This window comes from Streptomyces sp. NPDC051987, from assembly GCF_040680735.1.
Taxonomy (GTDB): domain Bacteria; phylum Actinomycetota; class Actinomycetes; order Streptomycetales; family Streptomycetaceae; genus Streptomyces.
This window is the reverse complement of the sequence record NZ_JBFAXI010000026.1, coordinates 1-99,158: the sequence shown is the minus strand read 5'-3', so window position 1 is coordinate 99,158 and position 99,158 is coordinate 1. Positions and strand designations below refer to the sequence as shown.

At 71.8% G+C, this 99,158-nt stretch carries 97 protein-coding genes and 4 pseudogenes; 43 read left to right on the top strand and 58 right to left on the bottom strand.

Annotated elements, in window-relative coordinates:
* Positions 1–237: 237 nt before the first annotated feature.
* Positions 238–735, bottom strand: coding sequence for a LuxR C-terminal-related transcriptional regulator (locus tag AB0M11_RS16885; RefSeq protein WP_365705999.1), 498 nt, complete (start codon positions 733–735; stop codon positions 238–240).
* A gap of 310 nt (positions 736–1,045) precedes the next feature.
* Between AB0M11_RS16885 and AB0M11_RS16880 the strand changes: the two genes are divergently transcribed.
* The gene (locus tag AB0M11_RS16880) at positions 1,046–1,612 is read left to right on the top strand and encodes a helix-turn-helix domain-containing protein (RefSeq protein ID WP_365705997.1); all 567 of its coding nucleotides are present in this window, start codon (positions 1,046–1,048) and stop codon (positions 1,610–1,612) included.
* A gap of 83 nt (positions 1,613–1,695) precedes the next feature.
* Entirely contained in the window at positions 1,696–2,556 is an 861-nt protein-coding gene (locus AB0M11_RS16875) for a LuxR C-terminal-related transcriptional regulator (protein ID WP_365705994.1), read from the top strand.
* 463 nt (positions 2,557–3,019) lie between these two features.
* Here AB0M11_RS16875 and AB0M11_RS16870 read toward each other — a convergent pair whose 3' ends face one another.
* The 7 genes from AB0M11_RS16870 to AB0M11_RS16840 all read right to left on the bottom strand — a co-directional run bounded on the left by AB0M11_RS16870 (position 3,020) and on the right by AB0M11_RS16840 (position 10,592).
* A complete protein-coding gene (locus AB0M11_RS16870; RefSeq protein WP_365705992.1) occupies positions 3,020–3,391 on the bottom strand; it encodes a DoxX family protein in 372 nt (123 codons plus the stop codon).
* 168 nt (positions 3,392–3,559) lie between these two features.
* Positions 3,560–3,865, bottom strand: coding sequence for a LysR substrate-binding domain-containing protein (locus tag AB0M11_RS16865; protein ID WP_365705990.1), 306 nt, complete (start codon positions 3,863–3,865; stop codon positions 3,560–3,562).
* 221 nt (positions 3,866–4,086) lie between these two features.
* Entirely contained in the window at positions 4,087–4,446 is a 360-nt protein-coding gene (locus tag AB0M11_RS16860; protein WP_365705988.1) for a hypothetical protein, read from the bottom strand.
* 373 nt (positions 4,447–4,819) lie between these two features.
* Positions 4,820–6,322: an ATP-binding protein gene (locus tag AB0M11_RS16855; RefSeq protein WP_365705986.1), complete on the bottom strand. Its 1,503-nt coding sequence runs from the start codon at positions 6,320–6,322 to the stop codon at positions 4,820–4,822.
* Positions 6,319–7,059, bottom strand: a complete 741-nt coding sequence (locus tag AB0M11_RS16850) for a response regulator transcription factor (RefSeq protein ID WP_365705984.1) — start codon at positions 7,057–7,059, stop codon at positions 6,319–6,321. The genes AB0M11_RS16855 and AB0M11_RS16850 overlap by 4 nt, the downstream gene beginning before the upstream one ends.
* Before the next feature lie 30 nt (positions 7,060–7,089).
* Positions 7,090–9,285 (bottom strand): glycosyltransferase family 39 protein, encoded by a 2,196-nt coding sequence (locus AB0M11_RS16845; protein WP_365705982.1) that lies wholly within the window; start codon positions 9,283–9,285, stop codon positions 7,090–7,092.
* A gap of 29 nt (positions 9,286–9,314) precedes the next feature.
* Positions 9,315–10,592: a bifunctional glycosyltransferase family 2/GtrA family protein gene (locus AB0M11_RS16840; RefSeq protein ID WP_365705980.1), complete on the bottom strand. Its 1,278-nt coding sequence runs from the start codon at positions 10,590–10,592 to the stop codon at positions 9,315–9,317.
* Between the two features lie 775 nt (positions 10,593–11,367).
* On the opposite strand from AB0M11_RS16840, the gene AB0M11_RS16835 reads away from it, so the two are divergent.
* The 7 genes and pseudogenes from AB0M11_RS16835 (at position 11,368) to AB0M11_RS16805 (ending at position 17,804) form a co-directional block, all read left to right on the top strand.
* Positions 11,368–12,297 (top strand): ABC transporter ATP-binding protein, encoded by a 930-nt coding sequence (locus tag AB0M11_RS16835; protein WP_365705978.1) that lies wholly within the window; start codon positions 11,368–11,370, stop codon positions 12,295–12,297.
* On the top strand, positions 12,297–13,130 hold the full coding sequence (locus AB0M11_RS16830) for an ABC transporter permease (protein WP_365705976.1): 834 nt from the start codon (positions 12,297–12,299) through the stop codon (positions 13,128–13,130). The genes AB0M11_RS16835 and AB0M11_RS16830 overlap by 1 nt, the downstream gene beginning before the upstream one ends.
* A 25-nt stretch (positions 13,131–13,155) precedes the next feature.
* Positions 13,156–14,484, top strand: coding sequence for a histidine kinase (locus AB0M11_RS16825; RefSeq protein WP_365705974.1), 1,329 nt, complete (start codon positions 13,156–13,158; stop codon positions 14,482–14,484).
* Positions 14,481–15,149, top strand: a complete 669-nt coding sequence (locus AB0M11_RS16820) for a response regulator transcription factor (RefSeq protein ID WP_365705972.1) — start codon at positions 14,481–14,483, stop codon at positions 15,147–15,149. The genes AB0M11_RS16825 and AB0M11_RS16820 overlap by 4 nt, the downstream gene beginning before the upstream one ends.
* Before the next feature lie 67 nt (positions 15,150–15,216).
* Positions 15,217–17,046, top strand: a complete 1,830-nt coding sequence (locus AB0M11_RS16815) for an FAD-dependent monooxygenase (RefSeq protein ID WP_365705970.1) — start codon at positions 15,217–15,219, stop codon at positions 17,044–17,046.
* 101 nt (positions 17,047–17,147) lie between these two features.
* Positions 17,148–17,455, top strand: a pseudogene (locus AB0M11_RS16810) (IS21 family transposase); the annotation flags it as partial.
* Between the two features lie 115 nt (positions 17,456–17,570).
* Positions 17,571–17,804 (top strand): ATP-binding protein, encoded by a 234-nt coding sequence (locus AB0M11_RS16805; protein ID WP_365706015.1) that lies wholly within the window; start codon positions 17,571–17,573, stop codon positions 17,802–17,804.
* 25 nt (positions 17,805–17,829) lie between these two features.
* On the opposite strand, the gene AB0M11_RS16800 is transcribed toward AB0M11_RS16805, so the two are convergent.
* Positions 17,830–18,180, bottom strand: coding sequence for a hypothetical protein (locus AB0M11_RS16800; protein ID WP_365706013.1), 351 nt, complete (start codon positions 18,178–18,180; stop codon positions 17,830–17,832).
* A gap of 322 nt (positions 18,181–18,502) precedes the next feature.
* Between AB0M11_RS16800 and AB0M11_RS16795 the strand changes: the two genes are divergently transcribed.
* Positions 18,503–18,976 (top strand): carboxymuconolactone decarboxylase family protein, encoded by a 474-nt coding sequence (locus AB0M11_RS16795; RefSeq protein WP_365705968.1) that lies wholly within the window; start codon positions 18,503–18,505, stop codon positions 18,974–18,976.
* A gap of 147 nt (positions 18,977–19,123) precedes the next feature.
* Entirely contained in the window at positions 19,124–20,047 is a 924-nt protein-coding gene (locus tag AB0M11_RS16790) for an RNA polymerase sigma-70 factor (RefSeq protein WP_365706011.1), read from the top strand.
* Between the two features lie 27 nt (positions 20,048–20,074).
* On the opposite strand, the pseudogene AB0M11_RS16785 reads toward AB0M11_RS16790, so the two are convergent.
* A pseudogene (locus tag AB0M11_RS16785) lies at positions 20,075–20,395 on the bottom strand (transposase); the annotation flags it as partial.
* A 65-nt stretch (positions 20,396–20,460) separates the two neighbouring features.
* Here AB0M11_RS16785 and AB0M11_RS16780 point away from each other — a divergent pair.
* From AB0M11_RS16780 to AB0M11_RS16765, 4 genes are all read left to right on the top strand, one after another.
* A complete protein-coding gene (locus AB0M11_RS16780) occupies positions 20,461–21,150 on the top strand; it encodes a hypothetical protein (protein WP_365705966.1) in 690 nt (229 codons plus the stop codon).
* Between the two features lie 213 nt (positions 21,151–21,363).
* A complete protein-coding gene (locus AB0M11_RS16775) occupies positions 21,364–22,521 on the top strand; it encodes a hypothetical protein (protein WP_365705964.1) in 1,158 nt (385 codons plus the stop codon).
* Between the two features lie 27 nt (positions 22,522–22,548).
* Positions 22,549–23,493 carry a hypothetical protein gene (locus AB0M11_RS16770; RefSeq protein ID WP_365705962.1) on the top strand — a complete coding sequence of 315 codons (945 nt, stop codon included), beginning with the start codon at positions 22,549–22,551 and terminating at the stop codon, positions 23,491–23,493.
* Between the two features lie 133 nt (positions 23,494–23,626).
* Positions 23,627–24,604, top strand: a complete 978-nt coding sequence (locus AB0M11_RS16765) for a hypothetical protein (protein WP_365705960.1) — start codon at positions 23,627–23,629, stop codon at positions 24,602–24,604.
* Between the two features lie 326 nt (positions 24,605–24,930).
* Here AB0M11_RS16765 and AB0M11_RS16760 read toward each other — a convergent pair whose 3' ends face one another.
* Positions 24,931–25,878, bottom strand: coding sequence for a LysR family transcriptional regulator (locus AB0M11_RS16760; RefSeq protein WP_365705958.1), 948 nt, complete (start codon positions 25,876–25,878; stop codon positions 24,931–24,933).
* A gap of 68 nt (positions 25,879–25,946) precedes the next feature.
* Here AB0M11_RS16760 and AB0M11_RS16755 point away from each other — a divergent pair, with 68 nt between their 5' ends.
* Positions 25,947–27,146 carry a cysteine desulfurase-like protein gene (locus tag AB0M11_RS16755; RefSeq protein WP_365705956.1) on the top strand — a complete coding sequence of 400 codons (1,200 nt, stop codon included), beginning with the start codon at positions 25,947–25,949 and terminating at the stop codon, positions 27,144–27,146.
* A 164-nt stretch (positions 27,147–27,310) separates the two neighbouring features.
* Here AB0M11_RS16755 and AB0M11_RS16750 read toward each other — a convergent pair whose 3' ends face one another.
* The 9 genes from AB0M11_RS16750 to AB0M11_RS16710 form a co-directional block, all read right to left on the bottom strand.
* Positions 27,311–27,961 (bottom strand): CoA transferase subunit B, encoded by a 651-nt coding sequence (locus AB0M11_RS16750; RefSeq protein WP_365705954.1) that lies wholly within the window; start codon positions 27,959–27,961, stop codon positions 27,311–27,313.
* Positions 27,961–28,716, bottom strand: a complete 756-nt coding sequence (locus tag AB0M11_RS16745; protein ID WP_365705952.1) for a CoA transferase subunit A — start codon at positions 28,714–28,716, stop codon at positions 27,961–27,963. The genes AB0M11_RS16750 and AB0M11_RS16745 overlap by 1 nt, the downstream gene beginning before the upstream one ends.
* Before the next feature lie 25 nt (positions 28,717–28,741).
* Positions 28,742–29,485, bottom strand: a complete 744-nt coding sequence (locus tag AB0M11_RS16740; RefSeq protein WP_365705950.1) for an SDR family oxidoreductase — start codon at positions 29,483–29,485, stop codon at positions 28,742–28,744.
* The gene (locus AB0M11_RS16735; protein WP_365705948.1) at positions 29,482–30,453 is read right to left on the bottom strand and encodes a fumarylacetoacetate hydrolase family protein; all 972 of its coding nucleotides are present in this window, start codon (positions 30,451–30,453) and stop codon (positions 29,482–29,484) included. Before AB0M11_RS16735 ends, AB0M11_RS16740 begins: the two co-directional genes overlap by 4 nt.
* 102 nt (positions 30,454–30,555) lie before the next feature.
* A complete protein-coding gene (locus AB0M11_RS16730; protein ID WP_365705946.1) occupies positions 30,556–31,494 on the bottom strand; it encodes a VOC family protein in 939 nt (312 codons plus the stop codon).
* Positions 31,495–31,509: 15 nt separating this feature from the next.
* Entirely contained in the window at positions 31,510–32,508 is a 999-nt protein-coding gene (locus tag AB0M11_RS16725) for an amidohydrolase family protein (protein WP_365705944.1), read from the bottom strand.
* On the bottom strand, positions 32,505–33,641 hold the full coding sequence (locus AB0M11_RS16720; RefSeq protein WP_365705942.1) for an FAD-dependent oxidoreductase: 1,137 nt from the start codon (positions 33,639–33,641) through the stop codon (positions 32,505–32,507). Before AB0M11_RS16720 ends, AB0M11_RS16725 begins: the two co-directional genes overlap by 4 nt.
* A 149-nt stretch (positions 33,642–33,790) precedes the next feature.
* Positions 33,791–34,747, bottom strand: coding sequence for a cyclase family protein (locus AB0M11_RS16715; protein WP_365705940.1), 957 nt, complete (start codon positions 34,745–34,747; stop codon positions 33,791–33,793).
* The gene (locus AB0M11_RS16710; RefSeq protein ID WP_365705938.1) at positions 34,744–35,736 is read right to left on the bottom strand and encodes a fumarylacetoacetate hydrolase family protein; all 993 of its coding nucleotides are present in this window, start codon (positions 35,734–35,736) and stop codon (positions 34,744–34,746) included. The genes AB0M11_RS16715 and AB0M11_RS16710 overlap by 4 nt, the downstream gene beginning before the upstream one ends.
* Before the next feature lie 120 nt (positions 35,737–35,856).
* On the opposite strand from AB0M11_RS16710, the gene AB0M11_RS16705 reads away from it, so the two are divergent.
* Entirely contained in the window at positions 35,857–36,810 is a 954-nt protein-coding gene (locus AB0M11_RS16705) for a LysR family transcriptional regulator (RefSeq protein WP_365705936.1), read from the top strand.
* Positions 36,811–37,152: 342 nt separating this feature from the next.
* Here the strand turns inward: AB0M11_RS16705 and AB0M11_RS16700 are convergent, their stop codons facing one another.
* The 3 genes from AB0M11_RS16700 to AB0M11_RS16690 form a co-directional block, all read right to left on the bottom strand.
* Positions 37,153–38,418 (bottom strand): MFS transporter, encoded by a 1,266-nt coding sequence (locus AB0M11_RS16700; protein WP_365705934.1) that lies wholly within the window; start codon positions 38,416–38,418, stop codon positions 37,153–37,155.
* A gap of 449 nt (positions 38,419–38,867) precedes the next feature.
* Positions 38,868–38,948, bottom strand: coding sequence for a hypothetical protein (locus AB0M11_RS16695; protein WP_365706009.1), 81 nt, complete (start codon positions 38,946–38,948; stop codon positions 38,868–38,870).
* Between the two features lie 261 nt (positions 38,949–39,209).
* A complete protein-coding gene (locus AB0M11_RS16690) occupies positions 39,210–39,545 on the bottom strand; it encodes a helix-turn-helix domain-containing protein (protein ID WP_365705932.1) in 336 nt (111 codons plus the stop codon).
* Positions 39,546–39,684: 139 nt separating this feature from the next.
* On the opposite strand from AB0M11_RS16690, the gene AB0M11_RS16685 reads away from it, so the two are divergent.
* The 3 genes from AB0M11_RS16685 to AB0M11_RS16675 all read left to right on the top strand — a co-directional run bounded on the left by AB0M11_RS16685 (position 39,685) and on the right by AB0M11_RS16675 (position 41,662).
* Positions 39,685–40,269 carry a carboxymuconolactone decarboxylase family protein gene (locus AB0M11_RS16685; protein WP_365705930.1) on the top strand — a complete coding sequence of 195 codons (585 nt, stop codon included), beginning with the start codon at positions 39,685–39,687 and terminating at the stop codon, positions 40,267–40,269.
* Positions 40,270–40,368: 99 nt separating this feature from the next.
* The gene (locus AB0M11_RS16680) at positions 40,369–40,680 is read left to right on the top strand and encodes an EthD family reductase (RefSeq protein WP_365705928.1); all 312 of its coding nucleotides are present in this window, start codon (positions 40,369–40,371) and stop codon (positions 40,678–40,680) included.
* 109 nt (positions 40,681–40,789) lie between these two features.
* Entirely contained in the window at positions 40,790–41,662 is an 873-nt protein-coding gene (locus AB0M11_RS16675) for a PhzF family phenazine biosynthesis isomerase (protein ID WP_365705926.1), read from the top strand.
* Positions 41,663–41,807: 145 nt separating this feature from the next.
* On the opposite strand, the gene AB0M11_RS16670 is transcribed toward AB0M11_RS16675, so the two are convergent.
* Complete coding sequence (locus AB0M11_RS16670) at positions 41,808–42,647, bottom strand: DUF2690 domain-containing protein (protein WP_365705924.1); 840 nt, start codon at positions 42,645–42,647, stop codon at positions 41,808–41,810.
* A gap of 100 nt (positions 42,648–42,747) precedes the next feature.
* Complete coding sequence (locus tag AB0M11_RS16665) at positions 42,748–43,413, bottom strand: peptidoglycan-binding protein (RefSeq protein WP_365705922.1); 666 nt, start codon at positions 43,411–43,413, stop codon at positions 42,748–42,750.
* A gap of 456 nt (positions 43,414–43,869) precedes the next feature.
* Here AB0M11_RS16665 and AB0M11_RS16660 point away from each other — a divergent pair, with 456 nt between their 5' ends.
* The 3 genes from AB0M11_RS16660 to AB0M11_RS16650 all read left to right on the top strand — a co-directional run bounded on the left by AB0M11_RS16660 (position 43,870) and on the right by AB0M11_RS16650 (position 45,369).
* Positions 43,870–44,337, top strand: a complete 468-nt coding sequence (locus tag AB0M11_RS16660; RefSeq protein WP_365705920.1) for a peptidoglycan-binding domain-containing protein — start codon at positions 43,870–43,872, stop codon at positions 44,335–44,337.
* A gap of 119 nt (positions 44,338–44,456) precedes the next feature.
* Positions 44,457–44,831: a peptidoglycan-binding domain-containing protein gene (locus AB0M11_RS16655; RefSeq protein WP_365705918.1), complete on the top strand. Its 375-nt coding sequence runs from the start codon at positions 44,457–44,459 to the stop codon at positions 44,829–44,831.
* A gap of 85 nt (positions 44,832–44,916) precedes the next feature.
* Positions 44,917–45,369, top strand: a complete 453-nt coding sequence (locus AB0M11_RS16650) for a peptidoglycan-binding domain-containing protein (RefSeq protein WP_365705916.1) — start codon at positions 44,917–44,919, stop codon at positions 45,367–45,369.
* A 426-nt stretch (positions 45,370–45,795) separates the two neighbouring features.
* Here the strand turns inward: AB0M11_RS16650 and AB0M11_RS16645 are convergent, their stop codons facing one another.
* The 10 genes and pseudogenes from AB0M11_RS16645 to AB0M11_RS16600 form a co-directional block, all read right to left on the bottom strand.
* Entirely contained in the window at positions 45,796–46,065 is a 270-nt protein-coding gene (locus AB0M11_RS16645) for an SHOCT domain-containing protein (protein WP_365705914.1), read from the bottom strand.
* Between the two features lie 138 nt (positions 46,066–46,203).
* Complete coding sequence (locus AB0M11_RS16640; protein ID WP_365705911.1) at positions 46,204–48,537, bottom strand: heavy metal translocating P-type ATPase; 2,334 nt, start codon at positions 48,535–48,537, stop codon at positions 46,204–46,206.
* Between the two features lie 204 nt (positions 48,538–48,741).
* A complete protein-coding gene (locus AB0M11_RS16635) occupies positions 48,742–49,794 on the bottom strand; it encodes a class I fructose-bisphosphate aldolase (RefSeq protein WP_365705909.1) in 1,053 nt (350 codons plus the stop codon).
* Positions 49,795–50,156: 362 nt separating this feature from the next.
* Positions 50,157–51,065: a pyridoxamine 5'-phosphate oxidase family protein gene (locus tag AB0M11_RS16630; protein WP_365705907.1), complete on the bottom strand. Its 909-nt coding sequence runs from the start codon at positions 51,063–51,065 to the stop codon at positions 50,157–50,159.
* A 231-nt stretch (positions 51,066–51,296) separates the two neighbouring features.
* Entirely contained in the window at positions 51,297–51,584 is a 288-nt protein-coding gene (locus AB0M11_RS16625) for a DUF1876 domain-containing protein (protein ID WP_365705905.1), read from the bottom strand.
* A 370-nt stretch (positions 51,585–51,954) separates the two neighbouring features.
* A complete protein-coding gene (locus tag AB0M11_RS16620) occupies positions 51,955–52,413 on the bottom strand; it encodes a cyclic nucleotide-binding domain-containing protein (protein WP_365705903.1) in 459 nt (152 codons plus the stop codon).
* Between the two features lie 595 nt (positions 52,414–53,008).
* On the bottom strand, positions 53,009–53,290 hold the full coding sequence (locus AB0M11_RS16615) for an NAD-binding protein (RefSeq protein ID WP_365705901.1): 282 nt from the start codon (positions 53,288–53,290) through the stop codon (positions 53,009–53,011).
* Positions 53,287–53,541 (bottom strand): annotated as a pseudogene (locus tag AB0M11_RS16610) (TrkA family potassium uptake protein); the annotation flags it as partial. The gene AB0M11_RS16615 and the pseudogene AB0M11_RS16610, both read right to left, overlap by 4 nt.
* A gap of 270 nt (positions 53,542–53,811) precedes the next feature.
* Positions 53,812–54,696: a universal stress protein gene (locus AB0M11_RS16605; RefSeq protein ID WP_365705899.1), complete on the bottom strand. Its 885-nt coding sequence runs from the start codon at positions 54,694–54,696 to the stop codon at positions 53,812–53,814.
* 124 nt (positions 54,697–54,820) lie between these two features.
* Positions 54,821–55,060, bottom strand: a complete 240-nt coding sequence (locus AB0M11_RS16600) for a hypothetical protein (protein WP_365705897.1) — start codon at positions 55,058–55,060, stop codon at positions 54,821–54,823.
* Between the two features lie 252 nt (positions 55,061–55,312).
* Between AB0M11_RS16600 and AB0M11_RS16595 the strand changes: the two genes are divergently transcribed.
* The gene (locus AB0M11_RS16595; RefSeq protein ID WP_365705895.1) at positions 55,313–55,717 is read left to right on the top strand and encodes an Hsp20/alpha crystallin family protein; all 405 of its coding nucleotides are present in this window, start codon (positions 55,313–55,315) and stop codon (positions 55,715–55,717) included.
* A 61-nt stretch (positions 55,718–55,778) separates the two neighbouring features.
* Here AB0M11_RS16595 and AB0M11_RS16590 read toward each other — a convergent pair whose 3' ends face one another.
* Genes AB0M11_RS16590 through AB0M11_RS16550 form a run of 9 tightly spaced genes read right to left on the bottom strand, consistent with a single transcriptional unit; the run spans position 55,779 to position 63,585 of the window.
* The gene (locus AB0M11_RS16590; protein ID WP_365705893.1) at positions 55,779–56,399 is read right to left on the bottom strand and encodes a V-type ATP synthase subunit D; all 621 of its coding nucleotides are present in this window, start codon (positions 56,397–56,399) and stop codon (positions 55,779–55,781) included.
* Positions 56,396–57,787 (bottom strand): V-type ATP synthase subunit B, encoded by a 1,392-nt coding sequence (locus AB0M11_RS16585; protein WP_365705891.1) that lies wholly within the window; start codon positions 57,785–57,787, stop codon positions 56,396–56,398. The genes AB0M11_RS16590 and AB0M11_RS16585 overlap by 4 nt, the downstream gene beginning before the upstream one ends.
* A complete protein-coding gene (locus AB0M11_RS16580) occupies positions 57,784–59,505 on the bottom strand; it encodes a V-type ATP synthase subunit A (protein ID WP_365705889.1) in 1,722 nt (573 codons plus the stop codon). The genes AB0M11_RS16585 and AB0M11_RS16580 overlap by 4 nt, the downstream gene beginning before the upstream one ends.
* Positions 59,502–60,140, bottom strand: coding sequence for a hypothetical protein (locus tag AB0M11_RS16575; protein ID WP_365705887.1), 639 nt, complete (start codon positions 60,138–60,140; stop codon positions 59,502–59,504). Before AB0M11_RS16575 ends, AB0M11_RS16580 begins: the two co-directional genes overlap by 4 nt.
* Entirely contained in the window at positions 60,137–60,364 is a 228-nt protein-coding gene (locus AB0M11_RS16570; RefSeq protein WP_365705885.1) for a V-type ATP synthase subunit F, read from the bottom strand. The genes AB0M11_RS16575 and AB0M11_RS16570 overlap by 4 nt, the downstream gene beginning before the upstream one ends.
* 2 nt (positions 60,365–60,366) lie before the next feature.
* A complete protein-coding gene (locus AB0M11_RS16565) occupies positions 60,367–60,783 on the bottom strand; it encodes an ATP synthase subunit C (protein ID WP_365705883.1) in 417 nt (138 codons plus the stop codon).
* 30 nt (positions 60,784–60,813) lie between these two features.
* Positions 60,814–62,232 carry a V-type ATPase 116kDa subunit family protein gene (locus AB0M11_RS16560; RefSeq protein ID WP_365705881.1) on the bottom strand — a complete coding sequence of 473 codons (1,419 nt, stop codon included), beginning with the start codon at positions 62,230–62,232 and terminating at the stop codon, positions 60,814–60,816.
* Positions 62,219–63,151 carry a hypothetical protein gene (locus AB0M11_RS16555; RefSeq protein WP_365705879.1) on the bottom strand — a complete coding sequence of 311 codons (933 nt, stop codon included), beginning with the start codon at positions 63,149–63,151 and terminating at the stop codon, positions 62,219–62,221. Before AB0M11_RS16555 ends, AB0M11_RS16560 begins: the two co-directional genes overlap by 14 nt.
* Positions 63,148–63,585, bottom strand: a complete 438-nt coding sequence (locus tag AB0M11_RS16550) for a hypothetical protein (RefSeq protein WP_365705877.1) — start codon at positions 63,583–63,585, stop codon at positions 63,148–63,150. The genes AB0M11_RS16555 and AB0M11_RS16550 overlap by 4 nt, the downstream gene beginning before the upstream one ends.
* Positions 63,586–63,758: 173 nt before the next feature.
* On the opposite strand from AB0M11_RS16550, the gene AB0M11_RS16545 reads away from it, so the two are divergent.
* The 6 genes from AB0M11_RS16545 to AB0M11_RS16520 all read left to right on the top strand — a co-directional run bounded on the left by AB0M11_RS16545 (position 63,759) and on the right by AB0M11_RS16520 (position 70,179).
* Positions 63,759–64,619, top strand: a complete 861-nt coding sequence (locus AB0M11_RS16545; protein ID WP_365705875.1) for a CBS domain-containing protein — start codon at positions 63,759–63,761, stop codon at positions 64,617–64,619.
* Positions 64,620–64,685: 66 nt separating this feature from the next.
* Complete coding sequence (locus AB0M11_RS16540) at positions 64,686–65,582, top strand: universal stress protein (RefSeq protein ID WP_365705873.1); 897 nt, start codon at positions 64,686–64,688, stop codon at positions 65,580–65,582.
* A gap of 257 nt (positions 65,583–65,839) precedes the next feature.
* Positions 65,840–66,709: a universal stress protein gene (locus AB0M11_RS16535; RefSeq protein ID WP_365705871.1), complete on the top strand. Its 870-nt coding sequence runs from the start codon at positions 65,840–65,842 to the stop codon at positions 66,707–66,709.
* A gap of 97 nt (positions 66,710–66,806) precedes the next feature.
* Complete coding sequence (locus AB0M11_RS16530; protein ID WP_365706007.1) at positions 66,807–68,282, top strand: AAA family ATPase; 1,476 nt, start codon at positions 66,807–66,809, stop codon at positions 68,280–68,282.
* A gap of 273 nt (positions 68,283–68,555) precedes the next feature.
* Complete coding sequence (locus tag AB0M11_RS16525; RefSeq protein WP_365706005.1) at positions 68,556–69,233, top strand: CBS domain-containing protein; 678 nt, start codon at positions 68,556–68,558, stop codon at positions 69,231–69,233.
* Between the two features lie 271 nt (positions 69,234–69,504).
* Positions 69,505–70,179 carry a CBS domain-containing protein gene (locus AB0M11_RS16520; RefSeq protein ID WP_365705869.1) on the top strand — a complete coding sequence of 225 codons (675 nt, stop codon included), beginning with the start codon at positions 69,505–69,507 and terminating at the stop codon, positions 70,177–70,179.
* Between the two features lie 17 nt (positions 70,180–70,196).
* Here AB0M11_RS16520 and AB0M11_RS16515 read toward each other — a convergent pair whose 3' ends face one another.
* The 6 genes from AB0M11_RS16515 to AB0M11_RS16490 all read right to left on the bottom strand — a co-directional run bounded on the left by AB0M11_RS16515 (position 70,197) and on the right by AB0M11_RS16490 (position 78,526).
* Positions 70,197–70,478, bottom strand: coding sequence for an acyl carrier protein (locus AB0M11_RS16515; protein ID WP_365705867.1), 282 nt, complete (start codon positions 70,476–70,478; stop codon positions 70,197–70,199).
* Positions 70,478–71,995 (bottom strand): 2-oxo acid dehydrogenase subunit E2, encoded by a 1,518-nt coding sequence (locus AB0M11_RS16510; protein WP_365705865.1) that lies wholly within the window; start codon positions 71,993–71,995, stop codon positions 70,478–70,480. The genes AB0M11_RS16515 and AB0M11_RS16510 overlap by 1 nt, the downstream gene beginning before the upstream one ends.
* A gap of 1 nt (position 71,996) precedes the next feature.
* Positions 71,997–73,046: a pyruvate dehydrogenase complex E1 component subunit beta gene (locus AB0M11_RS16505; RefSeq protein ID WP_365705863.1), complete on the bottom strand. Its 1,050-nt coding sequence runs from the start codon at positions 73,044–73,046 to the stop codon at positions 71,997–71,999.
* The gene (gene pdhA, locus AB0M11_RS16500) at positions 73,043–74,047 is read right to left on the bottom strand and encodes a pyruvate dehydrogenase (acetyl-transferring) E1 component subunit alpha (RefSeq protein WP_365705861.1); all 1,005 of its coding nucleotides are present in this window, start codon (positions 74,045–74,047) and stop codon (positions 73,043–73,045) included. The genes AB0M11_RS16505 and pdhA overlap by 4 nt, the downstream gene beginning before the upstream one ends.
* The gene (acsA, locus tag AB0M11_RS16495) at positions 74,044–75,912 is read right to left on the bottom strand and encodes an acetate--CoA ligase (protein WP_365705859.1); all 1,869 of its coding nucleotides are present in this window, start codon (positions 75,910–75,912) and stop codon (positions 74,044–74,046) included. Before acsA ends, pdhA begins: the two co-directional genes overlap by 4 nt.
* 1,099 nt (positions 75,913–77,011) lie before the next feature.
* Entirely contained in the window at positions 77,012–78,526 is a 1,515-nt protein-coding gene (locus AB0M11_RS16490; RefSeq protein ID WP_365705857.1) for a DUF1254 domain-containing protein, read from the bottom strand.
* A gap of 629 nt (positions 78,527–79,155) precedes the next feature.
* Between AB0M11_RS16490 and AB0M11_RS16485 the strand changes: the two genes are divergently transcribed.
* The 5 genes from AB0M11_RS16485 to AB0M11_RS16465 are packed head-to-tail and all read left to right on the top strand — an operon-like array spanning position 79,156 to position 83,866.
* Positions 79,156–80,340 (top strand): 4Fe-4S dicluster domain-containing protein, encoded by a 1,185-nt coding sequence (locus AB0M11_RS16485; RefSeq protein WP_365705855.1) that lies wholly within the window; start codon positions 79,156–79,158, stop codon positions 80,338–80,340.
* A complete protein-coding gene (locus AB0M11_RS16480; RefSeq protein ID WP_365705853.1) occupies positions 80,337–81,155 on the top strand; it encodes an FAD/NAD(P)-binding protein in 819 nt (272 codons plus the stop codon). Before AB0M11_RS16485 ends, AB0M11_RS16480 begins: the two co-directional genes overlap by 4 nt.
* 1 nt (position 81,156) lies before the next feature.
* Entirely contained in the window at positions 81,157–82,062 is a 906-nt protein-coding gene (locus AB0M11_RS16475; protein ID WP_365705851.1) for an oxidoreductase, read from the top strand.
* Complete coding sequence (locus AB0M11_RS16470) at positions 82,059–83,390, top strand: nickel-dependent hydrogenase large subunit (protein WP_365705849.1); 1,332 nt, start codon at positions 82,059–82,061, stop codon at positions 83,388–83,390. The genes AB0M11_RS16475 and AB0M11_RS16470 overlap by 4 nt, the downstream gene beginning before the upstream one ends.
* Positions 83,387–83,866 carry a hydrogenase maturation protease gene (locus tag AB0M11_RS16465; RefSeq protein ID WP_365705847.1) on the top strand — a complete coding sequence of 160 codons (480 nt, stop codon included), beginning with the start codon at positions 83,387–83,389 and terminating at the stop codon, positions 83,864–83,866. The genes AB0M11_RS16470 and AB0M11_RS16465 overlap by 4 nt, the downstream gene beginning before the upstream one ends.
* Positions 83,867–83,952: 86 nt before the next feature.
* On the opposite strand, the gene AB0M11_RS16460 is transcribed toward AB0M11_RS16465, so the two are convergent.
* Both AB0M11_RS16460 and AB0M11_RS16455 read right to left on the bottom strand, forming a co-directional pair.
* Positions 83,953–85,482 (bottom strand): multicopper oxidase family protein, encoded by a 1,530-nt coding sequence (locus AB0M11_RS16460; protein ID WP_365705845.1) that lies wholly within the window; start codon positions 85,480–85,482, stop codon positions 83,953–83,955.
* Positions 85,483–85,547: 65 nt separating this feature from the next.
* Positions 85,548–85,943: a hypothetical protein gene (locus AB0M11_RS16455; protein WP_365705843.1), complete on the bottom strand. Its 396-nt coding sequence runs from the start codon at positions 85,941–85,943 to the stop codon at positions 85,548–85,550.
* Between the two features lie 131 nt (positions 85,944–86,074).
* Here AB0M11_RS16455 and AB0M11_RS16450 point away from each other — a divergent pair, with 131 nt between their 5' ends.
* Positions 86,075–86,542 carry a MarR family transcriptional regulator gene (locus AB0M11_RS16450; protein WP_365705841.1) on the top strand — a complete coding sequence of 156 codons (468 nt, stop codon included), beginning with the start codon at positions 86,075–86,077 and terminating at the stop codon, positions 86,540–86,542.
* 114 nt (positions 86,543–86,656) lie between these two features.
* On the opposite strand, the gene AB0M11_RS16445 is transcribed toward AB0M11_RS16450, so the two are convergent.
* Entirely contained in the window at positions 86,657–87,370 is a 714-nt protein-coding gene (locus AB0M11_RS16445) for an SDR family oxidoreductase (RefSeq protein ID WP_365705839.1), read from the bottom strand.
* Between the two features lie 72 nt (positions 87,371–87,442).
* Between AB0M11_RS16445 and AB0M11_RS16440 the strand changes: the two genes are divergently transcribed.
* A complete protein-coding gene (locus AB0M11_RS16440) occupies positions 87,443–88,258 on the top strand; it encodes a helix-turn-helix transcriptional regulator (protein ID WP_365705837.1) in 816 nt (271 codons plus the stop codon).
* A gap of 350 nt (positions 88,259–88,608) precedes the next feature.
* On the opposite strand, the gene AB0M11_RS16435 is transcribed toward AB0M11_RS16440, so the two are convergent.
* Positions 88,609–89,778 (bottom strand): site-2 protease family protein, encoded by a 1,170-nt coding sequence (locus AB0M11_RS16435; protein ID WP_365705835.1) that lies wholly within the window; start codon positions 89,776–89,778, stop codon positions 88,609–88,611.
* A 156-nt stretch (positions 89,779–89,934) separates the two neighbouring features.
* Here AB0M11_RS16435 and AB0M11_RS16430 point away from each other — a divergent pair.
* Positions 89,935–90,186 (top strand): annotated as a pseudogene (locus AB0M11_RS16430) (ATP-binding protein); the annotation flags it as partial.
* A 284-nt stretch (positions 90,187–90,470) separates the two neighbouring features.
* On the opposite strand, the gene AB0M11_RS16425 reads toward AB0M11_RS16430, so the two are convergent.
* Positions 90,471–91,088, bottom strand: coding sequence for a TetR-like C-terminal domain-containing protein (locus AB0M11_RS16425; protein WP_365705833.1), 618 nt, complete (start codon positions 91,086–91,088; stop codon positions 90,471–90,473).
* Positions 91,089–91,156: 68 nt separating this feature from the next.
* Between AB0M11_RS16425 and AB0M11_RS16420 the strand changes: the two genes are divergently transcribed.
* Positions 91,157–92,491, top strand: coding sequence for an alpha/beta fold hydrolase (locus AB0M11_RS16420; RefSeq protein ID WP_365705831.1), 1,335 nt, complete (start codon positions 91,157–91,159; stop codon positions 92,489–92,491).
* A 3-nt stretch (positions 92,492–92,494) separates the two neighbouring features.
* Here AB0M11_RS16420 and AB0M11_RS16415 read toward each other — a convergent pair whose 3' ends face one another.
* Positions 92,495–93,400, bottom strand: coding sequence for a helix-turn-helix transcriptional regulator (locus tag AB0M11_RS16415; protein WP_365705829.1), 906 nt, complete (start codon positions 93,398–93,400; stop codon positions 92,495–92,497).
* 203 nt (positions 93,401–93,603) lie between these two features.
* Between AB0M11_RS16415 and AB0M11_RS16410 the strand changes: the two genes are divergently transcribed.
* The 3 genes from AB0M11_RS16410 to AB0M11_RS16400 all read left to right on the top strand — a co-directional run bounded on the left by AB0M11_RS16410 (position 93,604) and on the right by AB0M11_RS16400 (position 95,526).
* Entirely contained in the window at positions 93,604–94,368 is a 765-nt protein-coding gene (locus AB0M11_RS16410) for an SDR family oxidoreductase (protein WP_365705827.1), read from the top strand.
* Between the two features lie 191 nt (positions 94,369–94,559).
* Positions 94,560–94,787: a 4-oxalocrotonate tautomerase family protein gene (locus AB0M11_RS16405; RefSeq protein ID WP_365705825.1), complete on the top strand. Its 228-nt coding sequence runs from the start codon at positions 94,560–94,562 to the stop codon at positions 94,785–94,787.
* Positions 94,788–95,136: 349 nt separating this feature from the next.
* On the top strand, positions 95,137–95,526 hold the full coding sequence (locus tag AB0M11_RS16400) for a VOC family protein (RefSeq protein WP_365705823.1): 390 nt from the start codon (positions 95,137–95,139) through the stop codon (positions 95,524–95,526).
* Between the two features lie 527 nt (positions 95,527–96,053).
* Here AB0M11_RS16400 and AB0M11_RS16395 read toward each other — a convergent pair.
* A complete protein-coding gene (locus AB0M11_RS16395; protein ID WP_365705821.1) occupies positions 96,054–97,052 on the bottom strand; it encodes an aldo/keto reductase family protein in 999 nt (332 codons plus the stop codon).
* A 355-nt stretch (positions 97,053–97,407) separates the two neighbouring features.
* Complete coding sequence (locus AB0M11_RS16390) at positions 97,408–98,400, bottom strand: 4,5-dihydroxyphthalate decarboxylase (RefSeq protein ID WP_365705819.1); 993 nt, start codon at positions 98,398–98,400, stop codon at positions 97,408–97,410.
* Between the two features lie 99 nt (positions 98,401–98,499).
* Between AB0M11_RS16390 and AB0M11_RS16385 the strand changes: the two genes are divergently transcribed.
* Positions 98,500–99,158 (top strand): helix-turn-helix domain-containing protein (locus AB0M11_RS16385; RefSeq protein ID WP_365705817.1); only part of this gene is annotated, 659 nt, incomplete at its 3' end.

The window sequence follows — 99,158 nt, the reverse complement described above, 5'->3', positions numbered from 1 at the left end:
GGACGCAACGCCAGGCCGGGGCGGGACGCAACGCCAGGCCGGGGCGGGACGCAACGCCAGGCCGGGGCGGGACGCAACGCCAGGCCGGGGCGGGACGCCGGGCCGGGGCGGGACGGGACGCCGGGCCGGGGCGGGACGGGACGCCGGGCCGGGGCGGCTGCCTTCCCCGCACCCCGGGCACCCCTGCCGTGCGGGAAGGCGCACCCCGTGCGGGAAGGCTCTCGCGGCGGGCCGCTTTCAGGACGCGAGGAGGCCGGTGTGCTCGGCGTAGAGGGCGGCCTGGGTGCGGTCCGCGGCGCCGGTCTTGACGTAGATGCTGCTGAGATGGTTCTTCACCGTCTTCTCCGATATGCCGAGCCTGCGGGCGATCAGCCGGTTGCTCAGCCCCCACGCCAGCAGGCGCAGCACCTCGTGCTCGCGCACGGTGAGGGCACCCCGGCCCGCCGGCACCCCCTCACCGGGGACCAGGGCCGGCACCGCCGGCGGCGCCGCCTGCCCCAAGCCCCTCAGCGCCGCCCGCCCGGCACCGCTCAGGCCCGTGTGCCGGGCATACAGGGCGGCCTGGGTCCGGCCCGCCACGCCGGCCTTGACGTAGATGCTGCTGAGATGGTTCTTCACCGTCTTCTCCGATATACCGAGCCTGCGGGCGATCAGCCGGTTGCTCAGCCCCCACGCCAGCAGACCCAGCACGTCCGACTCCCGGCCGGTGATGGCCGCCTCCGGTGCTTCCTCCACGTCCCAACCTCCCCCTCGCTCCCCCCGCACGGCGCGGGAAGACGTCCGGCGGGAACGTCACCGGGCCACAGCCGGCCCGCCAGCGGCCACCCGGCCGCCGACCGGCCGCCCCGAGAAGACGGGACAGGATCCCGGTGCGACATTCCCCGTGCCAGGGACGCTAGGCCGCCCGGCCGCCCGGGCCGGCGCCGCTACGACTTCCGGCACACGCCCGCGCACCCAAAGACACATCCGGCCCCGCACCACCGTTGCGGCCCCGCCCCCACCCCCATATAATTCCTTCGCAAAGGTTTTTTTCTGAGGGGGCGGGATGCAGGACAGGGCTCAACGGACCCGCGAACGCATCCTGGACGCGGCCGCCGAGGAATTCGCCGCCCACGGCCCCGACAGCACCACCCTGCAGGCCGTCGCCGACCGCGTCGGCATGACCAAAGGCGCGGTCTACGGACACTTCACCTCCAAACAGGCCGTCGCGGCCGCGCTCGAGGCACACGGCGCCCTGACCCTGTCCGCGCTGCACCCCGACCCCACCGCACCCGACCCGGTGGACACACTGCGCCGGCTCGTGGCCGGCCTCGGCGCACAGCTGCAGTCCGACATCCGGCTGCGCGCCGCCCTGCGGCTGCGGGCCTCCGGGCCCGCCCCGCACCCCGCCACCGCCCTGTCCGACCTGCTCCGGCACACCAGCCGCACCGTCCAGGCCGCCCAGGACAACGGAACAGTCGCCTCCACCCACCCGCCGCACCTGATCGCCGGATGCCTGCTCACCCTCGCCTGCGCCGGCGCCGGCGCCGACGCCCCCGAAGAACTGCGCCCCCGCCCCAGCGACACCGGCCAGGTCACCGACATCGCCCTCACCCTCCTCGACGCCCGATGACAGGCCCTCACCACCACGCAGACCCCCTCACACCAGGCACGCCGGCCACCCGCCCGGCCCGGGAAACAGGAGCACCCGCCGCCATGCCCCCCCTCCCCATACGAGTGGTGATCGCAGACGAGCAGAGCCTGCTGCGCGAGACCCTGAGCACACTGCTCGACACCGAACCCGGCGTCCGGGTCGTCGGCCAGACAGGCCACGCCGCAGACCTCCTCCCCCTGGTCACCCGCACCCGCCCCGACCTCGTCGTCCTCGACATCCACATGACCCCCGCCCCCAACCGCGCCCCCCTCCTCACCCGCCTCCTGCACGGCACCCCCGCCTGCCACGTCCTCGTCCTCTCCACCCTCGACCACCCCCGCCCCATCCAGCACCTCCTCGACCTCGGCATCCACGGCTACCTCCACAAAAGCACCGGCTACCACGCCCTCATCCAAGCCGTCCACGCCCAGCACACCCCCCACCCCCACCAGACCGTCACCCTCCCCCGCCCCCTCCCCCCACCCCGCACCCTCCACCCCACCAACCCTGACAACCCCACCAACCCCACCAGCCCTGACGGCCCCACCAGCCCTGACGGCCCCACCAGCCCTTCCGGACCTGCCAGCCCTTCCGGACCTGCCAGCCCTTCCGGACCTGACGGCCCGAACCACCCCACCAGCCCTGACCGCACACCAGGACTCTCCGCACGCGAAACAGAAATCCTCACCCACACCGCAGCAGCCCTCAGCAACCGCCAGATCGCCACACGCCTCGGCATCACCGAAGGCACCGTCAAACGCCACCTCAGCAACATCTTCACCAAACTCAACGCCGTCAGCCGCCTCGACGCCGTCAACAAAGCCACCACCCACCACCTCATCCACCCCCACACCCACACCACCCCCACCCACACCCACACCCACACCCACACCCACACCCCCCACCTGCGCATAGCCACATGAACCAAACACCCCCAGCCACCCCCCAGCCACCCCCGCGCACCCCCAGCCCAGCCCGAACAGACCCCCCGCATCCTGCCCCGCCCCACCAGCACACCCCGCCCGATCAGCACACCCCCCTCAGCCCGGCCACACCATCCAGGCAGTGAAAACCACCAAGCCCCCCCACCCACAGCACACCCACCGGGCCCCCCACCAAAGAGAGCCAGCCATCCGGCGGTGCGGGGCGCCACGCCGGTCCGTGGAGGAAGAACGCTGGGTTACGAAGATCATCCGTACCCGGGCCACCGGTCAGCCGGTTCTCACCCCCGAACGACCCGGGATGCGGCCCGGCCCCGAGGAGTCACAGATCCGACGTGCCCTCACGTGGCGCACCGAACACAGCCCGCCGGGCCGCACCGACGTCACCGGAGAGTGCGGTCGATACGTCAACGTGGTGGACGGCGGCCGGCGCGTTCTGGGGACGTCAGAAGCTGTACGGGCCGAAGCGGCCCCAGGCGATCAGGGCCAGCAGGGTTATGTAGACGACGTTCACGGCGGCGAGCTGGGTCTCGGACCGGCGCAGGTGGACCACCGAACCGCCGACCGCGAGCGCCGTCCCGCCGAGCGCCGCCCAGGGAACCAGCATCGGGGCGATGTCCGTGGCACCCGGCAGGACCAGGCCGAAGCCGGCCAGCGCATCCAGGACGCCGATCGCCTTCACGCTCGAGTCGGAGAACTCCTCGACCCAGCCGAAGGTGGCCGCGAGTCCGGTCCTGCTCCGGAAGATCTTCATGGCGCCCACGGCGAGGAGGACGGCGGCGAGGAAGGACTGGACAACCCACAACAGGATGTTCACGGAGCACTCCGAAGGAATGCAAAGGGAAATGAGGTCCAAATTTGGACAACCGGAGGCTAGCATGATGTTACAGATTTAAACCATGGGGACCGTCTCGACCGCCTGGCCGGCCTGAGCGGCCATGCGGCGCAGCCACATGTGGGCCGGCTCCCGCTCATGCAAGGGGTGCTACCACAGGGACTCCACCAAGTGGCCGATCTCGAAGGCGGTCCGGACGGCGGTGACCGGTTGTCCGGAGACGGCGGGGACCACGACCCGTTCGGGCATCAGGCCGATCCGGTCGCTCCCCGCGACCAGGTGGGGAATGGCCAGGAAGCTCTCCGTGACGATCTCCGCGTGCGGTTCGATGCCCTCGGCGTGCAGGCCGTTCAGCGGGGAGAAGACCGGCGACGGGTGACGGCAGGGCAGCACCCAAGGACGGTGCGCCAGCTCCTCCCGCCCGAGGACGGCCGGGGCGCGGTCGGCGGAGACCACTCATCCCCGCCGACCGCCAGGCCCAGCTGCGCGGCGAGCCGGCCGCGAGCATCCGCCTGCACAGCGTCCCGGAACCCGGGGACCCGGTCATGTGCAGCGACCAGGAAGGGCTGGAGTTCATCGAGAACATGATCCACAACCTGCCCAGCTTCCGGAACGAGATCACCATCTCCACCCTCGACCGCATCTTTAGATGGAGGTGCGCACCTACGCCGAACGCATCACCGCCCCGGTCCTGATGATCCTCGCCTCCAAGGACCGTCGCCCCCGACATAGGCGCCGAGTTCGGGGTCCGCCGTGATCGCGGCCAGGTCGGGTGCCCCCGGCGCGATCCACAGTCCCCCGATCAGGGGGCCGAATCCGGCCCAGGTGCGCTGGGAGCGCAGGTCGTGCCGGTGAGCGCTGCCCTCGGGCAGGGAGAAGGCGAGGAGAGTCCAGGTGCCGTCCCGGTCGCTGTTGACGGCTCCTTGTTTCACCAGGCGCTGACTTCCGCCGCGGAGGATGGCCGTCGCCCGGTCGGTGAGGCCGACGTACGTACGGCGTCCCGCGCGACGGCGCTTCAGGAGACCGCGGTCCACCATGCGGCTGAGGGTCGAACGGGCGGCGCGTTCACCCACTCCCACGCGTCGAGGACCTCGATGATGCTCCCGGAGTACACGCAGACGTCGCCGCGGAGGACGTAGTTGCCGAGGTCAACAATCGGGGATCGTGAGCCATCGCCCGCAACACTCAGGCGGTCGCGGTCGCCCGCGCGGCCATCGCCACGGCGGTCGCACCCGTGCTCGGTCCGGCCACCAGGCCTACGGCGCTCTGGCCACCATGGGGGTCCTGAACGGGATCACCAGCGACACCGACAGCGGCCACCGTCTGCGGATGACCGGCGCATGCCGAAGGGGCGGCGGCCTCCACGGGAAGCGCGGACCATGTTTCGCGGGCGTTCGAGCGGGGCGCCGGTCAGTCCCTGGCCGGAAGTACCAGGCGGAACGTGCACCCAGGGCCCGCTCCGGTGTCGAGTTCCAGGCGACCGCCGTGGCCCCGGGCGATCGCCGTGGCGATGGCGAGGCCGAGCCCGCTGCCGCCGTGGTCACGGGAGCGGGAAGGGTCCACGCGGTAGAAGCGCTCGAAGACCCGCTCGGCCTCCTGCGGCGGCAGTCCCGGCCCCTGGTCGGCGACTTCGATCACGCAGATCGGCGTGCCCGTGGTCAGCGGCGGTGAGCCGCCGACCCGGCCGGGGCGGTCGGTGCCTCCTGTCGTCTCCCCCACGCGAGCCGTACCCACCCGTACGTCGACCGCAGTGCCCGGCGGCGTGTGGACGAGCGCGTTGGACAGCAGGTTGTTCACCACCTGGAGCAGACGGTCCGGATCCCCCGCCGTCTCCACCACCTCCAGTTCGCCGTCCCCGCCCTTCGCGTCGAGCGGGCTGAGGGTCACCTGGCGCTCGCCCCCGCTCCGTACGGCCGCCGCGCTCACCGCGTCGGCCGCGAGGGACAGCAGGTCGACGGGGACCGTGCGGTAGCTCGGCTCCTGGTCGAGGGTGGCCAGCAGGAGCAGGTCGTCCACGAGGTGGTTCATGCGCTCGGCATTACTGGCGATCTGTTCGTCGGCCTCCCGGCGCTGTGCGGCGGGGCGGTCCGGATGGCTCAGGGCCAATTGGGCGAAGCCCTGGACGGTGGTGAGGGGCGTGCGCAGCTCATGTCCGGCGTCGGCGACGAAGCGACGCAGCCGGGCCTCCGAGAACTCACGTTGCCGCAGAGCCTGTTGGAGGCGGTCAAGCATGTCGTTCAGTACGGCTCCGAGGCGGCCGGTCTCGGTGCGTGGGTCGGTGTCGGGCAGCCGCACGCGCAGATCTCCCGCGGTGATGTCCTGAGCCGTGTGCTCCATCCGGGTCAGCGGAAGGAGGCCGAGGCGGACGACCCACCGGCCGACGGCGATCAGCCCGATCACGGTCACGGCGAAGACGGCCACGTTGAGGGCGAGCAGTTTCGACGTGGCGCCCTCCACGGTGTCGAGAGGCAGGGCGACTACGAAGGTGGTGCCGCCGCGCTCGGCGTCCTTCCACAGCACCCGCCAGTGACCGTCGCCGAACTCGGCCGGGACGGTGGCTTGACGCGCCTTTTCCAGGTGGAGTCGGCTGGTGCTCGGCGGGAGCGCCGGACCCGGCTTCTTACCGCCGCCGAGGGTTCCCCGCTCCTCGCCCGAGGCATCGTAGAAAGTGATCCGGAAGTCCGAGGGCAGGGTGGCGGAGTCCGTGGGCGGCCTGGTGGGCAGCCCGGCCCCGTCGGCGAGGGCGCGGTTCGGGAGGATGAACTCGGTCAGCTGCTGGTCGACCCGGTCGAGCAGCCAGGAACGCAGCACCAGGAACCCGATGGCCTGTGCGGTGAGGACCGCGGCCGCGGCGAGCAGGGTGACGCCCCACACCAGTCGGCCGCGCAGCGACCGGGGTCGGCCGCGGATCATCGGTCCGTCCCGGGGCGAGGCAGCCGCAGACAGTAGCCCACGCCGCGCACGGTGTGCAGCAGGGGCGGGTCGAAGCGGTCGATCTTGCGGCGCAGGTACTTGACGTACGTCTCCACGATGCGGCCGTCGCCGGCGAAGTCGTACCCCCACACATGGTCGAGGATCTTGGTCTTGCTCAGTACCCGGTTGGCGTTCTCCATGAGGTAGGTGAGCAGGTTGAACTCGGTCGGGGACAGCGGGATGTACTCGCCGGCCCGGTGCACCTCATGGGCGTTCTCGTCCAGTTCGAGGTCGGCGAAGCGGAGGGTTCCGCTGTCGGCGCTCTCCGCGTCGGAGGGGTGTTCGGGGTCCGTCCGGCGCAGGATGGCGCGGATGCGCAACAGCACCTCCTCGATGCTGAACGGCTTGGTCACATAGTCGTCGCCGCCCGCGGCGAGGCCCGCGATGCGGTCGGCGACCTCACCGCGGGCCGTGAGGAACAGCACCGGCGTCCGCACACCCGCGGCACGCAGGCTGCGGGTGACCTCGTAGCCGTCCAGGTCGGGCAGCATCACGTCCAGCAGGACGAGGTCGGGGCGCAGCCCCTCGATGTCCTGCAGGGCTTCCCGCCCGGTGGCGGCGCTGGCGACCGCGTGGCCGGACAGCCGCAGCGCCGATTCCAGCAGCATGCGGATACCGGGGTCGTCCTCGACCACCAGAAGCCGGTACGGGGCCGGGGCGGCGGGCGGTTCGGGCATCGTGCGCAGTCGTCCGTTCTGCCGCTGCTGCTACTTGGCGGCGCAGTCGTACAAGGTCGTCGTACCGGTGCGGCCCATGATGCCGCCTGCGGCCGATCCGCTGCCGTCCGGGCTGCTGGTGCCGGAGCTGCTGGTGCCGCCGTACTTCTTGGCGGGCACCTTGGCGCAGTGTTTGCTGATCCATGTCGACCGCTGGGAGGCCACGCCATTCTTGCCGCCCATCATGGCGCCGATGCCGCCGGAAGAGCCGGAGCCGAGTATGTAGCGCAGTTCGCCGTCCTTGGTCCACTTCTGCAGTTGCCGCACGGAGGGTGCGTCGTCGGTGCCGGAGAAGCCGCCCATGCCGATGACCGTGGTGTCGCTGCTGAGGATGAACGCGGCCGCACTCTGGGCTCCCCCGTCGATCGCGAGAGTGATGCGGGCGCCGTCGGAGTGCTCGGTGGCGAAGTCGAGGATCTTGCGCTGGTCGGAGGTGAGCGTCGTAGCACCGCCCAGGCGACCGAAACCGCCTGGGCCGGTCGAGCCGCTGCCGGCCCCGGGGAAGGAGGGCATGGAGCCTCCTGCTGCGGAGCCCGAGCCGCCGTCACTCGCGCCAGGGAGCCCGGGCAAGCCTGTGGGCATTCCCGAGGGCATGCCGCCGGGCATGCCGGACCGGCCTCCGCCGAGGCCCTCGGGCAACGCGCCGCCGGTCCCTCGGCCGAACGACATGGTCGCCGGCCCCGCTGCCGGGTTGCCTCCGGCCATCGGCGACCCGGACCCGCCGGTCGTCACACTCACCGCCCAGACGGCAGGCGCGAGCAGCACCGCCACCAGCGCACCGCCCAGGGCGGCCGGAACCAGCCGGGCCGCCGACCCCGCAGCCGTCAGCAGCCCGGCGGCGATCAGCCCGAGCAGGAGCACGACCCAGGCCAGCCACCCGTGCCAGGACGGCTCCCGGCGGATCACGACCACGGCCCAGACCATGGTCACCAGTACGGTCCCGGCGCCGACGGGCAGCGCCCAGCGCGCCCCGGCCCGATGCGCCCGGACCAGCGCGGTCACCAGCCCGGCAGTCAACGCGGCTACAGCGGGAGCCAGTTGGGTGGTGTAGTACGGGTGGAAGATCCCCTCCTGGGTGGAGAACACCAGCCCGCACACCACCAGCCAGGTCCCCCACAGCACCCATCCGGAGCCCGCCAGGGCCTCCCCCGCCGAGCCGGCGCCCTGTCGGCGGCGCAGTACCGCTCCGGCCACCGCGACGATCAGTGCCACGGCACTCACCGGCAGGAGCCAGCTGATCTGCCCCGCGTTCTGGTCGTTGAACAGCCTCAGCAGCCCGGCCTCGCCGCCGAAGGCGCCGCCGATGTTGCCCATGCCTCCGCCTGCGCCGGCACTTTCGCCGAAGATCCGGCCGAAGCCGTTGTAGCCGGTCACCAGGTCCCAGGCCCCGCCGTCGGTGCTGCCGCCGATGAACGGCTTCTGACCCGGCCACCAGGCGACCATCGCCACCCACCACAGCGAGGACACCGCGCACACGGCACCGGCGATCAGCAGCCGCCCGGTCCGCGCGAGCCAGGTCCCCCGCGCACCCACCAGCCAGGCCGCCGCGAGCGCCGGCAGCACCATCCAGGCCGCCATCATCTTCGTGAGGAACCCACAGCCGACCAGGAACCCGCTCGCGCACAGCCACCAGGTGGAGTGCCGGCCCGAGTCGGTCTGCAGGGCACGGGTCAGCGCGTAGGCGGCGGCGACCAGGAACAGCACCAGCAGCGTGTCGGGGTTGTTGTCTCGGTTGATGGCGACGGTGATCGGGGTCAGTGTCATCACCAGGGCCGCGAGCAGCGCCGCGCCCTCGCCCGCCCAGCGCCTGACCGTATGGTGCAGCACGAAGACGGCGGCGACGCCCTCCACCACCTGTGGCAGGAGCAGCGCCCACCCGTGCATCCCGAAGATCTTGCTGCTGACGACCTGCGGCCAGAGCGCCGCCGGCGGCTTGTCGACCGTGACGACTCCGGCCGGGTCGAAGGAGCCGAACAGGAAGTTCGTCCAGTCGCGGCCCATCGACTTCACCGCGGCCGAGTAGTAGCTGTTGGCCCAGCCGAGGGAGCCGAGGGCCCAGCCGTACAGCAGCGCGGACAGGAGCAGGGTCGCGCCCAGGGCCGCGGAGGCCGCCCAGCCTGGCAGGGCACGCCCGGTGACGCGGAGACGCAGGACGGAGGTCGCATGCGCCTCGGTGGTGGAGGTCATGTGGGGGTTCGCTCTCGGGGAGTAGGGGGTCATCGAGTGCGGCGGCGGAAGACGGCCAGTCGCAGCACCAGGAAGCGCAGGGCGGTGACCAGGACCGAGGAGGCGGCGAGCACGAGTGTCTCGGCGGCCGCCGAGGCGTCCGGCACCGCGTCGCGGAACACCAGTACCGCCGCCGAGGTGACGAGGTAGCCGACGACGAACAGGGCACCGGCACCCAGGTGCGCCCGCCCTGCTCCGACACCGTCCGCCAAGTAGCGGAAGGTCAGGCGGCGGTTGGCCTCGGTGTTCAGCAGAGTGAGTACGAGGAGCGAGACGAAGTTGGCCGCGGCAGGCGGCCACCAGCCGCGCAGCAACCAGTACAGCAGGGCCTGTCCGGCGGTCGAGGCGATGCCGATGAGAACGAAACAGCCTATCTGCCAGGCGAGTTGGGATCGGACGGCGTCCGGTGCCAGGACAGCGTCCGGGTGCTCGGCGGCCGGCTCGGGACGGCGAGGGACCGGGAGGCGGGCGGCGCCCGACGCCTTGAGCCTGGCCATGCGCCACAGGCCCTTGAGGTCGTCGGTGGCCGTGCCGACCACGTCCACCCGGGTGTCGACGTCCTCCACCCAGTCCACGGGGACCTCGTGGATGCGCAGGCCGTTGTGCTCGGCGAGCAGCAGCAGCTCGGTGTCGAAGAACCAGGCATCGTCCTCGGTCCTGGCCAGCAGCGGGCGCAGCACGTCGGTGCGGGCCGCCTTGAACCCGCACTGGGCGTCGCTGAAGCGGGCGCCATGACTGAGCCGGATCAACGCGTTGTAGCAGCGGGAGATCAGCTCGCGGCGCGGGCCACGCACGGTGCGGGCACCGGGGGCGAGGCGGCTGCCTATGGCGAGGTCGGAGTGACCGCTGGCCAGCGGGGCGATCAGCGGGAGCAGTCCGTCCAGGCCGGTGGACAGGTCGACGTCCATGTAGACGACGATGTCGGCCTCGCTCATGGACCAGACGGTGCGCAGCGCCAGGCCACGGCCCTTGCGCTCCAGGTGGATGACGCCCACACCGGACAGTTCCTCGGACAACTCGCGGGCCACAGCGAGGGTGCGGTCGACACTGGCGTTGTCCGCCACGGTGATCCGCCAGGGGTAGGGCAACTGGTCGCGCAGTCGGGCGTGGAGGGTGCGGATGCAGCCGGGCAGGGCCCGTTCCTCGTTGTAGACGGGGATGACGATCTCGACGGTCGGCGTGTGCGTAGCGGTCGAACCAGGGACGTCCGCCCGTGGCGCCGGCTGGAAAGGCCGGGCCGTGGGCGGACTGCTGCTGGTATGCGTCATGGATTCCTCGGGCGGTGGGGGTCGGTGGGGCGGCTCCCGTTCGCGCCCACGCCTCGTGGTGCGCGGGGTCGACTCTGACCGGCGTGCCAGGGGAAACGCGGGGAGAAAGCTGGGAGTCGACGGGGAGTCCGCTGTCAATCCGCCGCCGGCAGGCGGCGGAGGACGTCGCCGATCCTTGCCCTGCGACCTGGGAGGCCAAGGTCAGCAACCTGGGAAGCCGCCGAGAGGATGCTGTGGAACGACCACCGGCACCTCTGCGCACACCGAAGCGCTCTCTCACCTCGCAGAACCCGGAGGCGAGTCCCCGAAGCCGTGGCGAGCAGGCCGTTGACCACCACTCGCGCCGACGATTCCGCCGTGGCCGCCTGCTGGTGCGGCGAGGCAGCCCAGGTGTGCTGTCCGGGGAGGTTGGTGACGCGGCCGGCTGGTGGTTGGCCGACCGTTCCACTTCACCGGCCACCTGGGGCCCGCGTGCACTAGACGGCGGCAGGGTCGCCGACCCGAGGTCGTACGGCTGCGGCCGTGGCGGGGTACCGGCTGAGCGCGTGCCGCGCGGTGCACGTCCCGCTGCCCTGGTGTACGGCCGCAGCTACCCGCCGACGCGTCATACCTGAGGCGTACCGGTGAGCGGCGCCCGATTGGTACCGCGGTACCACTCGGGCAGGCAAGTGTCTCCCGTGGTCCCACGGTTCGGGCCGGCCGCGCTCCTAATGTCGACTGCACCGGCCGCGGAGCTCGCCCGGCCGAGTCCGAGGGGAAAGGCAGGCCCACACCCATGATCGAAGCGCGTGAGCTGACCAAGCGGTACGGCGACAAGACCGTCGTCGACGCGCTGAGCTTCACCGTCAAGCCCGGCGAGGTCACGGGCTTCCTCGGTCCCAACGGTGCCGGCAAGTCCACCACGATGCGCATGGTCGTCGGCCTGGACGCCCCCACCAGGGGCACGGTCACCGTCAACGGCAAGTCGTACGCGAAGCACACGGCACCGCTGCACGAGATCGGCACCCTGCTGGAGGCCAAGTCCGTCCACCCCGGCCGCAGCGCCTTCAACCATCTGATGGCGCTCGCGTACACACACGGCATTCCGCGCCGCCGGGTCGACGAGGTCATCGAACTGGCCGGGCTGACCAGCGTGGCCGGCAAGCGCGTCGGGGCCTTCTCGCTCGGCATGGGCCAGCGGCTCGGCATCGCGGCGGCCCTGCTCGGCGACCCCGCGATCGTCATGCTCGACGAGCCGGTCAACGGCCTCGACCCCGAGGGCGTGCTGTGGGTGCGCAACCTGCTGCGCTCGCTGGCCGACGAGGGCCGGGCGGTGATGCTCTCCTCGCACCTGATGAGCGAGACTGCGCTGATCGCCGACCATCTGGTGATCATCGGCCGTGGGCGGCTGCTCGCGGACACCACCGTCGACGACTTCACCCGGGAGGCGAGCGGCGGCGGTGTGAAGGTCGCCACCGCCGAGGCCACCAGGCTGCGCTCGCTGCTGGGGGGCCCGGACGTCACGATCTCCTCCTCGTCCGCCGAGGAACTTTTGGTCACCGGACGCGACGCCCGCCAGATTGGGCGGATCGCGGCCGAGCACGGGGTGGCACTGTACGAACTGACCCCGCAGGCCGTCTCGTTGGAGGCCGCGTTCATGGACCTCACCAGGGACGTCGTCGAGTACCAGAGCCATCCCGTCGACAGCGAGCGAAAGGCAGCCTGATGACCGTCACCGAACTCTCCCCCACCCGGGCCGACTCCCGGACCTACAAGGTCACCGGTCCGCGGGTGCTGCGCGCGGAGTGGGCCAAGTTCTGGTCGCTGCGCTCCAGTTGGATCACTCTCGGCGTCGCCGTGGTCCTGCTGGTGGCCCTCGGCGCGATCGCCTCCGCCACCTACAGCCCCGACGCGACCGCGCAGGGCGGCCCGCCCGGACCCGGCTCCGGCGACCAGGACGCGGTCAGCCTCGCCCTGCTCGGGGTGACCTTCTCATCGCTGGCCATCGGCGTGCTCGGCGTCCTGTTGTCGGCCGGCGAGTACACCACCGGCATGATCCGCTCCACCCTCACCGCCGTCCCCCGCCGCGTGCCCGTCCTGTGGTCCAAGGCCGCCGTGATCGGCCCCATCACCCTGGTCCTGACCACGCTCGGCGCCCTGGCCGCCTTCCAGTTGGGCACCCTGGGCCTGGACGGCGAGAAGATCGCCCTGTCCCTCGGCGACGACGGTGTACTGCGCAGCCTGGCCGGTGCCGGCCTCTACCTCGCCCTCGTCGCCGTCGCGGGTGTCGCGCTGGGCACGCTGCTGCGCTCCAGCGCCGGGGCCATCGCGGTCCTGGTCGGCGTCCTGCTCATCCTCCCGGGCCTGGCCTCCCTTCTGCCCGACTCCCTCTACGACAACATCAACCCCTACTTCCCCAGCAACGCCGGCTCGGCGATGTACGCCCTGCACCAGTCGTCCGACGCCCTCTCCCCCGGAGCGGGACTCGCCGTCTTCGCCGGGTGGGTGGCCCTCACCCTCGCCGGAGCCGCCTGGCGACTGGTGAAGACCGACGCCTGACCTGGGCACGAGGACAATGGTGTCCATGACTACGCACCGTGCCTCGGCCGCCGCGGACCCGGAGCAATGGACGGCCACCGCGCCGACCCCCGGGTTCGAGGCGGCCTGGGCACACCCCCTCCTGGGCCGGCTGCTCCGCGGCCAGAGCCGCCGCCGGCAACTGGATCGCCGCCATCCGTGGCTGCTCGACACCGCGGTGGTGCTGTTCGTGGTGGCCGTCACCCTGCCCGGTCTGCACCGGAGCGACGGCGACACTCCCTTCAAACTCAAGGACGCCCACGACCAACTGCCGCCCGCCGTCCTGATCGCCCTCGTCGCCGCACTCATCGTGCCGCTGTGGTGGCGCCGCAGGGCACCAGCCGTGACGTACTTCGCCATTGCAGCGGCGTCGCTCGCCCAGTGGTCCCTGGGAGTCTGGCTGCCGACCCCCGTCGCCGCGCTCATCGCCCTGTACACCCTGGCCCGCAACGGCTCCTTGCGGATGCTGGGCTGGGCCGTCGCACTGGCCGTCGGCCAACTGCTCCTGGCCGTCTTCGTCCTGGTGCCGATCGAACATCCGCTGCTCGGCGGCTTCTTCATGCTGGGCACCACGACGGCGGCCGTCACCCTCGGCCTGACCCTCCGTATCCGCCGGATGTATCTGGAGGCCTTGGAGGATCGCGCCAGACGCCTGGAGATCGAGCAGGAGCAGCGCGTCCGGCTCACCGCCGCCGCCGAACGCTCCCGGGTCGCCCGCGAGATGCACGACATCGTCGGCCACAACCTCTCCGTCATGGTCAGCGTCGCCGACGGCGCCGCCACCCTCGCCACCAACCGCGGCGAGAAGTCCGCCGAGCCCCTGCGCATCCTCGCCGACACCGGTCGCCAGGCGATGAGCGAACTCCGGCGGGTCCTCGGCGTGCTGCGCGAGGAGCGGGGCCATGAAGAAGACGAACGGCTGCTCGGCCCGCAGCCCGGCATCCGCGACCTGGACCCGCTGCTGGCGCGCGTGCGCGCGGCCGGTCTGCCCGTGACCTACCGGAGTACGGGCGACCTCGACACCCTCGGCAGCGGAGTTCAACTCACCGTGTACCGCATCGTCCAGGAAGCCCTCACCAACACCCTCAAACACGCCGGACCGGGCTCCACCGCCGACGTCACCGTCACCAAGAACGCCGAGGCCGTGCACATCAAGGTCGCCGACACCGGCGCAGCCGCCGCGGCGGGGTTCGGCGAGGCCGGGCACGGCGTCGTCGGCATCCGCCAGCGGGCTTCCATGTACGGCGGCACCGTCACCATCGGCCCACGTGCCACCGGACAGGGCTGGCTCGTCGACGTCGTCCTCGACGTACCCCCGGGAGATCATCAGCCATGACCACCGTCCTCATCGCCGACGACCAGCCCCTGCAACGCATGGGTGTGCGCATGCTTCTGGAGGGCACCCCCGGCCTGACCCCCGTCGGCGAGACCGCGCACGGCGCCGAGGCCGTCCGCATGGCCGCCGAACTCCGCCCCGACGTCGTCCTCATGGACATCCGCATGCCCGGCATGGACGGCATCGAGGCCACCCGCCGCATCATCGCCGCCGGTGGCCGCACCCGCGTCCTCATCGTCACCACCTTCGACCTCGACGAGTACGCCTACGAAGGCCTGCGCGCCGGCGCCGGCGGCTTCCTCCTCAAAGACGCCCGCCCCGAGGAACTCGTCGCCGGCATCCACGCGGTCGCCACCGGCGACGCCGTCGTCGCCCCCCGCCTCACCCGCCGCCTCCTCGACGCCTACACCCACCGGGTCCTGGCCCCCGCGGACACCCCGGCAGCCGAGGACCCCCGCCTCGCAGCCCTCACCGACCGCGAACGCGAAGTCCTCGTCGCCATCGGCCAGGGCTGGACCAACACCGAGATCGCCGAGCGCCTCGTCCTGACCGAGTCCACCGTCAAGAAGCACGTCGGCCGCATCCTTGCCAAGATCGGCGCCCGCGACCGCATCCAGGCCGTCATCACGGCGTACGACACCGGGCTGGTCAGGGCCAAGCCGTAGCCCACCAGGCCCTGCTGCCGGCAGAGGGTCGGAGCAGACCATCCCCCTTGACAAGGACAACCATGCGATGAGCAGTCAACTCCGTCGCACGCCAGAGGTTTTGATAGTCGGTGGCGGCCCTGCCGGACTCTCCGCCGCCGTCCTGCTCGGCCTGAGAGGCGTCGACGTCCTCCTGGCCGAACGGCATCCGGCGGCCTCGAAGCTGCCTCGGGCGCATCTGCTCAACCAGCGCACGATGGAGATCTTCACCGACATGGGCGTGGCCGAGGCCGTCTACGCGCTCTCCCCTCCCGAGGACCGCTGGCACCGGGTTGCGTGGCACACCACGCTGGCCGGACCGGCCGTGCCCTTCGGACAGAAGATCGGGGCACTCCCCGCCTGGGGCGGCGGCCCCGACACCGAGCGCTACGCCCGCGCCAGCCCCTGCCGCTACGCCAACGTGCCACAGCCGCGCCTCGACCCCCTGCTGCGGGCCCGGGCGGAGACCGTGTGCGGACCGGAGAACATCCGCTTCCACCACGAGCTCACCGCCCTCTCCCTCTCCGGTGACGGTGCGGGCGAAGGTGCCGTGGCGACCGTCCGGGACCGGGACAGCGACGAGTCCTACGAGGTCCACGCCCGGTACGTCGTCGCGGCGGACGGCGGCCGGACCTGCACCGACCTGCTCGGCATCGAAATGGACGGGCCCACGGGGCTGCTCGACATGGTCACCGTGCACACCACCATGGACCTGTCGGAGTGCATCTCCGACGACGAGACGCTGCTGTATTACTTCATCAACCCCGACGGCCAAGGTTCGTTCGCCGGTGCACTGTGCTCGATGGGGCCCGATCGCTGGGGGCGCGAGACGACCGAGTGGGCCGCGCACGTTGGCTACCGCACCACCGACGCCGAACGCAGCGATCTGTCCGCTGTCCTCGGCCGCATCCGCCGCATGCTCGGCGTCCCCGACCTGGACATCGAGGTGCACGCGGTCAGCCACTGGGAGTTGGAGGGCGTGGTGTCCCGGCGCCAGCGGCTGGGCCCCGTCTTCCTGGCCGGCAACGCGGCCCACCGGCACCCGCCGACCGGCGGGCTGGGCCTGAACACTGCGGTCCAGGATGCGCATAACCTCGTCTGGAAGCTGGACGCCGTCCTGTCCGGCCAGGCCACCGACGCCCTGCTCGACAGCTACGAGACCGAACGCCGCCCGGTGGGCGAGTTCAACGTCCGGCACTGCCTCACCAACGCCGGCGGACACGCCCGCATCGCCGCGGCACTCGGTCTGCGAGCTGCCCAGAGCGAGGAAGAAGGCTGGGACGCCGTCACCGAGTGGTTCGCGGACACCTCCGAGGGCGACGCCAAACGTGCCGCGGTCGCCGAAGCGGTCGCGAGCAACGCCGACGACTTCAGTCAGCTCGCGGTGGAACTCGGCTATCACTACGACGCGGGTGCGCTGGTCCCCGACGGCACACCCGCGCCAGAGGGAAGGCACCCACTGCGCGACTACGTGCCCACCACACGCCCCGGCCATCATCTCCCCCACGCCTGGCTCAGCCACGACGGATCCCGGCAGTCCGTGCACCAGCTGATCGCCCCACGCGGCCTCACCCTGCTCGTGAACGCCGAGCACGCCCACCGGTGGGCCGAGGCCGCGCAGGCGGCGGGCGACACCGGAGCGACCGTGCACGTCCGCGTCATCGGCGCCGGCGCCGAATGGACCGACCCCAACGGCGAATGGGCCGCCGCCCGCGAAATCGACAGCAGCGGGGCACTGCTCGTCCGCCCGGACCGGCATATCGCCTGGCGGGCACCCGACTGGTCCGAGGACCGCCCCGCCGAACTCCGCCGGAGCGTGTGCTCGGTGCTCGGCCTCCAGCCCACACAGCCCATACCCGCGGTCCCGTCGATGGAGTGACCACGCGTATCCGATCAGGAGCGGCGCATTCAACGACGGCCTGTCCATGCAGATCGCACAGGTCAGCGACCCAGCGCACCTTCGGTGGGCGCCGCGGGCGTATGGTGCTTCCCTCCTCGCGGCACATATTCGTCCGCCCGGTGCCGCACATGGACCAGCACACCTGGACTATGGCGCACGCGGAAGCCTTCCGCCTCTTCGGCGGCGTCCCGCGGCGCCTGGTCCCGGACACCCTGAAGGCGGGGGGTGGACAAGCCGGACCTCTACGACCCGCAGATCACCAAGTCGTATGCCGAACTCGCCTCCTACTACGGGGCGTTGGTGGATCCTGCCCGCGCGTCGAAGCCGAAGGACAAGCCCCGGGGCGGAGCGGCCCATGCCCTGCGTCCGCGACTCGTTCTGGAGCGGACTCCGCGAACTCATCCGGCCCGACGTGCTCATCCTCGACGACTTCACCATGCGCCAGCTGTCCCCGTCCGGCCGACGCCCCCTACGAACTCGTCTCCGAACGGCAGGGCCGGTCCCTGATCATCACCAGCAACAGGGCGCCCGGCGGCTGGTATCCCCTCTTCCCGAACCCGGTCGTCGCGGAGTCCCTCCGCGACCGGCTGATCGACGCCAGCCACCAAGTCATCATGAACGGCCCCAGCTATCGGCCCCACAGACGACCGAAGGGCCCCACCGACCCGACCAAGCCCCCGGCAAAAAAGGCGAAACCACCTCAGGGGTTGGGCAACTGCGTGGCCACAGCCCCCTGAGGGACCACCGTCGACACACTCCGGCTCACAGCCACCGCTGAGCGGCTTCGACGCTGTCACCGCCGCTCGTGTTGAACGCGATCGCCGCCTTCGGCGCATGCCGTCGAACCAGATTCACGACCTGTTCAAAGAGCGGCATGAGCGGCTCCGGCTTGCGGATCCCACCCCCGATGACGACGACGTCCCAGCTGTGCTCGGACAGCGCCGCAACGATCGTCGACTCGGCCGACTCGTCCAGCCCGATCAGCGTCATGGACGCATCGATGGCCTGATCGCCGAATCTGGCCAGTTCCTGCTCAAGGGCCGCTCCGATGGCGTCTCCGTCCATCCCGGGCACTGCACGGGGGTCGATTCCAAGAACAAGAACGCGGGGCACGCCCAAGAAGACGATCAGCCGATCGTCCAAGTTCCCGACGCACGAGGCCGGTGCCTCCATCGGAGGGACGACTCCCTGAGCGATGTCCCGTAAGTAATCCTCGATGTGCTCACCCCAGGCACTACCCAAGGGCTCGTCTGCGCCGTTCGGGTGTCGGCGCGTGGGCCGTGGTCGGCTCTGGAAGCTCCGTGGACGGCGAGTCCTTCGCCATGTGACGCGCGCCGACGGTGGGGTGACGCGGGTCACATTCGTCCATGTCACAGGGTGTCGGGCTACCTCGTCTCAGGGGGTGTACCCACTGACGACCACAGAGGAGCACACCATGGACGCGCGACTGAACTACTTCGCCAGCCCGACCGCCGGCAAGGCCCTGAAGCACTTCATGTCGGCGGGCAAGGCGCTCAAGGACTCGCCGCTGCCGGCCGTGACGCAGGAGCTGGTGGCACTGCGCGTGAGCCAGATCAACGGCTGCGCCGTCTGCATCGACATGCACACCAAGGAGGCCGCCGCTGCCGGCGAGACCTCGGTGCGGCTGCACCTGGTTGCGGCGTGGCGGGAGGCCACGGTGTTCACCGAGGCCGAGCGTGCTGCGCTGGAGCTGGCGGAGCAGGGGACCAGGGTCGCGGACGCGGCCGGCGGGGTCAGCGACGAGGTGTGGGCCCGGGCCGCCAAGCACTACGACGAGGAGCAGCTCACCGCCCTGGTGATGCTGGTGTCTTTCATGAACACGGTGAACCGGCTCAATATCATCACCCAGCAGCCGGCCGGCGACTACGTGGTTGGGCAGTTCCACTGAGCCGCGGTACGGTCCGGGGCCCGGGATGGGCCCCCGGACCCGGAAACGGGACGTTGCCCCCGTCCGCCGCTTGACCGAATGATCGTCTGAAGACGCCCGCGTCGGCCAGCACGGCCGGGGCTAAGAGGACCTCAAGGGAGAGTGGGCGTGAGCAAGGTCGATGAGTTCGAGGAGCTGCGGCCGCTGCTGTTCTCGATCGCCTACCGGATTGTGGGCAGCGTGGGCGAGGCCGAGGACGCGGTACAGGAGACGTGGCTCCGCTTCGACGCCTCGACGACCCGGATCGCGTCACCCAAGGCGTTTCTGTCGGCCACGGTGACGCGGATTTCGATCGACGTGCTGCGCTCCGCACGGGTGCGGCGGGAGGAGTACGTCGGACCGTGGCTCCCCGAGCCGCTGCTCAGCGATCCGTACCAGGACCCGGAACGCTCGGCGGAGCTGGCCGAGTCGGTCTCGATGGCGGCGCTCTTGCTGTTGGAGCGGCTCAGCCCGCTGGAGCGGTCGGTGTTCGTGCTGCGGGAGGTGTTCGCCTTTGGCTTCGACGAGATCGCCGCGACGGTGGGGCGGTCGGAGGCGGCGTGCCGGCAGCTGTTGGTTCGGGCGCGGCGGCACATGCAGGCCGGGCGGCCACGGTTTGAGGCGGACCGTCAGGAGCGTCAGGAGCTCGCGACGCGGTTCTTCGACGCGTTGAAGGGCGGCGACGTGGGCGGGCTGCAGAATCTGCTGGCCGCCGACGTGCAGCTGGTCGGGGACGGCGGTGGCAAGGCCCCGCAGCTGGCCAGGGCCGTCGTGGGTGCCGAGAACGTGGCCCGACTGCTTGCCGCCGTCTACCCGCTGATGGCCCGGATCGACGTGACGTTCGAGCCGCACGAAGTCAACGGCCAGCCGGGCGCGGTCTTCCGCGACCGGGACGGCAAGGTCCTCCACATCCTGGCCCTCGACATGCTCGACGGGCAGATCCAGACCATCCGCTCGGTCATCAACCCTGACAAGCTGGGCCACCTCGGCCCGGTCGCCGACGCCTGGGCCATCGACCACGAAATGAAACAGGCCCGTCGGCAGATGAACTGACCTCGACCGTGGTGAAGACCTGGTTGTTTACCAGCAGCTCACGTCAGCGGCAGGCAGCGTGGCCAGTTCGCCTGTCCGACGACGGTTGAGGTTGTGCAGGCGGGCGATGCCACGCATCGCCTGGTGCACGCCGCCACCGCGGAGGCGGCAGTCACGCAAGATCTTCCAGGCCTTCATGCGGGCGAAGACGTGCTCGACGCGGGCCCGGACCTGTTCGTGGCTCTTGTTGTGCGCCTGCTTCCAGTCGGAGAGTTCCTCGTCCACGCTGCGACGACGGTGAGGGATGACGAGTCCCGTTCCGCGGTAGCCGCCATCGGCGATCGTGACGGTTCTCCCGACAGCGCCCTTTCGCGAAGTCGCCGGTCACCTACATCGACGCCATTCTCGGCTGGCCGTCCTACACCTGGCAGAGCGTGCACGACGTCTTCGCCCAGTACATGCCGACCTGGCCGGCCGGGGCGAAGTCCTACCCGACCCGGATCATCGGGAATGCCGCCAGCGCGGTGGTCTTCTTCACCAACACCCCGGGACTGTTCGGCCCCTCGGAGCTGCGCACGATCGGCGTCGTCAACTTCCGGCACGGCAAGATCGTGCGCTGGGTCGACTACTGGGACGGTCGGCATTACGGGATCGCCAATCTCGACGCGGTGAAGCTGCCGGACGACCAGTTCCCGCCGGACTTCAAGGAATCCACCGTCGGTGAAACCGCCGCACCGCGCCTGAAGCGCGTCGTCGACGATCTGGCCACGGCGCTGCGCGCCGGCGATGCCGCGCACGCCGCGGCGCTGTTCGCACCGGACGCCTCCCTCACCGACCTGGTCTCCCATGTCCAGGTCGTCGGACGGCGCAGCATCGCCTCGTTCCTCGGCAACGCCGGCAGTCAGCTTCCGTTCGTCGGACCGGGCACTGCCGTGCGGCACGTGGTCGGTGGCACCGCCGGCGGCGGTTACGAATGGACCGCCACCGGACAGGTGCCTCGCGGCATGAGTGCGATCGAGCTGGACCCGTGGGGAAAGATCACCAACCTCACGTCGGTCTGGGACGGCGCCCGGGCCAGCGACGATCAGCTCCTGCACATCGCCGCGGCAGCCCTCGAACACTGAGAACGCCCCGGCCGGGACATCCCGCGACCGCGAGAAGCTGCGCACCCACCGGCCGACGTGCCGGGCGGTCTGACCGCCCGGCACCAAGCCTTTCGTAGGCGCAGACCAGCTTCTGGAGGACAACCCAGCGGGGCGTCGGTCAGTGGCAGGGCCACGACCGCCAGGACCTGAGTACCAGCATCGATGTCAGTGGTGCCTGGCATGGTTCGGATCATGTGCGACGGACTGCATGACATCGACTGGGCGTCGATGGGGCACGCGTACGGCTCGGCCGAGGGGGTGTCGGCGCTGCTGCGGGCGCTGCGCTCCCCGGATGCCGGGGAGCGCAGCACGGCACTCGATCGCTTCTACGATGCGATTCACCACCAGGGCGACGTGTACCCGTCCACGGCAGCCGCTCCGCCCTTCCTGTGCGAGCCGGCCGCTGATGGCGCCGCGCCCGATCGGGCGGCCGTGGTGGCGCTGTTGGTCAACATCGACCGCGAGTCTCTGGAACGGGGCTTTGAGGACGACGGCACCGAGATCGAGTACTACCCGCCGACAGGCTTCGGGCAGGCCGTCGCCTTCCTGCGCGAGCGGGGAGGGGAGTTCGTCGAACTCGCCCGCGACGCAGACCCGGACGTACGCCTGGCCGCGATTGCCGGCCTCGGGCTCTTCCTTGACGACGCCGACCGGGCCGCTGCAGCACTGCGCGAGCGGCTGACCGCCGATCAAGGTGCCGCGGCGCGGCTGCGGATCATGGAGGCGGCGGCCACCCTGGCACTGCGCCTGCCGGCGGCCGCGCACCAGGTGACGGACTGGCTTGCCGGGCTCGCCGCCGACCCCACCGGCGCTCCGGTGATCCGGCTCGCGGCCCTGATCCAGCGGGCCCGCTGCGCTCCGGATGCGATCGGCGAGGACGTCGTGCCGGCAGCCCTCGGCGCGCGGCGAGTGGCTCCTTGGCCGGGGCGGCGATCTCACGACCACACCACGGATGCGGCCGATCTGCTCGGCGAGATGGGGCCGCCCGCGTCCGCGGCGCTGCCGCGCCTGCGCAACCTCCTGGTTCACGACCACGAATGGGTGCGGGTGCACTCCGCGGCGGCCCTCTGGGAGGTCGGCGGCGAGGCGGAGGCACCGGCCGTCTTGAACGCCCTGCTGCCGGCCATGGCCAAGAACCCCGCGACGGCCAACCACGTCGTCGGCTGCCTGGACCGCATGGGCCCTCTCGCGGCACCGGCCCTGCCCCTGCTCCGCGAGCATCTGGCCCTGCCCCGGCGCGGCGGCAGGTTCCAGAGCATCGAGCGCGACGAGGAACTTCAGCGGGTGGGCCGTACGGTCATTGCCCGCCTCGCCACTCCCGACGAGTTCGCCACCCTCGTCGTCGGCTGACTCATCTGCCACCGCCGAAGGAGAGACATGTCTTTTCCCGAGTTTCCGCAGCCGGCACCCGGCGAGGTGCTGTTGCTCTGCACGTGCTACGAGGACGGCCGGGCGCTGTGGGGCGGGCTCCTCGACGAGATCGCAGCCCGCCGGGAAGACGACGGGCTCGTCCTCGAGGGCAGCAGGGTGCGGCTGCGTATGGTCGAGGACAGCGCATGGGACCACGTGTATGGGGGAAACCTCCCGGCGCTTGTTTCCGGCAGAAGCCCCGTGCCGCCGGTCGTCGTTATGGCGGACATCCCGGTGGTGTACGGCGGGGACGGCCCCCTGCTGGTGGACCTGGCGGCGATACCCGGCCGCGGCGTCCGGATCCCGGCGGCCCGGCTCGGCGAGATCCTCGCCGACCTGCTGGACGGCACACTCGCCTTCGACGACCTGGTGCGCGACATGGACCGGTACGGCATGTACCAGGGCGACGGCGGCCGGCCGGCCTTCCCCACGCCCACGTCGACACCGCCGTACAGGTCCTTCCCGCCACTTCCCTCCACCGCCGCCGCCCTGCTGGTCCGCACCTGCTTCGACGACCAGACCGGCTGGCAGGCCCTGCTCGGCGAACTGGGCGGGACAGACGCGGACGGCTGGGTCAGCGCGGACCTTGACCCGGACGAGATCGACGAGGAGCACTACCCGTTGACAGCGCTGGTCGTCGACGACCCTGCCTTCGAAGGCCTCCAGTCGGGCCAGGTCCCGGCGCTCGTCCCGCCCGACGAGCACACCACACTGGTCGCTCTAGCCGACGCCCGGACCTTTACCGAGCCCGGACGGCCACTGACCGTCGTCGACCTGTACGACATCCCGGGACGGCAGGCCGTCCTTCCCTGCCGTGAGGTCGGATCCATGGCGTGCAACCTGGAGATCGCCAACATGGACTTCTACGAGTTCGTCGCCGATGTCGGCCAGGGCGGCAAGGTCCTTGGGTAGCTGCTCGTCGTCGTTGTTCGAAGGCGCGGGTCGGGAAGTTCGCCGGGTTTGACCGGCACGATGTCAATGGTGGGGGCGTCCTGCTTCACGACCCGGTCGCCGGTTGGCTTGAGCCGGCGATTAGCCTCGGCGGATGATCCCTGCGCGGCATCCGAAAGTCATCACTCGTCACAGCGACAGCCGAATCCTTGCCTACACGGTGGACTCCGGCACGTTCGGGACGCTGGAACCCGCCGCGGTGTTCCAGCCGCAGGCCGACGACGAGGTCGTGGAGTCGACAGTCCGGCCCGATCTTGAGCGCGTCGTGTACACAACCCTCAACAGGGCGGTCTGTCTCACGCGCACTGGTGACCTCGTCTGGGCAGCTGACTTCGAACCGCGCTCCGACGTGCGTCATGGCCACCGGCCCGGCTGCAAGCTGTCCCTGGACGGCCGGACGGTGTGGGTCTACCGGCCGGACGTGATGGCGGGACGCGGCGGCGCAGACCAGTGGATCGTGCACGACGCCGACAGCGGGGAGGTCCTCGCCCGGTGGGAGTTGGAGACGGTCGGGCACGGTGCCGAGCACCTTGTGCACCCCGTGGACGGCAGCGTCTACCTCGACATCGGAGAAGGCCAGGACGGCTCTGTCGTTCTCAGAGGCACGATCACAGCTGCCGGCGAGCCCGATTTTGTGACGTACCCGTGGAGCGACCGGATTCTCATCGACCTGGCGCCGGACGGCCAACAGTTCATGACCGTCGACCACGGACAGGAAGACGTCGCCTTCCACCGCCACCCCACCGGTGAGGTGCTCTTCACCTTGCCCGTCGAGACCTTCGGGTACGACCCGCAGGAGACCTTCGTGGAATGGAGCGGCGGCTACCTGACCCCGGATACAGCCATCGTCACCCTGGGCGGACAGACCGAAGATGAGGAAGAGTGGTTCCGCTACCACCTGATCGACGTACGCACCGGCACACTCAGCGGCGACATCACCATCGACGCGGACAGCCCGTACGAACTGGTGCCCTTGGGCGAAGGCTCCTGGCTCACCCATGGCCCCGCCGGCCATCCCGTCCGCTGGCCCCACGCTCCGCAGTCATCCCCATCGCCACGACAGGAACGCTGACGGACGCACTCCGGCGGAGCTCCCCACCTCCACCGGAAGATCTGTCCGGCCACAACCCCCGGGACCCGCTGGCGTTGGCACATGGTGAGCCGCCACCGGGGCAACAGCCGCCGGTGCCTCGACATGACCGTAAGCGTGGAGCACCTGGAGAACTTCCGGGTCAAGGGTCCTCCGCCTCGCCCGCTACGGCCCAGAGGAGCCCACGACACCCGCACCCCAACTCATGGAGGGGAGCCTGCCCCAGCCGTGATCCGCGGGGTCGAACGAAAGGGCGGAGAAGTTGGCACCTCGGGTGGGGAAGCACGTGATCGTCGACATCCTCCCGTTCACCCGATGCCGAAGCCCCCTGTTGCCTGCGCGCGCTCCACCGCGCCCGCCAGCAACCTGACCAGCTCGTCGACGACCGGTGGCCGGGCGCCGGGTCGGCTGACTGCGAGGATCTCCCGGTGGAGCGGGGCGGTCCCGGGGGGCAGCGCCACCCGCTCGACTCCGGTGTCGCGCCCCGCACCGAGGAGCGTCGCCGGGATCAGGCCCACCGCGAGACCGGCGCGGATCATGACGAGCATGCTGTGCAGGTCCTCGGTCTCCAGCGTCACCTGGGGTGCGATCCCGAGCTCTCCGGCCCAGCGGTGCAGGAGCCGCCGGTCGGGGGTGTGGGCATGGCCCGAGACCCATTCCCGTTCCAGGCAGGCGGCCAGGTCCACCGGGCGCGGGTGCGCCGGCTCGGCACGCGTGACCAGAACCAGTTCCTCGCGCCCCAGAACGGTGATCGTCAACGCGTCGTCGGAGGGGGCCGGCGGGTCCTCGGGCAGGTAGCGGTAGGCGATGAGCAGGTCCAGGTCGCCCGACTTCACCCTCGGCAGGCCCTCGTGCGTCTCCACGACGACGACGCGGACACGGGGACCCGGGCGGCGGGCCTTGAGCGTGGACAGGACGTCCGGGAGCAGGTGGCTCATCGCGCTGGGATAGGTCCCGACGCGCAGTTCGGCGATCTCACGGCGTGCGATGCGGTGGGCGGCGTCCTGGAACCGCGCGGTCGCGTCGAAGAGCGTCTCGGTCGCTCCGGCGAGGGAACGGCCGGCCGCGGTGAGGATCAGCCGGCTGCCAGGGCGGCGGACGATCAGTTCCACGCCGATGTCACGTTCCAGCGCGGCGATGTGCTGGGACACCGCCGAGGGCACATAGCCGAGCTCGGCCGCGGCCTCGGCCATCGAGCCGCGGCGCACGACGGCCAGGAAGGTGGCGAGGAGTTTCAGGTCCGGCTGGGACTTCACGGTTCATGAACTCTCTCTTCGGGATCCATCGCTTTACGTGTCCGCGCGGCCGACGCCAGAGTAAGCCCATGGCCATCGACCTCACCGCTCTCCGGGCTCATTTCCCCTCCCTCGGCACCGGCCTCGCCTTCTTCGACGGACCGGGCGGAACACAGACCCCCCGCCCCGTCGCCGACGCCATCGCCGCGACCCTGACCGGCCCCTTGTCCAACCGCGGCACAGTCAGCGCCTCCGAGCTCAACGCCGAGCGCGCCGTCGCGGACTTCCGCGCCGCGTACGCCGACCTGCTTCACGTGCCCGCGGACGGCATCGTCCACGGCCGCAGCGCCACCCAGCTGACGTACGACTTCTCCCGCCACCTGGCCAAGGGCTGGAAGGCCGGCGACGAGATCGTCCTCAGCCGCCTCGACCACGACGCCAACGTCCGCCCCTGGCTCCAGGCGGCGGAGCACGCCGGAGTGACGGTGCGCTGGATCGACATCGACGCGGTGACGACAGAGCTCGACCTCGACTCCTACGAGCGCGCGCTCTCGCCCCGGACCCGGCTGGTCGCGGTGACGGCGGCCTCCAATGTGCTCGGCACCAAGCCGCCCGTCCGGCACATCGCCGACCGCGCCCACGAGGTCGGCGCCGTGGTGTACGTGGACGGCGTGCACTACGCCGCGCACCACCTGGTGGACGTACCCGCCCTCGGCGCGGACCTGTTCGTCTGCTCGCCGTACAAGTTCCTCGGACCGCACTGCGGGGTCCTCGCGGCGGCGCCCGACGTCCTCGAAACCCTGCGCCCCGACAAGCTCCTGCCCTCCCCCGACACCGTGCCGGAACGCTTCGAGTTCGGCACGCTGCCGTACGAGATCCTGGCGGGCGCCACCGCGGCCGTCGACTTCCTCTCCGCCCTGGACCCCGGTGCGGCGGCCACACGCCGGGAGCGGCTCGCACATTCCCTGGGAAGCCTGCACGAGCACGAGCGAGTGCTGCGGGCGAGGCTCGAAGAAGGTGTGCGTGCCCTGGGAGGCGCCGTCACCCTGCACTCGAAGGCCCCCGACCGCACACCGACCCTCCTGATGACCCTCGAAGGGCGTGACGCCCGCGAGGCCCAGGCCCACCTGGCCGCACGCGGCGTGGTGGCTCCGGCCGGGTCGTTCTACGCGTACGAGCCCTTCGCCGCGCTGAAGCTGGTGGATCCCGCACTGCGCGCGGGGCTGGCTCCCTACAACACCACGGACGACGTGGACCGCTTCCTGGACGGCCTCGACACCTTTCTCTGACCGTCGCCCGGCGGGTTGTCCGGCGCATGCGAGCAGGGCCTGGTGAACGGGACGTTCGGCCACCCGCGTGTGTCACTGCCTGGCTCACCGGTGAAGGCGCGCCCACGCGTCGAGGGGGCGGCTACTCTCCCGTGCCGGGTGCGCTGCCGTGGCGGGCAGCCGGGTCAGCAGTCGGCGGCGAGTGCGTTGGTGTCCAGGGGTGCTGCGGTGCGGGCGGCGATGTGCTCGACGGTGACGCCGGGGGCGGTCTCGACCAGGGCGAGGCCGGCCTCGGTGACGTCGAGGACGCCGAGGTCGGTGATGATCCGGTGGACGCAGCGCTCGCCGGTCAGGGGCAGGGTGCACTCGTCGAGGATCTTCGGGCTGCCGTCCTTGGCGGTGTGGTCCATGAGGACGACGACGCGGCGGGCGCCGTGGACGAGGTCCATCGCGCCACCCATGCCTTTGACCATCCTGCCGGGAATCATCCAGTTGGCGAGGTCACCTGCGGCGGAGACCTGCATGGCGCCCAGGACGGCGGTGTCGATGTGGCCACCGCGGATCATCGAGAAGGACAGCGCGGAGTCGAAGAAGGAGGCACCAGGCAGCACGGTGACGGTCTCCTTGCCCGCGTTGATCAGGTCCGGGTCCACCTCGTCCTCGGCCGGGTACGGGCCGGTGCCCAGGATGCCGTTCTCGGAGTGCAGGACCACCTGGACGCCGGGCGGGAGGTGGCCGGGGATGCGGGTCGGCAGGCCGATGCCGAGGTTGACGTAGGAGCCGTCACTGAGTTCGGCGGCGGCGCGGGCGGCCATCTGGTCGCGGGTCCAGGGCATCAGCTTCGTACCGTCCTCTTCTCGATGTGCTTGTCGGCGGCCTCGGCCGGGGTGAGCTCCACCACCCGCTGGACGAAAACTCCCGGCAGGTGAACCGCGTCGGGGTTCAACTCACCTGGTTGCACGAGCTCCTCCACCTCGGCGATGGTGATGCGGCCCGCCATCGCGGCCAGCGGATTGAAGTTGGCGGCGGCACGGCGGAAGACCAGGTTGCCGTGGCGGTCGCCGCGCCAGGCCCGTACGAGGGCGAAGTCGGTGGTGATGCCGTGTTCCAGGACGTGCGGGCGGCCGTGGAAGGTGCGGGTCTCCTTGGGCGGTGAGGCGACGGCGACCGTACCGTCGGCGGCATGGCGCCACGGCAGTCCGCCGCGGGCGACCTGGGTGCCCACCCCCGCCGGGGTGTAGAAGGCGGGGATGCCCGCTCCCCCGGCGCGCAGGCGTTCGGCCAGGGTGCCCTGCGGGACCAGTTCGACCTCCAGTTCGCCGGAGAGGTACTGGCGGGCGAACTCCTTGTTCTCACCCACATAGCTGCCCGTGACACGGGCGATCCGGCCGGCGGCGAGCAGGACGCCGAGTCCGCGGCCGTCCACACCGCAGTTGTTCGACACGACCTGCAGACCTGTCGCGCCCTGAGAGTGAAGGGCCCGGATGAGCGCCTCGGGGATACCGCTGAGGCCGAAACCCCCGACGGCGAGTGACGCGCCGTCGGGGATGTCGGCGACCGCCTCCGCGGCGCTCGCAATTGCCTTGTCCATGGGTGGGAGAGCCTTTCCGGTCTTGCTAATGGCCTACGGCGTCCGAGATCGGCTTGGCGCCGCCGTGCGCGGTGAGACCGCCGTCCACGGGGATCTCTGCGCCGGTGATGAACGCCGCGTCGTCGGAGAGGAGGAAGGTGACAAGCGGGGTGATGTCGTCGACGGTGCCGGTGCGGCCGAGCGGTGTCCCGGCGAGGTTGGCCTCGCGAAAGGCGGGTGCGGCGGACGCGGTCATCTCGGTCTCGATGAAACCGGGGTGAATGGTGTTCACGCGGATGCCGCGTGGACCGAGTTCCATGGCAGCGGTGGCCGACAGGCCGCGCAAGGCCCACTTGGCGGTGGTGTAGGCGACCGGGTAGTGGGCGGTCAGTGCCGCCGAGGAGCCGACGTTCACAATGGATGATCCGGGACTCATCAGCGGTGCCAGGTGCTGTATGCCCAGGAGCGGCCCGGTGACGTTGACCGCGTACACCCGCGCCATGTCCTCGGGGCGTACGTCGTCGATGCGGGCGCGCCAGGTGACGCCGGCGTTGTTGACCAGGCCGTTCACCTGTCCGTACGCCTCCCTCAGTTCGGCGGCGAGTTCGGCCCAGCCACGCTCGCTGGTGACGTCGAGTCGGCGGCAGGCCGGTGATTCGGCCACGTCGGTGGCGATCACGCGGGCGCCCTCGCGGGTCAGCGCCTCGGCCTCGGCGGCGCCCTGGCCGCGGGCCGCGCCGGTGACCACGACGACCTTGCCGATCAGCCTCTTGGGGTGGAGATCGGTCACGGCCGCTCCCGGGAGCGGCGCCGGCCGGCCGGCAGCGGCATCGGGTCGGTCCCCGCGACGACCGTGTTGGAGACGCTGCCGATGCCCTCGACGGTGAGGGTCACCGTGTCGCCGGGCTTGAGCGGTGCCGGGTCCTGTCTGCCTCGTACGCCCCAGATCTCGGCGAGGCAGCCGCCGTTGCCGCAGGTGCCGGAGCCGAGGACGTCACCGGGGCGGACCCAGGTGCCGCGGGAGGCGTAGGCGACCATCTCCTCGAAGGTCCAGCTCATGTTGGACAGCAGGTCCTCGCCGACCACCTCGCCGTTCACCGAGGCGGTGAGCGCGAGGCGCAGGAAGCCGTCCGGGTCCCGGTACCGCTCCAGATCGTCGGCGGTGACCAGGTACGGTCCCAGCGTGGTGGCGGTGTCCTTGCCCTTGCAGGGGCCCAGACCCACTTTCATCTCCGCCGACTGCAGATCGCGCGCCGACCAGTCGTTGAAGACGGTGTAGCCGACGATGTGGTCGCGGGCCTGCTCGGGGGTGAGGTCGCGGCCCTCGGTGCCGATCACGGCGGCGACTTCGAGTTCGAAGTCGAGCACGCTCGAGCCCGGGGGCACGGGGATGTCGTCGTGCGGGCCGTACACCGCATACGGGTTGGTGAAGTAGAAGGTGGGCGCCGCGTACCACTGCTCCGGTACGCCCGCTGTGCCGTCGACGGAGCGACGTACGCCTTCCACGTGTTCTTCGAAGGTGACGAAGTCCCTCACGGTGGGCGGCTGCAGCGGCGGCAGCAGGCGTACCTCGGAGACATGCGGTCCGGTCGGGAGGTCGAGGGTCCAGGCGCCCGCCTCCAGCAGCCGGGGCAGGCCGCCGCCCTCGGCGAGCAGGCCGGTCAGGGAGCTGACTCCGGGGAGAGGGCAGAGGGTGCCGTCCTCTTCGACGACGGCCACGTGGCGTCGGTTGCGATGCTCGTACGCGGCGAAGCGCATGGCGGATTCCTGTCGGAGGGAGGGGCGGACCCGGGGGCGCGGCGTGGTGGTCAGGGCAGCTGACAGGGCCACCGCGTCCCCGGGAACTGGGGGTGTCGCCGGTCAGACCGGCGGGGCGACGAAGACGCCGCGGTCGACGTCGTTGAAGGACTCCTTGGTGACCAGCTCGTTCATGGGGTTGGCGGTGCCCCACTGGTCGGTGACCTCGGGCTGGGAGAAGTCGTAGACGTGCGGGTGCCAGGTGTCCTCGTCCAGCAGCTCCAACTCGGTGGTGTACTCCACGGTGTTGCCGTGCGGGTCGAGGAAGTAGGTGAAGGTGTTGTCGCCCGCCATGTGCCGGCCGGGCCCCCAGATCTTGTGGAAGCCGGCCCGTATGACCCGGCCGGAGCCGCGCATGTACTCGTCCAGGCCGCGCATCTCGAAGGAGATGTGGTGCAGCGATGTGTGCGGGCCCCTGGCGAGGGCCATGGAGTGGTGCTGGTTGCTGATCCGCATGAAGTGCATGACGTCGCCGATGTGCGGATGGCCGAGCGTGTCGGACAGGCGGAAGCCGAGGTGGGTCTCGTACCACGCTTTCGTCCTGTCCAGGTCCGGGGAGTTGAGGACCACGTGGGACAGCTTGACCGGGATGGACTCCTTCTCCTCGATCTTGCGGTGCTGCCTGACCTCGACGTCCGCGGACACCTCGATGGTGCGTCCGTCGACGTCGAAGAAGCGGAAGCCGTAACCGCCGCCGGGAGTGTCGAGCTTGCCCGGCTGGGAAATCAACTGCACACCTCCCGAGAGCAGTTGCTCGGCGAGCGCGTCCACGTCGGCCGCGCTCGCGGCGCCGTAGGAGACCAGGTCGAGGCGCTTCTCGTCCGCCTTGCGCAGTCGGACGACGTACCTTTCGGGGCTGCCTTCGGCGGCCAGGAAGGAGATGCCGGAATCCTCTTCGACCTTGGTCAGGCCCCAGACGCCGGCGTAGAAGTCGAGCTGCTTGTCGTAGTCGGGCACGGCGAGGTCGACGTGCCGCAGATGGGTGAGCAGTCGGTGGGACATGTGGGGGGATCCTCCTCAGGCGAGGTTGAGCAACGCGGCGGCGTTTCCGCCGCGTACGGAGTGGAAGTCGGCGTCGGGCAGCCGGGCGGCGCGCAGTGCGGCGACAGGGTCCTCGGTGCCCATGTCGAAGGCGTAGTCGGAGCCGAGCAGCACCCGGTCGGCTCCCGCGACGCGGATCAACTCCCGCAGCACGTGCGGGTCGTGGACGAGAGAGTCGAAGTACAGGCGCTTGAGGTAGCTGCTGGGCAGGTGGGCACAGCCGGTACGGGCGTCGGACCGGGCCGACCAGGCGTGGTCGGAGCGGCCGATGTGGGTGGGCAGGTAGCCTCCACCGTGGGCCGCGAGGATCTTCAGGCCCGGGTGGCGGTCCAGCACACCCGAGAAGATCAGGTGTGACAGCGCGACGGCGTTCTCCACCGGCTGGCCGACGGTGTTGGACAGGTACCACCGGTCCAGGCGCTCGTCGAGGGTGCAGCCGAAGGGGTGCAGGAAGAGGATCGCGCCCGCCTCCTCGGCGCGGGCCCAGAAGGGCTCGTACGCCGGGTCGGACAGCTCTCGGCCGGGGGCGTGGCTGGAGATCTCCACCCCCAGCAGGCCTGTCTCCAGGGCGTGTTCGAGGGCGCGCACGGTCCGGTCGGGGTGCTGGAGGGGGACGAGGCCGAGCCCGTGCAGCCGCGCGGGGGCCTGGGCACAGTGGGCGGCCGTCGCCTCGTTGGCGAGCCGGCAGGCCTTCTCAGCCGTCTCCTCGTCCGCCCAGTAGTGGTAGTGCGAGGGGGACGGGCTGACCAGCTGCACGTCCACGCCCTGCACATCCATCGCGGCCAGCCGTGCGGTGACGTCGGTCATCCGCGGGGCGCGCTCGCGGACCATGGGCCCGCTGACGGCGAGGGCCGCAGGACCGTTGCGGCGCGCGTCGAGGGCGCGGGCCTCGGCCAGCCCCGGCAGGTCCGCCACCAGGGCATCGACCTCGGGCAGCAGGACGTGCGCGTGCACGTCCACCGTGGGGACGGTCACGGCAGCTCCTTCAAGAGGTTCATCGTGCGGCTGATCAGCCCGGGCACGTCGGCGTCGTGCACGCCGTCGAGCTGCCACTGGCCGATCTGCACGGACGCCTCTACGACGGCTCGCACCCGGGGGACGCGGCGCTCGTGGTAGGCCTGGAGCAGCTCGTCGTCCCAGTCTCGGCCGCTGGTGAGCAGCTCGGCCAGGACGAGGGCGTCCTCCAGGGACATGGCCGCGCCCTGGGCGAGGGTGGGCGGGCAGCAGTGGGCGGCGTCGCCGAGCAGCACGATGCGGCCGCGGTGCCAGGATCCCTCCACGAGCATGCGCGTGAACCAGGTGTAGTTGACCTTCTCCGGGTCGGTGATGTGCTTGGTGATCTCCGGCCAGACACCGCCGTACCGCTGCGTCAGGCGGCGCATCTCGTCGGCGTGGTCCGCCGGGTCGACGGAGGCACGCGCGCGGCACCCTTCGACGACGAACGCGTAGATGGTGTTCTCGCTGGTGGGCGTGTACCCGGCGATGTAGGCCGGCCCGCCGTAGGTGAGGTCGCTGCGTTCCACACCGTCGGGGCGCGGGGCCGCGACGCGCCAGATGGCCATGCCCGTCGGCTCGGGTCTCTCGCTGATGCCGATCGAGGCGCGGGTGGCCGAGTTGAGGCCGTCGGCGGCGATCACGAGGTCGTAGCGGCCTTCGGTGCCGTCGCCGAAGCGCACCAAGACACCGTCGGCGTCCTGCTCCAGGGTCTCGGCGGTGGTGCCCAGGCGGACGGTGGCGCCGGAGGCCCGGACCGCGTCGATGAGGATCTGCTGAAGCTGGGGCCGCTGCATACCGAGCGTGGCGGGCAGATCGTCACCGCCGGTCCTGATGTCCTGCGCGACGTGCAGCTCGGTGCCGTCGGGGGCCGTGATGCCCAGCGTCCCGAAGGGGAACCCGGAGGATTCCACCTGCTCCCACACGCCCAGTTCGCGCAGCACGCGCAGGGCGTTGCCCTGGAGGGTGATGCCCGAGCCGGTGGTGGCGTTCCAGTCGGGCCTGGCCTCGATCAGGTCGACGGCGATGCCGGCGCGGCGCAGCAGGACGGTCACGGCGTTGCCGGAAGCGCCACCGCCTATGACCATGACTCTGCGGGTGGGGCTGTCTGCCATGTCGGGGATACCTCCCGAGTCGGGCCGCGCGGCATCGGGCGGCGAGGGTGCGGCTCGCCCGCCGCGGAGGCGGGCCAGTGGGTGTGAGCGGTGGAGGGCCGGATGCGCCGACGCTGTCCGGGGAGGACGCATCCGGCCTGTTCTGTGGGCTACTTGACGGCGACGGGGTTGACGGGAGAGCCGACGGCTCCGGTGATGGGGAGGGGCGCGGCGGTGAGCCAGAACTCGTGGACCCCGTCGGCCGCGCAGTCCGCGGCGAGGGCGTCGGGGTCCCACATCTCGCCGATCAGGAGGCCGATGTGCGGGATGGCGACCTGGTGCAGGGGCTGGAAGGCGTGGTCGAACTCGTTGGGGCGTACCTCGAAGCCCCAGGTGTCGGTGGCGATCGCGGCGATCTCGGTGCGGTGCAGCCAGCCGGCGGTGGTGAAGGACAGTCCGGGCGCGGGCCCGCCGGCGTAGTCGCCCCAGCCGTCGCGCCTGGCACGGGTGAGGTGCCCGGTGCGGACGAGGACGATGTCGCCGCGGCCGACGCGCACGCCGTGGGCCTCTGCGGTCGCGTGCAGGTGCTCCTCGGTGATCGCGAACCCGTCGGGCAACTCGCCGTCGCTGCCGATGACGCGGCCCACGTCCAGCAGCACCCCGCGCCCTGCGACGTGCGGCGCCATGTGCTCGATGCCGGTGACGAGGTCGCCGTCGGAGGTGACCGTGGTCGCCGCGTCCCGGCCGTTCCACGCCTTGCCGTGGTCGAAGATGTGCCCGAGCCCGTCCCACTGGGTGGAGCACTGGAGCGGCATCGCGATCACGTCGTCGGCACCGCCGATGCCGTGCGGGAAGCCCTGGTTGCCGAGGGCGGCGTCGGTGCCGGTGTCCAGCATCGTGTGCACCGGATTGGTCCGCCGACGCCAGCCCTTCTGCGGGCCGTTCATGTCGAACCGCTGGGAGAGCGAGAAGCTCACGCCCCGCCGTACCAGCGCGGCGCCCTCGCGGCGCTTGGCCGCGTCGAGGAAGTTCAGGGTGCCCAGCACGTCGTCCGCTCCCCAGCGACCCCAGTTGGAGCAGGCCTTGGCGGCCTCGGCGATCGCGGCCTCGGGGTCGGCGCGGTTCACGCGGTCTCCCCGACGCAGCGGGTGCGCTGCATGCCGAGACCGGTGATGGAACCCTCCATGACGTCACCGTCGCGCAGCAGCCGCCCCCAGTGGATGCCGTTGCCGGCCGGGCTGCCGGTCAGGACCAGGTCGCCGGGCAGGAGCCGGGCCGTCTGGGAGACGTAGGACACCAGTCGCGCGACTCCGAAGAGCATGTCCTTGGTGGACTCGTCCTGCATGGTGTCGCCGTTGAGCTTCAGATTGACCCGCAGGTCGCCGGGGTCGGTGATCGATTCGGCGGGGACGATCCAGGGGCCCAGCGGGGTGAAACCGGGCGCGTTCTTGCAGCGCAGCCAGTCCGTGCCGATGGCCTTCATGTCCCGCCGGAACACCGTGGCCCGGTCGGTCAGGTCGTTGGCGATCGTGTACCCGGCGACGTACTCCAGCGCCTCCGCCTCGGACACCCGATGGGCGGGCTTGGCGATCACGGCGGCCAACTCCAGCTCCCAGTCCGGCTGTTCGGCCCAGGCGGGGAGCACCACGTCGTCGTACGGGCCGGTGATCGCGCTCGGCAGGCCGAGGAAGACGTACGGCAGGTCCTCGGCCGCCCGGCGGTCCATCACAGCGGCGATCTCCGCTCGCGCCTCCTCCACCGTGCGCGGGTCGTCGGGAGAACGGTGGGCCACCTCCAGGTCGATCACATGCTGGCGGTAGTTCGCACCCGACTGGAAGATCTGCCGCGGCTCGACCGGCGCGTGCACCCGCAGGCCCTCCAGCGGCCGCCAGTCCAGGGCGTCCTCATCCGCCAGGCTGCGCAGGACGGGCAGGGTCTCCTCCCACCGTTCCAGGACGGAGCGCACGTCGGCCGGCTCCCAGGCCAGGGCCTTGCCCAGGGCCTTGCGCAGGTCCAGTACCCGGGCCCGGACCACAAGACCGGGGAAGGGGTGTCCGTCCGGGGTGGACAGCGTGCCGAGCGCGAACGGGCCAGCAGGTTGCGCGAGTGTTGCCATGAGATTTCCTCCCGCTGAGTTGCGGTCTACTCTGACCTGGATCGCCAGATCGCGGAAATGAATCCTGTGGATGAGCGCCATCCATGAAACGAATGCCTAAGTTCAGTCAGGTGGTGCCCGGTGAACCTGTCCCGACTCGACCTCAATCTGGTCGTCGCCCTGCGCGCGCTGCTTGAGGAGCGCAACGTCACCCGGGCCGGCGAACGCATCGGACTGAGCCAGCCCGCCATGAGCGCGGCCCTGGCCCGCCTGCGCCGCCATTTCGACGACGAACTGCTCGCCCGGACCGGCAACGCCTACGAACTGACACCGCTCGGCGTCGCCCTGCGCGACCGCAGCGCCACCGCGTGCGAACTGCTGGAGCGGGTCTTCGCCAGCCAGGCCGACTTCGATCCGGCCGCGGAGACCCGCGAGTTCACCCTGCTCGCCTCGGACTACGGCGCCGCCGTCTTCGGCGCCGCGCTCGCCCGTGCCGTGCACCGGGAGGCGCCCGGTGTCCGGCTCGCCTTCCAGCACCCGGCGCCCAGCGTGGTGGAGAACACCGCGACCGTGCTGAGCACGGTCGACGGACTGCTGATGCCGCACGGCGTCATCGACGGCCTGCCCGCCGTCGACCTCTTCAGCGACCGCTGGCTGTGCATGGTCGCCGACGACCACCCCGAGGTCGGTGCCGAACTCGCCCTCGACCATCTGGCCCGGCTGCCCTGGGCCGTCTACCAGCGCCCCTACGACGCCCCGGCCGCCCGCCAGCTCAGCATGCTCGGCATCAGCCCGCGGGTGGAGGTCTCCGTGCAGACCTTCCAACTGCTGCCGCACATGGTCGAGGGCACCCGACGGATCGCGATGATCCAGGAACGCCTGGCCCGCAGGGCGGTCCGCTCCGCCGCGGTACGCGTCCTGCCCTGCCCCTTCGAGGCCGTACCGGTGCAGGAGGCGATGTGGTGGCATCCGGTGCACGCCCAGGACGCGGCCCACATCTGGCTGCGGCAGAAGGCCGCCGAGGTGGGCGCTGCCCTGACAGGTGGCGACGGGGAAGAGACCGCCTTCTCCGCGCCGCCTGTGGCGGCGCCCTAGGGGGTCGGTTCCGGCGGCGGTCGGCATCGTCCGCGAGCGGCCGCCCTACCGTGCATGCCCGGTAGGGCGCCTCGGTGGACCGTGCGGCGCAGGTCGGTCCGGACCGTGCGGCGCGGACCGGCCCGGACCGTGCGGCGCGGACCGGCCCGGACCGTGCGGCGCGGACCGGCCCGGACCGTGCGGCGCGGACCGGCCCGGGACGGTGGCCCCACCCGATTCACTACGGCGGCTGCCCCCGCCCGTACGCCTGCAATGCGCCCAGTGCCCAATTCCTTCGTTCGGCCGTACCGCTGATCTGCGCGCAGGAGCTGGACATCGCGGGCGCGATGGACTCGCGGTCGCTCAGGCCACCGGCTCCGGCAGCGGCCGGGTATCGACGACGCCCGCCCGGCGGCGGGTGACCAGCAGCCCGGCCGCGACGACAGCGGCGACCAGACCCAGCACCCCCACCGCTCCGGCGAGGCTCCCGACCGCCGATTCCACGGCCAGGAGCGCCAGGGGGCAGACGAACTCGCCACCGAAGAAGGCCGCCGTCCACAACCCGGTCCCACGACCGCGGTCCTCGAACGCCAGCCGCGACATGGCACTGGTGAGGAGGGCGGGAAGCAGCATGCCCGTGCCGACGCAGTTGATCACCGCTCCGACGACCAGCAGCGGGGCGCTGCCCGCCAGGAACATCACCGCGAAGCCGGCCGCGCAGAGCGCGAGGACGGCGGGCAGCATCGGGTCGGGGGAACGCTTCAGCCGGGCGAAGGTGACCGCACCGCCGACGGTGGCGGCACTGGCGATCGCGGTCGCCAGACCGATGACGCCGGAGTTCTGCACGCCGAGGTCGTCGAGCAGGTACGACATCTCGACCGGGACGGTATAGAACACCATCGCCCCGAAGAAGGTGAGGGCGCAGATGCCCGCCAGCCGCCGCCAAGGGAAGGGGCGACCGCCGTCCGCCTCGGCCGGGACCTCATCGGCGGCCGGACGGGCGGCCGCGTCGGGCAGAGCGGTCGCCATCAGCGGAGCGAGCACCAGGCTCACGGCGTAGACCCAGAAGGGCACGCGCCAGCCCGCCGAGCCGGCCGCGCCGCCGAGCACGAAGAAGGCGGTGGCCGACGCGGAGGCGCACATGGTCTGCAGGGCGAGGTACTTCACCCGGCGCGGACCGCTGTAGTAGTCGCCGATCAGCGTGGTGCAGCAGGTCATGATCGCGGCTTCGGCCACACCCACCAGGGCACGGCTGGCGATGATGGCGCCCAGGGACTCCAGGTACAGCGGGGCCGTTCCGAAGACGGCGTACAGCAGAGTCGCCACGATCAGCAGCCGTTTGCGGCCCAGCCGGTCCACGATCACCCCGGCGAACGGGGCCAGCAGTGCCAGGGCCAGCGCCGGAACGGTGAGCGCGAGGGGAACCAGCGCCTTGGCGCCGGGGGTCGACGCGAAGTGGTCCTGCATCTTCGGCAGCACGGGCGCGATCAGTACCGCCCCGAGGATCGGCAGACAGCTGCCCGCCATCAGCAGCGTCACGCGCAGCAGGTGGGCCGGGCCCGAGACGGGGACAGGCGACGCCGCGACGTCGTCGGCCGCAGTGGACGGCGGTGGGACGGAAGCAGGCATGGCGACTCCAGGGGACGGCGTGCGGAAGGGGACATGCCTGCCTGTGACGGGCGCCGACGGCGCGGGGCATGCCGGGGACGACCGCACGTCGGCCGCTGGTCCGGACATCGGCGTGCGGGTAGGGACGACTATGAGCCGCCCGCGACTTCGCTGCCATCCCCGGAGCGATCCGAATCCCGTATTCTGCTCATCCACGCCATGGATAACCTCACGGGAGATCACTGGTGGTGTGAGCGGCCGTGACGTGAACCACGGCTGGGGTGTGCCCCGACGGCCGACCGGACAGCGGGACACCGCCCGCGACAACCGAACCGCATCAGGAAGATCAAGAGGGCGACTCTCCGGCCGAGCCGGATGCGTGGGACTCCGTCAGGTCTTCACGTCGGTAGAACCGTCGCAGTAACGCAGCGCATCACACGCCGACGGACGAGCTTGTCGTCGGGAGCAAGTCAACCTGCGACGCTCTCGGTCGATTCTGTGACGACCACTGTGATCTGGTCGCCGACCTGGACGACATCTGATGGAGTCACCACCGGTGCCCAGGCAAGCTCGCGCAGATGAACCAGTCCTGAACCAGTCCCTCGATTCCGTCGGCGACCTGGACGAAGCCGCCGTACCTGGCCGAGCACATGAAGAGGTACGGCGAGTGCTCTACCCACGAGCTGGGCATCCGGCCGGACGCACACGCCCCGAAGCCGGACGCCGGCTTCGCCCCTCTACGCGGCGACGAGTCGGCGACCGAGGGGTTTTCGCGGGCCGCGTGCACGTGTCCCGAGTCGGTGGCCGTCAGATCATCGCTCCACCTGGTCGGGCGTGTGCTTCACCTCTCCGTGCGTCTCCGGGGGCTCCTGGTCCTTGGGTTCTTGCTCCTGCGCCCAGATGATCGCCCATTCGTCGAGCGGACGGAGGGCGTGCCTGAGTGCTGTGCCCAGCGGAGTGAGCTCGTAGCCATCGGCCGAGAGGGAGATGATCCCGCTCGATGTGAGTTCACGGAGGCGCTGGTAGAGGACGCTGGACGACAGCCCTTCGCACCTTGCCAGCAGCGCGCGGGCGCCGAGCGGTCCCGCGCGCAGCTCCCAGACGATGCGCAGCGCCCACCGGCGGCCGAACAGGTCCATCGCGGCCATGAGGGGACGGCCGGTCGTGGATCCACGAACAGGTGTTCCTGGGCGCGGCGTCGGCATACCCCTCCCTTGCGTTTCGTTATTCGAAACACTAGCATCCAGTCGGCGTTTCTGATTTCGAAACGACTCGACGGGAGAGCCGATGTCGCGGATAGCCCTGCTGGAACCGCCGTACACCGACCAGGCCCGCGCACTGCTCGCGCGCATGATGCCCGGGGAGGCCCCGCCGATCGGGCTGTTCCGGATGTTCGCCAGAAACATCCCGATGGCCGACGCCATGCACGGGTGGGGTCGCTACGAGTTGGGCAGACAGCTGACCCTGACCGTGCGGGAACGCGAGATCGTCATCGACCGGACGTGTGCGCTGTGCGGCTGCGAGTACGAGTGGGGTGTGCACATGATGACGTTCGCCGAGCGGGTCGGACTCACCCGCGAGCAGGCGGCGTCCCTGGTGCACGGCGGCGCCGCTGACCAGTGCTGGACGTCCGAGAGGGAACGGCTGCTCATCCTCGCTGTCGATGCGCTGCACGAGCGTTCCGACATCGACGACGCGCTGTGGAAACGGCTTGTGCCGTTCTTCGATGAACTCCAGCTGCTCGATCTGCTTCTGCTGTGCGGGTGGTACCACGCCGTCAGCTTCGCCGCCCGCGCCACCCGCATGCCGCACGAACCGGGCGCGCCGCGCTTCGCCGACTTCCTCTCCGTCCCGACCGGGACCAGCCGATGAGCACGGCCTGGAAGCACGCCGAGGCACGACAGGTCGTCGTGCACGAGTCGGTCGTCCCGTACCCCCAGCCCGCCCACCCTGATCCGGACGGAGGCCGTCGTGCACAAGTTGGTCGTCCTGTACTCCCAACCTGCCGACCCTGAACACTTCCGCGACTACTACGTGACCAACCACCTCCCGCTGATCATGAACTGGCCCGGCCTCCTTGCGTGGCGGTACAGCTTCGACGTGGCGGCGACCACGGGGGAAGCGGCGTATTTCGCGGTCTTCGAAGGCGACTTCGCCGACGCCGCCGCCATGGCCGCGGCGCGAGCGTCGCCGCACGGGCGGCGGGTGGCCGCCGATGTCGCCAACTACGCCACCGGCGGTGCGGTCGTCATCCACTATCCGGTGCGGGACGGCACCGGTTGAGACGGGCGGTTACGATCGGGGACCCGTTCGGTCGGCCGTTGGGGCCGTTCCCGGCTGTCGCCGGACGCCGTTCGCGGTTGCCGGTCAGTTGAGCGTCAGAGGTGGGCCGATGTCCTGGACCGGTGTCACGGTGGTTGATGCGTGTGTGCGGCGTGACGGCCGGGGCGGCAGCCCCACGGCCGACACCGACGACGACCCGGCGGCGACGGACGCGGACCGGTGTGCGGTCGCTGCCGCGGCCGGCACCTCGCACGCGGCGTTCCTCGGCCCGGAGCGGACGCCGGACGGCGGCTGGCCCGTCCGGTTCTTCACCGCCACCGGCGAACTGTCCGGCTGCGGCCACGGCACCGTCGCCGCGCAGGCCGTCCGGTTGACCCGCACCGCGCGGGGCGAGCTGAACGACCGCCAGCACACCGGCGGCCGCACGTTCGACACCGTCGCGATCCGCCGCCCCGCCGGCATCGAGGTGTGGTTCGACCAGGGCCTCGTCGCGCTGCGGCACCCGGAACCTGAGGAGCGCGCCGCGATCGTCGCCGCGATCGGGCTCACCGAGGACGATCGGCATCCGACGGACGCGCCACGGATCGCCGCGCCCGGCGCACCGCGCATGCTGGTACCGGTCCAGGACCGGTCGGCGCTGCTCGGAGTCCGCCCACACCTCGGCAGGCTGGCAGAGGCGTGCCGCCGGTACGGGCTTCTCGGCTGTTTCGTGTACGTACCGCCGGTGGACGACCGGCCGGGTGCGGCGCGGATGTTCGCGCCGGCGATCGGTGTCGACGAGGACGTGGCCAACGCCAACAGCACCGGCTGCCTGGCCGCCCACCTGCTCGACGCGACTGGGGCGCGGACGATCGCGATCGAGGTGGAGCAGGGCGACAGCCTCGGTCGGCCGGCCAGCGTGCTCGCTTCGGCCCGACGCGGTCCGGCGGGCATCGCGACCCGGGTCGGCGGGTTGGCGGTGGTCCGCGGTTCTCACACATGAGCAGGTGGCAGTCCGACTGCCCTACGTGTGACGGGCCGGCCGGGAGCACGCGCCGCACCTGGGGTGTGCGAGGCCCCGTAGGGGGCCGGCGCGGAACGGCGGTCGTCGGGCTCTGCCCTCTGGTTGTGTTGCCCTCTGACACGTGTCATTTCGGGCTCGCCGCGCCTCCGTCGAAGCACTCCCTGCCGGGAGATCCGAGGGAGGGGTAGTAGCACGCGCGCAGGTGGGAGGGGTGCGGGGCGGCGATCATGGTGGTTGTCGTCACTTCGTCGCCGGCCGGCCGTGCTGTTTCGTCGACGCTCTGCTCGCGCGCGTCCGGGCCGGTGATCTCGACGCGAAAGCCAGAGTGCGTGGGCGAGACGCGGATCCACCCGGCCCGGCAGCTCGGGCTGAGCCGGATTTCGAGCCGGGTGCCGTCGGCCGCCGTGTGGGACGCCAGGGTGACCGGATCCTCGCACGCCGTCGTGCGCGGGTTCCGCCCCTCGCACGAGCGCAGTTGACAGATCGGCGGGCGGGCGGCCGACTGAGAGGCGGCGGTGCGAGATGCATAGCTGACGGCGGCGGGCACCACCATGGCACTGCACAGGAGGACCACCGCGACCGCAGTGCTCGTGGGGCGCTGGTCGATCACGGCGGATGCCGCCAGCAGCACTCTGCGGGTGCGGCTGACGCGTTGTACCGCGGACGGCCCTTCACGTACGGGGCTGTCGAGCCCAGAGATACCGTCGTCGGAACCGGGCGGGGACGCCGAGCCCGAGACAGCGGGCGTTGGGTGCCCGCGTCCGCTCCAGGCCGCGTCCGCCAGCGCCCACTGCGTCAGGAGTTCGTCCTCTGCCTCGTCAACTGCCCTGCACAGGGCCTGGACGGCATGCCGGGGCGGGAACTGCTTGCCGTTGAGGTAGCGTTCCCAGGACGACCTGCTGATGGCTGTCGCCTGCGCCAGGTCGGCGAGGGTGAAGCCGCTGCCGTCCTTGAGGTCGCGCATACAGGTGACGAGACGTGAGCAGGCTGCGGGCAGATCCTGCGGAAGCCGTTGCCGGCGAGGCGAAGAGTACGCCAATTCCGCGCTCCTTCCCCGTCCTCTTCTATTCCACATGCCGTAACAACGCCCACGTCTGCTCGCCGACCACCCCGTCTGCTGTTACGTGGTCCAGCCGCTGCAACCGTCTGACCTCCGTCTCGGTGTGTGCGCCGAAGTACCCGTCGACGTCTCCGGGTGAGAGTTTGTGACGCCGAAGCAGGCACTGCACTTCCGCGGCGTCGGGGCCCGTCGTATTGAGCATGACCAAGCGGGACGTGGTGGTGCTGTTACCGGCGAACAACTGGTCGCCGCGCCGGGTGTACGTGCAGGTGTATTTTCCTACCCCTCCCCCACCGGCCGTCCGGGGCGGATCCTGCCATGGAGCGGTGATCAACAAGACCGAGCCGATCGCGGAAAGCAGCAGCGCGCCCGCGGCAACGGACAGCGCCGCCACCCGGATCTTCGGACCGGGATCCCTCTCCCGTGTGCTCGACCCGTTCTCCGCCGTCATCCCAGCTGCGGTCCAGGTCCTTTCCGCGGCGTCCCGCAGTGCCAGCAACGACGCGACGTCTGCGCCGGCCCGCACGGCCAGCGCCTCGACAGCGGCTTGTGGTGGCAGCACTTTGCCGTTCAGATAGCGCTCCCAGGATGAACTGCTGAAAGGCGTCTTGGCCTGGAGCGATTTCAGGCTGAGCCCGCTGTGATCCTTGAGCCGGCGCAACTCCACCACGAGTTGCCGCGTATGCGGATCAAGAGACTCAGGCAGTGCCCTCCATTTCACCGCGCCTCCCCGGCTCCTTCGTGAGTTGCGGAACGTCCGCGCCGTCAGACCGGCATGAGTCTCCCCTCGTTCAGCCGCGCGCATGGCCCATACCGTCCGGCAGACCTCTTTCATGTGCTCGATTCGGTCATCGCCGCAAACGGTACGGGAAGCCTGTTTCTTTCCCGGGAATCGTCCCGCCGGCCGCATCTGCGCAGGTCACAGGGAGAGACGTCCCGAGACGTCTCACGTCGCCCTGCACGCCGGACAAGGTGCCCTGCCCATCGGGCACGCTCGTGTCGCCCGTCCGGCAGCCGATCCCGCGAGCCGCTCAGAGGTCGCGCCTGCCGGCGTCCGGGCTGACCGAATCTCCACCTGCGCGCCCGCCGCACCAGGCGGCGGCACACTGCCCGGAAGGGGAACCGAATGCGGCCCCATGTTCTGTCGAGGACACTCGTCAGCGTCACTGCCGTGGCCGGCCTTGCCGCCGGAGGCCTTGCGGCTGCGGGCGTCGGCTACGCGGCGTCCGCACCCGCCTCGGAGCAGTTCACGAGTTCGGGGACTGCCGCCGCGCTCTCCAGCACCAACTGGGGCCTGAATACCGAACAGGCCCGCGGAGTCCAGTGCTGGCTGCACAACAACGAATGGGGCTACGACGGCCCGTACGACGGGCTGCTGGGCACCAACAGCTGGAAAGCGCTGCAGCGTTATCTCACATTCAACGGCTGGTACACCGGTCCGATCGACGGAACTGTCGGCAGCGGCACGGTGAAGGGATTCCAGAAGCTCCTCAGGAACTGGGGTTACTACACCGGTGCGGTCGACGGAATTGTCGGGCCAGGAACCGAGGGGGCGTTCAGCAGGTGGGCCGACTACGTCGGGGAAGAGTGCTAGCCCACCCGGATCGATCACAGCGGGGAGGACATTCATCAGGCGTGCCCTGCGGTCCGCCTGACCGCTGCGGAGCACCGCAGACCGCCGTCATACGCAAGCGACCCCGAGGAGGGAAGGAATTGCCGAACCCACGAGCACTTCGCCGGACGGCCGTGACGGGCGCGGCCCTGGTGGGCGCCCTGACGGGACTGGTCGGCACGGCCGGCGCCTCGACCACCGCAGGCTGGATCGGATACGGCTACGCGAACACGCACGACGGGGTGGTGTGTGTCCAAGAGGCCATAGACAACTCGCCTGCTCCCGCCCATGTGACCGTCGATGGTGTGTTCGGTCCCCAGACCTACTCGGGCATCAGGACCTTCCAGCAGTGGTGGAACCAGACCGGCGAATCCCCGCACCTGAGTGTGGACGGCGTCGTCGGTCCACAGACCGGGGACCAGATGCTCGGCTACGTCGGCGCGGGCTGCTACCTGTACGTCCCCAGCACCGACTGACCGCCGTACGCCGGAGCCCGGCCGGAGGGGTGTCCCCGGCCGCTCTCCTCCTCGAAGAAGCACTCCATTTGACGAAAGGACGCACATGACCGGCTCGACACGTCTCCTCCTCGCGACGGGGGCAGCCCTCACGGTCTTCCTCGGAGGCAGCGCCGGAGCAGCCTCGGCAGCTGCGTCGGCGCACTCCTCGGCCACGGCCGCGCGGCCCCTCGCTCACGGGACGGCGTCCACGCCGTTGCGGCCGGACAGCCGCTGCCTGGTGTGGTGGAAGGAGACGACCAACTACGCCGGCATGACGGCCGGATACTCGTGGGCCTGGAACGTCACGGTCTACCCCGGGGCGAGTGGGGACAGGGTCAAGGAGATCCAGTGTCTCACCGACTACCACGGGCAGGGACCCAGTGCGCTCGACGGCGTCTACGGGCCCGACACGGTCGCGGCAGTGAAGCGTGTGCAGGCACGCTGCCAGTTCCCCCCGTCGCAGCAGGACGGCATCGTCGGCCCGCAGACGTGGGGTTGCCTGCGGATCGAGGAGTGAGTTCCCGCCGGGACCCAAGGTGGTGAGGGCTGGCTTCGCACGGGTGCCGTGCGCCGGTCAGCCCGGCCCGGGTGTCCCACTCGGGCGGCCGGTAGCCGTCGCGCGGGTTGACTCACTCATCGCTGACACAGGACGGTCACGCCGCTCCTTCCTCCTGGCTGCGGTGACGCTCTACGGCGCGATGCGGTGGTAGGGCAGACGGGCGGCGCCCGCGCAGTGAGGAGCGAGGGTGCGGACGGCGGGGAGGAAACGGGCAAGGAATACGGCGCGGCCGCCGTGGCCGGCCGGCAGCGTCTCCGCCCGTGCCCAGACAGCAGGCGGAATGCGGCGGCCCGCCGGGTCCGGACGCTTCGTCGGCTGAGGTGATGGTGCAGGCCTTCGACACGTTCGGGCTGCCGCGTGTAGACGGGTGCACCTGTGGAGCGGTCACCGTGGGCTTGACCGGTGGGCCGCCAGGCGGTCGCGCGCCTCGGTGTAGGTGTCGGTGTCGATCTCTCCCGAGGCGTAGCGACGGTCGAGGATCTCCTCCGGGGTCTCCCGGTACTCGTGGCCTTCCCAGCCGCGGCCGCGACCTGAGGCGCCCCCGGAGGCACCGTGGGTCAGGCGGATCACTGCCCACACGGCGAGGGCGATCAGCGCGATCCCCAGCAGGGGCGCGAAGGCCATCCATGCCCAGCCGCCATCCCAGTAGTACATCACCGGGCCCCCTTCCAAGTGCAAGGTTCGAACAGTGTCCTATGTGTTCAGGGTGGCCTCGGCCGGGCGCGGCCCCCAAGGGCTCCTCGGCCCTGTTCCTGGACCACTCGGCCTTTCTTGCCGCGCTCGCGCACGGGGTCAGGGGGCGAGGGAGAAGTAGTTCTCCTCCTCCTGGGTGAAGTGCAGGCGCAGGACGGTGTTGAGGCCGTAGAGGCAGGAGCGCAGGTCGTCCAGTTGTTCGGGGGCCAGGCCGCCGTCAGAGTGGGCCAGTTGCAGGTGGGTGGCGATGCGGCGGGAGAGGCGTTCGATCTCGGTGTGGGCGCGGCTCATGGTGGCGGTGGCCTCGGGGCCGCCGAGGGTCGGCGCGAGAGCGGGGTAGAGCTCGTGTTCCTCGGCGTACTCGTGCGGAAGGAGACGCTCGGTGAGCAGCCGGTGTGTCTCCTCGACGGCCGTCAGAGCCTGGGGCCCGGGGGTGTCCGAGAGGCGGTCGGCGGCGTCGCGGACGGCTTCCAGGACGTCCTGGAGGTCGGCGTGTTCGGCGGCGAAGCGGTGGACGAGGGCTTCGGCGACGGGGGTGAGGGCTGGTCGTGCGGTCTGGTCGACGCGCAGGGCGCGCAGGGCGTTGAGGATGACGGCGACGTCGATGCCCTCCTGCAGCAGGGCGCCGGCGGCGGGCGGCAGGAGACCCGCGGCGGCCACGCCCATGGCGGCCAGGGACATCAGCATGCCGCCGAGGGCGCTCTGGACGGCGATGTGCCGGGAGCGCTGGGCGATGGCGACGGCGTCGGCGAGGCGGTCGACGCGGTCGGTGGTCAGGACGATGTCGGCTGCTTCGGAGGAGGCGGTGGAGCCACGGGCGCCCATGGCGACACCGATGTCGGCCGCGGCCAGGGCGGGCGCGTCGTTGACTCCGTCGCCGACCATGACGGTGACCGCACGCTCGCGCTCGGCGCGTACGACCGCGACCTTGTCCGCCGGGCTGAGTTCGGCACGTACGTCGTCGAGTCCGAGGACGGCCGCGACCTCGTGGGCCGGCGCGGCCCGGTCGCCGGTGAGCATCAGCAGCCGGTTGATTCCCGCTGCCCGCAGGTGACGCAGGGTGCGCGGGGCGTCGTGGCGCAGGGGGTCGCGCAGCAGTACGGCGCCTGCCAGGTGTTCGTCGACGGTGAGCCAGGCGACGGCCGCGCCGTCGAGGAGGGCGCGGTTGTCGGCCGCCTCGGCCCAGGGCGGCCGGTCGTCGCCGGAATCGACACGGCCGACGGTGACCCGGTGTCCGTCCACCGCCCCGGTGGCGCCCCGGCCTGCCTCCTCGGTGACGTTCGCCGGGACCGACAGCTCCAGGGTGCGTTCCCAGGCGGTGTCCACGATGGCCCGGGCCAGGACGTGCGGCGAATACTGGTCGAGTGAGGCCGCCAGGCGGAGGACCTCGACAGGCGTGAAACCGGGGGCGGCGACGACGTCGAGGACTCGGGGGCGTCCCCGGGTGAGCGTGCCGGTCTTGTCCATCAGGAGGGTGCGGGCGCGGCCGAGGTTCTCCAGTGCACCGCCGTCGCGGATGACGACGCCGAGGCGGGAGGCGCGGGAGAGGCCGGAGACGATAGCGACCGGGGCGGCCAGCAGCAGCGGGCACGGGGTGGCGACCACCAGGACCGCGACGGCGCGCACGGCGGATCCGCTGACCAGCCATGCCAGTCCCGCCACCACCAGGGACAACGGGAGGAACCAGGCCGCGTAGCGGTCGGCCAGCCGTACCACGGGCGCGGACTCGGCGCCGGCCTGCTGGGCCAGCCGTACGATCCCGGCATAGGTGCTGTCCTGCTCGGTGGCCGTGGCGCGCAGTGCGAAGGCGCCTCCGGCGTTGACACCACCGCTGCGCACCGTCTCGCCCTGACCGCGCTGGACCTGGAGGGGCTCGCCGGTGAGCACCGACTCGTCGAGGACGGCGGTGGTGCCCTCCACGCGGCCGTCGACCGGAACCACCTCGCCGGGGCCGACGACAAGCAGGTCACCGACGGCGACCTCGGCCAGCGGGACCGTGGTCACTTCCGTGCCGGTGCGCCGACGGGCCGAGCGGGGCGCGTGCTCCAGCAGGGCACGCAGGTCGTGGGAGGCGCGTCGCTGGGCCGCGGCCTCCAGGGTGCGGCCGGTGGCCAGCATCAGCGCGATCAGCGCACCGGCCAGGTACTCGTGGACCGCCAGGGTGCCGCCGAGGGCGAGGACTGCGATCAGGTCCACCCCTGCGTGACCGTGCCGCAGAGCCACGAGCACCCACCCCACAGCGGGGACGACGGCCGACACGGTGCCCAGCCCCCACAAGAGATCGGCCAGCCGGCCGGCCCCCGTGAGCCAGGCGATGCCGCCAGCGGCCAGGGCGGCCGCGGTGACCGCCAGGAGGGCGGGTTCGAGCCGTGCGGACACGGCTGCGGTCAGGCGGCGCAGCCGTGTCGCGTGGGTGGCGGGTCCGTGGTTCATGGCGTGCCTCAGTCCTCCGGCGCGACGTCCATCGGGTGCCATCGGGTTCCATCGGGTTCCATCGGGTTCACTCCCCTCCATGACATCGCGCCGCTCGGTGTCGTGGAAAGGGACGTTGGGCCCTGCTTGGGGGCCGGACAGCCGGTGCAGACGTGACTGGCCATGACCGTCCCAGGTCGGTGGGAAGAGCCGAGGCGGTGTGCGTCAGGCGACGGTGATGCCGTCGTCGAGGTAGACGTCCTGGACGGCATGGAGGAGTTCGATGCCCTCGGCGGTGGGGCGTTGGAAGGCTTTGCGGCCGGTGATGAGGCCGGTGCCGCCGGCCCGCTTGTTGATGACCGCGGTGCGTACCGCCTGAGCCAGGTCGCCTTGGCCGGCTGAGGCGCCGCCGCTGTTGATGAGGCCGACGCGACCCATGTAGCAGTTGGCGACCTGCCAGCGCGTGAGGTCGATCGGATGGTCGGTGGTGAGCCTGTCGTACAGCAGCGGGTGGGTCTTGCCGAAGCCCAGGGCGCGGTAGCCGCCGTTGTTCTCCGCCTGTTTCTGTTTGACGATGTCGGCCTCGATGGTCACGCCGAGGTGGTTGGCCTGGCCGGTGAGGTCGGCGGACACCGCGTAGTCCACGCCGTCCTTCTTGAAGGCCGAGTTGCGCAGATAGCACCACAGCACTGTGAACATGCCCAGTTCGTGGGCGCGGGCGAAGACCTCGCTCGCCTCCCGCAGCTGGCGGTCGGACGCTTCCGAGCCGAAGTAGACCGTGGCGCCGACGCCTGCCGCGCCGAGGTCGAAGCACTGCTGGACGTCGCCGAACATGATCTGGTCGTAGTGGTTCGGGTAGGTCAGCAGCTCGTTGTGGTTGAGCTTCACGATGAACGGGATGCGGTGCGCGTAGCGCCGCGACACCGCTCCGAGCACGCCGAGTGTGCTGGCGACCGCGTTGCAGCCGCCTTCGACGGCGAGTTCGACGATGTTCGCGGGGTCGAGGTAGCGGGGGTTCGGGGCGAACGCCGACGCCGCGGAGTGCTCGATGCCCTGGTCGACCGGCAGGACGGACACGTATCCGGTGCCGGCCAGCCGTCCGTGGTCGAAGAGTGCCTGCAGGTTGCGCAGCACCCGGGGTGGGCGGTCGGTCCCGGCCACGACACGGTCGACGAAGTCGGGGCCGGGCAGCACCAGGTCTTCCCTAGGGATCCCCTCGGAGGTGTGGGTCAGCAGGTCCTTGCACTCGTCGCCCAGCAGTTCCTGGATGTCGGTCATGGTCTCCGCCTCTCCGATCCTGCGCGATGCCGTGGAGACGGCGGCGCACATGCCGGGCGGCGGAGCGTGCCACCACACGGCGGCGGCCGCGTCGCGGGTTCCCTGTCCATCATCCGCTCGGGACGTCAGTGGGGCAGAGCCGGTCGGGTCCTTCGCCGAGGCCGAACGGCCCACGAGCGGGCGCATGTCCGGCCTGCCGGGACGTGCAGCATCCCACCGCTCCTTCCCCACACGGCTGCTCAGAGCCGTTGTGCATACCGTCGCACGGGCGCAGGTTCCCGGCTCGACGGCGAAGGCCGGTGGGCGGATCCCTGAGCGCATGGTGGTCCACGGACCGCTCGCGTGTCAGGCCGCTCCGCTCCTTACTGATCGGCCGCGGTGATCCGGCGCCCGGTCAGGCTCGTCGGCCGGATCGAGACCCACATCTCCCGCACACCGCCCGGCCAGGGCGTGGTGTGCGCCCGCCCGACCAGTCCGGACACCGTCTCCGGATCCGTCACCGCGCTCGCGGGGCCGACGGCCAGCACGCTCCAGCCCTGGCTCATCGCCTCGTCCACGTGATCGACCTCGAAGGCCACCTCCGTCTCGACAGCTGCCGCGGGCACGGAGCCGGGCGCGGTCCGGAAGACGATGGCGTCGTCGACGACCTCGTAGTTGACCGGGACGACCGCCGGGCGGCCGTCGGACCCGGCCACTGCGATGCGCCCCACACCGTGGGTGGACAGCAGGGCGCGGCACTCCTTCTCGTCGAGGTCCCGCAGCCGCGGGTGGAGCAGGGCACGGCCCTGGCCAGGCGGGAGCGCCATGCCTCCGCCGCGCAGGTCGGTGACCGAGGTGCCCAGTGCGGCCGCGAGCCTGATCAGAGCCGCCACGGACGGGTCGGCGGGCTGCTCCTCCAGGTAGGCCAGGTAGTCGGGGGCCATCCGGGCGCGGCGGGCGGTTTCCGCGCGACTGAGCCCCTGCCTGCGGCGTTCAGCTGCCACACGCCGTCCGACGTCGCCGGGATTGGCCGTCCCGGCCGGGAGTGCCGTCTGCGCCGTGTCCGCACCCGGCTGTGGCTCGCGGCCGGTGACGAGCTCTCCGTGCTCCAGGTGGTGGATGTGGGCGTCGGGGCCGGGGAACACGAGCGTCACCTCGTCCGTGTCCGACCAGCGCACGTCGTAGGGGGGTGTGCCGTCCTCGTGATGGAGTCCGACGATCTCGCCGTCGCGCCTGGCGGCACCGGTCGCCGGGCTTTCGATGACGAGCTGGTCGCCGAGGTGAGCTCGCATGATCGCCGCCCTCTCCGCAGAAATCCGCTGTGTCCGACCTGCCATGGGGGTCCTGCCCCCGCACGGGGCAGGGCTCCGGGTCCGCTGGGCGGCCCGTGCTCGGGCGGCACGACACGCCGTCGAGCGGTGGAGGGGCCAAGCCGTGGAACGGCGCCCGCCGGGACGCGTCGGCTGCCGCGGGACGGCACCCGGCGTGCTCCTTCCGGTCCCTGATGCCGCGTACGCCGGGAATCAGATGGACCATCCGGCGGTCGGCCGTGTACTCGGCTCGGTTCCGGCCACGCCCTGGATGTCCCGGTCGGCGATGTTCAGCAGCTGTTGGGCGAGGTCGTTCATGGCCCTGCCCGCCGCCAGTTCGTCACCGATCTCCGGCACGTTCGCGTCCGCGGGGTTGCAGTGCGCGATCCCCTCCCCGGCCAGTTCCGTGGTGCCGGTGTCCAGGACCACGTGGGCCTTGGTGGTTCCGTCGTCCTCCTCGAAGAGGTGAAGGTGCACCTTCCACTCGCCTGTGTGCGGCATCGCTTGCTCCTCGGTTCGGTGCGGATCGCCTGGGCGGTCGCCGTCGCGACCCGGACACGGTCGGTCTCAGGACGGGTGGACGTGTGGCCGACAACGGACAGCCGCACGGCTCCACCGCTTCTCCCACCGTCGAACGGAACCGGCCCATGTCACAGGGCCGAAGGTCCCTGCGAGCCCGACGTTCGGCCCTGGAGGTCGAGCGGGACTCAGTGTCCCGGAGGACCGCGCACTTGTGCGGAGGCCGTTGTGCCGTCCTTTCGACGTTGTCCTCGGACACTGCCCTGCGGACCACCGCGACGGCAGCCTCCGTCATCACGTCACGGCGTGATGACGGCCGCTCCGTGCCGTCTCCACCCAGTCGGGCGAACAGTCATGTCAGTCCACCGCTTCCGTAGGGGGCGTACAGATCGAGCAGGCGGAACCGGGAGGCATGCAGTCGGCCGGCGAGCACCCGGCCGACCCAGACGGCGATCGCCCGGCCGAACTCCGCGTCCTGGGCGCACAGTGACCGCACCGCCCCGGCGTCGAATTCCCAGGCCCTCACCGGGCTCGTCGCCTCGGCGCCGAGCTGCCAGACATACGGCGGGAAGTGCCACGACCAGCCCACGAGCTCACCCTGTCCAAGGGTTTCGATCACGGCGGGACGACGTCCGGGCACATGCAGGTCCAGCGCGACGGTGCCGGTGCGCACGACCCAGAAACGGTCGGCATGCCGGCCCTCCTCGAAAAGACGGGTTCCAGCCGCGAAGGAGACCTCGCGGGCGAGCCGCAGCAGCCGGTCGCGGTGCGCGGGCTCAAGAACCCTGGTCATGGTGGTGGCGGAGGTCATCGCACAGGCTCCCTTCGGCAGAGCACGTACTCCCAGCCTGGGTGCATCCAGTGGGGGCCACCACTGACCGATGCGGGCCTGCGGGGCAGGGCCGCGGACGACTGGTCTTACGTCCGCCGGGTGACGGCCGCCAAGGAGGCGGGCGTCTGCGACCTCCGGTACGCCGACGGGAGCCCCACCTCTCGATCCAAGGGTGGACGGCTTCACTCCGGTCGGACCGCGGTTGCTGGACGCGCGCCGACTGGACCCGGCCGCTCTGCGGCCACGGGCCTGGGTGCTCGCCGAGTCGGCGGATGCGAGGTCAGCGCTCGGGCGAGCCAGGGCGGGTGCGTCCCACGCCGGTCGTCGAGGATGCGCCCGTCGCGTTGGTACCGCCCTCCCACGGTACTGGTCGTCGGCACCGCGGCCGGGGCGGGTTCGCCTGCGCCCCTGCTCGGCTCCGTCAGCCGACACGTGCAGCACGCGACCTGCCCGGTCGTGATCGTGCGGTTCGGGAAGAAGTGACCGAAGATGACCGGCTACTGGAAGGCCGCGTGGATCTCGTGTTCCGTCGCCTCGTGCGACACCAGCAGGAGTTCGTCGCCGGGCAGCAGCCTCACCTCGGGGCCGGGGCCCGCTTGGCGATCGGGCTGATGACGAGATCGTCCTCGTCGCGGCCGGTCGCGGCGATGACGAGATCGCAGCTCAACGCGTCGGCATGCTCCAGGAATGAGGCGTCACAGGCGTCACCGGCCACCGGGCGCGCCCGGGGCACGTGAGCGAGTGCGGCCAGCCGCGCGTCGTCCTGCTCGACGATGGTGACGTCGTTGCCCGCGGCGGCGAGCACCTGGGCGATCTGCGAGCCGAGCCGGCCCGCTGCGGCGATGAGGACCCTCACGTTCCCAGCTCCTTGTCGAGGAAGCCGCGCAGCCGGCCGAGCGCGGCCAGGGATGCGTGGGTGGGCAGCAGGGAGCGTCCGGCGCGGGTGGTCTCCACGACGCGGATCTCGCCGTCGACCTCGAAGGCGGTCAGGGGGCGCCCGGTCAGCCAGTCCGGCAGTGCGGAGCGGACCAGGAGGGTCTCGCCGTTGCCGAAGGCCAGTTTCGGGGTGAGGTGGCGGTGCAGCCGCATCTGATGGATCCGGCTGACAGGCACCGCGCCGTCGGCGCGCATGACCGGGAGCCCGCGTGCCTCCATGGGCGCAGGGCTCCCCAGGCCGCCCGCAGGTCGTCGTCCGTGCCGACGGTGACCACTCGCGCCGGCATCACCAGGTCCGTGCGCGCCTCCCGGCCAGGGCTGCCCGCCGCGCGGCGAGGGCGCCGTGGTGGCGTCCGCCACGAGCGCCCCGACGCTGCTCGTGCCGATGTCCGTGGCGCCACGACGGGCTCCCTCCGCGTTCTCCGCTGACGAGCGCCGTTCTCACGACCGGGTCGGAACGGCGATGACAGGACAGCGGGCGTGATGCAGCACACCCTGGCTGACCGAGCCCAGGAGCATGCCGGTGAAGCCGCCGCGGCCCCGGGTGCCCACCACCAGGCCGAGCGCGTGGGCCGAGGCTTCGGTGAGCGCCTGCACCGGGTGGCCCACGACCAGCTCGTGCCGCAGGTCGACCTCCGGATAGCGGGCCCGGCGGCCGGCCACGGTCTCGGAGAGCAGTCGGCGGCACTCCTGCTGGGACTCGTACTCGTCGAAGATCCTCAGGTGGCCCAGCTGCCACACGTACAGCGCGCGCACCTCGGCACCGCGCAGCGCGGCCTCCTGGAACGCCAGGTCGACCGCGGCGGCGGAGTGCTCGCTGCCGTCGACGCCGACCACGTAGTACGCCGGCTCCTGGCTGACGTGCTCCGGCTCAGGCACGACGACCACCGGGCAGCGGGCGTGTGCCATGACGGGCAGGGCGACCGAGGCGGAGCCGAACACCTCCTGGGCCCGGCTCAGATGCCGTGAACCCAGCACCACGGCCGTGGCGCCGCTGCTCTGCTCGCGCAGCACCCACGCCGGCTCGCCCTCGCTGAGCACGGCGTCGACCTCGACCTCGGGATGCCGGACCGCGACGAAGTCCACGGCGTCGGCGAGCGACTGTTTGCCCCCCTGGTGCAGTTCCTCGTTCCACTCCTCCCAGGACGGCGGAACCTCGCCTCCCCGGTGGCCTCGGGTCGGTACGCCCTCGGCGCGGACCACGCGCAGCGGAAGGTGCCGCCGGGCCGCCTCGTCAGCCGCCCAGGCGAGCGCCGTCCGGTGGGCGTGGTCCGCGTCGAGGCCGACCACGATCGGCCGGTCGTCACTCGGTGCGGGCGTGGTCATGGTGGTCGCCTCCTCGCTACGGCGGGGCGGGATGTGCCTCGTGATCTCATGCAAGCCCCGGCCCGTGCGGTGTGCCAGGGGCCATTGGTCCCGGGGCGGAAACCGGTCGGCCTCACCAGCCCGGTCAGGCGGAGGCGGCGGCTCGGGACAGGAACCGGTCCTCGGTCTCGGCGCGCACCCGCGCGGTCAGCTCCGCCAGTGCCTGGGACCGGACGGGCCTGGCCGGTACGGGATCCTCGGTCCGGAGTGCGGGGTCCGGCAGCTCCGCGAGGTCGGCGCGGAGGCGCTCACGGGCGTCCTGCCAGCGGTCCGGCGGCGTCCAGGACGGCGCGCGCCCTGCGGGCGAGGGCGCCGAGGTCGGCACTGTACAGGCGGACAGCGCAGCCGGGACCGCGCCGCAGGTCGTTGAAGTCCAGGGCCGGCTCCAGGCCGACGGCGACCAGGAAGCCTCGGCCGGGCGGCAGGTCACGGACGAAGCTCCAGTCTGGACCCGGGCGCCCCGGAGAGAAGGGACCTCAGGGACCTGGACAGGGACTGTTCGGCCCCACCGCGGACGGCCCGCGCGCGGTGGACTGGAGGTGTCGGCAGACACGACCAGTGCCGAGGAGGTACGACGATGGGCACACTGACACGCAGGCAGAGGTTCCCGTTCCCGGACATGCCGGAGTGGTTCGAGACCTTTCCCAGCAAGCTGACGATGCCCGCGGTCCGGATCGAGGACTACACGCAGGACGATCGCTATGTCCTGCGCGCCGAACTGCCGGGCATGTCCCCCGAGGACATCGACGTCGTCATCGGCGACGGAGTGCTGACGGTCGAGGCCGAACGCACCGAACGGGACATCGACAAGAGCCACAGCGAGATCCGGTACGGGGCGATGAGCCGCAGCGTGACCCTGCCGTCCGGCGCCGACGAGAACGACGTCAAGGCCGACTACACCGACGGCATGCTGACCGTCAGCGTGGGTCTCGGCGCCGAGAAGGCCGAGGCCAGGCACGTCGAGATCCAGCACCGCGGCTGACGGCACGCGTTCCTCTTCCGGCGGGCCCCGGGCGGGCCCGCCGTCGCGCGTCCCGTCCCGGTCACCGCCCGCTCCTCGATGCCGCCCAGCGCCGCCGTACGGCTTCCTCGTGCTCGGCTTCCTCCAGGGCCAGTTCCACCGCCGCGAGTTCGCCGCGGAGCCGGGGGATCCAGTGCCGGCGCAGGGCGCGGACCCGCTGCCGGGTGCGATCCGCCTCGGCGGCGAGGAGGTCGGCGGCGGCCTGGTGGGCGGCGTGCTCGGCGGCGGCCCGGACCGCGGCGCGGTACGCCGTCTCGGCGTGCGCGAGAGCGGTGTTGGGCGGAGTCGGTTCCGCCGATGAGCGGACGGGATCCGTCCAGGACACGGCCGCGGGGTGCCGTACGCCCATGAGCGCGTCCCAGGCGACGTCGACGCGGGCCCGGTCCGCCGGTACCGCCTGGGCCAGCGCCGATTCGCCGCCGAGCAGCACGCCGCGCACCAGCCAGGTGTCGGCTTCGGCCAGCCGCTGCCGCCACACCGCGCCGGCTTCCTGGGCCGCACGCCGTGCCACACGCTCCCGGTCCAGCAGCAGCCGAAGCTTGCGTTCGAGGAGATCCGCTCCCCGCAGCGCGGTGGCGAGGCTGCGGCGCAGGCGCAGCCGGCCGGCCCGGCCGGCCGGTATGCGGCCGCCACGCCCGCTCACGGTGCCTCCTGCTGCGGGGCACGATGCGCGTCGAGCAGCTTTGCCGGGAGCATGCCGAGCTGGCTGCGCGGCAGCGTCAGCAGCACGTCCCAGGCGCGGTCCAGGGAGTCGTCCAGGGTGCGGTTCTCGTCCGTGGCCTGGGCGAGGAACCGCTGCCGGAAGGCGTCCTCCAGGTCCAGGTGGCGCAGGTCGGCGGGGCTGAGCGCGGGGCGGCCGATCAGGTCGGCGAGTTCCCGCACCTGCCGGGACCGGGCCAGCGCGGCGAGCAGTTGCGCGGCCACGTCAGGGTGGTCGGCGCGCGTCCGCCCCTTCCCGGCGCCCTTGCGCATCAGCCGGGACAGCGAGGCCAGCGGGTCGACGGGCGGATACGTACCGGCCGCGTGCACCTCGGCGGAGAGCACGATCTGCCCCTCCGTGATGTAGCCGGTGAGGTCGGGTACGGGGTGGGTGATGTCGCCGGCCGGCATGGTGAGCACCGGAAGGACGGTCACCGATCCCGGCCTGTCCCGGATCCGGCCGCAGCGCTCGTAGAGGGAGGCGAGGTCGCTGTAGAGGTAGCCGGGGTAGGCCCGGCGGGCGGGGATCTCGCCCCGCGCGGCGGACACCTCGCGCAGCGCCTCGGAGTAGGCCGTCATGTCCGTCATCACCACCAGGACGTGGCGGCCCTCGGCGAACGCCAGGTGCTCGGCGACCGTGAGCGCGAGCCTCGGGGTCAGCAGCCGTTCGATGACCGGGTCGTCGGCGGTGTTGAGGAGCAGGACCAGCTCCCGGGCGGCCGAGCGCTCCGCCAGCCCGGCACGGACGAACGCCGCGTCGGCGTGGGTGAGTCCCATTCCGGCGAAGACCACGGCGAACGCCTCTCCGGCGCAGGTCGCCTGGGCCGCGATCTGCACCGCGAGCTCCAGGTGCGGCAGCCCGGCCGCGGAGAACACCGGGAGCTTCTGGCCGCGCACCAGGGTGGTGAGGACGTCCACGGCGCTCACCCCGGTCAGCACCGGCTCGTTCGGGGGCTCGCGGCGCACCGGGTTGATCGGCGCGCCGCCGGCCGCCGCGTAGGTGCCGCTCAGCACCGGCGGGCCACCGTCGGCCGGTTCGCCCCGCCCGTTGCACACCCGGCCCAGCCACCCGGAGCCGACGGGGACGCGCAGCGGGGAGCCGGAGAAGGCGACGCGGGTGCCGGCCCGGTCCATGCCGGTGGTGTCCTCCAGGACCTGCACCACGGCGAGCTCCCGGTCCACGTCCAGCACCAGCCCGTGCCGTCGTTCACCCGAGTCCAGTGTGATCGTGGCGAACTCGTCCCACCCGACGCCCCGCACACCCTCCAGGACCACCAGGGGGCCGCGCAGTTCCCGCACCCCGGTGTACTCGACGTCCGCGAACCCGCTCATGCCGCAGCCTCCGCCAGCCGGGCCAGCACCGTGTCGCGGGCCGCCGCCACCGGGGCGGTCTGCGCCGGGCCCGCGGTCTCGCGGGCCCGCAGCAGCGGGGTGAAGTCGACCGCCTCGACGGCGTCTGCCGTGGTGCCGGAGTCCACCAGGTCCAGGCACCGGTCGATCACCGTCAGCGTGGCCTCCACCAGGGCCGCCGTCTTCTCCGGCGCGCTGTAGGCGTCGGCCGGGGACAGGGCGCTCTGCTGGACCACGGCCTCGCGCAGCAGTCGGCCGCCGAGCACGCTGATCCGCTCGCGCGGGGGCAGAGCCGTGATGCCGACCAGTTCGACCAGGTCGGCCAGCCGGTCCGCCTCGGCGAGCAGCCGCGCGACCCGCCCTCGCCGGGCCGCCCAGTCCGGGTCTCCGGCCCGTGCGTGGGCGGCGGCGAGGGCGGGGGCGTCCCGGGAGAAGGAGTCCGTCCAGGAGACGGCCGGGTAGTGGCGGGCGTAGGCGAGTTCGCGCTCCAGGCTCCACAGGCACCTCACGAAGCGTTCGGTGTGCGCGGTGACCGGCTCGGTGCGGTCGCCGCCCGGCGGGGAGACGGCGCCGAGGACCGTGACGGACCCGGTGGCGCCGCCGAGCGTGCGCACGGCCGCCGCCCGCTCGTAGAACGCGGCCAGTTGCGAGGCCAGGCTCGCCGGATACCCCTCCTCGGCGGGGAGTTCGCCCATCCGGGACGCGAACTCCCGCAGTGCCTCCGCCCACCGGGACGTGGAGTCCGCGATGACGACGACGTCGAGTCCCATGTCCCGGAAGTACTCGGCGACCGTGACCCCCGTGTGCACGCTCGCCTCCCGGGCCATCATCGGCATGTTCGAGGTGTTCGCGACCGTCACCGTGCGCTCCGACAGCCGGCCGCCGGTACGCGGGTCCGACAGCTCCGCCAGCTCCTCGATGACATCGGCCATCTCGTTGCCGCGTTCACCGCAGCCGACGTAGACGATGACGTCGGCGTCGCACCACTTGGCGATCTGCTGGAGCAGCATCGTCTTGCCGGTGCCGAATCCGCCGGGCACGGCGACCGTGCTGCCCCTGGCCACCGGGAAGAGCAGGTCGACGGCCCGCTGCCCGGTGTGCAGCGGCAGTTCGGACGGCAACCGCGCGGCCATGGGGCGCGGCCTGCGTACCGGCCAGCTCTGCGCCATGCGCACCTCGTGCCCGCCCACGGCGGCGAGTGCGGTGTCGGCGGTGTACTCACCCGCGGCCGCGACGTCGCTCACCACGCCGGACAGGCCGGGCGGCACGAGCACCCGCAGGGCCACGGCCGCCGCGATGTCTCCGAGAGCATCACCGGCCGCCACTCGCGCGCCCGCGGCCACCCGCGGCTCGAACGGCCACCGGCGCGGGTCCGGAGCACCGGACGGCCCGCCGGTCAGCAGCAGATCCCCCGCATCGGACAGCGGCCGCAGCAGGCCGTCGAAGACACCCCCGAGCAGCCCGGGGCCGAGCCGTACCGACAGCGGGTGGCCCTGCGGTTCTGCGGGGTGCCCCGGTGCCAGTCCGCCCGTGTACTCGTACGCCTGGACGGTGGCCGTGTCTCCGTGGACGGCGACCACTTCGCCCGGCAGCCGGGCGGTTCCCAGCAGCACCAGGTCGTGCATGGCCGCGGAGGCCGGGCACTCCGTCTCGACCAGGGGCCCGGCGACCCGCAGGATCCTCGACGACGGGACCGTCATGGCCCGGACCACAGGCTCTCGATCCGGGCACCCATGCGTTCCAGGGAGCGGTCGGCGAGGGTGTCCGCGGACAGGTCGAGGCGGCGTCCTGGCACGTCGGCGGTGATGCCGCCACCTGGCACAGCCGTGATCCGCGCGTCCGCTCCCAGCAGCGCCCGAGCGATCTCGACGAGACGGCCTTCCGGGTTCCTCCCTTCGGACGGCACCGGCCGTGCGCCGGGACGCGCTGACCGGGTTGCGAGGCTCGTGTCGGTCTCGGCCCGGGCTCCGGGTTCCCGGCCCGGCGGGACCGTCTCCCCGCACCACCCGGTCGGTGCGGCATCCTCGGTCAGCGCGTGCCGCAGTCCGGCTCGCACTCCGGCCCGCAGATCCGCGTAGACCTCGGCGCGCGCGACGAGTTCCCTGCGCCAGGCTTCCTCGGCCGCCCGTACCCGCTCCCGGGCGGCGGCCGCTCGCCCGTCTCCGGTGCCCAGCTCCCGTGCCTGGGCGAGCACTCGCTCGGCGTCGGCGTGTGCGGCGCGCAGGGTCTCGGCCGCGTCCGCGCGCGCCTGTTCCACGGCGGCCTCGGCCTCGGCCCGGGCGGCTCGCAGCAGTTCGGAGCGGACCGGGTCCAGCTCGTCCGCGGGTGCCGTCATGGGGGCATCACCACCGTCAGCGGCCTCGCCGGGTCCGGCTCGGTGAGCTCGGCGCGGAGCGTCTCCGCCGCCGACGCGGTCAGGATCACCAGACCGACGGGACCGGGGAGTTCCCGCCAGGCGCGGCGGACGGCGTCCGGGTCCTCCGCGGCCAGCACCGAGACCCCGGCCAGGGCCAGCCCGGCCACGCTCGTCCGCGCCCCGATGGCGGCCACCGTCCCCATGGTCACGCCTTTCCGATCAGCAGGATCGCGACCACCAGCCCGTACACCGCGATGCCCTCGGCCAGGCCGACGATCACCATCGCCCGGCCGAACATCTCCGGCCGCTCGCTCAGCGCGGCGAGCGCCGCGGCCCCCGTGTAGGCGACCGCGATGGCAGCGCCCAGGGAGGCGCCGGCCACCGCGATGGCGGCTCCGATCAGCGCGGAGCCGTTGACGCCGCCGCCCGCGACTGCGGTCTGCGCCGATGCCTGAGCCGGGCCCGTGAGCGCCGTGGCCAGGACGGCGCACGCGCCCGCGAGCAGGGCCAGGTTCGTCGCCAGCAGCCAGCGGAAGGCGTGCTTGGCCCGACGCCGCCGCAGCAGCCGTACGGCGCCGAGCACCGCCCCCAGGACCGGCAGCACGATCAGCCAGGCGAGCATGGGATCACCTTCGTAGGAACAGGCATCGGATCACCTTCGTGGGAGCGCGTCGGCAGGTTCCGCCGGGGGAACGTGCCAGGGACGGAACGGACGGCCCTCCGTCTCGAAGAGGCGGGAGAAGATCTCGTAGAACTCCAGCCGCAGGGCCTGCACCCCGGCCACCAGGGCCTCCAGGCCGAAGGAGAGGGCCGTCCCGACGGCGAACAGCAGGGCGGCGCCCGCCCACCAGGCCGGACCGCGCGCCGCCAGCCCCGTGGTGCCGCGCCACACCAGGTCGGCGAGTGCGGCATGGGTGAGGCCGAAGGCGGCGAGCCGGGCGAAGGACAGGGTGTTGGTACCGGTGCGCACGACCACGTCGAAGAGCCGGACTCCCGTCTCCGCGAGCCCGGCGCCGCCGCCCGCCGTGGACCGGAACAGCCCGAGCGCCACCAGCGCCAGACCGGCGAGCGCGAGCCCGGCCCCGGCCGCGGCGGCCGACGGCACGTGCCGGACCAGCCCCGCCACGGCCGCCGCGAGCCCCGTGTAGAACAGCAGCCCGGCGACGCCGGAGGCCGCGTACAGCCCCGCCGCCCAGCCCCCCTCCCGCACCCGGTTCACCGCGCCCGCGGCATGCGCCAGAGCCAGCAGTCCGGCCCCGAACGCCACGGCCGCCGCCAGCAGCCGGGCCGGGCTGTGCAGGGGCGCCAGCCACAGCACCGGGAGCACGCCGGTGGGCCCGAAGAACTCGCCGTAGGCGGCGCCCGCGAGCATGGCGGCCAGTCCGGCGCCCGCGAGGAACGGCCACAGACGGCCCAGTGCCGCGAGCCGACGGGGGCGTCCGAGGCGCAGCGCCAGGGCGCCGAGGACCAGCAGCGCCCCGTGCCCGACGTCGCCGAACATGATCCCGAACATCGCGAGGTAGGCGAGACCCGCGGGCCACGACGGGTCGAGGTCCGCGTAGGCAGGTGTGCCGTACGTCGACACCAGCGGCGTGAAGGAGATCTTCCCGGTGGGGCGCAGCAGTGTCGGAGGATCGGTGCCGCGCGGGACCGGCAGCGGGAGCAGCGCGCCGCCCGCCGCCGCGAGCCGTTCAGCGACCCGGGGCACCTCGGCCGCCGGGCACCATCCGGCGAGCGCCGACACCTCGCCCTGCCGTACGGCGCCTTCCGCGCGCTCCTCCAGTTCGGCCTCCCCGGCCAGCAGCCCCGTCTCCCGGTGCTCTTCGAGCCGGTCCAGGTCGGGTGCCGAGACGGCCAGGGTGGCCCCGCCGCCTACGGACTCCGGGCCGCCACGCCCCTGAAGCCGCCGCAACCGCGACGCCGCGGGTCCCGGGGCCGTCTCCTCGGCGCGGTCCAGCTCCACGCAGCCGGCTTCCGCGATCCGCACCAGCGCGTCCCGCAGTGCCGCCCGCGGCACGACCACCGCGACGCGGCGCATCCGGACGGGTGTCATCCCCTCAGGCCAGGGCATCGAACGCCTCCCCGAGCCGTCCGCCCCGGGCCGCCGACTCCAGGGCGGCGCGCACCCGCCAGGCATCCACGGACAGCACCGCGACCACGCCGACGACCACGTCGGGCCCGTGCCGGCCGTCCCGCAGGAGAGCCGCCCCGTCGTCCTCGACCGTGCGCCACCAGCGGGCCTCGGCCCGCCACAGCCCCTCCGGCTCCGCGACGTCCGCCAGGAGGCGCCGGGCCGGCGCCGGCAGACCGTCACGGAACTCCTGGTACGAGGCCGCGGCCGGCGCCCGTGTCCCCAGCAGTCCGGCCGCGTTCCGTCTTACCGGCTCCGGGAGGGAGCGGCCTTGCACGAACAGTTCACGCGCCGTCAGCAGAGCCGCGCGGGCGACCGCCCAGCCCCGCGCCTGCGGCACGGAGACGGCGGTGCGTCGCACGGCGGCCATCCGCATACCGGTGACCAGCGCCCAGGGTGTGTCACCGCCCGGGTCGCCCCATGGGGAGGCGGCGAGTGCCGCGCGCAGATCCGCCGGTGTCCGGGCCTCCGCAAGGCGCCGCCAGGCCGTCTCCAGCGCCCCGAGCCGGTACGGCGGCTGCGGGGCGCCCGAGTCGTGGCCGTCCGACGGCCGCAGCCGGGCGGTCACGTTGGCGACCTCGAACCCCGAGGCGAGCGGCACGAGCAGCCGTGCCCCGCCCCGCGGCAGCCAGCCCGCCAGCACCCGCAGATGCCACAGCAGCGTCGCGGAGACCGCGCGTTGGGCCTCGGACAGCCCGCGCGCCTCGCGTGCGTACTTGACGTACGGTGTTCCGGCGAGCCGTCGCAGCGCCTCGTCGAGGGACGGGCACGCCGAGATGTCCTTGGACCCGGCCGCACCCGGGTACCGGTCGACCAGCGTCCGCGCCCGGACCGCTCCGGCCACCCATCCGGCGCTCACGGCCCCGCGTCCGCCCTGGCCACCGGACGCAGCGCCTGCGCCACCGCCTCCTCCACCAGCGGGGGCAGCCCCGCCCGGCCGCGCTCCCGCACCGCGTCGGCGGCCCGCTCCCCCGCGGCGCGGACGGCATCCGCCTCCCGCAGCGCGTCCTGCACCACGGGTTCGGCGGCCTGGCGCCGTACCGCGAGAGCCCGCGCCCGGGCAGCCGCCACGATGTCCGCGGCCTCGCGCTCGGCCTCCCGCCGGATCGTCCCGGCGGCCTCTTCCCCAGCCGTACGGATCCGGTCGGCCTCCCGCTGAACGTCCGTCAGCCGGGCGAGAGCCGGTGCCAGTTCTGCGGCACGTTCCGCCGCACGGTCGGGAGGCACGCCGGTAGCGGCCGCTCCAGGTGTCCCGGTCGGACGGAACCGCTCCAGGAAGTCCCGCAGGCTCATGTCCCGGCCTCCTGCCGGTCGGCTCGACTGCTCCTTCAGTTTCACCGTCCTCGCCCGGACCCGCACCGGGACAGGGCCGTCACGCCGTCCCACAGGGCCGTTCGGCTCTAGACGGCCGACGGCCGAGCGCAAGACTGGAACGGTAGGCAACCCGACGGAGTCAGGAGGCCGCCGTGAACCAGCACGAGAACTTCGCCACCGGCGCGGAGGCCCGCCGGTCTGTGCCGTCCCGGCCCTGGAGGCCCGCTGAGAGCGCACGCCAGGACATGCTGGTGCGCTACCTGGGCGCCGTGGTCTCCGCGGCGGGCAAACACAGGCCAACGGCGGAACAGCCGCCGCCGGCCCCCGTGAGCGCTGCCCCTCACCCGCCCGCCGTCCCAGACACCCCGCTGGTACGGGACGTGATGGACGTTCCCGCCGCCTCCCTGCCCGACGACCTGCCGTACCGCGAGATCGCCCGGTTGCTCGCGCGTGAGCGGGTCGGTGCCCTGCCGGTCGTGGACGCGCAGGACCATGTCCTGGGCGTCGTCTCCGAATCGGATCTGCTGGCCAAGGTGGCCGTCGAGGCCTCCGGACGCCGTCCCGGAGAGGCCGGCCCGGGACGGGTGGGCAGGCTGCCGGAACGGCCTCCGCACGGCAGGTCCAGCGGCGAGACCGCGGAAGATCTGATGACCAGCCCGGCGATCACCGTGCTGCCCGGCGCCACCGTGGCCGAGGCCGCCTGGCTCGCCGCGTTGTCCCGGCTGAAGCGGATCCCGGTCACCGATCACGAGGGCCGGCTGGTCGGCGCCGTGGGCCGCGACGCCCTGCTGCAGGCGCTGATCAGGGATGACGCCGCAGTTCGGGCGGAAGTCGAGGACAGGATCCGGGCCGTCTGCTCCCCGGGGGACCGCAAGAGCGTCGCCGTGACCGTGCACGACGGCATCGTCGAACTGTCGGGGCAGGTGCCGACGGCGACCGGTGACCGGCTGGTGGCCGAGATCGAGGCGATCGCCGACGTGGTCGAGGTGAAGAACCTCCTCACCGTCGCCTGATCCCGGCTCCCTGTTCCGCGGAGCCTGTGGGCTCCGGTCGGCTTCTCTCCCCGGAAGGCGGACACCGTGACCCGCACCATCACCGTAGGCGTCGACGGCTCGCCCGAGAGCCGGGCCGCCGCCGACTGGGCGGCCCGCGAGGCGCGGCTGCGTGCCCTGCCCCTGAAGCTCCTCCACGTCTTCCCTCCCGCACCGGGGAACCGGGCTACGTGGTCCGGCACCGAGACCGAGCACGACCCGGCCCGACGGGACCCCGCGGCGGCCGCGGCGGAACTCCGGGCCGGCCACCCCGAGGTGGAGGTGATCATCGACCGGGTCACCGGTGACCCGGCCGTCGCCCTCGCCGAGGCGGCGGACGCGGCGGAACTGCTGGTGCTGGGCTCGCGCGGGCTCGGCGGCCTCAGCGGGTTCCTGGTCGGCTCGGTCAGCCTGAACGTCGTCGCCCGCGCCACCCGGCCCGTGGTGCTGGTCAGAGCGGGAGAACAGGCCGACGCCGAACGCCGGACGGCTCCCGCCGACGGCCCGCCCACCGTCGCGCCCTTCCAGCCCGTCGTCGTCGGCCTGGACACCGGTGACGCGGACGACACGCTCCTGGAGTTCGCCTTCGACGCCGCCGCGCGCCGGCACGCGGTCCTCAGGGCCGTCCACGGCTGGACCGAGCCGCCGGGCGACTTCCGCCGCTTCCACGGCGTGGAACTCCATGCCTCGCTCGCCCGGCAGCAGGCCACCGCCCTGACCGACGCGCTGCGTCCCTGGCGGCGAAAGTTCCCGGGCGTCGACGTGATCGAGGCGAGCCGCTGCGGCGGCGCGGCGCAGGTCCTCGTCAACGCCTCCCGCGACGCTTCCCTGGCCGTCGTGGGCCGCCGCGTGCGCACCAGCCCTCTCGGCACCCACATCGGCCATGTCGCCCATGCCGTGCTGCATCATGTCGCGGCGCCCGTCGCCGTGATCGCGCACGGCTGAGGCACTTCGTCATGTACGACACGGCGGTCGATCACGATGTGTGCGCAGTCACGGGGCCGCGGGTGCGCCCCGGTGCGTACCTCGGCCGTACGACAACCGTACTTCCGCCTGTCCCTCCTCCGCGTGCGGCGGCATGGGGACCGGGGAGATCCTCGAAGGGGAGGACGCGCGCCGGCACGCAGGCGACGTCCGGACCAGCCACTCGGCCGGACTTGTCCACCGTCGTTCCAGCTCCTCAAGAGACGGAGGCCGCTGCCATGCAACCAGTGATCACCGTGGGCCTCGACGGCTCGCCCGAGAGCCTCGCCGCCGCCCGCTGGGCCGCCGACGAGGCGGAGCTGCGCAGGCTCACTCTGCGTCTGCTGCACGCGTGGCCGCTGCTCGCGCCGGAACCGGCCCGTTTCCCCGCGGAGTTCGACCAGAACTACTGGGCGAAGCGGCTCGTCCACACCGCGCGGGCGGAACTCCAGAAGCGCCATCCGGGCCTCTCCGTCATCGGAAGCCTGGTCGCCGACGACGCCCAGGACGCCCTGCTCCACGCCGCGGCGGAGTCCGAGATGACCGTGCTCGGTTCGCGGGGGCTGGAGTCCGTCCAGAGCTACTTCATGGGTGACGTCAGCATGCCCGTCGTGGCACGGGCCGAGCGGCCGGTGGTGCTGGTACGCGCCGGCAACCAGGAAGAGGGAGCGCCCTCAGCCGTACCGGGCCGGGTGGTCGTGGCCCTGAAACTGCACGGCTCCTGCGACGACCTGCTCGACTTCGCCTTCCACTCCGCTGCGGCCCGGGGCCGTCCTCTGCTGGCCGTCCACGGCCGCAGCCTGCCGCTCCATGCCCGGGTGCCCTGGGGCGTGGACCACGACATCGCCGAGGAGATCAGGCGGGACGTGCAGGAGCGGCTGAGCGACGCGCTCCATCCCTGGCGCGAGAAGTACCCCCGGGTGGAGGTGGCCGACGGCATCGGTCTCGAAAGCCCGGCCAAGGCCGTCGTACAGGCGGCCGAAGGCGCGGCACTGCTGGTCGTCGGCCGACGCGCACACCATCACGGTCTGGCACCCCGTCTGGGTCCGGTGGCACAGGCGGCCATCCATCACGGACGCTGCCCCGTCGCGGTCGTACCTCATGGCTGAGCCGGGCGCGCGCGGGGAGACGGTGCGGTCGGCGCCGCGGCCGGACGGGTCCGTGTCCCGGTCCCGGTACGACGGGGGGCCACCGCCGCGCGCGGAGGTGTGCGAGACCCACACCGCGATCGTGTTCTTCGCCGGCGACCGCGTCTACAAGCTCAAGAAGCCGGTGGATCTGGGGTTCCTGGACTACACCACCGTCGGGGCCCGCCGGACCGCGTGCGAGCGCGAAGTCACCCTCAACCGCCGCTTCGCCCCGGACGTCTACCTGGGCCTCGGCGAGTTCCACGGCCCCGACGCGCCGACGCCCGAACCGCTCGTGGTGATGCGCCGCATGCCCACGGACCGCCGCCTGTCCCGGCTGGTGCGTCAGGGGGCCGCCGTCGACGACGCGCTGCGGGCCGTCGCCCGGCAGCTCGCCGCGTGGCACGCGGCGGCGCCCCGCGGCCGGGACGTGTCCGAACAGGGCACCCGAGATGCGCTGTCCTCACGCTGGGAGGCCGGTTTCGCGCACGTCCGCGCGCTGACCGACGGCCGCTTCGGGCCCGAGGGGGTGCCTGAGGCCGAGCGGCTGGTGCGCCGTTACCTCGCCGGCCGCAGACGGTTGTTCGACGCCCGTGTCGAGCAGGGGCGGGTGGTCGACGGACACGGAGACCTGCTCGCCGAGGACGTCTTCTGCCTCGACGACGGCCCCCGCGTCCTGGACTGCCTGGAGTTCGACGACCGCCTCCGCTACCTCGACGGCCTCGACGACGCCGCGTTCCTCGCCATGGACCTGGAACAGCTCGGCGCCCCGGAGGCCGCGGCGTTCTTCCTCGCCCGGTACTGCGAGTACTCCGGCGACCCCGCACCGCCGTCCCTGTGGCACCATTACGTGGCCTACCGTGCCTTCGTCCGCGCCAAGGTCTCGATGATCCAGGCCCGTCAGGGCGCGGCCGGCGCGGAGGCGGCGGCAGGACGGCTGGTCTCGACGGCCCTGCGCCATCTGCGTGTCTCCGCCGTCGGCCTGACCCTAGTCGGCGGACTGCCGGGCAGCGGGAAGTCCACCCTCTCCGGAGCGCTGGCCGACCGGCTGGGGGTCACCCTGCTCAGCAGCGACCGCGTCCGCAAGGAGCTGGCGGGCATCCCCGCGGAGCAGCCCGCCGCGGCCGGCTACGGCGAGGGCCTGTACACACCCGAGTGGACCGGCAGGACCTACGCCGCCCTGCTCGACCGCGCGGCCGCCCTGTTGTCCTCCGGTGAGTCCGTCGTCCTGGACGCCACCTGGTCCGACCGGGAACAGCGTGCGGCGGCCCTGCGCCTGGCCGAACGCACCAGCGCCGACCTGGTGGCCCTGCACTGTCAGGCACCGGCCGACGTGTCAGCGGCGCGCCTGCGCACGCGCGCCCCCGGTCCGTCCGACGCCGGCCCCGGCATCGCTGCCGCCATGGCGGTCGTGGAACCGCCCTGGCCCGAGGCCGTCGCGGTCGACACCAGCGGCCCGCTGGACTCCGCGGTCGCTCGGGCGCTGGCCGCCGTACGCCCATGGGGCGCCGGCCAGGCCCGGGTCTTCCGCCGTCCTTACATGGCACCGGACTGAGACGCGGCGGCCATCGGCTCTCGCCAGGGGTGGGCCCGCAGAGCCAGGTGCCGGACTCGCTCTCCGGCATGAGAGGTGGCAGCCCGGTCGGCGATCCGCACCGGCTCGGCGCGGATGCCGCGGGAAGGCGAACCGCAGCTGCACCGACGGCGCCGGTGCCCCGTGCCCGACCTCCCTCGCGGTCGGATTGCGGCGGGCTGAGGTGTGGTGATGCTGGTGGCATACGGCCGGGCACCTCGCACCGGGCACGCGGTCACGGACAAGGAGCTGGAGATGCCCGACGCCCCGCACATCGTCGGCGATGTGATGACCGTGCCCGCGGTGGCGGTGGGGCGCGACGCGCGGTTCAAGGAGATCGTGCGGGTCATGCAGGAGCGCCGGGTGAGCGCCGTGCCGGTGGTGAACGGCGCGGGACGGGTCGTCGGTGTGGTCTCCGAGGCCGACCTGCTGCCGAGGGAGGAGTTCCGGGGGCGAGAAGTCACCCGCTTCGAGCGGATCCGGCGCCGGTCCGACCTGGCCAGGGCCGCGGGAATGACGGCCGCCGAGTTGATGAGCAGACCCGCTGTCACGGTCCACGCCGATGTCACGCTCGCTCAGGCGGCTCGTCTCATGGCCGTGCACCATGTCAAGAGACTGCCCGTCATCGACGACGAGGACCGGCTGCGGGGCGTCGTCGGCCGGGGTGACCTGCTGAAGGTCTTCCTGCGGTCGGACGAGGACATCGAGGAGGAGGTCCGCCGTACGGTGGTGTCCTACCTGTTCCCCATGTTCGCCCACGCCATCCACGTGTCCGTGCGGGACGGCGTCGTCCGGCTCCGCGGCCCGGTCCACGATCCCTCGCTCGTCTGGGTGGCCGAGCACCTCGTCAACGCCGTGGAGGGAGTGGTCGGGGTGGAGTCCCGGCTCGGCGACGACGAAGCAGTCCGGGGCGGCCCTCGAACGACACCGTGACCCACTGGTGGCACCGCCGGCCGGCTCTCGCTGTCCGCCAGCGGTGATCCGGCAGCCGGTGAATCCCCCGGGCCTGACCGGCTGCCGCATCTGGCGCGCAGGTCCCCGGGCGTGATTGCCGGCACGTGCCCCTCCGGCCCGTCTCGATATCGCTCGTCGGCGCAGGCCGCCGCAGAATGGTGATGTATCAGACATGTCAGGCGGGACCCGCCGCCGAGCGGGGCGAGAGCGCCGAGACCGGGTGGCGGGTGGCTTGTATCCGGGAGGCAGCATGCACCACCGAACCGTCGAGGAGCTCATGACCCGGCCCGTCGTCCGGGCACAGCGGGACACCCCGTTCAAGGAGCTGGTCAGGCTGTTGACCGAGAACGACGTCACCGCCGTGCCCGTGGTGGACGATCTGGGGCGCCCCATGGGGGTGGTGTCCGAGGCCGACCTGCTGCGCAAGAGCGCCGACCAGGCGGACCCGTCGGGCCGGACCCCCCTGCCGCACCTGGAAGCCTGGGAACGGGCGAAGGCCGAGGGGGCCCTGGCCGAAGAGCTGATGTCGGCTCCCGCGGTGTGCGCCCGTCCGGAGTGGAGCGTGGTGGAGGCAGCCCGGCTCATGGAGGCCCAGCAGGTCAAGCGCCTGCCCGTGGTGGACGAGGCGGACCGGCTGCTGGGCATCGTCAGCCGCCGCGATCTGCTGCGGGTCTTCCTGCGCGGTGACGACGCCATCCGCGAGGAGATCACCCGGGACCTGCTGCGGGGGACGCTGGGGCTCCAACCGGCGGACGTGGCCGTCACGGTGCGTGACGGGCGGGTCGAGCTCAGCGGCACCGTGGAGTACCGGAGTCTGGTTCCCGTCGTCGAGCAGCTGTGCCGGGGCGTGGACGGCGTGGTCTCGGTCGCCGGGAACCTGACCTGGCGGCGGGACGACGCACGGCCTGCTTCCTCCGGTCCGTGACGCCGTGCCCCGGAGCCTCAAGGTCCCGAACCGGCCGCCTCCCTGGACCTGCCGACCAGGAAACGCGTGGCATCGGACAGAGTCGCGAGTTCCGGGTAGTCCTCCTCGTCGATACGGACCCCCGTACGCTCGGACAGCAGTTCGACGAAGCTGAGGAAGTCGAGCGAGTCGAATTCGAGCACGTCACGGAACCTGTCGTCCGGCTGGACGAGGGTGAAGTCTGCGTCGGGGACGATCCGCGTGATCGACTCCTTGACCACCGTCATGGCCTCGGCATCGGTCAGGGGTTTCACAGGCATCACAGCTCCTCCGGGTTCTGAAGAACTCGGTCGACCGCCCTGAGATAGCGCGCTCCCACGGCGCCGTCCGAGGCCCGGTGGTCGGCGGCCAGGGTCGCGGTCACCACCGGTCGTACGCCCAGCATGCCTCCGGCGGCCCAGGGTCGTTCGACGACGGCACCGAAGCCGACCAGGGCGACCTGGGGCGGGTGGATGACGCCGTAGACGCTCTCCACGCCCTGCTCGCCGAGGTTGGTGACGGTCAGGGTGGCGCCGGACGTCTCGCTGCCGCGCAGCCTGCCCCGGCGGGCGCGCTCGACGAGATCCTTGAGGCGGCTCATGAGGGCGTCGGGCGGCAGACTGCCGGCGTCGTGGATCACCGGCGCCAGCAGTCCGCCCTGCCGGAGCGAGACAGCGACAGCGAGGTGCACGTCCGGCGCGGGGGTGAAACCGTCGTCCTGCCAGTGGCCGTTGAGGCTCGGCACCTCGCGGGCGGCCAGCACCGCGGCCCTCAGCAGCAGGGCCGCGGGTACGAGCCGGTCAGCGGGCGTCCGGCCGCGGTTGACCCGGCGCAGCCAGTCCATGGCGGTCGTGAGATCGATGGTGGTGGACAGGTAGTAGTGAGGGATCTCCCGCTTGGAGCGGCTCATGAGCTCGGCGATGGCCCGGCGCATGACGTCCGTGCGCTGTTGCGGACGGTCAGCGGCGGGTACGGCCACAGGCATCGCGCTTCGTCCGTCGTCCTGCCGGGGACGCTCACGCCCACTCGTCCCGACGTAGGCGTGTACGTCGGCCGCCCGCACCGCACCCCGGTCGCCGGTACCGGGTACGTCCGCCAGGTCGACGTGGAGTTCGTGGGCGAGGCGTCGTGCGTACGGTGTGGACCGCACTCTGGGCGCGCGGGGCGGCGGGGCGTGCTCCACGTCGGCGCGGGTGACGCGTCCGCCGGCGCCGGTCCCGTGCAGGGCCGTCAGATCGAGGCCCCGCAGCTCCGCCAGGTGCCGCACCAGTGGTCCGGTGCTGAGCACCGGGGCGGCCAAGGGGGACGCGGGCGGGGGCTGCTGCGCGGTTCCGCTCGTCATGGGTGCGGGGTGTCTGGCCGGCTTCTTCCGGGCGGGTACTGGCTTCCGGACCGCCTTCCGGCGGGGTTGCGGAGGTTCGCGCGATGCGGCGGCCGGTTTCCGTCCGGCCGCCGCCCGTGCCGACGTTCTCCGCGCGGGCGGCTCGGCCGCCATGGGCCGCACGGCCTCGGCCCCGTCGGTCGCCGCAGCCGTGGGAGCGCCCGCCCGGGCCCCCGTCGCAGCCACGCGTTCGATCACCGCGAGCGGCGTCCCCACCGGCACCCGCGTTCCCGCCGGGACGAGGAGTCGTCCCACGGTGCCCGACTCGAAGCACTCCACCTCGATCGCCGCCTTGTCGGTCTCCACGACCGCCACCACATCGCCCTTGCGCACCTGGTCGCCGGGGGCCACGAGCCACTCCTGGAGCAGCCCTTCGTCCATGTCCGCGCCGAGTGAAGGCATGGTGAACTCGGTCATGTCAGCCCTGCTCTCCGGTCACCGGCACGGGATCGCCGACCGCGCGGCGGGCGGCCGCCACGATTCCCTCGGTCTGCGGCAGCGCGGCCTCCTCCAGCCGCCGCGCGTACGGCATGGGAACCTCTGCGCTGCAGACCCGCTCGACGGGCGCGTCGAGGTCGTAGAAGTGCTGCTCGGTGAGACGGGCGGAGATCTCCGCGGCCAGGCTGCCGGTGCGCCAGCCCTCGTCGACGACGACGGCACGGTGCGTGCGGGCGACGGAGTCGCCGATCGTGGCGTCGTCCAGCGGGCGCAGGGTGCGCAGGTCGACGACATCGGCGCTGACACCGCCGCTCGCGAGGTCGTCGGCGGCGGCCAGTGCCTTGGGCAGCGAGCCGCCGTAGGTGATCAGGGAGACGTCCGTGCCGGTCCGGCGGACGGCCGCGTGGTCGAGGTCGACGGGGCCCGCGTCGGCGGGAAGGCCGCCGGAGACGTTGTACAGACTGCCGTGTTCGAAGATCAGCACGGGGTCGGGGTCGGCGAGCGCGGGGGCCAGCATGTGGCGGGCGTCGGTGAGGGTAGCCGGGGCCAGGACCCGCAGGCCGGGAATGTGCGCGTACCAGCCCTCCAGACTGTGCGAGTGCTGGGCGGCGAGCTGGCGCCCGGCGCCGGTGGTCATCCGGATCACGATCGGGACCGGCAGTTGGCCGCCCGACATGTGCAGCAGGGTCGCCGCGTTGTTGAGGATCTGGTCCAGCGCGAGCAGGCTGAAGTTGACCGTCATGATCTCCACGATCGGCCGCAGGCCGGCCAGAGCCGCGCCGATGCCGGCGCCGACGAACGCGGACTCCGACAGCGGGGCGTCCCGGACCCGGTCGGGCCCGAACTCCTCCAGCAGACCGAGGCTGACGCCGAAGCAGCCGCCGTAACGGCCCACGTCCTCACCCATCAGGAAGACCCGCTCGTCGGTGCGCAGGGCCTCGCGCAGGGCCTCGCGCATCGCCTCCCGGTAGGTCGTCTTCTGCGCCGCGGAGGCGGCGGAGTCCGCAGTACGGGTCTGGCTCGCGGTCATGGCGGGCTCGCCTCCACCGGGCTGGTGACGTACTTCAGCAGATCCTCGACGGGCTCCTCGGGAGCCTTCTCGGCCGCCTCCACGGCTCGGTCGAGCTCCGCGGCCAGGCGGTCCTCCAGAGCGGTGCGTGCCCTGGCGGACAGTTCCCTCGTCTCGCGCAGCCGCCGGGCGAACCCCTCCACCGGGTCGCGCTCCTTCCAGTGCTCGATCTCGGCCTTGTCGCGGTAGCGGTCGGAGTCGTACATCGAGTGGGCGCGGAACCGGTACGTGCGCATTTCCAGGAAGTGCGGTCCGCCCCCACCCCGCACTCCTTCGGCGGCCCGCCGGGCGGCGTCCTCGACGGCGAGGACGTCCATGCCGTCGACGGCCCAGGAGGCCATGCCGTACCCGGCGGCACGCAGTGCGAGGTCGGTCTGGGCCTGGTGGCGGGCCAGCGCGGTGCCCATCGCGTACAGGTTGTTCTCGCAGACCAGCAGCACCGGCAGCCCCCACAGCGCAGCGAGGTTGGCGGTCTCGTGGAACTCGCCCTCGGCGAACGCACCGTCGCCGAAGAAACAGCAGGTGACCCGGTGTCGGCCGGTCATCCGGTCGGCGAGGGCGAGGCCGGCCGCGAGCGGCAGGCCCCCGCCGACGATGGCGTTGCCGCCGTAGAAGCGGCGGCCGGCGTCAAAGAGGTGCATCGAGCCGCCGCGGCCGTGGCTGCAGCCGGTCACCTTGCCGAACATCTCCGCCATGACCGCCTCGGCCGGGACCCCGCGGGCCAGCGCGTGCCCGTGTTCACGGTACGTCGACACCACCGCGTCGTCAGCCGTGAGCGCCTCGTTGACGCCGACCGCGACGGCCTCCTCACCGATGTACAGGTGCATGAAGCCCCGGATGCGCGCCGCGCTGTACAGCTCCACACAGCGTTCCTCGAACCGGCGGACGCGCAGCATCGACTCCAGCAGGGCCAGCCGGTGGGCGGTCCGGCGGTTCGGGCGGGTGCGGGTGGTGGTGCTCATGCGGACCGCTCCGTCCTCTGCTGGGCCGTCGCCGAAGTCCCCTGCCGGGAGTCGCCGTGGGCGGAGTCCTCCAGGGTGGGGTCCTCCAGGGTGGAGATGTCGCCCTCGGGCAGGCCGAGTTCGCGGGCCCGCAGCAGGCGACGCATGACCTTGCCGCTGCGGGTGTGCGGCAGGTGCTGGTCGAAGGCGATCTCGCGGGGCGCCACGGCGGGCCCCAGCCGCCGGCGGGAGAAGGCAAGCAGGTCCTGGCGGGTGGCCGCGGTCGGGTCGAAGCCCGGACGCAGCGCGACGAACGCCTTGACGATGTTCCCGGCGACGGGGTCCGGCCGGCCGATGACCCCGGCCTCGGCGACCGCCGGATGCTCCATCAGGGCACTCTCGACCTCGAACGGACCGATGAGGTGCCCTGCCGACTTGATGACGTCGTCCGCGCGGCCGACGAACCAGTACCAGCCGTCCGCGTCGCGCCGCACCAGGTCACCGGTGAGGTACCAGCCGTCCATGAAGGCCGCCGCGGTGCGCCGCTCGTCGTGCAGATAGCCTCGGAACATCGAGGGCCAGCCGGGCCGCAGCGCCAGTTCGCCCTCCACGCCGGGCTCCTCCAGCACGGTCACGTGCCCGTCGGCCACCTCGGCCCGGCCGTCCTCGCCGCGCCGCAGGACCGCCGCCTCGACACCGGGCAGCGGACGGCCCATCGAGCCGGGGCGGATGTCGCTGGCGGCGAAGTTGGCGATCATGATGGCGCCGGTCTCGGTCTGCCACCAGTTGTCGTGCACCGGCAGCCCGAGCACGTCCCGCCCCCACAGCACGGCCTCCGGGTTGAGCGGCTCGCCGACCGAGGCGATGAACCGCAGCGCGCTCAGGTCGAACGAGCGCGGCAGGTCGTACGGCCCGGTCCGCGGTGTCGTACGCATCAGCATGCGCAGCGCCGTCGGCGCCGTGTACCAGACGCTCACCCGCTGCTCGGCGAGGATCCGGTACCAGCGGCGGGCGTCGTAGTCGCCCTCGTCCACCACCACCGTCACGCCGTGCATGAGCGGGGCGACGATGCCGTAGGACATGCCGGTGACCCAGCCGGGATCGGCGGTGCACCAGTACACGTCGTCCTGGTGGAGGTCGAGGGCGTACCGCGCGGTCACGTAGTGGGCGACCGCGGCCTCGTGCACATGAACCGCGCCCTTGGGAGTGCCCGTGGTACCGCTGGTGAAGTGGAGCAGGGCCATGTCGTCCGGGGAGGTGGGCGGAATGGTGAACGTGTCGTCCGCGTCGGCCATGAGCGCGTCAAAGGAGAGCGTCCCCGACACCGCGTCCGCGCCTCCGCCGACGATCAGCACGTGCCGCAACCCGGGCAGCCGGTCGCGGAGTCCTTCGACCTTCCTGCGGTACAGCTCCGCGGTCGTGACCAGTACCCGGGCATCGCTCAGCCGCAACCGCCGGCACACCGGGTCCGGGCCGAAGGCGGAGAACAGCGGGCACAGGACGCCGGCGATCTTCAGCGTCCCCAGGACCACGGTGTACAGCTCGGGGCGCCGCCCGAGCAGCGTGACCACCCGCTCGCCCCGGCGGATCCCGAGGGCACGCAGCACGTGGGCGAACCGGGACGTGTCCCGCGCCAGGTCACCGTAGGTCACGCAGGTCACGGAGTCGTCCCGTCCGACACACCGCAGCGCGACGGCCGCCGCACGGTCGGACTCCGCGTGGCGGTCCACGGCCTCGTACGAGATGTTCAGCCCCTGCCCGTCGGGCAGTCCTCGCAGCGCGTCCCGCGCCTGTGACCACGAGAATCGCGCGCACTCCGCGTCGTAGTCTCGCAGGTTGGGGGCGACCCGGGGCGGGGTGTCCTTGCGGATGGTCTCCCCAGACATGGCGGCCCTCCTTCCTTCGGGCCTCCTTCGATCATGCGTCCGGTCGGCCTCGCTCGCACCGGGGGAACAGCCTCTCGCCAGAGCATGACGCTGCGGTGTGCGGCGCCGATGACGGAGCCGCACACCGCATTCCCGTTCACCGGCTCAACGACCGCCATGGCCTCCGCCGCCGTAGCCACCTCCGTGGCCTCCGCCGCCGTGGTCACCGCCATAGCCACCGTGACCGCCATGATCACGGCCGTAACCACCATGGTCACCGCCGTAACCGCCATGGTCACCGTGCCCGTTGTCGCAGCCGTTGCCCCACCAGTCGTCGCCACAGCCACGGTTGGAGTGGTGGGAATACGAGGAATCGTGAACCGGAGCCGCGGTCGCGGTCCCGGCCGCGCCGATCGCGGCCCCGCCGGCCATCAGAGCGCCGGCTGCGGCAGCCGCGAAGAGGCGCTTCGCGCGCTGAGTGTGCATGACTGAACCTTCCCTTGTCTCGTGTCGCACCGCGGGAAGGTGCGAGATGCGGGGCCGCGCCCGAGATGACGGGTCGGCCACCGGTCCTGGCGCTGCCGCACGAGGTGAGAACACTCCTGACCCTGCCGTGCCGCGCTGTCTCGTCCGCACGCTTCGGCGGGCGAGCGCTGCCGCGACCGCGGCTCCCCGCGGGGCCTGCCGGACGGAAGGCGTCCGGTCTTACGGCTTCACCGCTCATGCACAAGCCTGGTCGCTGGCCAAGGCCATTGCCAGGGCCGAACGGCCTCGGCTCACGAGCCGAACGACCCAGGCCCCGCCCGCGCGCGGCGCACCGTCACAGGTCCGACCGGATCCCCGGCCATCGCCCGCGGCCGCCTGCGGCGTTCTCCGACGGAAGTTCCCGACGCCACCTTCCCGGCAGGGCGGCGGTCCGCGCCCGACCCGGCCGGCCGCGGACCGCCGACGTGCGGCGCTCGGCGCTCGGCGCTCGGCGCTCGGCGCTCGGTGGTCGCGGTCGCTGCACCGGCTCCGGCTCCGGCTCGACAGGCTTTCGGTCGCCCGGCTCCGAGCACCGGGGCAGCCGCCCCGAACGGTCGCCCGGGGCGGCGGGAGCCATGCCGGCGGGGCCGGGGTGTCAGGCGACGCGGGTCAGCGGGGGGCACTCCCAGGTCGCGTCGATCACCTCCGGGCGAGGCCGGTACATGCGCAGGGCCACGAACCAGCCGCCCTTCTTCGGGGTGGGCAGCCAGTTGGCTTCCCGGTCCTCGCCGGGCGCTTCGCTCTGCAGGTGGACGGTGAGTCCGCCGTCCTCGTCCCACCGCAGGCCGGCGCTGCGATCGCCGACCGAGTAGCGGTCGGCCGGGTTGGCGATGAGGTTCATGTCCTCCCCGTAGGCGGTCAGGGACCAGAACGCGTCGACCGGTGGCAGGGCCTCGGCGGAGAAGCGCAGTTCGTACCGGCCCTCGGCGGTGAGCTTGTTGCCGTCCGCGTCGTCGAAGTTGAGCAGGTAGACCGCTTCGGCGGGGTCGTTGGCGGCGACCCCGATCAGCGACTGGTCCGCGGCGCGCTTGAGGAAGTCGTCGCCGAAGCGTCCCATCTGCGGGGGCGGGTAGCGCCAGCCGTGGACGAGGTGGGCCCAGTCGCCGCTCAGGATCTGCTGTCTGAGCAGGGGCACACCGACCGCGGCGGCCCGGATCAGGCTTCGTTTCACGGGGTCCGGCTGAGCCTCGACGTCGAGGCCCGGGCCCACTCCGATCTGGGCGAACTGCTGGAGCAGCACCTGGTGGTGGGACGGCGGCGGGTTCTCGGCCAGCATCGCGTTCAGCGTCTTCCAGGGTCCCAGCGGATCCTCCTCCGCCGGGACCGGCGTCAGGACGTCACGGCTTTCCGGGACCTTCGCGTCCGGTTTGCCGAACAGGCTGAGCGGGGTGAGCCGGTACTGCTCCTGGAGCTCCCGGACCCGCGGCACGTCGTCGGGCCCGTTGACGAGGGTGCGTCCGAGGACGAGGACCCAGGGACTGGGGGCCTTCTTCAGGCGCCGCACCTCGGCGGGAAGCTCTCCCTGCCAGTCCGGACCGACCAGGGCGAAGCTGCCCGCACCCGAGCCGGTGGTGCGCTGGCCCACGTAGTCGAAGTTGTCGGAGGTGATCCCGACCAGTTCGAAGGTGAAGTACCGGTCACCCATGTCGGGATGGGAGAGGACCACCGGTTCGCTGCCGAGGTTCACCCAGGCCGCCGAGTACAGGGTGTCGTTGTTGGGGCAGCCACCGTCGCGGTAGGTCGCGTCCAGCAGCCGCTCGGCATGCCAGAAATGGTTGACGGCGGCGTACGGAACCGTCGCGGGGTTCCGCGGCTGCGTCACCCAGTCGTGCCTCAGTCGGGCGTTGTAGATGTACGGAAAGCCGTAGACGAACGCCTGCTGCCCCAGCGTGTAGGCGTACTCTCCGCGCCAGTCGTCCACACGCCCGGTCAGCAGCGGTTTCACCGCCTGCCCCAGCATGGGCACGATGTCCGGCAGATGGCGCGCGCGCTCGACCGTGGACTTCGGATGGAGGACCGCCCGTCCGGCGGCCCGTGCCACGGTGACTGCCGCGTCGGCCACGTCCTCGGGTATCCGCCGCCAGGCAGGACTCTGTACTGTTTCGACCATGTCTGCACCACTTCGCTCAACAGCGTGGAGGGCGGGGTCCATGGACCCCGGCCGCGTGGTCACCCCCCAGCGGCCATCTTCTCCGACGGCGCGGGTCCTCGCAGCCGCAGAGGTCCCGACCGCGCCTCCCTCAGGTCGGCCGAACGCTGCGGCCGCCTCCCCCGTGCGACGTCGCGGCACGGGTACGGCCGCCGTGTGACGAACGGGCCGCGCCGGGCGCCCATGGATGCCGCGACCGCGGAGGGCCGACATCCATGTCTCCGGCCTGCAGCGGTTTCTCGGCAGCCGACGGCCGCCCTGCCCACAGCGGATCTGCGGGTGAATGCACCTGATCCTCGTCCCGGTGGGATGACCGACGGACGGGCGCCTGACCTCGGGCCGACGCGGAGCCGGCTGCCACGCATCGGGGCGTCGATCCAGCGCGTCCAGGTCCATCACAGACCGGTAAAATGGTGCCGAATCCTACATTTCGACCTACAGCCGCATGGCGGTGCCTGAAGCGTCGCACGGGCCGGGTCTCCATGGCCGGCGCCAAGGGCCGTACGACATCTGCCATCCACCCGAGCGGCCGGAACCGCTGCCCCGGAGTCGAGCAAGCAGAAAGGCACCCGTGCCGAAAGAGGTGGACCATGACCGCCGACAGCGACGCGCACACCTCACCATGCCTCGCGCCCGACGGGCTCGTCATGGGCAAGGACGGAATGGCGGCGCTGGTGGACGTGCTGATCAGGCGCGGTTTCACCGTGGTCGGGCCCACGGCACGGGAGGGTGCGATCGGCCTGGCGGAGCTTCGGTCGGCCGACGAGTTGCCGTACGGCTGGGGCGTGGAGCTGGAGGCCGGGCGGTACCGGCTGCGTGAACGGTCCGACGGCGCGGCCTTCGCGCACGCGGCGGGCCCGCAGTCCTGGAAGCCGTTCCTGCATCCGCCGCGGGTGCGGGAGTGGAGCGCCGAGCGGACGGCGGACGGGCTGGTCCTCACGGCCGACCGGCCCGCGCCCCCGCGCTACGCCTTCCTCGGCGTGCGCCCCTGCGACCTGCGGGCCATCGCCGTCCAGGACCGGGTCCTGACCGGCGGGGCGTATCGCGACCCCGGCTACGCGGCCCGGCGCTCGGGTGCGCTGCTGATCGTGGTCGAGTGCACGGAACCCGGCGCCACCTGCTTCTGTGTGTCGATGGGCACCGGGCCAGCCGCCGGTGCCGGCTACGACCTGGTCGTGACCGAGGTGGTCGATGAGCGCGGGCATCGTTTCTGGATCCGCGGCGGCAGCCCGGAAGGCGCCGCGATCCTGGCCGAGCTGCCGACAGGTCCGGCCGACCGTGAAACCCGCGAGACGGCCCGTGCGGGCGTCGAGGCCGCAGCGGACCGCATGGGCCGCGCCATGCCCGACACCGACCTGCGGGAGCTGATGGCCACGACGCTCGACGCGCCCCGCTGGGACGACGTCGCCGGACGCTGCCTGACCTGCGGCAACTGCACCATGGTGTGCCCCACCTGCTTCTGCACCACCGCCGAGGACACCGCCGACCTCACCGGCGACCACGCGGAGCGCTGGCGGCTGTGGGACTCGTGCTTCGACCTGGACTTCTCCCAGCTGCACGGCGGCCCGGTCCGCGCCTCCGCGCGCAGCCGCTACCGCCAGTGGATGACCCACAAACTCGGCACCTGGTACGACCAGTTCGGTTCGTCGGGCTGCGTGGGCTGCGGACGCTGCATCGTCTGGTGCCCGGTCGGCATCGACATCACGGAGGAGGCCGCCGCCCTGCACGACTGGACACAGGCCAGGGCACCGGAAGCGAAAGGCGGGCCGCCGTGACCACCGTGGGGCCTCCGCTGCCGTACCGGGTCGCGGGCACGTCGGCGGAGACCGCCGACACCAGCTCGATCGAGCTGGTGGCGACCGGCCGCGGACTGCCGCCGTTCGCGCCGGGACAGTTCGCGATGATCTACGCCTTCGGGGTCGGCGAGGTGCCCGTCTCGGTCAGCGCGCTGCGCGGTCCGCACGGCGGCCTCGTGCACACGGTGCGCGCCGTGGGCGCGGTCTCGTCCGCCCTGTCCCGGCTGCGCGCGGGAGACGCCGTCGGGCTGAGCGGGCCGTACGGCACCGGCTGGGACCTGACGGCGGCAGCCGGGCAGGACCTGCTGGTGATCGCCGGAGGCATCGGACTGGCCCCGCTGCGGCCGGTCGTGCACGCGGTCCTGGACCGGCCGGACCGGTACGGCCGGCTCGCGGTCCTGGTCGGCGCGCGCTCCCCCGCCGACCTCGTCTACCGGGACGAGATCGGCCGCTGGCGCGGCCCGGCGCGGGTGGCGGTGACCGTCGACCGCCCCGGTCCGGGGTGGCGCGGCGCGGTCGGCGTGGTCACCTCGCTCCTGGACCGCCTCGACCTGCGCCCCGAACAGACCCGCGCGCTGGTGTGCGGTCCGGAGGTGATGATGCGGCACACCGCACGCGACCTCATGACCCGGGGCCTGGCCCCCGACCACGTCCAGGTGTCCCTGGAACGCAACATGCGCTGCGCCACGGGCCATTGCGGCCACTGCCAGCTCGGCCCGCTCCTGCTGTGCCGGGACGGTCCGGTCGTCGGCTACGACCGCGTGGCGGACCTGCTCCTCGTGAGGGAGTTGTGACATGGCCTTCGAACCCGCACCGTCGCCCCCCGACCCCCGGCCCATCCTCGCCGTGTGGAAGTTCGCCTCCTGCGACGGCTGCCAGCTGACCCTGCTCGACTGCGAGGACGAGCTCCTCGGCCTCGCCGACCGGGTGCGGATCGACCACTTCCTGGAGATGACCTCTGTGGAGGGCGTCGGTGGGGGGCGCGCGGGACCGGAGGGCCGGGGGCCGTACGACCTCTCCCTGGTCGAAGGCTCGATCACCACCGCCGAGGACGCCGAACGGATCCAGCAGGTCCGCCGTGTCTCCCGGTACCTGGTGACCATCGGAGCCTGCGCCACCGCGGGCGGCATCCAGGCGTTGCGCGACTTCGCCGACGTCGAGGAGTTCCTCGCCGCGGTATACGCCCGTCCGGAGTACATCTCCACACTGGAGACCTCGACACCGATCTCCGCCCATGTCCCGGTCGACTTCGAACTGCGCGGCTGCCCCATCGACCGCCGTCAGCTCCTCGAAGTCATCACCGCCTGCCTGGCCGGACGCATGCCCCGGATCCCGAGCCACAGCGTCTGCTTCGAATGCAAGCGGCGCGGCACCACCTGCGTCACCGTGGCCCACGGCACCCCCTGCCTGGGCCCGGTCACCCACGCCGGGTGCGGCGCGATCTGCCCCGCCTACGGACGCGGCTGCTACGGCTGCTTCGGACCGTCGACCCGGCCCAACCTCCGCTCCATGATCGCCCAGCTGCACCAGGACGGGATGAGCGAGCGGGACATCCAGCGTGTCTTCCGCACCTACAACGCCACCGCGCCGGAACATGCCCCCGTACCCGAACTCGCGGCCGAGGAGTGCCACCGCTCCCGGACCGGCATGGAAACCCGCACCGAAACCCGCCCGAAACCCCGCCCGGAAAGGCCCGCATGAACCCTCGCGGAACCCGCGTCCTGCGGCTGGACGCGCTGGCCAGGGTGGAGGGCGAGGCGGCCCTCCACCTGCGCGTCCAAGACGGCTCGGTCACCGAGACACGGTTGCGCATCTATGAACCGCCCCGCTTCTTCGAGGCCCTCCTGACCGGCCGCGGCCACACCGAGCCCCCCGACATCACCTCCCGCATCTGCGGCATCTGCCCGGTCGCTTACCAGATGAGTGCCTGCCAGGCGATCGAGAACGCCTGCGCGGTCACGGTGGACGGCTCCCTCGCCGACCTGCGCCGCCTGCTCTACTGCGGCGAATGGATCGAGAGCCACGCCCTGCACATCCACCTCCTGCACGCCCCGGACTTCCTCGGTCGTGCGGACGTCGTGGAACTCGCCCGCGACCAGCGAGCCGCCGTCGAGCGCGGGCTGCGGATCAAGCAGACCGGCAACGCGATCCTCGACCAGCTCGGCGGCCGCCCCGTCCACCCGGTCAACGTCCGGGTCGGCGGCTTCCACCGGACCCCGGCACCGGACGAACTCCGGCCCCTGGCGGCACGGCTGAGGCAGGCCCGGGACGACGCCCTGGAAACCGTCCGCTGGGTGGCGGCGTTCGACTTTCCCGACGCCCGGTGCGAGCACGCTCTGTTCGCCCTGCGCGACCCCGGCCGCTACGCCATCGACTCGGGGACGCCCACGGTCATGGATCCGGCGCCGCGGGAGTTCCCGCTGTCCGAGTTCGAAGAGCACGTCCGGGAAGGACAGGTGCCGCACTCCACCGCGCTCACCGCCACGTTGGACGGCCGCCGTTTCCTGACCGGACCGCTGGCCCGTTACGCGATCAGCGGCCGCTGGCTGCATCCCGTGGCGGCCGACGCCGCACGGGACGCCGGGCTGGGCGATCCAGCCGCGGGCGCCCTCTGCGACAACCCCTTCCGGAGCATCGTCGTACGCGCCGTCGAGGTCGTACAGGCCGTCGAGGAAGCCCTGCGGATCATCGACTGCTACGAACCGCCCGCGCGGCCGGCCGTCGAGGTCCCGCCGCGCGAGGCGGTCGGCGTGGGAGCCACCGAGGCGCCGCGCGGTCTGCTCTACCACCGCTACGCCCTCGCCCAGGACGGCACGCTCACCGCGGCCCGTATCGTCCCGCCCACCGCCCAGAACCAGACGGCCATCGAGGAGGACGTCCGCGGAGCGGTCCAGTCCCGCCTGGACCGGGACGGACCCGACGCCGACGACGCCGAACTCACCCACCTGTGCGAACGGGCCATCCGGAACCACGACCCCTGCATCTCCTGCGCCGCCCACTTCCTCGACGTGACCGTGGAACGCACGTGAACGGCCGTGTCGTGGTGATCGGCGTGGGCAATCCACTGCGTGGTGACGACGGGATCGGCCCGGCAGTGGTGGAGGCGCTGCGGGATCGGGTGCCCGACGACACCGTGCTGGCCGTCAGCGACGGCGAGCCCGCGCGGCTGCTCGACCTGTGGGACGGCGCGGACACCGTGATCGTCGTGGAAGCCCTCCGCACCCGGCCGGCCCGGCCCGGCGAACTGCACGTGCTGACCGCGGCGGAGGCCGCCGGGCACCCGCGGAGCACGGCGAGCACCCATGCCTTCGGCCTGGGAGGATGCCTGGCCCTGGCCAAGGCCCTCGACCGGCTGCCGCCGCGGCTCGTGGTGCACGCCGTCGAGGTCGCCGACGTCGAACTGGGCGCGCGGCTGAGCGAAGAGGTACGCCGCGCCCTCCCCGAACTGACCGACCGCGCGGCCGCCTCCGTACGACAGGCGTACGAGCGGAAGCGGGAGCCTTAGCGGTCGTCCCGGGAAGTCGGGGTCCGTCGGGGTCCGTCGGGGTCCTTCGGGGATTGGCTCCGGAGCGGGTGCTGGGGACTTCGCTGTCAGCCGGTGACGAAGTCGGCCATCATCGCCATGTCCTCGTGTTCGAGGTTGTGGCAGTGCAGCAGGAACCGGCCCGCGTAATCGGTGAATGTGACGATGACTTCGGCGGATTGAGCGGGGTGGAGGTCGATGGTGTCTTTCCAGCCCTGGTCGTAGGGGCCGGGCGCGCCGCCGTTCCGGGCAAGGACGTGGAAGTGGTCGAGATGGACGTGGACGGGGTGGTGCAGGTCGGTGACGAAGCGCCAGATTTCCGTCTGCCCGAGTCGAGGGTGGGCCAGGGGGTGGGCCGGGTCGTAGCGGCGGGAGTTTATGGTCCAGGCCTGGGAACCAGGCCGGTTCTGGAACAGGAAGTCCCGTGTCACTGCAGCGGTGCGCCGGTCCGGCGTGGGAACGGCGGCCAGAGAAGCGGGAATCATCGCGTCGTCGCTGGTTCCCGTGGCCGAACGGGAGACGTCGCATCGCATGACGTGCGTGGTGGCACCCGAGCCGAGGGTGTTGCGCAGGTGGACGCGCGTGCCGGGCGGAAAGCGGGCGAAGTCGATGACGACGTCGAACCGTTCGGCCGGGGCCAGCTCGATCGCGTCGTGGACGATCGGGGCCGAGAGCAGGCCCCCGTCGCTGCCGATCTGGACGAGTCCGGCTCCACCCGGCGGAGGCGGGTCCAGGACGAGCCGGTAGCGACGTGCGTTGGAGGCGTTGAGCAACCGTAGCCGGTACTTGCGGCGCTCGACGCTCATCACCGGCCACGGCGCGCCGTTGACCAGGATGACGTCGCCGAGGACGCCGTTCATGTAGGCGGTCCGGACGCCGGGTGCCGAGGTCAACGCGGGGTCGGCGGCGGGATAGTGGAGTCGGCCGGCGGCGTCGAAGGACCGGTCCGCGATCATGATCGGCACGTCGCGATCCCCTTTGGGAAGTGGCAACGCGTCCTCCTCGTCGTCATGGACGAGATGGAAGCCGGCCAGGCCGTACCAGACACTGGCGCCGGTGAACCCCATCCGGTGGTCGTGGTACCAGAGCGTGGCCGCGCGCTGGTTCATCGGGTAGGTGTAGTCGCGGCTGCCGGAGGCAGCGGCGCCCGTGCGGGCGGGCATGTCCGGCATGGACGGCATCGGCGTCCCGGAACCGGGCGGCAGCGGTGAGCCGGTGGGCAGGATCAGGTCGGTGGGGTATCCGTCGCTCTCGTGCGGCGTGTGCCCGCCGTGCAGGTGGACGACAACTGGGTGTGGCAGGTGGTTGACGTGGCGCACCACCGTGCGGCGGCCGGAGCGCGAGACGATCGTCGGGCCGGGGAAGGTCCCCTGGTAGGTCCAGGCGGGCGTGCGGACTCCGTCGAAGACCGCGATGTCGCCGATCCGCTGGGTGATCTCGTAATAGTCGGTAGTGGCGTCACTGCGGATCGGTGCCAGCACCGGCGGGATCGGCAGTGGCCTCTGATAGGGGGTCGGCAGTGGACGGCCGCTGCGCAGCAACGTGCCCGGCTCGCCCTGGCGCAGCCAGGGCGGCAGTACCAGAACGCCGGCCGTCATGGCGGCTGCCCCTCCGGTGCCCAGCGCCGCCAGGCGAAGAAGTCCGCGTCGGCTGATCGGCCGGTTCATGAGGCGCGCCCGGTGCCCGCAGCAACCGTCTCGGCGGGAGCCCCCGCGTCATCCGCGACAGCCCGAACGGGCTTCCACACCCAGACCAGCAGCAGCACGTCACCGGTGATGATCAAGACCCCCAGCGGGACGTGGACGGCGAGGGTCCGTGCGTACCCCGCGATGATCTGCGCGACGATCGCCGCTACGACGGCGAGGCTGGCGAAGACCGGCCAGGCCGGCCCTCGTCCAGGTCGCCACTGCAGTACGGCGGCCAGCAGCATCACCATCGCGGTCACCCCGGTGAAGGTGGCGTTCTCCTTGTGCAACTGCAGTGACGCATAGTGCCCTTGGAGGAAACCGCCGATGAGCACCGGCTGCGCGAAGGCCGACAGGGCTTCGGTCGTCACCATCGTCCGGAATATCCATCGCGCCCACGGGGTGGGTCTTGCTGTCGTCTCAGCCATGTGGCGATAGTGCCACATGGAACCATTCGATGTGTAACCTTTTCGGTCGGCTCTTCTGCTCCACTAGTCTGGTAGCCATGAGTGGTCGAACCGGCAACGAGACCGGGGTGCCAGGCGACGGTGCAACCAGCTACGAGATCGGCTTTCTGCTGCGCGGCGCACACCAACGCGCTGCGGCCGCGTTCAGTGCGGCCCTCAAGCCGTTGGGCATTGAGGGGCGGCACTTCGCGGTGCTCAACCAACTGGACCGAGCGCCGCGCAGCCAGCGTCAACTGATCGACCTGATCGGCAGCGACAAGGCATCCATGGTGCGACTTGTCGACGACCTCGAAGCCAAAGGCCTCGTACGCAGGGATCCAGCACCAGGTGACCGCCGTGTCCGCGCGGTCACCCTGACCGAACACGGAACCGTGCTCCTCTCGCAGGCCCGCGAGACCGCCCGCGACGTGGCCGCCGGACTGCTCACCCACATGAAGCCCGACGACCAGGAGGAACTCACCAGGCTGCTCGCGGAATTCCTTCGCGGTCGGCACCCCGGCAGTTAGGAGGTCGCGCGGACAGGCGGGGTGTGGGTCCTCCGGCAGCAAGACGGGCACAGGCCCTGACGCTCACGGAGCTGCGACGCTCTGTGAGCGCTGCCACCGCCCCCGCATCAGCGATCACCAGGGCACGGGCGTTCCGTCCCAGGAGAAGAAGCCACCGGTGGGGCCGTCGTCCGGCAGCAGGGCCAGACGGAGGGCACCTCGGGCGGCCTCGGCCGGGTCGCCGCCGGCGGCGGCCCGGGAGTTGAGATCGGTGGCCCGCAGGCCGGGGGCGAGCGCGTTGACCTTGAAGCCGTCCTCGGCGAGCGACTGGGCGTAGAAGACGGTGAGGGCGTTGAGGGCGGCCTTGGACGACCGGTAGGCGGCACCGTTGCCGCTTCCCGGGGTGAACTGGGGGTTGGGGTTTGTGCTCCAGGTCAGCGACGCGGTGCCGCTGGAGATGTTGACGATGCGGGGGTGCGGGGACCGGCGCAGGGCGGGCAGGAACGCATTGGTCACCGCCATCACCCCGAACACGTTGGTCTCGTAGGTGCGCCGGCATTCCTCGACGAGGGTGTCGGCCGGCGGGGCGAGTGACGGTGAGATGCCGGCGTTGTTGACCAGCACGTCCAGGCGTTCCACCTGAGCCGTGGCTTGCGCGATGCCGTCGGGATCCGTCACGTCGAGGACCAGCAGCCGGGCGCCGGCACCGATCTCCCCGACGGCCCGCTGTCCGCGCCCGGCGTCGCGGGAGCCCACGTACACGGTGAGTCCCTCGGCCGCGAGCAGCCGGGCGATGTGCTTGCCGATGCCCTTGTTGGCACCGGTGACCAAAGCTGTGCGATCGTTCATGGGAACAACGGTCCCCTGGCCGTGGGCGCCCTGCCAGGGACAACCTGTACCAGGCAAGCAGCCGGAGGTGGCATGGCGCGGCAGGAACTGGCCCGCTTTCTACGGGACCGCCGAGCGGGCCTGCGCCCGCACGAGATCGGCCTGACGACCACGGGCACCCCCCGCCGTACACCGGGCCTGCGCCGCGAAGAGGTCGCGGACCTCGCCCACATGTCGGTCGACTACTACACGCGACTGGAGCAAGCCCGCGGACCGCGGCCATCGCCCCGGATCCTGGACGCGCTGGCCCAGGCCCTGCGGCTCACGGCGGCCGAGCGCAGCCACCTCTTCCGCCTGGCGGGATCGAACCCGCCGCCCGGCAGCAACGCCGTGCGCCGGGTACGTCCGCACGTGGCCCGGATGCTGGAGCGGCTGCCGGAGACCGCTGCCATCGTCACGGACGCGGCGTACGGCGTCGTGGCCTGGAGCCCGCTGGCCCAGGCGTTGCTGGGCGGCGACCTCGCGAGCGGGACGACGAACCTGGCCCGGCGCCGCTTCCTGGGCCAGGGACGGATGTACGAGAGCTCCAGCGTCGAGGAGTTCGGGCACATCGTGGTGGCGCGGCTTCGCCGGGCCGCCGACCGCTACCCGCACGACCCCCAGGTGACCGCCCTGCTGGCCGAATTGCACGCCGGCAGCGAGGAGTTCCGGCACATCTGGCAGACACGTCCGGTCCACGCTCCTGGGCACCGCACCAAGACCCTGGACCACCCGGAAGTCGGCACGCTGCGGTTGTACTGCGACGTCCTGCTCGTGCCGGAGGATGACCAGGAAGTCGTCCTGATCACGGCCGACCCCGGATCCCCTGCCGTGCGGGCCCTGCACAGGCTGGCCAGGCAGACGACCTGAAACGAAAGACGCGGGCAGGTCTCGCTCCGGCGGTCACAGACCGTCGCAACCGCATGGTCACCGGGGCCTGTGCCCCCACCTTGACGCTGAGGCTTTCCACGCCGCCTGTCCGCGAGAGCTCTTGGAGCCAGCGAAACCGCTCCTGCAAGAACCCAAGCCCCTTGGACACGGCGTGCCCCACCGCGCATGAGTGGCTCCGCTCGGACCGGGATCACATTGCACCCCGCCCGGCCACTTCCCCGGTTCGCCTGGTCGTACCTCGCCCCTGGACTGCACCAGGCCTCAAGGGGGTCGTCTCCGCGCGGACGCGAGCCAGGCGGAAGGCGTGCCGGCAGGACGGAGCGTGCTGGTCATCGTTGCTTCTTCGGCAGTTCCGGGTGCTGGTTCCGGGAACCGTCCGGCCCGGTCGGCCACGCCAGGGCGCGGGTGACGTCCGCGAGGGTGAGGATGCCGACGAGACGGCCCTGCTCGAGGACGAGGCCGCGGCGCACGGGACTTTCCCGCAGCCGGGGCAGCAGGTCGAGGACGGGTTCGTCCGGAGCGGCTGTGACGACCTCGCCGAGGGGGCACATCACGTCGCGGACCGCCGTGCGCGGCCGGTCCCGCGCCGACACCGCCTCCACCCGACGTACGGTGAGCAGGCCGACGACCGCGCCGTCCGCCGCCAGCACCGGGAACGCCGAATGACGGTAGGGGCCGAAGGGACCGTCGGCCAGGAAGTCGGACAGACTCGCCGCAGCAGGGACGGTGACCGGGTCCGGTGTCATGACGCGACGGACCGGAACGCCCTCCAGGACTCCCCGGATCTGCGCCTGCCGGGACTCCGCCGTGGCGGCGGCGATGAGGAACCAGCCGATCAGCGCGGGCCACAGGCCGGACAGGTTGCCGACGAAGAGCACGTCCGCGAACCCGGTCAGCACCATGAACCAGCCCAGCGCCCGGCCCGCCGCCGACGCGCCCCGGGTCGCACGCAGCCGGTCACCGGTGCGATGCCACAGGTACGCCCGCAGCAGCCTGCCGCCGTCCAGCGGGGCGGCGGGAAGCGCGTTGAACACGGCCAGCAGGATGTTGATCGCGCCCAGCCAGGCGACCGCCTCGACCACCAGACCGGACACATGCAACGCGTCCAGTCCCAGCGCGGCTGCCGCCAGCACGCCCCCGGCGAGCAGACTGGTGAGCGGCCCCACACCTGCGATGCGCAGCTCGGCGCCCGGTGACGGGGCCTCGCCGCGCAGCCGGGCCGCACCGCCCAGCATCCACAGCGTGATGCCGTCCACCTCGACACCGTTGCGCCGGGCGACCACGGCGTGCGCCAGCTCGTGTGCGAGCAACGACCCGAGGAACACGACGGCGGTCAGCGCCGCGAGCGCCCAGTACGCGGCGGCGGAGTGACCTGGGTGGGCGGCCGGGAAACGGCCGTGCGCCAGCGCGACGGTGACCAGCACGACGATGACCAGGACGCTCCAGTGCAGACCGACCCGGACGCCGGCGATCCGGCCGAGAGACAGTGTCTCGTCCATGAACCTCGCCTCGCCTTCCGGCTCGCGTGCGCTGCGGGACGCAGCCGCGACACCTACAGCGTGCGGCCGAGGCCGTTCGCTCCGGAGGGGGCCGATCGTCTTCCAGGAGGGACTTATGGTCCCGATCACGACCGGTACGGCGAGGCGCGCGGGGCCGTGGCCGTGCTCGACGAGGCCCTGGTGAACATCGCCCGCCACGCTCACGCCTCCCGCGCCGACGTCGCGCTGAGCACCGACGGCCGCGAGATACGTCTGACGGTCTCGGACGACCGTGTGGGAATTCCCTCCGGCGGCCGCCACAGCGGACTGCGGAACCTGGCCGAGCGGGCGGAACAGCAGGGCGGGCGGCTGGAGATCGTACGTCCCGACGGCGGCGGCACCACACTGGACTGGCACGTCCCCCTGTCGGCGGGGCGGACGGCCGGGCCGCCGCCAGGACGCTGGGCAAGCCGGTCGACGCCATCGGTCGCGACCGGCCGGCGGCGCGACGATGTCAGGTGAGCGGGAGATCGTCACCGAGGGGCTGACCGGACTACCGAGCGACTCGCCGGGCCACCCTGTCCGATCGATTCGCCTGCCACTCCGGCCGATGGCCGGCCGCAGCTGGTTGACCTCGGCATGCCGGTCTTCACCGGCCCCGCACCACTGCTGCAGCCAGGATCGGGAGAGCCCGGACGCCGGCGCTGGTCCTGTCACCGAGCCGGTTCGGCTTGGCGAAGACCGCGGAACACCTCCGGGGTCGTCCATCCGCGCAGGGTGGCGTGAATCGACGAGCGGAATGCGGCCTCGGCTGCGGTGGCGCTGAGGGCCCCGGCCAGTTCAAGAGTCACCAGCCCGTGCAGGGCGGCCCAGATGGACAGGGCGATCGCCGTCGCGTCGCCGGCGAGGACGGCCGCCGTCACGGCGCGATCGATCGCCGCGAGGAGCGGGCGGATCGGGTCACGGGAACCGGCCTCCCCCGACGGGTCGAAGGACTGCACTCCACCGAACAGCACCGTGTACAGGTGGCTGTGTCCTCGCCCCCAGCGACGGTAGGCGACGGCCAGCGCGTAGAGGTCGGCGAGAGGGTCTGCGGAGGTCTGCACCGCCGACAGGTCCTGGAACAGGCCGGCGACGGCTCTGTCGCGCACCGCGCCGATCAGCCCGTCCTTACCGCCGAACAAGGAGTACACCGCCGTCGTCGACGCCTCGGCAGCAGCGGCCACTGCGCGGACCGTGAGCGACTCCCGCGGACGGGTGGCGAGCATCTCGGTCGCGCACTCCACGAGCCGCTCTTTGACGGCCTCGTCGTTTGTTCTTGGCCTACCCACGATCAGCAGCCTACCTTCTTTGATAACGTCGTTTTGAAACGCCGTTCTGAAACTGTCGGAGGTCTGTTGTGCCCACGTCCGCCATACGCCTCGTCCGGCTCACCGGACGCTTACTGCTGGCCCTGGCCGGCATCGCGACGCTGGTCGTCGTCTTTCTCGCACTGATCGCCCTCACGGACGGGGCCGGATCGGGGCTCGCCGCGTGGTCGACGACTCTCGGGGCCGGGACTGTCCTCGCGCTGTGGCGGGGCCGGCACCGCACCTGGCCGGCGCGGCTCGTGCCGTTCCTGCCGGTGGTCGTCGCGGCAGCGTTGACAGCGACGGTCTGCATCCCGACCGTGTCGAGGGCCCGGCAGTACCCGCCGGCCCTGTCCTTCGTGGCCACGCAGCGCTGGAGCCTGTCCACCGGCAGCCGGGTCGCGGTGTACCACTACCCGCCCGCGAACCCCGGCCCCCGGCACCCCGTCCCGCTCGTGTACCTCAACGGTGGACCGGTCCGTGGCATCTCGGTGCTCGACCACCGGTTCCTGCAACGCCTGGCCCGCCAGGGCTACGACGTCTACGCCTACGAGCAGGCCGGTGGCGGACGCAGTGACCTGCTCTCCATGGACCAGTACACGATCTCCAGGTCGGTCCGTGACCTCGCCGCATTCGTCGACCGCCTGAACAAGGGCGAGGTCGACATCCTCGGATTCTCCGGAGGCGGAGTGGTGCTCACGCATGCTCTGGCCGACCCCGGCGTCGCCGCACGCGTGCACCGGGCGATCATTGCTGAGCCCGGCCCCATGGACGGCCCCACCGCGCACATCACCGGGCACAAGGGCCGAGCATCCGCACGGGGCCTCGCGCCGGCCATGACCGGGCCGCGATCGACAGACATCCCCCGGTACGCCGTGGCATTCGGCCTCATGCGGCTCGGACTGCTCACCCCCGACACCGGGCTGATCGGACAGGCCGAAGGCGTCAACGCCGTCACCCCCGCAGACCTCGGCAGCGACACCGCGTCCGCCTACTGCGCGCGCGACGCGCACCGCATCCCCGCCGAGGACACCGCACAGAACTTCTCCTTCAGCCCCGCCGCCAGCCTCCGCATCCAGCGGACGGTCAAGGACTCGCCCTCCATCGCCCCGCAACTGAGGCGCTCCCGCGTCCCCGCGATGCTGATGATCGCCGAGTGCTCCTCCCAGGTCCGTCAATGGGAGACCACCGTCCTTGCCGATGACCCCGCCGTCCAGCGCACGCAGTACATGCCCCGAGTCGGACACCACATGTGGAACGGCCTCGACGGCAACAACGGTCGGGCCGCCGCCGTCATCAACGCGTTCCTTCAGGGCAAGCAGGCCCCCCTGCCGAACTACCCGACCCGCGACGAGATCCCTGCCTTCCTCCGTGACCACAGATGAGGGTCAGTGCTGTGATCCGGATTCCGACGCGGGCAGCGCCTCCGGCACCGTGCCGTCCGTCACGCTCAGTTCCTGGGTTCCTATGACGGACAGCAGTTCCAGCTGTTCGGCTGCGCGGCTTCCCGGCGGGGCGGTGAACCACAGCAGGCGTTGCTGTCCGTCCTCGCTGAGGAGGTTGTAGCAGTCGAGTTCGATCACGCCGAGCAAGGGATGGATGATCTTCTTGCGGTCCATGCGGCGCACCGCGACGTCGTGGGTGTCCCAGAGCGTGGCGAACTCCTGGCTGCGGCGGCGAAGGACAGCGATCATCTTCGTGACCTCCGCGTCCCGGCCGCGCCGGGCAGCCGCTGCCCGAAGATCGGTCACGAACACCCGGGAGTGGTGCGGGTGATCCTCGACCGGGTGGATCTCGCGTGTGCGCGGGTCGGTGAACCAGCGGTAGACGAAGCTCGCCGTCGGGCCGCGGTGGGCAGGGGACCCGCCGAGCAGGTTCCGGGCCAGGTCGTTCTCCACCAGGGTCTCGTGCAGGTCGGTGATGACCCGCGCCGGTGTGTTGGACAGGCGGTCCAGCAGGCCCAGAAGCGCGGGCTGCACATGCGCCGACGGTCCGTGCGCCGACCGGGGGATCGGCCGTTCGGCCAGGTGGAACAGGTGGTCGCGCTCGTCGTCGGTCAGGCGCAGGGCTCTGGCGAGGGCGGCCAGGGTCTGGGCCGAGGGCTGCACGCCGTGCCTGCCGCCGCCGCGTTCCAACTCGGTGTAGTAGTCGGCCGACAGCCCTGCGAGCTGGGCGACTTCCTCGCGGCGCAGCCCGGGGACGCGCCGGCGCGGGCCATGGGGAAGACCGACGTCGGCGGGACGGATGCGGTCACGGCGGGTCCTGAGGAAGGCACCGAGTTCGGGAAGGTTCACCCCTCCATGGTCGTCGGCGCGCACGGCCGTAGCCAGGGGGTGACAACCCCTGGGTGGACACAACCCTGGCTGGGCGTGCGGAGGGGGGCGATCGTTAAGCACGCAGCAGGACGACGGCAAGCGCCTCGGCGCCCCCGCCCGCCCGGCCTCCACTCGGCCCCCGGGCCTCCCACCACCCCTCGCTTCCAGCACAGGAGTCAGCCATGCCCACCCGTACGTCCCTCGGGCGGACCGCCGCCCCACCCCGCGTCGCGATCGTCACCGGCGGCTCGCGCGGCATCGGCCGCCACACCGTCGGCAGACTGGCCGCAGACGGGTACGCGGTCGTGGTCGGCTGTGCCGGCAACCAGGAGCAGGCCGAAGCCGCCGTGAAGGAGGCCGTCGACTGTGGCGCCAAGGCGATCGCGGCGCGCGCCGACGTGGCCGACGAACACGCCGTAGCGGCCCTGTTCGACCTGGCCGAAGCGGAGTTCGGCGGTGTCGACGTCGTCGTGCACGCGGCCGGGCGGGCTCACATGGCGCCGATCGCCGAGCTGGACCTCGCCGACCTGGACGACCTGCATCGCACCAACGTGCGCGGCACCTTCGTCGTCGTTCAGCAGGCCGTCCGCCGGGTGCGGTCCGGCGGCGCGATCGTGATGTTCTCCACCTCCGTGGTGGGGCTGGCGTTCCCGACCTACGGCGCGTACTCCGCGGGCAAGGGCGCGGTCGAGGCGCTGACGCCGATCCTGGCCCGGGAGCTGCGGGGACGGGACGTCACGGCCAACACCGTCGCGCCCGGCCCCACGGCCACTGACATGTTCCTGGACGGCAAGGACGAGGAGACCATCGCCCGCCTGGCCGCCCAGCCCCCGCTGGAACGTCTCGGCACCCCGGCCGACATCGCCGAGGTCGTCGCGTTCCTGGTCTCCCCCGCGGGCCACTGGATCAACGGGCAGATCGTCCGCGCCAACGGCGGAATCATCTGAGCCGCCCCGGCCCCGCCCCACCCGCGTGGTCGATGCAGGCAAACGCCCGGCAGCACCCGAGCCGGCGGCGAAGTCGTCTCCGCGGTGGCCGACCGCCGCCGCGCGGACCTCTTTCGCCGCATCGGGCTGGAAAGCCTGCTCACCGCAGGAAGCTCCCCGTCACACCCCATCGAGAGAAGGAACGACCAACCATGCCTTTCGCGAACTTCAAGGTCCCCGAGAAGACCCTCACCCCGAAGCAGAAGGAAGAGATCGTCACCCGCACCACCGAGCTGTACGTCGAGATCTACGGCGAGCGCGCCCGCGCCAACACCATGGTGCTGGTCGAAGAGGTCGCCGACGGCGGCTGGGGCATCTCCGGCAACGTGCTGACCCTCGCCATGCTCGGCGAGGCGGCGAGCGACACCAGCGGAGCCTGACCGCACCGGCCGTCATCCGGCCAGGACGGCACCGCGAACCCGACGGCCGCCGGGCCGGGTGTCAGCCACGCGGTCTCGTTCTTCCCGGAGTCGGTGAGATCAGCCAAGCCCGCATGTGTCCCCGTACCCGATCGGTCGGCAGTGTCCACCGGGGTGCGGGGACGGGGCACGACAGCGGTCTGCCCCAAGACGAGCCGCCTTCCCTGTTCCGCCGGTGTAGCCGCAGCTCTTTTCACCTGCCGCCGACTCGCCCCGTAGGCGACGGGATTAGGATGTGGAGCGACATCGCGTGTTGGTCACCGGCCAGGTGAGACATGGAGGTGTCGGGAGATGCCTTCGGAGGCATTCCTTGTCAGTCGAGTTGAACCACACGATCGTCCACGCCCGGGACAACCGGGAGTCCGCAGAATTCCTCGCGGACCTGCTCAACCTTGAAATTTCCGCCGAGTGGGGTCCGTTCATCGCGGTCGCCCTGAGCAACGGCGTCACTTTGGACTTCGCCACTGTCCCCGCGGACAGCATCACCCCCCAGCACTACGCCTTCTTGATCTCCGAGGAGGAGTTCGACGCGGCGTACGCGCAGATCAGACAGCGCGGCATCGAGCACTACGCCGACCCCCACCGCAAGCAGCCCGGCACGATCAACCACAACGACGGTGGCCGCGGCGTGTACTTCATGGACCCGGTGGGACACGCCATGGAACTCATGACCGTGCCGTACGGCGGCTGGACCTCGTAACCACAGGTGCGGCAGCCACCGCGCGCCCGCCTGGGACGGGCCAGGGCGAACGGTGGCTGCCGGGCCGGGAGGACGCCGCGGGGGATGCCGAGCTTTCCACCACACCGAGTTGAGTCCGGAAATCAAACCCACCGCGTTGCGGCCACTGCGAAGCGACAGGCACTCGCTGGACAGCGGCATCGCGCATCAGACCGGCCCCGGGACAGGCCTCTCGTCGAGCGAAGGGTTTGCCCTGATCGATCATGCCGGTTACGGCAGGACCTACGACGCTCGGTACCGCGGATGTGTATACCGGCGGCGCCGGCGAGCGAGTGGTCGGCCTACGCCGGCTACGCCACGCACACCCTGGCAGCCGCCTACGTACGGCGCCTGGAACGACTCTGCTTCCGCAACTGACCAGGCCGGACAGGGGATGGGGGCGGCGGCACCCAGGACGCGCCACCCTCGGCGCGAGAACCACGCCCGGTTCTGACCGTGCGTCGAGGGCTTTCTGCTGCGTTTTCCGGTGGTGCGGGACGCGGGCGCCGTCAGCGGTGCCTGACGCCGGGCTGGGCGGCGGGGGCGAGGGTGGGTCCGGTGACGGGGGCGTCGCCGAGGGCCTGGTCGATCGCGGTCAGCAGGTCGTCGGAGAGCTGCACGCCGGAGGCGGCGGCGTTGGCGTGGACCTGCTCGGGGCGGGAGGCGCCGGTGATTGCGGAGGCGACCACAGCGCGGCGCAGGATCCAGGCGAGAGCCAGGGTGGGCAGGCTCATCCCGGCCTCCTCGGCGATCGGCACGAGGCGCTGGACGGCTTCGAGGGTGGCGTCGTTGTAGACGAGATCCTTCGAGACCGCCATGTCCGCGGAGGCGAACCGGCTGCCCTCGGGCACCGGTTGCCCAGGCCTGTACTTCCCGGTCAGGACGCCTTGCGCCAGCGGCGACCACACGATCTGGGAGATGCCGTGCGCGGCGCACAGGCCGAAGACCTCTGTCTCCGGGGCCTGCCAGAGCATGGAGTACTGCGGCTGGGAGGAGACGAACATGCCGGGTCCGGCGACATCGATCGCGGCCTGGATCTGCTCGGGGGTCCACTCGCTGAAGCCGATGTGACGGGCCTTGCCCTGCTGGACGACCTTCTGGAACGCCTCGACGGTGTCCTCGATCGCGACGGTGGGATCGAAGCGGTGCGCCTGGTAGAGATCGACGTAGTCGGTCTTGAGGCGGGCGAGGGAGGCGTCGACCTGCTTGGCGATCTGCGCGGGAGACAGGCCCTGGTCGGCGGGGTCGTCCGACATCGGGAAGTAGACCTTGGTGGCCAGGATGTAGGAGTCGCGGGGGTGGGCGGAAAGGATCTCGCCCCAGGCCGTCTCCGCGGCTCCCTGCCCGTAGACGTTGGCGGTGTCGAAGAAGTTGATGCCCGCCTCGAACGCCGCCTCGGTGCAGGCGCGGGTCGCGTCCGCGTCGACGCCGCCGGCGTAGGTGAGCCAGGAGCCGAGGGAGATCTCGGAGACCTCCAGGTCGGAGCTGCCGAGTTTGCGATACCGCATGATTGCTCTCTTCCGTCGATGGGCAATGGGCGATGCGCGATGGCGTACTGGTGCCCCGTCAAGCGTCGGCGTCCACCGGGCCCGAGTGGGCTGGACCGTGCCGCGGGCGCTGTTCCGAGTGGCTGTCCAACTGGCCAGGAGTTGCAGGGTGTTGGCGGTCGGAGAGGCCGGGTTCGGCGCTGTGGACGGTGAGGGACATGCCGTCGTCGCCGGGCACGTCGAGACTGGGTGTGATGCGTGCCCGCCCGGTCCGCAGAAACTCTCGAATCAGCCTGAGGTCCGTGCTCGCTCATGAGCACCACGCTGTCCGCGCCCCACGACACGCCGCTCACGACCGAACGTCCCCTGCGCCTGGCTAGGTGTCGAGGAACTCGGGGACGAAGATGTCGCGGCTGGTCAGCAGATGCTCGGAGAGGCCCTGCTCGTGGTGGTAGCGCAGGAAGGTGTCGACCGCCTTGTGGTTCGCGCGCAGGCCGTAGGGCCACCAGTCCTCGCCGAGCAGGCTGCGGTTCTGTTCGAACAGGCTGCTGAACCACGGGGTGACCAGGCTCATGTGCTGCTTCGGGGCGTCGTCGAGGTATGTCCGTCGTGCCAGGTCCTTGGCCGTGACGAAGGCGCGGTAGACCGAGCGCAGTTCCTCGGACCGGTGCATCACGTCCTTGCGGACCGCGACGATGTGCATCGGGGGGAAGATGCCGGTGCGCCGGTAGTAGTCGCGCTCGACGTTCTCGTAGTCGGGGAAGAGCCGGACGATCTTCGTCGACCCCCGCAGCACGGCCTGGGGCACGTCGACCGAGATGAGCGCGTCGATCTCCCCGGTCTCGAGCATGGCGCCCAGGGTCTGGTCGTCGTCGGCGTGCCGCACGTGCACGCCGTCCGGGACCGGCTGCGGGAGCCAGTCGAATGCGGGCACGGGGTGATTGGTGCCGCCGATGACCCAGGTGCACTGGTCGACGGTCACGCCGTACTCGTCCGACAGGATGCCCTTGGGCCAGACCCCGGCGTCGTGTCCGAAGAGCGCGAACTCGCCGACCGTCTTGCCGGCGAGGTCCTGCGGCTTCTCGATCCCCGCCTCGGTGTTCACGAAGACGGCGGAATGCCGGAAGTTGCGGTTCGGGAAGATCGGCAACGCCATGAACGGCGCGTCCTCCAGGTCGAGGGTGCGCAGAAAGTAGGTCAAGCCGAGTTCCGCCATGTCGTAACGGCCTTCGAGCATGTGCCGGAAGAGATCCGACACCAGCGGCTCCGTCTCAAGGGTGGCGTCCACCCCGTCGATCTTCACGCGGCCGTCGAAGAGCGCTTCGGTGTGCTCGTACCGGTAGGTGCCGATGGTCAGCTCCGCGCCCATCAGGATCCTCGCTTCCGTGAATGACCTTTCATTTTTACGATGGGCCCGATACGGTACAAAGTCAAGATGAACAATCATTCACTTTGAGGGAGGCCGGCCATGCCGCGCATCACGCCCGAGCGCCGGGAAGCCAAGCGTGCGGAGATCGTGGCGGCGGCGCGCCGGTGCTTCGCGCGGGGCGGCTTCCACCAGACCTCGATGCCGGACATCGCCGCCGCGGCCGGTGTCTCCGCGGGCGCCCCCTACCGCTACTTCGCGAGCAAGGAGGAGATCATCCTGGCCATCGCCGCTGACGCCTTCCAGCTGATCTTCGAGCCGATGGAACGGGTGGCCGTGGCCGCTCGCGCCCCTTCCCTGGGAGACCTGGTCGCCGGCTCCCTGCAGACACTGAGCGCCGAGACCGTCACGGACGCCGCAGGTCAGGTGGTGCCGGTCGAGGAACTGCTGCAGTGCGTCGTGCAGACCTGGTCGGAACTGCTGCGCAACGACGGTCTGCGCGCCCGCGCCATGGAGGGCTTCGAAAGGGTCCGCCGCTCCATCGCCGACGCCCTGCGCCGTGGACAAGCCGCGGGCGCCGCTCGAACCGTGGAGCCGGAGAGCGGTGCACGGGTACTGATCGGTCTGCTGCACGGCTTGTTGCTCCAGCGTGTCGCCTTCGGCCTGACCGACACGGCGGAATTCAACGACACCGTCCGGCGGTTGCTCGACGGAGCCGTGCGGGCCCACCCGCCGGAACCCCCCCCGCACGGGGGCGGGGT

Bases quoted from the DNA above. Each gene is read 5' to 3' on its own strand.
- AB0M11_RS16880 (WP_365705997.1), top strand. From the start codon at position 1,046: ATGCAGGACAGGGCTCAACGGACCCGCGAACGCATCCTGGACGCGGCC.
- AB0M11_RS16875 (WP_365705994.1), top strand. From the start codon at position 1,696: ATGCCCCCCCTCCCCATACGAGTGGTGATCGCAGACGAGCAGAGCCTG.
- AB0M11_RS16860 (WP_365705988.1), bottom strand. From the start codon at position 4,446: ATGGTGGACCGCGGTCTCCTGAAGCGCCGTCGCGCGGGACGCCGTACG.
- AB0M11_RS16855 (WP_365705986.1), bottom strand. From the start codon at position 6,322: ATGATCCGCGGCCGACCCCGGTCGCTGCGCGGCCGACTGGTGTGGGGC.
- AB0M11_RS16850 (WP_365705984.1), bottom strand. From the start codon at position 7,059: ATGCCCGAACCGCCCGCCGCCCCGGCCCCGTACCGGCTTCTGGTGGTC.
- AB0M11_RS16845 (WP_365705982.1), bottom strand. From the start codon at position 9,285: ATGACCTCCACCACCGAGGCGCATGCGACCTCCGTCCTGCGTCTCCGC.
- AB0M11_RS16840 (WP_365705980.1), bottom strand. From the start codon at position 10,592: ATGACGCATACCAGCAGCAGTCCGCCCACGGCCCGGCCTTTCCAGCCG.
- AB0M11_RS16835 (WP_365705978.1), top strand. From the start codon at position 11,368: ATGATCGAAGCGCGTGAGCTGACCAAGCGGTACGGCGACAAGACCGTC.
- AB0M11_RS16830 (WP_365705976.1), top strand. From the start codon at position 12,297: ATGACCGTCACCGAACTCTCCCCCACCCGGGCCGACTCCCGGACCTAC.
- AB0M11_RS16825 (WP_365705974.1), top strand. From the start codon at position 13,156: ATGACTACGCACCGTGCCTCGGCCGCCGCGGACCCGGAGCAATGGACG.
- AB0M11_RS16820 (WP_365705972.1), top strand. From the start codon at position 14,481: ATGACCACCGTCCTCATCGCCGACGACCAGCCCCTGCAACGCATGGGT.
- AB0M11_RS16815 (WP_365705970.1), top strand. From the start codon at position 15,217: ATGAGCAGTCAACTCCGTCGCACGCCAGAGGTTTTGATAGTCGGTGGC.
- AB0M11_RS16795 (WP_365705968.1), top strand. From the start codon at position 18,503: ATGGACGCGCGACTGAACTACTTCGCCAGCCCGACCGCCGGCAAGGCC.
- AB0M11_RS16775 (WP_365705964.1), top strand. From the start codon at position 21,364: ATGTGCGACGGACTGCATGACATCGACTGGGCGTCGATGGGGCACGCG.
- AB0M11_RS16770 (WP_365705962.1), top strand. From the start codon at position 22,549: ATGTCTTTTCCCGAGTTTCCGCAGCCGGCACCCGGCGAGGTGCTGTTG.
- AB0M11_RS16765 (WP_365705960.1), top strand. From the start codon at position 23,627: ATGATCCCTGCGCGGCATCCGAAAGTCATCACTCGTCACAGCGACAGC.
- AB0M11_RS16755 (WP_365705956.1), top strand. From the start codon at position 25,947: ATGGCCATCGACCTCACCGCTCTCCGGGCTCATTTCCCCTCCCTCGGC.
- AB0M11_RS16750 (WP_365705954.1), bottom strand. From the start codon at position 27,961: ATGCCCTGGACCCGCGACCAGATGGCCGCCCGCGCCGCCGCCGAACTC.
- AB0M11_RS16745 (WP_365705952.1), bottom strand. From the start codon at position 28,716: ATGGACAAGGCAATTGCGAGCGCCGCGGAGGCGGTCGCCGACATCCCC.
- AB0M11_RS16735 (WP_365705948.1), bottom strand. From the start codon at position 30,453: ATGCGCTTCGCCGCGTACGAGCATCGCAACCGACGCCACGTGGCCGTC.
- AB0M11_RS16730 (WP_365705946.1), bottom strand. From the start codon at position 31,494: ATGTCCCACCGACTGCTCACCCATCTGCGGCACGTCGACCTCGCCGTG.
- AB0M11_RS16720 (WP_365705942.1), bottom strand. From the start codon at position 33,641: ATGGCAGACAGCCCCACCCGCAGAGTCATGGTCATAGGCGGTGGCGCT.
- AB0M11_RS16710 (WP_365705938.1), bottom strand. From the start codon at position 35,736: ATGGCAACACTCGCGCAACCTGCTGGCCCGTTCGCGCTCGGCACGCTG.
- AB0M11_RS16700 (WP_365705934.1), bottom strand. From the start codon at position 38,418: ATGCCTGCTTCCGTCCCACCGCCGTCCACTGCGGCCGACGACGTCGCG.
- AB0M11_RS16690 (WP_365705932.1), bottom strand. From the start codon at position 39,545: ATGGCCGCGATGGACCTGTTCGGCCGCCGGTGGGCGCTGCGCATCGTC.
- AB0M11_RS16685 (WP_365705930.1), top strand. From the start codon at position 39,685: ATGTCGCGGATAGCCCTGCTGGAACCGCCGTACACCGACCAGGCCCGC.
- AB0M11_RS16675 (WP_365705926.1), top strand. From the start codon at position 40,790: ATGTCCTGGACCGGTGTCACGGTGGTTGATGCGTGTGTGCGGCGTGAC.
- AB0M11_RS16670 (WP_365705924.1), bottom strand. From the start codon at position 42,647: ATGCGCGACCTCAAGGACGGCAGCGGCTTCACCCTCGCCGACCTGGCG.
- AB0M11_RS16660 (WP_365705920.1), top strand. From the start codon at position 43,870: ATGCGGCCCCATGTTCTGTCGAGGACACTCGTCAGCGTCACTGCCGTG.
- AB0M11_RS16650 (WP_365705916.1), top strand. From the start codon at position 44,917: ATGACCGGCTCGACACGTCTCCTCCTCGCGACGGGGGCAGCCCTCACG.
- AB0M11_RS16645 (WP_365705914.1), bottom strand. From the start codon at position 46,065: ATGTACTACTGGGATGGCGGCTGGGCATGGATGGCCTTCGCGCCCCTG.
- AB0M11_RS16640 (WP_365705911.1), bottom strand. From the start codon at position 48,537: ATGAACCACGGACCCGCCACCCACGCGACACGGCTGCGCCGCCTGACC.
- AB0M11_RS16635 (WP_365705909.1), bottom strand. From the start codon at position 49,794: ATGACCGACATCCAGGAACTGCTGGGCGACGAGTGCAAGGACCTGCTG.
- AB0M11_RS16630 (WP_365705907.1), bottom strand. From the start codon at position 51,065: ATGCGAGCTCACCTCGGCGACCAGCTCGTCATCGAAAGCCCGGCGACC.
- AB0M11_RS16625 (WP_365705905.1), bottom strand. From the start codon at position 51,584: ATGCCGCACACAGGCGAGTGGAAGGTGCACCTTCACCTCTTCGAGGAG.
- AB0M11_RS16620 (WP_365705903.1), bottom strand. From the start codon at position 52,413: ATGACCTCCGCCACCACCATGACCAGGGTTCTTGAGCCCGCGCACCGC.
- AB0M11_RS16605 (WP_365705899.1), bottom strand. From the start codon at position 54,696: ATGACCACGCCCGCACCGAGTGACGACCGGCCGATCGTGGTCGGCCTC.
- AB0M11_RS16595 (WP_365705895.1), top strand. From the start codon at position 55,313: ATGGGCACACTGACACGCAGGCAGAGGTTCCCGTTCCCGGACATGCCG.
- AB0M11_RS16585 (WP_365705891.1), bottom strand. From the start codon at position 57,787: ATGAGCGGGTTCGCGGACGTCGAGTACACCGGGGTGCGGGAACTGCGC.
- AB0M11_RS16580 (WP_365705889.1), bottom strand. From the start codon at position 59,505: ATGACGGTCCCGTCGTCGAGGATCCTGCGGGTCGCCGGGCCCCTGGTC.
- AB0M11_RS16575 (WP_365705887.1), bottom strand. From the start codon at position 60,140: ATGACGGCACCCGCGGACGAGCTGGACCCGGTCCGCTCCGAACTGCTG.
- AB0M11_RS16570 (WP_365705885.1), bottom strand. From the start codon at position 60,364: ATGGGGACGGTGGCCGCCATCGGGGCGCGGACGAGCGTGGCCGGGCTG.
- AB0M11_RS16565 (WP_365705883.1), bottom strand. From the start codon at position 60,783: ATGCTCGCCTGGCTGATCGTGCTGCCGGTCCTGGGGGCGGTGCTCGGC.
- AB0M11_RS16560 (WP_365705881.1), bottom strand. From the start codon at position 62,232: ATGCCCTGGCCTGAGGGGATGACACCCGTCCGGATGCGCCGCGTCGCG.
- AB0M11_RS16550 (WP_365705877.1), bottom strand. From the start codon at position 63,585: ATGAGCCTGCGGGACTTCCTGGAGCGGTTCCGTCCGACCGGGACACCT.
- AB0M11_RS16535 (WP_365705871.1), top strand. From the start codon at position 65,840: ATGCAACCAGTGATCACCGTGGGCCTCGACGGCTCGCCCGAGAGCCTC.
- AB0M11_RS16525 (WP_365706005.1), top strand. From the start codon at position 68,556: ATGCCCGACGCCCCGCACATCGTCGGCGATGTGATGACCGTGCCCGCG.
- AB0M11_RS16520 (WP_365705869.1), top strand. From the start codon at position 69,505: ATGCACCACCGAACCGTCGAGGAGCTCATGACCCGGCCCGTCGTCCGG.
- AB0M11_RS16515 (WP_365705867.1), bottom strand. From the start codon at position 70,478: ATGCCTGTGAAACCCCTGACCGATGCCGAGGCCATGACGGTGGTCAAG.
- AB0M11_RS16510 (WP_365705865.1), bottom strand. From the start codon at position 71,995: ATGACCGAGTTCACCATGCCTTCACTCGGCGCGGACATGGACGAAGGG.
- AB0M11_RS16505 (WP_365705863.1), bottom strand. From the start codon at position 73,046: ATGACCGCGAGCCAGACCCGTACTGCGGACTCCGCCGCCTCCGCGGCG.
- pdhA (WP_365705861.1), bottom strand. From the start codon at position 74,047: ATGAGCACCACCACCCGCACCCGCCCGAACCGCCGGACCGCCCACCGG.
- acsA (WP_365705859.1), bottom strand. From the start codon at position 75,912: ATGTCTGGGGAGACCATCCGCAAGGACACCCCGCCCCGGGTCGCCCCC.
- AB0M11_RS16490 (WP_365705857.1), bottom strand. From the start codon at position 78,526: ATGGTCGAAACAGTACAGAGTCCTGCCTGGCGGCGGATACCCGAGGAC.
- AB0M11_RS16485 (WP_365705855.1), top strand. From the start codon at position 79,156: ATGACCGCCGACAGCGACGCGCACACCTCACCATGCCTCGCGCCCGAC.
- AB0M11_RS16475 (WP_365705851.1), top strand. From the start codon at position 81,157: ATGGCCTTCGAACCCGCACCGTCGCCCCCCGACCCCCGGCCCATCCTC.
- AB0M11_RS16470 (WP_365705849.1), top strand. From the start codon at position 82,059: ATGAACCCTCGCGGAACCCGCGTCCTGCGGCTGGACGCGCTGGCCAGG.
- AB0M11_RS16460 (WP_365705845.1), bottom strand. From the start codon at position 85,482: ATGACGGCCGGCGTTCTGGTACTGCCGCCCTGGCTGCGCCAGGGCGAG.
- AB0M11_RS16455 (WP_365705843.1), bottom strand. From the start codon at position 85,943: ATGGTGACGACCGAAGCCCTGTCGGCCTTCGCGCAGCCGGTGCTCATC.
- AB0M11_RS16450 (WP_365705841.1), top strand. From the start codon at position 86,075: ATGAGTGGTCGAACCGGCAACGAGACCGGGGTGCCAGGCGACGGTGCA.
- AB0M11_RS16445 (WP_365705839.1), bottom strand. From the start codon at position 87,370: ATGAACGATCGCACAGCTTTGGTCACCGGTGCCAACAAGGGCATCGGC.
- AB0M11_RS16440 (WP_365705837.1), top strand. From the start codon at position 87,443: ATGGCGCGGCAGGAACTGGCCCGCTTTCTACGGGACCGCCGAGCGGGC.
- AB0M11_RS16435 (WP_365705835.1), bottom strand. From the start codon at position 89,778: ATGGACGAGACACTGTCTCTCGGCCGGATCGCCGGCGTCCGGGTCGGT.
- AB0M11_RS16410 (WP_365705827.1), top strand. From the start codon at position 93,604: ATGCCCACCCGTACGTCCCTCGGGCGGACCGCCGCCCCACCCCGCGTC.
- AB0M11_RS16405 (WP_365705825.1), top strand. From the start codon at position 94,560: ATGCCTTTCGCGAACTTCAAGGTCCCCGAGAAGACCCTCACCCCGAAG.
- AB0M11_RS16395 (WP_365705821.1), bottom strand. From the start codon at position 97,052: ATGCGGTATCGCAAACTCGGCAGCTCCGACCTGGAGGTCTCCGAGATC.
- AB0M11_RS16390 (WP_365705819.1), bottom strand. From the start codon at position 98,400: ATGGGCGCGGAGCTGACCATCGGCACCTACCGGTACGAGCACACCGAA.